This window comes from Agrobacterium sp. OT33, from assembly GCF_017313365.1.
Classification (GTDB): domain Bacteria; phylum Pseudomonadota; class Alphaproteobacteria; order Rhizobiales; family Rhizobiaceae; genus Agrobacterium; species Agrobacterium rhizogenes_A.
In genome coordinates this window covers 394847-509091 of sequence record NZ_JAFLMZ010000001.1, presented here as the reverse complement: position 1 = coordinate 509091, position 114245 = coordinate 394847, and the positions used below count along the sequence as shown (strand labels likewise).

Sequence of the window (114245 nt, the reverse complement as noted above, 5' to 3'; positions counted from 1 at the left end):
GGGCAATGGCCGCAACGAAACAGGCGATGCCGCCCTTCATGTCCACCGCACCGCGGCCGTACATTTCCCCGCCGGCAATCTCTGCCGAGAAGGGTGGATGGCTCCATGCGGCCTCGTCACCCACGGGGACGACATCCGTATGGCCCGCAAACATCAGATGCGGACCCTCGGAGCCGAGCCGGGCGTAGAGGTTTTCCACGTCAGGCGTTCCCGCCTCGCTTGCAATCATCCTTTCAACCGCAAAGCCGAGCGGCGAAAGCAGGGTGTCGAGCAGGGAAAGCGCGCCGCCTTCCGCAGGCGTCACCGACGGGCAACGGATGAGGGCGGCGAGATTGGCAACGGGATCGGTCGTGGTCATGGCCATGGTATCAGCTTTTATCAGTCGCGCAGAAGCTCGTTGATACCGGTCTTGGAACGGGTCTTTTCATCGACGCGCTTGACGATCACGGCGCAATAGAGGCTTGGGCCCGGCTCGCCGTTCGGGAAAGGCTTGCCCGGCATGGTGCCGGCAACGACGACGGAATAGGGCGGAACTTCGCCATAGGTGATTTCGCCGGTGGCGCGATCAACGATCTTGGTCGACTTGCCGATGAACACGCCCATGCCGAGAACCGCGCCTTCGCGCACGATGCAGCCTTCAACGACTTCCGAACGGGCGCCGATGAAGCAATTATCCTCGATGATGGTCGGGCCGGCCTGCAGCGGCTCCAGAACGCCGCCAATGCCGACGCCGCCAGAGAGGTGCACGTTCTTGCCGATCTGCGCGCAGGAGCCAACGGTTGCCCAGGTATCGACCATCGTGCCTTCATCGACGTAAGCACCGAGATTGACGAAAGACGGCATCAGCACCACGTTCTTGGCCACGTAAGCCGAGCGGCGCACGACGGCATTCGGCACGGCGCGGAAACCGGCGGCGCGGAACTGGTTCTCACCCCAGTTTTCGAACTTCGACGGCACCTTGTCCCACCAGGTGGATTCACCCGGTCCGCCGGTGACGATCTCCATGTCGTTCAGGCGGAAGGAGAGAAGAACGGCCTTTTTCAGCCACTGGTTTACCTTCCAGCTTCCGTCGGCCTGCTTTTCGGCCACGCGCGCCTTGCCGCTATCGAGAAGTTGAAGAGATGTGTTCACCGCATCGCGAACCTCGCCCTTCGTCGATACATTCACGCCGTCGCGGTTGTCAAAGGCGGTTTCGATGATGGTTTCGAGGGAAGTGAGATCCGTAAGGCTCATGGAAAATTCCTTAAAGTCGCGTGTGGTCATGGTCACGGAAGGTCCCGCGCCGCTGGAAGGCTTTGGCCATTTGATCTAAGGGAGTGTTGGAAAGGCGTCAATGTGATTTGGGTGATTTGGCGCGCCAGACGAAAGGCATGGAAATGACACGACTGAAAAACGGCAAATTGCGGCGCAAGGACGGGGTATGGGACCCTTTGAAGCGCAGCTCTGCGGACAAGCAGCAGGCCGAGGTCGTTCCCAAGACACCGCAGTCGGATTCCCCGTCCTACCGGCTTGCCTATGCGGATATGGATTTTCTTTGCCGTGAGGAACTGCGCCCCGTCAGGCTGCAGCTGGAACTTCTGAAAACGGAAATGGCGCTCACCGAGCGCGGCATCAAATCCACCGTCGTCATGTTCGGCGGTGCGCGTATTCCCGAACCCGGCGGCGAAGCCTGGGCGGCCCGCAACGAGACGCAGAAGCGCAATCTGGAGCAGTCCTCCGTCTATTATGACGAGGCACGCAAATTTGCCCGCCTTTGCACCGATTATGCCGCGAAGTCCGATCACCTCGAATATGTCGTGGTCACCGGTGGTGGTCCCGGTGTCATGGAGGCGGGCAATCGAGGTGCTGCCGATGTCGGAGGCCCGTCGATCGGCCTCAATATCGTTCTGCCGCATGAGCAGGCGCCGAATGCCTATGTCACGCCTGAGCTCAGCTTCAACTTCCACTACTTCGCCATTCGCAAGATGCATTTCCTGATGCGCGCGAAGGCCGTGGTGATCTTCCCCGGCGGCTTCGGTACGCTCGATGAGCTTTTCGAGACGCTGACGCTTATCCAGACCAAGCGCATGGCGCCCATTCCGCTCATTCTGTTCGGCGAGAAATTCTGGCGCTCGGTCGTCAATTTCGAATTCCTGGCAGATTTCGGCACGATCGCCCCGGAAGATATGGATCTGCTGCACTTTGCCGAAACGGCAGATGATGCATGGAAAATCATCTCGGCCTATTACGAACACTGATTTCTGCTTGGCGCGACGAAGTAATTTTAGGGCTTAATTAGCAAACATACTCTAATTTTGCCTCGTCGCGCTGCAGCGCACTGTCCATGCGGACGGGCCTCCATGACGGAGATTTATCATCCGTTGACGTCAGCCTCCCGGCAGACGATTTGATCGAGGCCAAAATGTTCAATCTCAAAGTGAAGTCGCTTGCGACCAAGCTTATCCTCGTTACCGGCTGTGCCATCACCACGGTCCTTGTCGCATCCAATTCCTTCCTCATTTCCCAGACCAGCGAGCGCGTCCACGCGCTGACCATGGATCAGGCCAATACCGAGGCGCGCGCCATCGCCAACGTCATCGCCGCCGATGTGGGTGAGCTTGGCAGCGCCGCGCGTTCCATGGCCGGTGTCATCGGCCGCGCGCATCAGGCCAAATCGATGGATCGCCCCGGCATCGTCAACATCCTCAAGGCCAATGTCGAGCAGAATGCTTTCGCTTTCGGAAGCTGGTTCTGCGAACAGCTGGGCCTTTTCGACGGCCAGACGACAGAGATTGCCAACAGGATGGATCTCGGCACCAATGCTACAGGCGCATTCGCTCCCTATTGGTCAAAGACGCAGAAGGGCGACATCCAGTTCTCGACGTTCGATAACGATTACGCCGCCGAATGGTACGCGCTTGCCGCCAAGACGGGCAAGGGCGCCATCACCCAGCCCTATCTCGCGCAGGGCACGGAAGTGCCCACCACCATGACTTCGCTTGCCTATCCCGTCATGTCGGACGGCAAGATGATCGGTGTGGCGGGGGTCGATATTTCGCTCGCCTCGCTGTCGCAGAAGCTGCAGGCGCTGCATCCTTTCGAGACCGGCCGCGTCACGCTTGTTTCACAGGGCGGCCAGTGGCTGGTGCCGCCGACGCCTGAGCAGAACATGAAGGCCTATGACGGAGATGGCGCAGACACCGTTCAGGCGGCGCTCGCTTCAGGCAAGCAGGGGCTGATCGAAAATCTCGGCCTCGATACCGACGCGCCCTATAACCGCCTCGTCTACCCGTTCGCGGTTCCCGGCCTCAACGCCACCTGGGTCGTGCTGGTGGATATTCCGCATCAGGCGCTGAACGCGCCGGTGGAAGAGCAGACCTATATGATGATCATCGGTGCGATCGTCATTCTCGCCGCCGTCATCACCGCGCTTTATTTCGCCGTGCGCCACTTCGTCGGCAACCCGCTCGCCTCGCTGGTTGCGGATGTCCGCACGCTGAGCGATGGCCGCTACGATGTGCCGGTATCCGGACAGGACCGGCGGGATGAAACCGGGGCGGTGGCGACCGCACTGGAAGGCTTCCGCGCAAAGCTTGCCGGCATTCGTGAAATGGAGGCGGACGCTGCCGCCCAGCGCGACAATGCGGAAGCGGCGCGTCAGCGGTCGGAATCCGAGCGCAGTGAAAACAGCCGCATGCAGCAGCACATCGTCAGCGTGCTCGGCTCAGGCCTCAATGCGCTTTCGCAGGGAAATCTGACCTACCGGATCGAGGACGAGTTCCCCGGCGAATATGCCAAGCTACGCGATGACTTCAACTCGGCGCTCGCCAGCCTCGAGGAAACGGTTTCCACGGTCAATGCGACGGTCGTCAGCATCGGCAACGGCACAGGTGAGATCACCCGCGCCGCCAGCGATCTTTCGCATCGCACCGAACAGCAGGCCGCAAGCCTGGAAGAAACCGCAGCTGCTCTCAACCAGCTGACCGCGCAGGTCAATTCCAGCGCGGAAAACGCCGCGCAGGCCGCCGGTGCCGTCAGCCATGCCTGCGATGATGCGGGCACCTCGGGCGAGGTGGTGCAGCAGGCGGTCAACTCCATGCAGGGCATTGCGCAATCCTCGGCGGAAATCTCCCGCATCATCGGTGTGATCGACGAGATCGCCTTCCAGACCAATCTTCTGGCGCTGAATGCCGGTGTTGAAGCGGCCCGCGCGGGTGATGCCGGCAAGGGCTTTGCAGTCGTTGCGCAGGAGGTTCGCGAACTGGCGCAACGGTCCGCAACCGCCGCCAAGGAAATCAAGGGACTGATCAACACCTCGGCCACGCAGGTGGGCGAGGGCGTCCAGCTGGTCGGCAAGGCCGGCGAGACGATGAAGAACATCGCCGACCAGGTTTTGCAGATCAACCAGCTGATACGGCAGATTTCCGCTTCCGCCAGCGAACAGGCGGTAGGTCTCAAGGAAATCAATTCCGCGGTTACCCAGATGGATCAGGTCACCCAGCAGAATGCGGCGATGGTGGAGGAGACCACGGCGGCCAGCGTGACGCTGAACGGCGAGGCCGAAACGCTGAAATCGCTCGTGGCCGGTTTTGCCGTGTCCGGTGGTCAACCCAGCCAGCAATTGCGCTCGGCGGCGGCTGCCATGCGTGCACCCTCTGCTCCGGCCGCAGCACCGACCCGCTCTACGGCATCGCGTCCCCGCCCAAGAACCAGCGGTGCAAACGCACTGGCGCAGGATGACTGGACGGAATTCTGACGGGTTTTCCTGCTTCAAATAAAAAGGGCCGCTGGCGATACCAGCGGCCCTTTTTTTCATGCTCGCGTTCCGGTCAGAGCCGGGAAAAACGTTCCGTCAGCAATTCGAAGAAACCGTCCGCATCCACGTTGCGCATCACGCGGGCATTGGCGGGGCGTTCGGTCACGCGCCACCAGTCAACCACCGTCATGCCCATGGTCAGTTCGGACGTGGCCTCGATTTCGACGTTGCACTCGCGACCCTGGAACAGCTCGGGCTTGATGAGATAGGCGATGACGCTCGGATCATGCAGCGGACCGCCGTCAGAGCCGTATTTCTCGATGTCGAAACGTTCGAAGAACTCCAGCATTTCCGCCATGGCGATGGCCGGGCGTGTGCCGATGTCGCGAATGCGGCTGACCCGCGCCTTGGTGGTCAGAAGCTTGTGGGTGACGTCGAGCGGCATCATCACGATCGGCATGCCGGAACGGAAGACGATATCGGCGGCTTGCGGATCGACATAGACGTTGAATTCCGCCGCCGGCGTGATGTTGCCGCCCTCGAAGAAGCCGCCGCCCATCATCACCAGTTCCTTGACGCGGTCGGCGATCTCCGGCGCTTTCAGGAGCGCGAGCGCCACATTGGTCAGCGCGCCGAGCGTGCAGAGCGTCACCGTGCCGGCGGGCTCGCGCATCAGCGTTTCAATGATGAAATCGACCGCATGCTGCTTTTGCGCCTCCATGGTCGGTTCATCGAGAACAGGGCCGTCGAGGCCGGTGCTACCGTGAACATGTTCGGCGGTGATGGGCTTGCGCACCAGCGGCTTCTCGGCGCCCTCATAGACGGGAATATCGGTGCGGCCGCACAATTCGCAGATGATGCGGATGTTGCGGCTGGTCAGTTTCAGCGGGACGTTGCCGGCGACGGCACACAATCCGAGAATGTCGATTTCGTCAGGGCTTGCGAAAGCAAGCATGATTGCCGCCGCGTCGTCCTGGCCAGGATCGGTGTCGATGATGATTTTTCTGGGTTCTGCCATGTCTTGCCCGCCGTTGAGATGAGCGCTTTTTTCGAGCGGCGGGTGCTCACTTGTCAAGCCTCATTCCTCGGCGCCGCCTTCGCGCCGGTGTTCCGCCTTGCGCATCGCCGCTTGGCTTCCCATATTGCTTGAGCCGGTGCGATTGACCGGCAGGGTTGCCGGAAGCGGGACCGCGAAACGTCGCTTGGTTGCAAGGACAGAAAAGATATGAGCCGCATGACGCCATTCACCCACCCGCTTTTGCTGGGTTTTGATGCCATGGAAAAAACGCTGGAGCGCATGGCGAAGGCCAATGACGGCTATCCCCCCTATAACATCGAACGGCTGCCCGGGGTCGAAGACGTGCCGGAGCGCCTGCGCATCACCATCGCTGTTGCCGGGTTTTCACAGGACGATCTGGATGTGACGACGGCCGACAACCAGCTTGTCATTCGCGGTCGCCAGCAGGAACAGGAAAAGCGGGATTTCCTCTATAGGGGCATTGCGGCGCGCCAGTTCCAGCGGGTCTTCGTGCTTGCCGATGGCATGCAGGTCAGGGAAGCGCGCATGCGCAACGGCCTTCTTTCCATCGATCTGGTGCGGCCTGAAATTTCAAACGTGGTGAAGAAAATTAATATTTCCGTCTCAGAGTAGAACGTGAACGCCGGAATCGGACATGAATCGCTCGGCGTGAAGAAGGAGGCTGAAATATGCTTTTAAAAGAAGCGCATGCGCGTCTCACCCGGTCCCAGCTCGCCCATATCGGCGAGGGAGAAGTGGGATATATCCGCAAGATCCGTGCGGAAGACGTAAGCCGCTGTTTCCCGGAAGCGCCTGATCTCGATCCGCAACTGGATCTGTGGGCACTGTTTGGTGCGGATGGTACGCCGATCCTCCTGACCGACAACCGTTCAAGTACGTTTTTCAAGGCTGCCGAAGACGATCTCAAGACCGTCAGCCTGCATTGAATAAAAAAGCCCGCTTTTGAGCGGGCTTTTTCCTTGATGCATCAAAGGAACGGGCGGTCCGGCATGTCGTCGATCGAGATGACGCCGTCCTTGTTCTTGTCCAGCCGCTCGAACATTTTTTCGCCGGCTGCGGTGAACTCGGCCTTGCTGACCTGACCGTTCTCGTCGGTATCGGCCCAGCGCATCATCCCCAGGCCCGCGCCCTTGCCGCCATGCTTGCCCCAGCCCTGATGACCGGAACGGCCGCCATGTTCGCGTTCGGCGCGCTTGCCTTCGGGGCCTCTACCGTCTTCGGCTTTGGCATCCTGACGCTCGGGACGCGGATTGGCGGCGCGGAAGGCCTCCATCTTGGCCTGGCGATATTCACGCATTTCCTTCGGCGTGATCGAACCGTCCTTGTCCTTGTCGATCTCGGCGAAAAGCGCATCCTGCCGTGCCGCGAATTCTTCCTTTGAAATCTTGCCGTCCTCGTTGGTATCGGCAACCTTCAGAAGGTGAACGAAAGCGGCTTCCTGGCGGATCGGCATGCGATCCTTATGGCCTTTGCCGGGTGCGGCGAAGCTCGCCGTCGCGGCCGTGCTGAGCACAAGGGCTGCGCCAAGAGCAGAGAGGGCGATTTTTCGTGTGGTCATCGTCATTACCTTTCTTTGGTGTCCCTGAAGAAAAGATAGTGACCTCCACCCAGCCTCACCACTTAAACATCCGTAAGGTGGATGAAGCTTCGGTAATGTTCGCTGCCCTGTTTTTCAAAAATGCCGGTCAGCCGGCGATGGTTCTCGCCAGGAAGCCGGTCAGATCGTCGGTGATGTAGTCGATATGCGCATCCGTATCGACGGGAATTTCCCAGCGTTCCATGATGACACCCTCAAGGTTCGAAGGCACGAGCAGCACAGTCTTCATGCCGAGCGCCTTGGGAGCCGCGAGATTGCGCGGCAGATCCTCGAACATGGCGGCTTTTTTCGTATCGAGTTTCGCAAGTGCCGCGAACTTCTCATAGGTCGCGCTGGCCGGCTTCGGCAGATAGTCTGCGGCGACGATATCGAAAATATCCTCGAAATGATCGAGAATGCCGAGAGCGCCGGCAGCCGCCTGCGCATGTTTCACGCTGCCATTGGTCAGGATGAACTTGCGGCCTGGCAGTGCCTTGATCGCCGCGCCAAGTTCCGGATGGGGTTTCAGCGCCGAATAATCGATGGCGTGGGCACGTTCCAGAAACTCGTCGGGGCTGATGCCGTAATTGATCATCAGGCCCTGAAGCGTGGTGCCGTGGTCGTGATAATAGCGTTTCTGCAGCTTCCGAGCCTCGTCGGGATCGAGTTTCAGAAGCTCCGCCACATACGCCGTCATGTTGCGGTCGATCTGGGAAAACAGATTGACGTGGTGCGGATAGAGCGTGTTGTCGAGATCGAAGACCCATTCGCTCACATGGGCGAAATCGGCGGCATCGGGCAGGTTTTTCGGCTTTGTGTCCATGGGCTGCTTTATGCCCCTTTCGAGCGGCGAAGAAAATCGAAAAGACGACGATTGCTGAGAAAATCGGGCTTGGCTGTGGCCTGCGGCGCATGATACCGCGAGGATCATGGAACTTTGGATAGGCATCACTTTCGCAAGCGCGTTCCTGCAGAACCTGCGCTCGACCCTGCAAAAACACCTCAAGGGCATGATGGGCACGACGGGCGCAACCTTCGTGCGCTTCGTGTTCGGAATGCCCTTTGCTCTCGCCTATCTCGCCTTTCTGCATTTCGGGCTCGGCCGGCCGCTGCCGGTGCCGAACATGTCTTTTGCCGTATGGGCGACGGTCGGGGCCATGGCGCAGATTGCCGCCACCTTCCTCCTGGTCCACCTGTTTTCCTTCCGCAACTTCGCGGTCGGCACGGCCTATTCCCGCACCGAACCCGCGCAGGCGGCGCTGTTTGCGCTCATTTTCATCGGTGAAAGCGTCAATGGCGGCACATTGGCGGCCATTGCGGTTTCAGTTGCCGGCGTCATGCTAATTTCGGTGGCGCGCACGGAAGTGACGCCTGCCTCCATTCTCACTTCCATCTTCAGCCGGACAGCCGGTATCGGCCTCGCCTCTGGTGCTTTCTTCGGCCTGTCGTCGGTTGCCTATCGGTCGGCGTCGCTGGCGCTTGCGCCGAGCCTTCCCACCCCGGATGCGGTGATGCAGGCGGGCTTCACGCTCGTCGTCGTCATCGTGATGCAGACCGTCTCTATGTTCTTGTGGATCGTCTGGCGGGAGAGGGAGGAATTGCAGCGTATCGCAAAGGCGTGGAAACCGTCGCTTGCGGTCGGTTTCGTGGGGGCCACGGCGTCATTCGGCTGGTTCACGGCGATGACCCTGCAGCAGGCCGCCGTGGTGAAGGCACTGGCGCAGGTGGAAATGCTCTTCGCCTTCGCCTCGACCGTGCTGTTCTTCAAGGAAAAGATCAACCGGCTCGAGCTTTCCGGGTGCCTGCTGATCGTCGTGGGTGTGCTGTCGCTGCTGGCATTCGGCTGAATGCCTGTTGTGGCGGACGGGCCTGCCGTCCGCCACGGAACAAATCAGGGCACGATCAGCGTGCCGGCGCCTTCCGTGAAGATTTCCAGAAGCACCGAATGCGGCGTCTTGCCGTTGAGGATCACCACGCCCTGCACGCCGGCCTTGATGGCCTCGATGCAGGTCTCGACCTTCGGGATCATGCCGCCGGAAATCGTGCCGTCCTTGATAAGGGCGCGCGCCTGCGAGACCGTCAGTTCCTTGATGAGTTCCTTGTTGCGGTCAAGAACGCCCGGCACGTCGGTCAGGAACAGCAGGCGCGTGGCGTTCAGCGCGCCAGCGATGGCGCCGGCAAAGGTGTCGGCGTTGATGTTGTAGGTGGCGCCATCGCGGCCGGGAGCGACGGGAGCGATGACCGGGATCATCTCGGACTTGGCGAGCAGGTCGAGCAACGTGCGGTCGACTTCCACCACCTCACCGACGAAACCGAGATCGAGAACGCGCTCGATATTGCTGTCGGGATCGATGACGGTCTTTTTCGCCTTTTCGGCGAAGACCATGTTGCCGTCCTTGCCGCAAAGGCCGATCGCCCATTCGCCCGTCTGGTTGATGAGCGCGACGATTTCCTTGTTGATCGAGCCGGCCAGAACCATTTCGACGATCTCGACCGTCTTGGCGTCGGTGACGCGAAGGCCGCCTTCGAATTTCGATTCGATGCCCATCTTGGTCAGCATCGCGCCGATCTGCGGGCCGCCGCCATGCACGACGATGGGGTTGATGCCGGACTGCTTCAACAGGGCGATATCTTCCGCGAAAGCCTTGCCGAGTGTCGAATCCCCCATGGCGTGACCACCATATTTTACCACGATGGTCTTGTTCTCGTATTTCTGCATGAAGGGCAGAGCCTGTGCGAGCAGCCGCGCCTGAGTTTCGCTTTCGGAAGCAGTCATGGAAAAACCTCGGTCTGTGGTTGCGGCCCTGAAGAGCCTTTCATCGCTCTACAGCATCGGCGCAGAAATCGGAATCGATTTTTGCGGTGCAGGATGCATGGATTCGACATGTCGGCGCGTTTGCAAGGACAGGCGGAATATCTGCTTTTGACGAATGAAATAACCTCCGGGCCTTATTGTGTCGGGCCACGGTAAAATTCTGTTTTTGGGCGCTCCAAGGCGCGTAATAAGATTGACATAAAGCACCAATCGGACCAGCCTTGTTCGCAGCAGGGGAGGGGTTATTCAGCAGGGCGACGGGACAGTCGCGCGTCGTGAAACGATGCTGGCCTGAACGACCGAGGAGTTTGAAGACCTATGACGGCACCGGATCGAGACAAGCAAAGCGGTTTGCGGGACGAAGTGCTCGCCGGCGAATATGTGCTGGGTGCCTTGCCGCCGGAGAATATGGCGGAGCTTGCCAAACGCGTGAAGCGGGACCGTCAGTTCGCCGCCATGGTTCGGCGCTGGCGGGACAATCTGGCCGAAACCGAATATCGGGAAAAGGCAACCGTCGCGGCCTTGCTCGAAAGGGATCCGGCCCGATCCGGTCTGCCTTTCAGGAGCCAGCCGCTGTGCAATGGCAGCATGTTTGCCGCCATGCTTTCAGAGATCTGGCATTCGGTGCGCTTCTGGCGGCTTCTGGCGTTGACGGCGATGCTCTGGACCGCCGTTCTGCTTTTCACCATCGCCTGAGAGGCGCAGCTTTCAGAGAGAGATCGTTCTGACGATCTCGGCCCGCAGGCTATCCAGCCCGAAGGATTTTTCCGAGGATGTGGCGAGAACTTCCGGATAGGCGGCGGGGCGCTTGCGGATCTTCTCCAGCGTTTCGCCGATCAGCCGCGGAACACCGGCATCCTTGATCTTGTCCGTCTTCGTCAGCACGATCTGGTAGGACACGGCCGCCTTGTCGAGCAGGCTGAGAACCTCCTCGTCATTCTTCTTCAGGCCGTGGCGGGAATCGATCAGCACGTAGACGCGCTTCAGCGTCGCGCGGCCGCGCAGGTAATCGAAGACGAGCTTGGTCCAGGTATCCACCTGGTCCTTGGGCGCCTGCGCATAACCGTAACCCGGCATGTCGACCAGTGCCATGGGCGGCAGGTCGCCGGCTTCGCCGGAATAACCTTCCGGAACGAAATAGTTCAGTTCCTGGGTGCGTCCGGGCGTGTTGGATGTGCGGGCAAGCCCCTTGTGGCCCACCAGCGCATTGATGAGCGAGGACTTGCCGACATTCGAGCGACCGGCAAAAGCAATTTCCGGCGGGCCTTCGGGCGGCAGGAATTTCATCGCGGGGACACCGCGAATGAAAATCCAGGGTCGCCCGAAAAGGGGCTTTTCGGTTGCCGGACCGGTGTCACTCATTTCGATTGCACCGGCTTTCGCTTGAACAGCCCTTTGAGATTGTCGAACAGTTCGATCTTGGCGCCATGGCGCTTCATGATGACGGCCTGCTGGCTGATGGAAAGCGTGTTGTTCCACGCCCAGTAGATGACCAGACCAGCCGGGAAGGAAGCCAGCATGAAGGTGAAGATCAGCGGCATCCAGGTGAAGATCATCGCCTGTGTCGGATCGGGCGGTGTCGGGTTCATGCGCATCTGCAGGAACATGGTGATGCCCATGATCAACGGCCATACGCCGATCATCAGGAAATGCGGCACGTCGTAGGGCAGAAGGCCGAACAGGTTGAACAGCGAGGTCGGATCGGGCGCGGAAAGGTCGTGAATCCAGCCGAAGAACGGTGCATGCCGCATTTCGATGGTGACGTAGATGACCTTGTAGAGCGCAAAGAAGACAGGGATCTGCAGCAGCATCGGCCAGCAGCCGGCCACCGGATTGATCTTCTCTTCCTTGTAGAGCTGCATCATCGCCTGCTGCATGGCCATGCGGTCATCGCCATGCTTGGCCTTGAGCTCTTCCATCTTCGGCTGCACGCGCTTCATGTTCGCCATGGAAGCATACTGCTTGCTGGCGAGCGGGAAGAAGAGCGCCTTGACGACGATGGTGGTGAGCAGGATCGCCACGCCGAAATTGCCGAAATAACGGAAGAAGAAATCCATCATTTTGAACATCGGCTTGGTGATGAAGTAGAACCAGCCCCAGTCGATCAGAAGGTCGAACTTTGGAATGGAATATTCAGCTTCATAGCGGTCCACCAGCGGCACTTCCTTGGCGCCGGCGAAGACGAGGCTCTTCAGCTCGATGGACTGGCCGGGTTCGACCGTCATCGTGTCGCTCTTGAAATCGGCCTGGTAGCTCGGCTGATTACCGGTGATATGCGAGTAGCGGGTTTCGAACGGTGTCGTCTGCGGCGGAACGATGGCCGCGGCCCAATACTTGTCGGTGATGCCGAGCCAGCCGCCGGTCGCCTTGGCAACCGTTACCGGCGCCTCTTCGACGTCCTTGTATTTTTCTTCCGTCAGGCTGCCGTCCTTGCCGGAGACGCCGAGGAAACCTTCATGGATGACGAAGACGGGAGGGATCGCCGGCTTGTTGTTGCGCGTCACGCGGCCGTAGGTGGCGAAGGAAATCGGTGCCTGGCCGGGGTTCTCGACCTTATCGGCGATCGAGATCATGTAATGCTCGTCGATCGATACGGTACGGGAGAAAACGACGCCCTTGTCGTTGGTATAGGTAAGCGTGACGGGCGTGTTTTCCGTCAGCTTGTCGCCGCTCGAAAGCGTCCATACGGTCGTCGGGCCGGGAACGCCGCCGACATCCGCCGCAGCGACGTAACCGAGCTCGGTGAAATAACCGTCCTTGGTGTCGGAGGGCGAAAACAGCGTGATGATCGGGCTCGAGTCATCGACGGTCTCATGGTAGTCCTTGAGCCGGATGTCATCGAAACGGGCGCCGGTCAGATTGATCGAGCCGGCGATGGCGCTGGTGTCGATGGTGACGCGCTGGGTTCTTGCAATCGATTCTTCACGCGTCGCCGTTGCAGCGGCCTGCGCGGAGGAGGCGGGCGGTGCGCCTTCGATGGTCGCGCCGGGTGCGGCACCCGGTGCTGCCTGCTGTTGCTGCGTCGTCTGCTGCTGCGCCTGGCGGGCCTCTTCGGCGCGGCGCTGCTGCTCGATGCGCGGATTCATGTACAGGAATTGCCAGGCTAGGACGATGACAACCGAAAGGGCTATCGCGATGAAGTAATTACGGTTCTTTTCCATCATTCTTTCCTGGAGCGGGTCTCCTGGGACCGTTTCGGTTTCGCCGTTCCTTCAATGCGCTCGGCAAGGAGAGACTGAAGTTTCGGGAAGGCCGTATCGAGCACGTCCCTGCGGGCGACAATCACATAGTCATGACCGGGCTTCATTGCGACCCCGGCAGAAAGCCTGACGGCTTCCTTGAGACGGCGGCGCATGCGATTTCGCTCGACCGCGTTGCCTTGTCTTTTTGTTACGGTAAAACCGACCCGAGGTTCGGTTTCCGGGGTTTTCCGGTCAAGCACTTCCAGAAGAAAGCTGCCCCCCCGCCGTTTTTCCCCTGCCTGAACGGCAAGAAACTCCGACCGGTTTTTAAGCCGGCCGGGTTGTTTTTTAGTCTCGCTCATGTGCCCACGACTTTCATCGGGCCACAGGCTCGGCAATTAAGCCGACAGACGTGCGCGGCCGCGCGCACGGCGGGCTGCGAGAACCTTGCGGCCGCCGGCGGTAGCCATGCGGGCACGGAAACCATGACGACGCTTGCGAACAAGCTTGGACGGTTGGTAGGTACGCTTCGACATTTATTTAATACCGCGGTGTGCGGCCCTTCTTGAATTTGCAACTATTTGCAAGAGCGTTTCGTTTTTTGCACGGCTAACCCCGCCTGGGCGAGCTTTCAATGGCCGAGCGTGCGCGGCTTATAAGGGCATAGGACGAGCAAAGTCAATTGCCGAAGGGGTTTTCGCGGTTCACCTTTTGCGGAAAACGCACGGCCCTCTGTTGCGCTGGCGGGTGGCGGGGCCTGATTCCCGCGCGCAATCGATAAAATCCGAAATTCTTTCTTAACGCAGCATTGATAAATGTTGTGATGCGAAAAGTTATGCCAGCTTCCCATTTTTCGTCGTGCGGCTGGCTTTTGTTGGGGGAACGAAATTGAGAATTCGCGGTCGTATCAATCTTCTTGTCGGGCTGATGAGCCTCGTGGCGTGCACCATCGGCGGGCTGTCCATCTATGCGGTCAGCGAGTTCCGGGTGCGTACGGTCGCATATGAAAAGGCCGCGGAGCGCGCCTACAAGGGCGAGGCGCTCAACCGTCTTGTCACGGCGGTCGTGATGGAGGCGCGCGGCGTATATGCCGCCCCCGATATAACAAAGGCCGCACCCTTCGCGGATGGCATCGTCAAGAACCTCGACGCCATGGAAAAGCTGATCGGCACATGGACCCCTCTCGTTCCGGCGGAACAGAAGGCGGCCTTTGATAACCTCTCCAGCCGCTTCAAGGAATTCAAGGCATTCCGCCTGGAAACCGCGCGGCTTGCCCGTGAGGCCAGCCCACAGGCGGCCAACCTGCAGGGCAACAATGAGGCGAACCGCGCCAACCGCAAGGCCTATCAGGCCGAAATCGATGCGGTGGTGAAGAACGACATTGCCGAGCTTGAGGAGGTCAAGGCCGGCATAGACGGTTTTGTGACGACTACCTTCTGGCTGGTCATCATCGTCACCGGCAGCGGCATATTGGCCGGCGCTGCGTTCGGTCTCTATATTGGCGCGCGTCAGCTGAGCGCACCCATCCGCAGGGTTTCACAGGTCATGAATGCTGTGGCGGACGGAAATCTGGACGCGGATGTGCCCTATCTCGGCCAGAACGACGAAATCGGCGAAATGGCCGCTGCCGTCGAGGTCTTCAAGAAGAACGGTCGCGAAGTACGCCGCATGAATGCGCAGGAAACCGCCATGCGTGCCAAGAGCGATGATCTGCAGGCAGGCATGGCCATCGTTGTTGATGCCGCGGCAGGGGGTGATTTCAGCCGCCGCATCAACAAGGATTACGGCGACGAAAACCTCAACCGCTTTGCTGCAACGATCAACGCCCTGCTCATCGGAGTGGACAATGGTGTCTCCGAGACCAGCCGTGTCATCGAGGGGCTGGCGCGGGGCGACCTGACGGAAAAGATGGATGGCGAGTTCCGTGGTGTGTTCGCCGAACTCCAGTCCAACGTCAACCAGACGCTGGCCAAGCTGCGCGAAACGATGCGCGAGGTGCGCAGCAGCACGGAAGGTATCAGCGGGAATGCCAACGAGCTGCGTTCGGCGGCCGACGACCTCTCGAAGCGGACGGAACAGCAGGCCGCGGCGCTGGAGGAGACCTCCGCTGCTCTGGACGAGATCACCGCCGTGGTCCGCAATTCCACCGATCGCGCGCAGGAAGCCAGTGCCATGGTTGCCGAAACCAAGCAGAAGACGGAAGAATCCGCCAATGTCGTGCGCGATGCCGTCTCTGCCATGGATCGCATCGAGCACGCGTCGCGCGAAATCAGCCAGATCATCAACGTCATTGACGAGATCGCCTTCCAGACGAACCTTCTGGCACTGAATGCGGGTGTGGAAGCCGCCCGCGCCGGCGAGGCGGGCAAGGGCTTTGCCGTCGTCGCGCAGGAGGTTCGTGAGCTGGCACAGCGTTCCGCAACGGCTGCGAAGGATATCAAGGCGCTGATCACGAAATCCGGCGAAGAGGTGGGACGTGGCGTGTCGCTGGTGCAGAAGACAGGTAGCGCACTGAGCGAGATCGAGACGCGCGTCCTGTCGATCAATGACCACATCCATTCGATAGCCACGGCGGCGCGGGAGCAGTCCACGGGATTGCACGAGGTCAATACCGCGATCAACCAGATGGACCAGGTGACCCAGCGCAATGCGGCCATGGTGGAAGAGACCTCGGCGGCGACGCACAAGCTGAGCAGCGAGGCGGAGCATCTCGTCACCCTGGTGTCGCGCTTCAAGGTCGGTATCGAGGACGCCCAGATCCGCACCCGCATGGAGCAGCCCATGCGGCCCGTTGCCGTGTCCGGCAGGACGGCGGCGGTGGCTTCCCCGGCCCGCACGTTGATGAACAGCGTCAGCCGCGCTCTCAATGCGCAACCGGCCGCCGTGCCGGCGCAGGGAGACTGGCAGGAGTTCTAATGGAGCCGGCAGGCGGTTTTGCCTGAAATCCGCCATGCTTGAAACGCCGCCTTCGGGCGGCGTTTGTTTAGGGCGCTGAGAACGTTTGTTTCGCAGTGCATTGGAAAAATGTCAGTTAGGTCCTATTATCATACGTGCATATAAATCGAGCCGTTCAACCGAAGCGGCAGCGCGCATAGGATCAGGGCCCGGTGTTTTCTAAAGGCGTAGACAGCTTGGACCGCACGGAGGACAATCCGGCGCACTGCATGCCGGGATTGACCGCAGGTCTCTCGGGACGCCTGCTGCTGCTCACGGTCATTTTCGTGATGATCGCCGAAGTGCTGATCTTTGTTCCTTCCGTCGCCAATATGCGCCTTTCCTGGCTGCGGGATCGCCTGAACACGGCCGCCGCCGCCGGCGCGGTGATTGACGGCCTGCAGGCCGAATTGCCGCGAAGCGTGCAGAACGATACGCTGATGGCAACCGGCGCGAAGCTTATTGCCCTGCGCAAGGATGGCACCTCGCGCCTGCTTGCCGTGGCGGAAACGCCGCCCGGGGTGGACGAGCAATATGACCTTTCCGATGTGTCGCAGCTGGCTGCGGTGCGGGATGCCTTTTCCACATTGCTGTTCGGCGGCAACCGCGTCATCCGCGTCTTCGACGTCGTCGGCGATAGCGACACCATCATCGAGCTGGTGCTCGGCGAATACAAGCTGCGGGCGGCCATGCTCGCTTATGCCCGCAATGTGTTCCTGATCTCCATCGTCCTGTCGCTCATCACCGCCGGCCTCATCTTCGTCTCCATCAACCGCATCATGATCCGGCCGATACGCCGGCTGACGCTTGGCATGCAGCAATTCTCGGAAGATCCCGGCAATCCCGAGCGGATTTTCGTACCCGAGGAGGGAACCGACGAGCTGGCCGTTGCGGGCCGTCACCTCGCCGACATGCAGACTGAATTGCAGAAAACGCTCAGGCAGCAGAAGAACCTTGTGGATCTCGGGCTGGCGGTTTCGAAGATCAACCACGACATGCGCAACATCCTGTCTTCCGCGCAGCTCATGTCGGACCGTCTGGTGGATGCCAAGGACCCTATGGTTCGAAGCTTCGCGCCGAAACTGCTGCGCACGATCGACCGCGCCGTGGCCTATACCGGCGAGGTTCTGGCCTATGGCCAGGCGACGGAGGGCGCGCCAAAACGCAAGATGGTTCACCTCAGCCTCCTGGTCAGGGATGTGCGGGACATTCTGGCGTTGGACCCGGAAAACGGCATCGAGTTTCAGGACAGCGTGCCCGTTGATCTCACGGTCGACGCGGATGCCGAGCAGCTGTTCCGGGTGATCCACAATCTCTGTCGCAATGCCGTTCAGGCCCTGCAATCGGACGCGACAAATGCCGTGCCACGGCATCTGTCGATTGCCGCCCAGAGGGCGGGCAGTGTCGTCAGCATCGTCATCGACGACAATGGACCGGGAATGCCACGCAAGGCAAAGGAAAACCTGTTTTCCGCTTTCCGGGGGTCGGCCCGTTCCGGCGGCACCGGCCTTGGCCTCGTCATTGCGCGCGAACTGGTGCTTGCCCATGGCGGCACCATCGCGCTTGTCGAAAAGCCCGGTCCGGGTACGCAGTTCCGCATCGAGATCGCCGACCGCGCCGCCACCGTGCAAGCAGCCCGAACCGCCTGAAAACTCCCTTCGCCAGCGGGCCGCAGCCGTTGTCGCGTCTATCGGAAAAATGGCGATATGCACTCCACCGAAAATGATGCCTGTGAAATTTCGTTTATAATCAATGAGATAAATGAATTGCTGCGGAAAAATGACAATTTCGAAGCGAAATCGCTTGCAATCGGAATGAGGACGTTTTAGAGGATCGCCACGCCACCGGAAACGACCGGAACGGCACGCACCCGTAGCTCAGCTGGATAGAGCACCAGACTACGAATCTGGGGGTCAGGAGTTCGAATCTCTTCGGGTGCGCCATTTCCTTCCCATTGTCGAGTGATACAATATTTGACCCTTTTGGCCACTATGTTGCCCTTGGGTCAGGGTTGCTGACGTTTCCCAACGATTCCAACCGTATGGAACCTGCCTTCAGGTGCGATTTTCGGTAATGTTTAGGGCGAAACGGCAGCCTTCGTATCAACCATCGCCGCTTGTCATGCTAGTTGAAGCTGTCGCATGTTTCGGGAGTTGCGCGTCAGTTTTAGCAGATCCCTCCGCAGTGGCCCGGTCGCGGAAACCCCTAAAACGTATTACATTACATATGTTTACCGCAGGTGGGAGGTTCCGGTCATCTGCACCACCGCCTCCTGAAACCATCAAATGGGCAGGGAGCGCAGGTTTTATGCTATCAGCGATAGGTGAAATCCTGCATGTTTGGAGACGATGCGGCAGACCGGAGGATCAGAAATGCACCTTTACAGTGCCAGTTTCGATGACGAGGGGCCTTGAGCTATCCGCACAACCATGTTTGCGCAGTCATTGATGATGGAAGTTGCGATGCTTCTTTCTGCCCGGCTCCAAGGTAATTTAGTTCATGCGCGTAGTTATTGCAGCCATCTCTCTATTCACGATCATTCTGGCCGGAGGCGCGCAGGCGCAGCCTTGGCAAAGCGCCGATCCCGCTTCGACCGGCTGGTCCAGTGATAGGCTGAAGGCAGCGCAAGACTATGCCGCAAGCCTGAAGCCCACGGCCGTCATGGTGGTGCAGGACGGCAAGGTGATCGCCAGTTGGGGGAATGTGTCCCGCAAGGTGAATGTCGCCTCCGTTCGCAAGAGCCTGTTGAGCGCGCTTTACGGCATCGCCGTTTCGGAAGGCCGGTTCAGTCTCGCCAGCACCCTTGCCGATCTCGGCATTGACGATAAGCCGCCGGCCCTCACGGTGGCCGAGAGGCAGGCGACCGCGCGCGATCTGCTCATGGCAAGATCCGGCATCTATCATCCTGCCGCCTATGAAACCGGCGACATGCGGCGCAACAGGCCGGAGCGCGGCAGTCACGCCCCCGGCACCTTCTGGTGGTATAATAATTGGGATTTCAATGCGCTCGGCACGATCTACCGGCAACAGACCGGCGATGATATTTTCCAGAGTTTCGCGCAGCGCATCGCCGCGCCGATCGGCATGGAAGATTTCTCGGCGCGTGACGGCAGGTATATCGCCGAACGTCAGTCGGAGCATTCCGCCTATCCGTTCAGCCTCAGCGCCAGAGACGCGGCCCGCTTCGGCCAGCTCTTTCTTGATGGCGGTCAGTGGAACGGTAGGCAGATCATCCCGGCCTCGTGGGTGAGGGAGTCCACGACCGCCTATTCCGTCACAGATCGCGGGAGCATGGGATACGGCTATCTTTGGTGGACGCTGAACCGCCAGGTCTTCGGCCCCGGCGCTGCCCTTGCATCCGGTTATGGCGGGCAGGCTATTGCCGTCGTTCCGTCAAAGCGTTTGGTCGTGGTGCAGATTGTTGACCCGGCACAGAATGCGAAGGGTGTGCGAACCAGCCATTTCGTCAACCTGTTGCAGCAGCTCGCTGCCGCCGCGCCTTGATGGACCATGCAGGGGATGGCAAAGGCGAAAGATCAGCTTAGCGGATGGAGCTTCGGTGCTTCGGCCTTCCTGCACGTCCTCGCATATGCGGTTATCTTTCTGCTGGCCGATCGGCCGCAATTGAAGCCCCCGCAGGAGCAAAGTGTCAATGTGGAAATCGTGACCCTTCCGCCTCCGGTGGAAGAAAGGCACGAGCCGCCACAGCAGGTTTCCCCGTCTGAAACGCGCGAGGCATCGCAGGAAAACGAGCCGGGAGATCGTGCAGACACGTCGACAATTCCGCAGGTGGCGCTGCCTCGCGATGAAATGCCAGCGATGGTGAAGCCGTCGCACATGCTGTCAGAGAAGGTTCTTGACGACCCCCGGAGCCGGAATGCGAGAAAGGAACTGGCGGCACTCGCGCCCGCCGATCAGATTGAGCAGCTTTGCGGCCTCGAAGCCATGGCGCAGGTCGGAGAATGGAGCAAGAAGCTTCTGCCTGATCGTGTGGTCGCCTATGCGATGGCGGACCCGAAGATGGTCGGGAATGCCTTTTCGGCTGATGGCGCTGCGCTACACAGCAAACGGGATTGGTTCAAGCTTCAATTCAAATGCGAACTGACCCCGGATCACAAAAAGGTCGCAGCGTTTGAGTTCCTGATTGGAGATCCGATCCCCCGGAAAGATTGGGCTGACCACAGCCTTTCCGACGAGGGCGGATCGCTCGATTGAATGGCTTCGCCGGCACGGGCAAAATATCGTGTTATTCGGCACCCATGAAATCAAGTCCTGAGCCCATTGTGGTTTGATGTTATCGTTGCCTTCAGGCATTCCGCCCGCCTTGCGCCGGGGCGAATTTTGAACCTTCCTGAAACGTGCTAAAATCATCCGGTTGTCAGATGGCCGGGGATAAAAGCCATGTTGGAAGCGGACAGGGTCTTTGCAGGTTCGATTCCGGAAAATTACGACCGCTATATGGTGCCGCTGATCTTCGCACCATTTGCCGCTGATCTGGCGCGGCGGGCGGCGGCCCTGATGCCTGTCGATATTCTGGAAATAGCCGCTGGCACCGGGGTCGTGACACGCAACCTCGCTCCAAGATTGTCACCCGCCGCAAATTATGTCGTGACGGACCTCAACCAGCCGATGCTCGACTTTGCGGCGTCGCGACAGGCGCCGGACAATCGCATAAAGTGGCAACAGGCGGATGCGCAGACGCTGCCGTTTGAAAGTGCGATTTTCGATCTGGTTTTTTGCCAGTTCGGCGCGATGTTCTTTAACGACCGCCAGTCGGCCTATCGCGAGGCAAAACGGGTGTTGAAGCCAGGCGGACATTATTTGTTCAATGTATGGGACCGCATTGAGGAAAACCACTTCGCGGATGATGTGACGAACGCTCTTGCCCGTCTGTTTCCGGATGACCCGCCACGTTTCATGGCCCGCACGCCGCATGGTTACCATGATACGGGATTGATCCGCCGCGAGCTGGAGAAAGCCGGGTTTTCCCGCGTGTCGATCGAGACGGTGCCGGCGCAAAGCCACGCGCCGTCACCGCGCATTCCAGCCGTCGCCTATTGTCAGGGAACCGTCCTTCGAACCGAAATAGAAGCAAGGGCTCCGGGAACGCTGGATGCTGTAACGGATTACGCCGCCTCTGCGATTGAAGCGCGCCATGGCAGCGGTGAGATCGCCGCCAAAATCCAGGCGCATGTGATTCTTGCTGCCGTGTGAAAAGACCCGCGCAACCGGGGAGTTTCCGGCCGATGGGGGCAGGCTTCCGAAATTTGAAAATATGCCCCCTACATATTAGTGGTTTTTGGGGAAGCCTGTGCCGTAGGGCTTAGCGATGAGCCGAGATTGCCGGGCTTTCCGATGTCACCGAAGTTTCGGTAAACCTTCGTCATATTGTCATACAATATAAGCATATGCGCTCCAGAAAAGGAGCGCAGAATGACGCCACAATCACTTGAGCTTTCAGGAATCGGCAAGGGCTTCGGGGCTGACGATGTTCTGAAGGAGATCGATCTCTCCATCCGTCCCGGTGAGTTTTTGTCCCTCGTCGGCATGTCGGGCTGCGGCAAGTCCACGCTCTTGCGCATCATCGCAGGGCTGGAAACCCCGGATCGCGGTTCGGTCTCGATCGGCGGGCAGGATGTCACGGAGATCGATCCGAGCGACCGCAATCTGGCGATGGTGTTCCAGTCCTATGCGCTTTATCCGCATATGAGCGTGCGGCAGAATATCGCGACGCCGCTCAGGATGCGGCGTCTGCCCTTTGCCGCGCGCCTGCCGCTGATCGGACGGCTGGCGGCGCCGGCCCAGGCGCTCCGCGAGATCGACGCCGCCGTGGAGCAGGCGGCCGAGACCCTGCAGATCGCGCATCTGCTGGATCGCAGGCCGGCGCAGCTTTCCGGCGGTCAGCGCCAGCGCGTGGCGCTCGCCCGGGCGCTGGTGCGCTCACCCGCCGCCTTCCTGATGGACGAGCCGCTCTCGAACCTCGACGCAAAGCTTCGCGCCCATATGCGCGAGGAGTTGGCCGGCCTGCACCGCCGGCTGGGCGCAACCTTCATCTACGTCACTCATGACCAGATCGAAGCAATGACCATGTCCGACCGGATCGCGCTGATGTCGGAAGGCCGTATCGAGCAGCTTGGCACGCCGGATGAGCTTTACCGGAAGCCCGCGACGCTGACGGTTGCGCGTTTTATCGGCACGCCTTCCATCAATCTGCTGCCGGTCGAAATCGGCACCGAAGGCAAGGTCACGGCCTTCGGGCGCGATCTGGGCCTGGAAGCCTCGGGCCGCGATGCCGGCCCCGCAACGCTTGGCCTGCGCGCCGAGGATTTGCGTCCGGGTATGGAGGGTTTTACGGTGCGCGTGGTCCGCAGCGAAACCCATGGCGCCGACCGTTTCGTCAGCTGCCGTCTGTTGAGCGACGAGACGGTGGCCATCACCCTGCGTCAGGGCGCGGGCGAGGCGCTTGGCGCCGATGCGAATGGCACGATGATTGTCGGTTTTGCGCCGGAACGTGCCCATCTTTTCGCTGCCGATGGGCTGCGTCGCAAAACGACCGTGCGTGAAAGGGTGCCGGCATGACGGTCGTCGATGTTTCCACGGCTGCGCGCGCTAAATCCCGCCCGCGTCTGTCGAAGGCGGACCGGCGGATGATCTGGCGCGGCCTGATGTTCGCGGCGCCGGCAAGCCTGCTGCTGCTGGCCATTTATATTGTCCCGATGCTCGTTCTTGCCGGTTTTTCCGTCACCGATTATCAGCTCGGCGCACTCACCACCCGTTTTGTCGGCCTCGGCAATTTCGTCAAGGCATTCCAGGACCCGGTTTTCCTGCGCGCGCTGACGAATACCGCCATCTATGCGGTCATCGTCATTCCCTTTGGCGTGTTTCTGGCGCTCGGCGTGGCGCTGCTTGTTTATAACCGCAAGCGCAGCCGTGCCTTCTGGGAAGTGGCCTATTTCCTTCCCGTCACCGCAACGCTCGTCGCCATGGCGACGGTGTGGCAGTTCCTGTTACACCCTTCCCTCGGTCCGGTGAATGCGGCGATCAAATGGCTGGGTTTCGAACCCGTCGCCTTCCTCTCCAATCCCGTCCTCCTCATTCCCACCATGGCGTTGATCGGCATCTGGCAGGTCCTGGGCTTCAACATGGTGCTGTTTCTCGCCGGGCTTACCGCCATCTCGAAGGATCTGCACGAGGCGGCGCGGCTGGATGGCGCCAAGAACCCGATCGACCGGTTTCTGACGGTGACATGGCCGATGCTTGGGCCGACGACCATGTTCGTGGTGGTCACCACCTCCATCTCCGCCTTCAAGGTCTTCGAGACGGTCGCCGTTCTCACCAAGGGCCGCTTCGGGTCGGAAACCCTGCTGTTCGACCTCTATCTCGAAGGTTTCGAATATTCCAACACCGGTTATGCCGCCGCGCTGACGGTGATCTTCCTCGCAATCGTGCTGGTGCTTTCAATCGGCCAGACGCTACATATGGACCGGAAGGTGCATTACTGATGGCCGCGCTCCGCAAATATCTTCCGCATCTTGTGCTGGCGCTCGGTGCTTTCGTGATGCTCCTGCCATTCTACTGGATGGCGCTGACCTCGATCCGTTCGCCGGCAGAGATATTCAACGTCTCGCTCTGGCCGATCCCCGAAAAATTCGACGCGGCCGAGAATTATGCCCGGGCAGCGGGACAGGTGCCGATGGGGCGCTTCATGCTGAACGGCGTCATTGTCTGCTTCGGTATCCTTGTCGTCCAGATACTGACATCGGTTCCGGCGGCCTATGCGCTGGCGAAGCTCCGGTTCCCGGGCCGCAAGCTGCTGCTGGGCCTCGTCATCGCGGCGCTCTGCGTGCCCATCCAGGCACTGGCGCTGCCGCTTTTCGTGGGGCTGGCGAAGACGGAGCTCCTGAACACCTATTTCGCGATGATGATGCCGTTCTTCCTCTCGGTTTTCGCCATCTTCCTGTTCAACCAGTCCTTCCGCAGCTATCCGGATGAAATCATCGAGGCGGCACGCATGGATGGTTTCTCGGAAATGGAAATCTGCTGGGGCCTTGTCCTGCGCGGTTCGCTGCCCTCGCTTGCCGCATTTTCGGTCTTCTCGCTCGTCGCCCACTGGAACGATCTCTACTGGCCGATGATCGTCATCTCCGACACCAATCTCGCCCCGCCGCCGCTTGGCATGATGTTCTTCGCCGATGTCGAATCCGGCGCGAATTACGGTGCGCTGATGGCGGGCGCCACACTGATTACCGCGCCGATGGTGCTGTGCTTCCTCCTCGCACGGCGGCACTTCATCGCCGGTATTACCATGACCGGCGTCAAGTGACGCCGTTCAGACTTCCTCCTCCCAACCTCTCTGGAGACTGACATGAAACTCAACCGACGCGCTGTGATGGGCGGTCTGGCTCTCGGCATGGCTTTTGCGGGCCTCGCTCAGCCGGTTCTGGCCAATGAAATCACGCTGAATGTTCTCTACAACCTGCCGGGCTTCACCAAGTTCCATCAGCCGCTGGCCGATGAATTCATGAAGAAGAACCCGGATGTGAAGATCAACTTCCTCGCTCCGGCAGCCGGTTACAACGAAGGCCAGCAGCAGGTTCTGCGCTCTGCCGTCACTGGCAATCTGCCCGACGTTTATTTCTCGGGTTACAACCTGACGGCGGAACTGGTTCACACGCTTGCACCGCGCAACCAGATCACCGATCTCGGCCCGTTCATTGCGGCTGAAGGCGGTCAGGCTTTCCTCGACAAGAACTACAGCCCGAAGATGGCCGCGCTCGGCCAGATCGATGGCAAGCAGTATGGCCTGCCGGTCAACGCTTCCTCGCCGATCATCTACATCAACTCCGACCTCGTCACCAAGGCTGGCGGCGACCCGGACAAGATGCCGACGACCTTCCCGGAACTCATTGCTCTCGCCAAGAAGATCAAGGCTCTCGATGCCAAGTTCGCCGGCATGAGCTACGACATCAATGGCTGGCCGGATGACTGGTTGTGGCAGGCGCTGGTCTTCGAACAGGGCGGCAAGCTCGTTGACGACAAGACCAAGACCGTTGCTTTCGACAATGAAATCGGCCTCAATGCCCTGAAGATGGCTCGCCAGTTCGTCACCGAAGGTGGTCAGAACCTGCTCGACTGGGATCAGTCCCGCCAGCAGTTCGGTGCAGGCCTCACCGGCTTCATCTTCTCGACCCCGGCCCACGTCCAGACGATCCAGGGCCTGGTTGGCGACCGCTTCAAGCTGAAGACGGCAACCTTCCCGCTCGACAACAAGGAAAACGGCGGCGTGCCGACCGGCGGCAACTCTGCCGTGATCCTGACGCAGGACAAGGCCAAGCAGGATGCAGCCTGGAAATACCTGAAGTGGATCACCGGTCCGGAAGCGCAGAACACCATCGTTCGCATCACCGGCTACCTGCCGACCAACAAGCTGGCCACCGGCCCGGACTTCCTGGCACCCTATTATGCCGAGAACCCGAATGTGAAGACCGCTTCGCTCCAGGCCGATCGTTCGCTGCCCTGGGCCGGTTATCCGGGTGGTGATTCCGTCCGCATCTGGCGCACGCAGCGCGACATCATCGGCACCGTCATGCGCGGTGAGGTAACGCCGGAAGCCGGTCTCAAGCAGATCGTCGAGCAGACCAACGCCCTGCTGAAATAAGCAGAACTAACGAAAAGGCTGCGGGGAAATCCGTTCCCGCAGCCATTTTGCCCAGAAAGACCTGTTATGAAGATCATCCAGATCACCGACACCCATCTTCTGCCGCCGGGCATCGCGATAAACGGCGTCGACCCGGAAAAGCAGCTGCGCGCGGCAATCGCCGATATTATCGAAAAACACGCCGACGCCGATCTTCTTGTCATGACGGGCGATCTTTGCAACTACGGTGAGCCGGAGGCCTATGAGCTGCTGCGCGACATCCTCGCGCCGGTCTCCGTTCCCGTGCGGCTGATGCTTGGCAACCACGATCGCCGGCCTGAATTCGTGGCGGCCTTCCCCGAACAGCCGCGCGACGAAAACGGCTACATCCAGTCCTTCATCGATACGGATTTCGGCCGGCTGTTGTTTCTCGACAGCCACGAAGCCGATGTCATCGGTGGCATCTATGATGCGGATCGTCTGGTGTGGCTGGAGGGTGCGCTGGAAAGCGCGGGCGAGTTGCCGGTAACGGTTTTCATCCACCACCCGCCGATGGATTGCGGCATCCGCCATTTCGAACATATCGGCATGCATGATGACGGTGCGCTCATGCGTTGCCTCACGGCCCATGCGGCTGGTGTGCGTCATATCATTTTTGGCCATATCCATGTGCCGATGGCGGGCACCACCGCCGAAGGCATAGCCTATAGCTCGGGTCAGGCCTGCGCCCACCGTTTCATCACCGATATCGATGTCCTGAATCCGCTGTGGACGGGCGGTAATCCCTGTTACCGCGTCATCACAACAGGCGCATTTGGCCTGCGCGCCTATGATGCGGAAGTGGGGCAGGTCGTGCTCGGTCAGGCACCTGTCTGCGTAGGCCCCTGATCACGGGCACTCCGGCCTGCGATGAGGCCATCGCCTCATCGCCAGTTGCCGTTGAAAAGTTTCCGGCGGCAGGCACATGCCGATCATAAGCCGGCATGGCGTTAAGATCGCACAGCCTGTCGCGCCAATGCGCCACTTGTGGTTTGTTGAACGGGATTTGATGCGCGACGGCCATGGTTCCGTTCACACCCTTGATCTATGTCAGTTTCATCGATGAAACTGCACGCCATAGTCGCCGAAGAGGTGGCCAGCCGAATGCCGTGCCATCGTGAATGCAGATCATGGAGAAGTGCATGCTTGAAAAGCGTATCCGCAACGCGTCCCTCTTGAACCGGATCGTCAGCGCTGAAGAGGCCGCCAGTCTCATTCAGGATGGCATGACTGTCGGTATGAGCGGCTTCACACGCGCTGGTGAAGCCAAGGCCGTGCCGCTGGCGCTGGCCGAGCGCGCCAAGTCGCATCCCATGAAGATCACCCTGATGACCGGCGCATCGCTTGGCAACGATCTCGACAAGACCATGGTCGAGGCCGGCATGCTGGCGCGCCGCATGCCGTTCCAGTCCGATCCGGCTTTGCGCAAGGCAATCAACGACGGCAAGGTGATGTTCATCGATCAGCATCTTTCCGAAACGGTCGAGCAATTGCGTGGCGGTCAGATTCACGGGGTCGATATCGCCATTGTCGAGGCCGTGGCAATCACGGCGGAAGGCGGTATCGTCCCCACCACCTCGGTCGGTAATTCCGCAAGCTTCGCCATTCTGGCCGACAAGGTCATCGTTGAGATCAACCTGTCGCAACCCGAAGTGCTGGAGGGACTGCACGACATCTTCATTCCCGCCAAACGCCCGACCCGCATGCCCATTCCCGTGGTGGCGACGGACAGCCGTGTCGGCCTGCCATTCATTCCGGTTCCGCCGGAAAAAATCGCTGCAATCGTGCTGAGCGACAAGAGCGACAGCTTTTCGACGGTGCTGCCGCCGGATGACGAAACCAAGGCGATTGCCGGCCATCTCACCGAGTTCCTGCTGAACGAGGTTCGTCATGGCCGCATGACCCATGAACTCCAGCCACTCCAGGCCGGCATCGGCACCATCGCCAATGCGGTGATGCATGGTTTCATCGATACGCCGTTTCACGATCTCAAAATGTATTCGGAAGTCCTGCAGGATTCGACCTTCGAGCTTTTCGATGCCGGCAAGCTCACCTTCGCCTCCGGTTCGTCGATCACGCTCTCCTCCGCCATGAATGAACAGGTCATGCCGCGGCTGGCCGAGTACAAGAGCCGGCTGATCCTGCGGCCGCAGGAAGTCAGCAATCATCCGGAAGTCATCCGCCGCCTTGGCATCATCGGCATCAACACGGCGCTGGAATTCGATATTTATGGCAACGTCAACTCCACCCATGTCGGCGGAACGCACATGATGAACGGCATTGGCGGCTCGGGGGATTTCGCCCGCAACGCCTATATGTCGATCTTCGTCACCAAGTCGATTGCCAAGGGCGGGGCCATCTCCAGCGTCGTTCCGATGGTCAGCCATGTCGACCACACCGAACATGATGTCGATATTCTTGTCACCGAAACCGGGCTGGCCGACCTGCGCGGTCTCGCTCCACGCGAGCGAGCGGCCGTTATCATCGCAAATTGCGTGCATCCCAGCTATCGCGATGCGCTGACGGATTATTTTCAGCGGGCGGCGGCACGGGGCGGGCACACGCCACATCTCATCGAAGAGGCACTGTCCTGGCATAATGCGCTTCGGGAGAGAGGAACGATGTTGCCGCAGTAATAGGTCCCACGCTCTTGCCGTCCGCCGAGTTTCCGGCCTGTCGGCTGGCAATTGGGTCTGTTTGGACACACCGGGGCGGAAAGTGTCCGCTGCTCCGCTTTGGTTGCTGGCGCGGCAGTTCCGCCTCCGGTAGAAAATTCTCTCCCCTTGGCTGCTATCCGGCTGCCTCTGGGTTGTAGGAGAGTGATGTGATGCCCATTCGCTTCGTGGCCGTAATTGCGATTGTCGCCCTGCTCGCAGGCTGCGGTGGGCGTCCTATCGGGGTCATGACGCCGACGGGGCAGACCGTGGCGGGCACGACGCCGGTCAATCTTCTGGTTGCCACCACGCGTGCGCCATCGGAAAACACCGCCGTGCTTTTCGGCGGTGAGCGTGGAACGGGCCTGAAGGTCGATGCTGTCACCATTTCCATTCCGCCCAACGCCAACCGCAAGGTTGGGCAGGTGCAATGGCCGAAAAAACTGCCGCCGAACCCGCTGAAGGATTTCACCACGGTGGCGGTGGAGCCTATTCGTTCCGAAGCCGAAACCAGAAGCTGGATCGGTAAACATATCGCGAAGGACCGCCGCGTGCTGGTCTTCGTGCATGGTTTCAACAATCGCTACGAAGAATCCGTTTATCGCTTCGCCCAGATCGTCCATGATTCAGGCACGGATGTTGTGCCTGTCGTCTTCACCTGGCCGTCGCGGGCAAGCATTTTCGACTATAATTACGACAAGGAAAGCACCAACTACTCCCGCGATGCGCTTGAAGAGATGCTGACGCGTCTGGCCAAGGACAAGTCCATCGGCGAGGTCACGGTCATGGCGCATTCCATGGGCACCTGGCTTGCGGTGGAAGCGCTGCGCCAGATGGCCATCCGCAACGGCCGGGTCGATCCGAAGATCAGCAATGTCATTCTTGCCGCGCCGGATCTCGATGTGGACGTGTTCAGCCGGCAATTCGCAAGTCTTGGCAAGACGCCGCCGAAATTCACCCTTTTCGTCTCGCAGGACGACCGTGCACTCAGCCTGTCGCGCCGCATCTCCGGCAATGTCGACCGCCTTGGCCAGATCGATCCATCCGTCGAGCCTTATAGCAGCCAGCTGGAAAAGGCCGGCATCACCGTTCTCGATCTCACCAAGCTGCAATCCGGTGATCGTCTGAACCACGGTAAATTTGCCGAAAGCCCCGAGGTCGTCCGCCTGATCGGCGACCGCCTCATCGCCGGCCAGACGGTGACGGATTCCGATGTCGGTCTGGGTGAGGCGCTTGGCGCGGTCAGCATCGGCGCTGCGCAAACCGTCGGAACGGCGGCCAGCGTGGTGGTCAGCGCACCGATTGCCGTCTTTGATCCGCGCACGCGGGAAAATTACGGCCGGCAGGTGGAACGCCTCGGGCGCTCCATGGAGAATACCGTCGGATCGGTGGGCGATACGGCCGGTTCCGTGGTGGACGATCAGGCGCTGCAGTCGTCAAGGGTGAACTGCGACGCCGCCGCCAATCGAAACCGGGCGGAATGCCGTAACCGCTAAACTACAATGCGTATGGGGGTGGCGAAAACGCTAAGCGTTTTTGTCATTACGCCCCGCAGATTTGTATACAGCTTGTATTTTTATCTGTATGGTCGGGCCAACAACCCAACTTCCGGAGTAAGACCCCATGCGTTGGAAACGCACCCTCCAGCTTCTCGATGTCCATTGCGAAGGCGAAATCGGCCGTGTCGTCACCGGCGGCGCGCCGAAAATCCCGGGCAACACGGTTGCTGAACAGCTTCACTGGATGAATACGGATCCGCAGGGGGAGGCGCTGCGCCGCTTCCTGACGCTCGAGCCGCGCGGTACGCCGATGGGGTCGGTCAATCTTCTCCTGCCGCCGAAGCATCCGGATGCGCACGCCGCTTTCGTCATTCTCCAGCCGGATCAGGCGCATGCCAGCTCCGGCTCCAATTCCATCTGCGCCACCACGGCACTGCTGGAAAGCGGCATGGTGGAGATGCAGGAACCGGAAACCGTCATTATTCTGGAAACGGCCGCCGGCCTCGTCAAAGCGACGGCCACCTGCCGTGACGGGCGCTGCGAAAAGGTCAAGCTGACCATGGTGCCGTCCTTCGTGCATGAGCTGGATGTCAGCATCGACACGCCCGACTGGGGCAAAGTGACGATGGACATTTCCTACGGCGGCATTTTTTACGCGCTCGTTGATGTTCGCCAGATCGGTCTCACCATCGAGAAGGCCAATGCCGCGAAACTCGTTGCCGCCGGCATGACCCTGAAGGACCTCGTAAACCGTGAGATGACGGTCGTTCATCCGGAAATCCCCGCCATATCAGGCGTTGCCTATGTCATGTTCCGCGATGTGGATGCCGATGGCTCCATCCGCACCTGCACCACCATGTGGCCGGGCAGGGCGGATCGCTCCCCCTGCGGCACCGGCAATTCCGCCAATCTCGCCACGCTTTATGCGCGCGGCAAGGTGAAAGTGGGCGACGAATATAAATCCCGCTCGATCATCGGTTCGGAATTCGATGTCGGCCTTTCCGCCGTCACCGAAGTGGCGGGTCGTCCGGCCGTCATTCCCACCATTGCCGGGCGCGGCTTCACCTTCGGTCTGCACCAGGTGGGTCTCGATCCTTTCGACCCATTGGCGGATGGTTTCGCCATGACCGATGTCTGGGGTCCGGAAGCGGGCAACATCTGAGACACGCTTCAAAAAAATGACATTTACAGCCGCCCGATGACCTCTGGCGGCTGTTTTCCCGCGACAAAAGATGCTAAGCGGGCGCAATTCCATCATGCTCCGAGGTATCCCGATGAAGTCGCTCACCCTGCGCCGCCCTGATGACTGGCACCTGCATCTTCGTGATGGCGCCATGCTGGAAGGGGTGATCGGGGATACGAGCCGCCATTTCGCCCGCGCCATCATCATGCCGAATCTGGTGCCGCCGGTCGTCACCACGGCCGATGCCCGCGCCTATCGCGAACGCATCGTCAAGGCGATCCCGGCGGGTGACCGCTTCGAGCCGCTGATGACCCTATACCTTACTGAGGATACTGTTGCCGACGACGTGGAAGAGGGCAAAAAAAGCGGCCTCATCACCGCCGTAAAGCTCTATCCTGCGGGTGCGACGACCAATTCCCATGGCGGCGTGCGCGATTTCAACAGAGCGATGCCGGTGCTGGAACGCATGGCGAAGATTGGCCTGCCGCTCTGCGTGCATGGCGAGGTGACGACGCCAGAGGTCGATATTTTCGACCGCGAGAAGGTCTTCATCGATACGGTTCTGGAACCGCTGCGCCAGCGCCTGCCGGAACTGAAGGTGACGATGGAGCACATCACCACCCGTGACGGCGTGGACTACATCAAGTCATCCAAGGCCAATCTGGCCGGTTCCATCACCACCCACCATCTCATCATCAACCGCAATGCCATTCTGGTCGGCGGTATCAAGCCGCATTATTATTGCCTGCCCGTCGCCAAGCGCGAAGAACACCGGCTGGCCCTGCGGGCTGCCGCAACTTCGGGTGATACGCGCTTCTTCCTCGGTACGGATTCCGCCCCGCATGTCGATCCCGCCAAGGAATGCGCCTGCGGCTGTGCCGGTATCTATACCTCCATCAACACCATGAGCTGCCTTGCCCATGTCTTCGAGGACGAAGATGCCCTCGATAAACTGGAAGCCTTCGCTTCGCTGAATGGTCCCGCCTGGTATGGTCTCGCGCCGAATGAAGAGACGATCACGCTGGTCAGGCGTGACGAGGCGGTTTCCTTCCCCGAAAAGATCGAGACGGGCGCCGGGCCGGTGACGGTGTTTGACCCGATGTTCCCGCTCCACTGGGATGTAAGCTGATTTTTTAATGACCGCCGGCACTGCCGGCGGTTTTGTTATGGTCTTCAGGTATCCGCCCTCAAATCCGGTGCCGCCTGAGGATGCCTGCAACACTGAACCAAGACGTTGTGCTTTCCGAAAACCGATCCGGGTTTTCGGAGCGATAAACCAAGGCCGAAAAGGAGAACGCCTATGAACCATTTCACATTCACTGACCGCACCGTCGTCGCGGAACTGGTTGCGAAGATGTTGTGGGAAATCAAGGCGGTCCACTTCAATTCCGAAAGCCCCTATACCTTCGCTTCGGGCATGAAGAGCCCTGTCTATATCGACATGCGCAAGCTCATCTCCTTCCCGCGCATTCGCTCGGCGGCCATGGATTTCGCGGCGGCGGCTGTCATGCGCGAGGCTGGCTTCGAGAAGTTCGACTGTGTCGCCGGTGGTGAAACGGCGGGCATTCCCTTTGCCGCTTTCCTTGCCGAGCGCCTTGGCCTGCCGATGATCTATTGCCGCAAGAAGCCGAAAGGCCATGGCCGTAATGCCCAGATCGAAGGCCATATGCCGGAAGGTGCCCGCGTTCTCGTCATCGAGGATCTGACGACGGCCGGCGGTTCGATGTTCACCTTCATCGACGCCATCCGTGCGGCGGGCGGAATTGTCGATCATGGCATCGCGCTCTTCTATTACGGCATCTTCGAAGAGGCCGAAGCGCGCTTCGCCAATGGCAATGTCAAGCTGCATTATCTGACGACCTGGCGCGATGTTCTGGCGGTCGCAAGGGCTGAAAAACTGTTCGATGAAAAGACGCTGTCGGGGGTTGAGGCCTTCCTCGATAATCCGCTGCCCTGGTCGGCGAAGCATGGGGGTGTCAGCGAATTGCCGCAATCGTGATTTCGGATGCGGCCAGTCGGCTTGTGGCTGGCCTTCCGATCGATCTTCGTCTAAATCGATTTAAGTTCATTTGATTTGCTGTTTTGAGGAGGACCGTAATGATCCTGTGTTGTGGTGAAGCCCTGATTGACATGCTGCCCCGGCAGACGACGCTGGGTGAGGCGGGTTTCGCCCCCTATGCAGGCGGAGCGGTCTTCAACACGGCAATTGCGCTGGGGCGTCTCGGCGTCCCCTCCGCCTTTTTCACCGGTCTTTCCGATGACATGATGGGCGATATCCTGCGGGAAACCCTGCGCGCCAGCAAGGTGGATTTCAGCTATTGCGCGACGCTGTCGCGGCCGACGACCATCGCCTTCGTCAAGCTGGTGGACGGCCACGCGACTTACGCTTTTTACGACGAGAACACCGCTGGCCGGATGATCACAGAGGCCGAGCTTCCGGCGCTGGGCGCCGATTGCGAAGCGTTGCATTTCGGCGCCATCAGCCTCATTCCCGAGCCCTGCGGCAGCACCTATGAGGCGCTGATGACGCGCGAGCATCAAAGCCGTGTCATCTCGCTCGATCCGAATATCCGCCCCGGTTTCATCAAGGACAAGCAGTCCCACATGGCCCGCATCCGCCGCATGGCCGCCATGTCGGATATCGTCAAGTTCTCGGATGAGGACCTTGCCTGGTTCGGTCTGGAAGGCGATGAGGATACGCTCGCCCGCCACTGGCTGCATCATGGCGCGAAACTGGTGGTCGTCACCCGCGGTGCCAAGGGGGCTGTGGGTTATACTGCCAATCTCAAGGTGGAAGTGGCCTCCGAGCGGGTCGAAGTCGTCGACACCGTCGGCGCGGGCGACACTTTCGATGCGGGCATCCTCGCTTCGCTTAAAATGCAGGGTATCCTCACGAAGGCGCAGGTTGCCGCGCTGACGGAAGAGCAGATCAGAAAGGCCTTGGCGCTGGGCGCGAAGGCGGCGGCAGTCACCGTCTCACGCGCTGGCGCGAATCCGCCATTTGCGCATGAAATCGGCCTTTGATGCGCGCGGTTGAACCATTTTGAAAAGGTGGTTCAACGCTCTCCCCGGTGCTAAAGCCGCAAAAAACCGGTATTTCGATATTATCACGCTTGTGTCAGCTGTTTTTTCACGAAACAAGCATCGCATGAGTGTTCCGAAGACCCATCCTTTTGATTTCGATCCGACCTATGGCATGCAGCGCGACCAGTTGCTGGCCATTACCCCGCCCGATGCACCGCCGGGTTTCGATGATTTCTGGCAGAAGCGCTATCGCCGCGCGCTCGCCACAGATCCGCGGCCGGTGCTGCGCAGGAGCAGGCTCAGCCATCCGCGCTGGCATGTCCTCGATGTCAGCTACACCTCGACCGGCGGCTTCCGCATCGGCGGGTGGATGCTTCTTCCACGCGAAGGCCATGTGCGCCGCGGCCTCGTTGTCGGCCATGGTTATGGTGGGCGCTCCGAGCCAGATTTCGAAGTGCCGGTGGAAGAAACGGCAGTCCTGTTTCTCTGTTTTCGCGGTATCTCGTTAAGCGCCTGCCCGCCGATTTCTTCGGAATCAGCGCTTCATGTTCTCTACAATATCGACAGGAAAGACGATTACATCATTGGCGGCTGTGTCGATGATCTGTGGGTCGCCGTTTCCACGCTCGTGACGCTTTATCCCTGGCTGGAAGGGCAGGTGGGGTATAGCGGTATCAGTTTCGGCGGTGGCATCGGCGCTCTGGCAATACCTTTTGACGAGCGCATCGACCGTGGCCATCTGGTGGTGCCGACATTCGGGCATAGGCCGTTCTGGCTGACATTGCCCACCGTTGGCAGTGCGAATTCGGTTCAGTCATACCAGAAGGCCCATCCGAATGTGCTCGAGACCCTGCGCTTCTTCGATGCGGCCTGTGCCGCCGCCCGTATAAAAGTGCCGATGCTGGTTGCACCGGCGCTCTTTGATCCGTCGGTGGCGCCACCCTGCCAGTTCGCAGTGGCCAATGCGTTGCCGCAATCAAAATTTAATGAAATCTTCATCCTCGACGCCGGGCATTTCGACTACCCTGACAGCGCATCGCAAGATGCGGTCCATAAGGACAAGGTCAGACGGTTTTTCAAGGTGCCATGAAACGCGAATATCTCCGCTGGTATAGTCACAGGCTCCATCGTGATATGGAGCTCCTGATATTCGGTCATGCCGGCGCCAAGGTGCTGATGTTTCCCACCCGCGATGGGCGTTTCTTCGAATATGAGGAATTAGGCATCGTTGCGAGCCTTTCCGAAAAGCTGGAGGCCGGCCACCTCCAGCTTTATTGTATCGAGGGTCTGGCACGGGAAAGTTTTTACGCGGGCCACAACCATCCAGCCGAGCGTGTGCGCCGTCATGCAGCACTTGAGGCCTACATTCTCAATGAAGTGCTGCCGCTGATGGCCGAGAAGAATCCTGAGGGCAGCACCATTGTGCAGGGCTGCAGCCTCGGTGCCTTTCAGGCCGCCAGCCTCGTTTTCCGCCATCCGCATCTCTTTACCAAGCTCGTCGCCTTTTCCGGCCGCTACGACCTGACGATGAAGGTGGAGTCCTTCGGCGATCTGTTCGATGGTTATTACGATGACGACGTGTATTTCCACATGCCAAGCCACTTCCTGCCGGGCCTCTCATGCCCCTGGCGGCTCGATAGCCTGCGCCGCATCGACATGGTCTTCACCATCGGTGACGCCGACCCTTTTCTTAACAACAACCATCATCTGAGCCGTGTGCTCTCGGACAAGCAGGTGGGGCATCAGATGCATGTCTGGGAAGGCCGCGCGCACCGGGCGGGCGCATGGCGTAAAATGGCGGCGCTTTATATTTGAAGGTCCGACAGCCTCAGGTGAGAAGAAATTCCATCAGCGCGTTTTGCGCGTGCAGAAGATAGGCCTTCGCGGCCCGGCTCTGACAGGCCGGATGCACCATGGCGTCCGCCGTCACCTCCTGACCGCGCGCGACGGGCGGGCAGGGCAGGAAGATCGTATTCGGACGCATCCTGTCGAGAAGGGATGCGGATATGCGATAGTCGGTCAGGCCATGATCCTGTCCGCCAGGCCAGGAATCGGTAATGATCACATCCGCATTGAGCAATTCCCCGGAGTCTGAGCTTGCCCGGAAATTTGGGTTGAGGAGCGCGGGATCGGTGACATGCCACTGGTCGGGATAGACCTGCGTGACCTGAATGGGCAACGATATCGAGGCTTCGACCCATGAGCGCAGGATATTGGCATCCGGCGCTACGCCGACGATTTTAAGCCCGTCTATTTGGCCCCTTGCGCTTTTGATATAGGCAAGGTCGCCGAGGGTCTCGCACGGATGGTTGGATTTCGTTCGCGCATTGATGACCGGTGCGGTCATTTCCGCCGCGAGTGCGTGAAGGGTCGAAAGCTCCTTCGTGCGGACAACCAGCAGGTCGAACCAATTGTCGAGATAACCGGCAAGATCCGCGGTTTCTTCACGGCCATTGAAACCGATTGGAGCGGTGACACAAATCCCGCCCATGGCCTGGACACCGAGATCAAAGGCGGTGGTGTTGCGCCAGCCGGTGTCGTCGACAATCAGCCCGATGCGTTTTCCCTTGAGCAGCTGCGGCATGGCGGCGTTTGACCAGCTCCCTGCCAGACTGCCCGCGCGCTCGATGATTGATAGCACCGCATCCGCTGGCAGATCGTGGAACTCCAGAAAATCCTTGCCGGACCGGGATGGCATATACGCCTCCAATTTGACATTCCATTGATGTCGGCCATTGATGCCGGCCATTGATGTCGGATTGAAAAAAGCCGGAAGTGTCCTTCCGGCTTTCCTGAGATCGTGGGTAGCTGGATATTACCCCGCCAGACCCGCCAGCGCCTTCACCAGCCCCTGTGTCGAGCTGTCATGGCCGGCGGCGCTTTCCTTGCCTTCCACGACAGGCAACAGGCCGGTTGCCAGTTCCTTGCCAAGCTCCACGCCCCACTGGTCGAAGGAGTTGATGCGGAACAGCACGCCTTCCACGAAGACACGGTGTTCGTAAAGCGTGATCAGGCGGCCGAGTGCAAACGGCGTCAGCTTGTCATAAACGAAGGTGATCGAGGGGCGGTTGCCGGTGAAGACGCGGTGCGGGGCGATAAAGTCGGCGAGCTTGTCTTCCATGCCCTTGGAGGTAAGCTGGGCCTTCGCTTCAGCCAGCGTCCGTCCCTTCATCAGCGCTTCCGATTGCGCCAGGCAATTGGCGATGAGAAGCTGGTGCTGATGGCGCAGTTCGGGCTCGAAACCGTTGGCGGCGATCATGAATTCCGCCGGAATGACGCTCGTGCCCTGATGGATCAGCTGGTAGAAGGCGTGCTGGCCGTTGGTGCCGGGCTCGCCCCAGACGACCGGGCCGGACTGGCCTTCGACCGGCGTGCCGTCGATGGTGACGCCCTTGCCGTTCGATTCCATGTCGAGCTGCTGCAGATAGGCGGGGAAACGCGACAGCCGCTGGTCATAGGGCAGGATCGCCCGCGTCGGATAGTTCAGCACGTTACGGTTATAGAAGCCGATGAGGCCGAGCAGCATCGGCAGGTTTTCGCGGATCGGTGCTTCGCGGAAATGCCGGTCCATTGCATGCGCGCCATCCAGGAACTTGCCGAAATTATCCGGCCCGATAGCGATCATCAGCGGCAGGCCGATGGCCGACCAGATCGAATAACGGCCGCCGACCCAGTCCCAGAAACCGAAGATGCGGTCGCTTTCGATGCCGAAGGCGGCAACCTTGTCCAGCGCGGTGGAAACGGCGGCGAAATGATGCTTGACGGCGCCTTCACCCAGCTTCTCGGCGATGAAGCGGCGCGCGGTGGCGGCGTTCGTCATCGTCTCGATGGTGGTGAAAGTCTTGGAGGCAACGATAAAGAGCGAGGTCTCGGGGTCGATTAGCTTCAGCGTGTCGGCAATATGCGCGCCATCGATGTTGGACACGAAATGCGCGCGCGGGCCGTCATGGAAAGGCGCGAGCGCCAGCGTTGCCATGACAGGACCGAGATCGGAGCCGCCAATGCCGATATTGATGACATCGGTAATCTTCTTACCGGTCGCGCCCTTGAGCGAGCCGGAACGGATCGCATCGGCAAACTTGCCCATGGCGGCGAGAACGCCGTTCACGTCAGGCATCACATCCTTGCCGTCTACAAGAACGGGGGTGTTTGAACGATTGCGCAGCGCGGTATGCAGCACGGCGCGGTCTTCGGTGAAGTTGATCGCCTTGCCGGAGAACATCTCCTCGCGCTTGGCCTCGACGCCGCCCTCGCGCGCCAGCTGTTCGAGAAGCGTCACGATCTCTTCGTTGACGGCGCATTTGGAATAATCCATCAGCAGGTCATCGAATTTTACGCTGAAACGGCTGAATCTCTTGTCATCGGCCGCAAAGGCGGCGCGAAGATCGGTTGCGGCTGTGCTGCTTGCCGTTGCTTTGAGTTTTTCGATGGTGGCCTGCATCATGTGCTCCTCGGCTTCCGTGGAAGGATGAGGAAACTATTCTTTTTCAGGCGGCCAAATCAAGGCGACTTTGAGAAAAGAAAAGAGCCGGTCGCCCGGCTCCATTCGCTCAGTTCAGATTGCGCAATTCGCGCCGCAAAATCTTGCCGACATTCGATTTCGGCAGCTCGGTGCGGAACTCGATGATTTTCGGCCGCTTGTAGTTTGTCAGGCTCTTGGCACAGAAAGCCTTGAGCTCCGCTTCCGTGAGGGACTGGTCCTTCTTGACGACGAAAAGCTTCACGGTTTCGCCGGAATGTTCGTCCGGAACACCGATCGCGGCGCATTCCAGTACGCCGGGATGGCTGGCGGCCACTTCCTCGACCTCGTTCGGATAGACGTTGAAACCGGAGACCAGGATCATGTCCTTCTTGCGGTCGACGATCTTGGTGTAACCGCGCTCGTCCATGAAACCCATGTCGCCGGACCGGAAAAACCCGTCCTGTGTCATGACCTTGGCGGTCTCATCCGGCCTCTGCCAGTAACCGGCCATGACCTGCGGTCCGCGAATGCAGACTTCGCCGACTTCGCCCAGGGGCAGGCTGTTGCCGTCGTCGTCGCGGATGTCGATTTCCGTCGAGGAAAGGGGCAGGCCGATGGTGCCGCTGAATTCCGAGGTGTCCAGCCGGTTGACGGTCGCGACCGGCGAGGTCTCCGACAGCCCGTAACCTTCGGCGATCGGGCAGCCGACGACTGAAAGCCAGCGCTCCGCAACCGGCCTCTGCACGGCCATGCCGCCGCCGAGAACCAGAATGAGCGAGGACAGGTCGAGCTTGCGAAAATCCTCATTGTTCATCAAGGCGTTGAAGAGTGTATTGATGCCGGGGAAAACATGCGGCTGGTAATGTGTCAGCTCTTTCACGAAACCGGGAATGTCACGCGGATTGGCGATCAGCAGGTTGTGGCCGCCCAGCGCAATGCCCATCAGCGAGTTTACCGTCAGCGCGAAGATGTGGCACAGCGGCAGCGCGCAGATGAAGTTGAGAACCTCGGGACGATCCTTGCGGCTGTTGAAGGCGGCATCCAGCCACAGGCTGATCTGCGCCTTGTTGGCGAGAAGGTTGGCGTGGGTGAGGATCGCGCCTTTGGAAATACCGGTGGTTCCACCCGTATATTGCAGGAATGCGATATCCTGTGCTGTGAGGCCGGCAGGCTTGAGGGAAAATCCCTGGCCTTCCTTCAGCACGGCCTTGAAGCTGATCGAGCCGGGGATCGCATAGGCGGGCACGAGCTTTTTCACCTTGCGGACCACGAGATTGACGATATGTCCCTTGAAACCGAGAAGATCACCCATGGACGCGACGACCACATCCCGGACGGCGCTTTTCGGCACGGCCTGCTGCGCCACATGGGCGAAGTTTTCCAGCACGAAAAGCACCTTTGCGCCGGAGTCCTTCAACTGGTGTTCCAGTTCGCGCGGTGTGTAGAGCGGATTGACGTTGACCACGACCATGCCTGCCCGCAGGATACCGTAAACCGCGACGGGATTTTGCAGGATGTTCGGCATCATCACGGCAACCCGGTCGCCTTTTTCCAGTCCCCTGGATTGCAGCCAGGCGGCGACGGCGCGGGTTTCAGTGTCAAGCTGCCGATAGGTCAGCGATTTCCCCATGCTGGAAAAGGCTTTGCGGTCGGCAAATTGCACGCAGCTCTTTTCGAGGAGATCGACAAGGGAAGCATTGGCCGAAGCAGGAATCTCGGAAGGGACGCCCGGCGGATAGGATGACAGCCAGCGTTTCTCGACGCTGACATTTTCCGCGTGTCCCAGGGACAGTTCACTCATGCTGCTCCTCCCAGAGTCTTTGTCGCGCACGTGCATCCGGTGGAATGCATGAAGGCGCTTTCGGCTGCCTGATGGTCATGGGGTTCCCGCAATCAGCCGGCTTCTCTGCCGGATCGAAGAAACCACATGTGCGTCACCGGATCGACCGCTCCTCCTGCTCCCCGGTGACGAATGATAGACGCGGAATCCCTTGACGTCCATCATGTCGGCAAAGCCTATTTAACTCTAACGTAAACGTCAATATTGCTGCCCAACATCTCGCGGCCTCGTGAATGAAAACCGTGTTATTCGCGATTTTTTGACTTTAATCCTGATTTGAGCGATCAACATAATTCGCAAAGCAGGGCAGGATTGGAAATGGCAGGCAGCGCAGCGCTTGAACTGAAATCGGTTGGAAAAAGATTCGGCGATACCGATGTATTGTCCGATATCGATCTGGCCGTCGAAAGCGGCGAAATTATTTGCCTTGTGGGCCGCTCGGGCTGTGGAAAATCGACCCTGCTGCGCATTGTCGCGGGTGTGGAGACGCCGGATCACGGCAGCGTTTGCCTCAACGGTTCCGTTGTTGCCGGTTCGGCTGTCTTCGTCGAGCCGGAAAAACGCAATATTGGTTTCGTCTTTCAGGACTATGCGCTGTTCCCGCATCTCACCGTCGAACAGAATGTCCTGTTCGGCCTCAGGTCCCTGCCGAAGGCCGAGGCCCGCCGCCGTGCCGGGGAAATGATCGAGCATGTTCACCTGCAGGATCTGGCGAAGCGCTATCCGCATACGCTTTCGGGCGGTGAGCAGCAGCGAGTGGCCCTTGCCCGTGCCCTTGCCCCGCAGCCGGGGCTTTTGTTGATGGACGAGCCCTTTTCCAATCTCGACAGGGGCTTGCGTGACAATGTCCGCGAAGAGACGCTGGGTCTCCTGCGGCAACTGGGCACGACGGCGATCATGGTCACCCATGACCCGGAAGAGGCGCTGTCTGCAGGCGACCGCGTGGTTCTGATGCAGCGCGGCCGTATCGTGCAGAGCGGTACGGGCTATGAAATCCACGACAATCCCAAAACCCGCTACGCCGCCGATTTTTTCTGCGCCTTCAACAAGATCGAGGGCCGGGTAAGGCAGGGCCGCGTCGAAACGCCGCTCGGCCCCCTGGGGGATGCATCCGATCTGCCGGATGGCGCCGTCGCCGTCGCCTATGTCCGCCCCAATGCGATTTCGATCATCGAGGATGATGCCGCAAGAGAAGGAATCGCCGGCGAAATAGCGAGCCGTGTTTTCCTCGGCGAGATCGAACAACTCGGCATCGCCGTGCCCGGCCTTCCGGCCGACCTGCGCGTCAGGACGATGCAGCGCACGCCGGCCAAGACCAAGACCGTGCGTTTCGGCATCGATCCCAAGGGCGTGCTGATATTTACCTGAAGTTGAATGAGTAAATTTGCATGTTTATTTATGCTCCATTTTCAACTCTTGGTGATCAGGGCTGTCTGAAAATCGCGAAATAAAACTTGATTTGCTTCATCAGGTATGATGTCTGCTCGCTCTATATCGCCGCTATTCGGAGAGGGAGACGAAACATGACGAAATTTACCGGATTTGCCCTGCTTGCCAGCACGGTTGCCTTTGCAGCCGGATCGGTCAGCGCTGCCGAACTCAACATCTATACCACCAGAGAGCCGGGCCTGATCCAGCCCCTGCTGGAATCCTTCACCGCCTCGAGCGGCGTCAAGGTCAACACCGTGTTCCTGAAGGACGGTCTTGCGGAGCGCGTTCTGAGTGAAGGCGCAAGCTCGCCGGCCGACGTTCTGATGACCGTGGATGCCGGCAACCTCGTTGATCTCGCCGAAAAGGGCGTCACCCAGGCGGTCGAGTCCGAAACCCTGACCAAGGCAGTCCCGGCCGAACTTCGTGATGCCAAGGGTCATTGGTTCGCGCTCTCCATGCGCGCCCGCGTTCTGTATGCGGCGAAGGATCTCGATCTCGCTTCCTTCAATTATGAAGATCTGGCGGACGCGAAGTGGAAGGGCAAGGTTTGCATTCGCGCCGGTCAGCATCCCTATAACACCGCGCTCTTTGCCGACTACATCGCCCACTACGGTGCGTCCGACACCGAGAAGTGGCTTGCCGGCGTCAAGGAAAACCTGGCTCGCAAGGCTGGCGGCGGCGACCGCGACGTTGCCAAGGACATCCTCGGCGGCATTTGCGATATCGGCATCGCCAACTCCTATTATGTCGGCCTGATGCGCTCGGGCAAGGGCGGCGAGGAGCAGGTGAAGTGGGGCGACGCCATCAAGGTGGTTCTGCCGACCTTCAAGAATGGCGGCACGCAGGTCAATATTAGCGGCGCGGCTGTAGCCAAGAATGCGCCGAACAAGGCGGAAGCCGTCAAGCTGCTGGAATATCTCGTCTCCGACGAAGCCCAGAAGATCTATGCTGAAGCCAACTACGAATATCCGGTCAAGCAGGGTGCGGCTCTCAACGAGATCATCGCTTCCTTCGGCACGCTGAAGATCGACAACAAGCCGCTGACGGAAATCGTCTCGCATCGCAAGCAGGCGAGCGAGCTGGTCGACAAGGTCGGTTTCGACAAGTAAAGCCAACCGGCAATAACTCGATGGAAGGCGTTCGCACCCGCGGACGCCTTCCCTGTATTTCAAGAAGCTCATGAATCCAGACGCCGTTCAGACATTGACGCCCCGCGCAGGAACACGGTTTTCATCCTCCTTCTGGTGGCTGGGCCTGTCGCTCATTGCGGTCTGCGGCGCCATGGTGCCGGTTCTGGCGCTTGTCTCTCAGGCCGTGCAGGGTTCCGCCGGCCTTTGGGAGCATCTCGGCTCCACCGTTCTTTTGACGGCCCTGCCGGATACGGTCATCCTTCTTGTCGGCGTCGGCCTGCTGGCCGGTATCATCGGAACCTGTTCGGCCTGGCTGGTCACCGCTTATGATTTTCCCGGGCGCAGGATATTGGAATGGGCGTTGCTGCTGCCGCTGGCCATGCCCACCTATATCGTCGCTTACGCCTATCTGGATATTCTGCATCCCATCGGGCCGGTGCAAGGGGTGATCCGCTGGCTGCTCGGTTATTCCAGCCCGCGTGAATTCCGCTTGCCGGATATAAGGTCGATGACGGGTTGTATCATCCTTCTCGCCTTCGTCCTCTTTCCCTATGTCTATATTCCCGTCCGGGCCATGTTCCTGACGCAGGCGGGCAATCTGCTGGAAGCCGCACGCACACTTGGCGTTTCCAGACGCGCGGCTTTTTTGAAGGTCGCGGTGCCGTTGGCGCGCCCGGCAATCGCGGTCGGCGTCAGCCTTGCCCTGATGGAAGCGCTGAACGATATCGGCGCTTCGGAGTTTCTCGGCGTCCGCACCCTCACGGTTTCCGTCTACACAACATGGGTCACGAAATCCGATCTGCCGGGTGCGGCGCAGATCGCGCTTTCCATGCTGTTCATCGTTGTCGCTCTCGTGGCGTTCGAGCGCTGGGCGCGGCGCAAGCAGCGTTATTCCGTTTCCGCGCAGAAAAGCAGGGAACTGGAGCCGCTGCGGCTTGCCGGCCCGAAGGGCTGGCTCGCCTTCGTGTTCGGTGGCCTGCCGGTGCTGATCGGCTTTGTGGCGCCGGCGAGCTATCTCGTCATTGAGGCATGGAAGCGGTTTCGTTTCAGCGGCCTGTCCGCCCGTTTTACGGAGGAAGCTTTGAATACGATCGTCTTCGCCGGGTTGGCGACGATGATCACCCTCATTCTCGGCCTCGCGGTTGCCTACGCGATGCGTCTTGCTCCGGGGCGTCTCTCGCTCTGGTCCTACCGCCTTTCCACAGTGGGATATGCAGCTCCCGGCACGGTTATCGCCATCGGCGTGCTGATTGCGCTCGGCGGCTTCGACCGGTTCGTCGACCAGACCATGCGTGAATGGTTCGGCGTCTCCACCGGCCTTATCTTCATCGGCAGCGGCGCGGCTCTCATCTATGCCTATTCGGCGCGTTTCCTCACCATTGCGGCAGGCGGTGTCGATGCCGGCCTTAGCCGTATCCCGCAATCTTTCGACCACGCCGCGCGAACGCTGGGGCGATCCGCGACCCAGACATTCCGCCAGATCCATCTGCCGCTTTCCAGGGCTTCGCTTGCGGCGGCGGCGCTGCTGATCTTCGTTGACTGTGTCAAGGAACTCCCCGCCACGCTTTTGTTGCGGCCGCTCAATTTCGAAACCTTCGCAACCCATCTTTATGGCGAGGCCGCACGTGGTACCTATGAGGAGGCGGCGATTGCGGCACTGGCGATTGTCGTCATCGGCATGCTTCCCGTCGTGCTGCTTGCGCGGATAGGCCGGCGCAAGGGCTGATTTCCACGCCTTGCCTGATAAATGACGGGCGCAAAACTGTGCGAGAGGCCAATAAGCTTCAAATCCGCCCAGAAAACGACAAGCATCCCGCCTTAATCCTGATGTAAATACTCAGCTTAATTGAGGTGCTGCGGCCTGTCGGATATGAACGCCGGCCGTGATCTGTTTCGGGGCATATCTTGAAAAATTTACATGGGATGTTTTTGAGCCGCCTGGCTTTGGGAACGGCTGCCGTTGTCTTGATGGCGCCGGTCATGGGCCATGCACAGGAAACGACCGTTCTGCGGGAAATTACCGTTGAGGGGCAGCGTGCGGAAACGGCAACGGGTCCCGTTAAGGGATATGCCGCGAAGAAAAGCGCGACGGGTTCGAAAACCGATACCGATACCAAGGATATTCCCCAGTCCGTATCGGTTGTCGGCCGCCAGGAAATGGACGACCGCGGCGCGGTGACGAAAATCGACGAGGTGCTGCGCTATACACCCGGTGTGACGGCGGAGCCTTTCGGCACGGATCCGGACACCGACTGGATCTATATTCGCGGCTTTCAGGCCACCCAGACCGGTGTGTTTCTCGATGGGCTGAACCTGTTCAGCTACGGTTTCGGCGGTTTTCAGATGGATGCCTACGGGCTCGAGCGTGTGGAGGTTCTCAAAGGTCCCGCTTCGGTGCTTTATGGCGGCGCCAACCCCGGCGGTATCGTGCAGATGGTCCGCAAGCGGACCCAGGACGAACCCGTTCGTGAAACGGAAATCGGCATCAATAATTTCGGCAACGCCTTCTTTGGTTTCGACCTCGGCGACAAGGTCGATGGTGAGGGCGTATGGAAATATCGCGTCACGGGCAAGGTCTCGGGCGGCGATAATTACACCGACTATTCCGAGGATTTGCGCGGTTTCATCATGCCGCAGATCACCTTCGAGCCGGATGCGCAGACAAGTGCCACGCTCTACGGTTATTTCTCGGCGCTGGATCAGGTGCATATCGGCAACGGCTTCCTGCCCTATGTCGGCACCGTGGTCGACGCGCCTTTCGGCAAGCTCGACCGCAAGGCCTTTTATGGTGAGCCGGATATCGATAATGGCCGCGTCTACCAGTCGATGGTCGGGTATGAGGTCAGCCATGAATTCGACAATGGCTGGAAGATCAGCCAGAATGCCCGTTATGGCCATCTCTATAAACACGAGACAGGACCCTATCCGGGCGGCTGGGCCAATGCCGACGCCAATGGTCAGCCGATCCTCGATACCACCACCAACGACTATATGCTGACCCGCTTCGGTTATGACGGCGTGTCGAAGGTCGACAGTTTCGGCGTCGATAACCGTATCGAAGGCCAGTTCGAAACCGGTGCCGTCAATCATTCACTGCTCTTTGGTCTCGACTATAAATATTACCGGCTGGATCAGGTGCAGGCCTGCTGCGGATCGAATGCAATCGGTGCGCTCAACCCGGTCTATGGCTCGACGCAGGGCACCAATTTTGTCTATGCCGACAATATCGTCACGCAGCAGCAGATCGGCATCTATGCCCAGGACCAGCTGCGTTTCGGCGATGGCTGGCTGGTGACGCTGAACGGCCGTTACGATTATGTCGATACGGACCTGAACAACAGGCTGCCGGCAGGCGCCTCCCGCCGCTCCAGTGACGATGCGCTGAGCGGCCGGGCCGGCCTCGCTTATGAATTCGACAATGGCCTGACCCCCTATGTCTCGGCGGCCACCTTCTTCAATCCGCTGATCGATACGCTGGCGGATGGCACTCCCGCCTCGCCGGAGGAGGGGCATCAGTTCGAAGCCGGTATCAAATACGAGCCGACCTTCTTTGATGGCAGCATCACGGCCTCCGTCTTCAAGCTGGTCAAGGACAACGCCATCGTGTCCTATACGGTCGGCGGTGTGACCACGAGCGGCCAGTTCGGGCAGGTGGAATCCACCGGTTTCGAGCTTGAGGCCAAGGCCAATCTTTCCGACAACTGGAAGGCACTTGCCTCCTATTCCTATACCGATCTCGAAATAACCCGCGATGCCAATCCCAACCTGATCGGCAAATCGCCGTGGATCGTGCCCGCCCACACCGCCTCGCTGTGGCTCGACTACGCCTTCACCGATGATACGTTTGAAGGTCTCAGCATTGGCGGCGGCGTGCGCTACCAGGGCAAATCCTGGGCGGATGAGGCAAATACGCTGCGCGTGCCGGATGCCGCCGTCTTCGATGCGGCAGTCCGCTACGAGAAGAACGACTGGACCGCCTCCATCAACGTCGCCAATGTCTTCGACAAGGAATATGTGAAGAGCTGCGCCGGTGTCTCGGTCTGCGGCTGGGGTGATAGCCGCACCATCACCTTCAAGCTTTCCAAGAAGTGGTAAGGCCTGGCCGAAGGCCGGCAGTTGCGGGCGATGCAGTTTGCCACTATAAACATGAATAGTTTTATCATGTTTATAGTGGCGCCATGGCGCCCTGCGGGATCGAGAGGCCATGGCTTTCCGCGTGCGGATGGAAAATGAGATCGAGGGCTTTGCCGTCATCGGCGGCCCGCGCTCAAGGGTTTGGAACGGCATCGTCGCCGATCTCTGGGACGTGCGTTGCGCCCCGAAGGCGGGCGGGCGTTATGTCGGAAAAGATCCGCGTTTCGTTTTCCTGCTGGATATGGACGGGACGGATGACGGCCGGTTCATGATGAACCGCTGCCGCCGCGACAATTACGGTTCGTCCAAGGCGAACCGGATTTCCTTCGTGCCCGCCGATCTGGATGTGCATGCGGAACTGAGCAATGTTTCCTTCGTGCGCCATCTCGACCTGCACTTCGACGCGGGTTTGCTGGGGACGCGCCTGGTGCAGGGGTTTGACCCGCATGGCCTGCTCGATCCGCATCTGATGTTCGAGGATGAGCGCCTGCTGGTGCTGGCACGGCTGATTGCCGCCGAGTGCGATAACCCCGATCCGCTGCACGACCTTTACGGCGAAAGCCTCGTGCTCGCGCTGTTGACGGATTTCCTCAAGGTAAAGCGCGAGCCGGTCAAGAAACGCAGCAAGCTCGCCGCCTGGCAGCTAAGAGCGGCAACCGACTATATCCGCGAACATTGCCTGCGGTCGATCCGGCTGGAGGAACTGGCGGAGCTTACCAACCTGTCGCAATCCCATTTCAGCCATGCCTTCAAGGCATCCACCGGCGTACCGCCGCACCAATGGCAGATGCAGGCGCGCATCGATCGGGTCAAGGACCTGATGATGCGAACCGACATGGCGCTGACCGATATCGCCATCGCCGCCGGTTTTTCCGATCAGGCGCATTTCTCCCGCGTCTTCCGCAAGATGGTTGGCGTTTCTCCCTCCGTCTGGCAGAAAATCCGCCAATAGGCGCGCTTTTTGTTCCATCCCCTTTCAAAAAAATACCGGCCGCGGCGGCTGAAACGCCGCGGAACGATTTGTCAGGCGCAGGGTTTACCAGACGTGACATCCATGAAGAAAATCAAGGAGGAAGACATCATGCTGCATCAGGAACCTCGCGCCGGACAGGACCCCTATGTCAAGGATACGCCGAGCCTCATTGCCAGCGACAAGGTGGAAGGCACACGTGTTTATGGCGCCGACGGCAAGCACATCGGCTCGATCCAGCGCATCATTCTGGAAAAGCGCGGCGGTCGCGTCGCCTATGCCGTGCTGAGTTTCGGTGGTTTTCTCGGGATCGGCGATGACTATTACCCGCTGCCTTGGGAGAAGCTGCATTATGATGAAGAACTCGATGGCTACCGTATCGACCTGACAAAAGAAGAGATCGAAAACGCGCCACACTTCGCCAACCTGGACGATAATGACCTGCTGAACGCCAGGGACCGCAAGGTTTACGACTATTACGGCGTCGCACCTTACTGGATGTAACGCGGGGCGCTACGCGGTCATATCCGGAACAGGAAGGCGCTTCCGGGCCGTCACGCGCCCGGAACAGGATATCAAAAAAACGGCTCCTTTTCAGGAGCCGTTTGCGTTTTATCTCTCTTTAATGCGGGTGTTTCTGCATCTCGGAAACAGCATCGGTGAAGCACCTGCGGGCTTCCTCCGGCGATTTGCGTCCGTCAAGGGCGGCACGGCAGGCGCTTCTGGCTCTCACGAAACTCAATCCGCGAATCTTCGGCCAGCCTTCCGTCAATAATATCAGCGCTTCGAAGGGGCCGGCGATGACACTCTTGCCGTTCGCCTCAAGATTGACCTCGACAGGTTCTGTCCATCTCTCGTTCTTCATCGTGCACCTCCCAGAGCAACGCGATCCCGAAATACACCCGACAGCGGAGCAACCCATGAACGCAGCCGTGTGTCACTGCCGCTTAGGATATGCGCAAGCGGGCGAATTGACAACGGGGATCAACGGAAGCCGAAAAACGACAGGATCGCGAGAACGATGACGACAAGGCCGACGATGTAGATGATCTGGTTCATGATTTTCTCCTTGGCTGGTGTCATCATCATAACGTGAAGGCGAAGACCCGGTTCCAGAAAATCATGAGAATTTAATCACGTACTAAAATGTTGTGGCCATCTCATCGCCCGGGGCGGAGCGTCACTTGCGCAGGATCACCCAGATGGCGTGAATGATGCCGGGAACATAACCGCACAGGGTCAGAAGAATATTGAGCCAGAAATGCAGGCCAAGCCCGACCTGAAGGAATACGCCGACAGGCGGAAGAAGGATGGCGATGAGAATACGGATGACATCCACGATGACAGGGCTTTCCATTTGAGAATGACTTGCCGGTCAACGTCTGGCGGGCGGTTTGGTTTCAAACGCCATTGCGACAGTGGAAGGTGCCTGTGATGGCGAGGGTCACCCGCGCGTAAACAAGGCTGCCGATCGATAAATATTTATGTCAGGGGAAATAAATGGTGCCGCTTACGTGACTCGAACACGTGACCCCGTCATTACGAATGACGTGCTCTACCAACTGAGCTAAAGCGGCCCGAACATGATCCGTCTGTTGCGGATCAGCTTCATGGCGGGCTGATACAGGCAATGCCGACGGATTTCAAGCCTTGAATGCGACGGTTTTGAAAATTCCGCAAAAAGCTTTGCCCGTCCGTTGTTTATGGATGCCTCAGGCCTTTGCGCAGATGCGTTGTCTTGCCGCCTCATATTCGCGCACCAGACGGTCGACGAGGACCGCTACCGGCTCCACCGCCTTGACCGCGCCGATGCCTTGGCCGGCGCCCCAGATATCCTTCCAGGCTTTTGCACCACCGGTTGCGGTTTCGAAGTCCATTTTCGAGGGATCTGCCTCGGGCAGGTTGTCGGGATCCATGCCGGAGGCGACGATCGAGCTTTTCAGGTAGTTGCCGTGCACGCCGGTGAAATAGTTCGAATAGACGATATCCTTGGCCTGGGCGTCGACGATTGCCTGCTTGTAGCCGTCGGAAGCGCGCGCTTCCTGTGTCGCGATGAAGGGGGAGCCGATATAGGCCATGTCCGCGCCCATGGCCTGCGCCGCGAGAATGGAACCGCCATTGGCGATGGCGCCGGCAAGCAGCAGCGGGCCATCGAACCATTCGCGGATTTCCTGAACGAGAGCGAAGGGTGACAATGTGCCCGCATGTCCGCCGGCACCGGCCGCAACCGCGATCAGCCCGTCCGCGCCCTTGCGGATGGCGGACCGGGCATGGCGATCGTTGATGACATCATGAAGCACGATGCCGCCATAGGAATGCACGGCCGCATTGACCTCCGGCACCGCGCCGAGCGAGGAGATCACCACCGGCACCCTGTATTTGACGCAGAGGCCGAGATCATGTTCCAGCCGCCGGTTGGACATGTGCACGATCTGGTTGACCGCAAAGGGCGCGGCCGGACGGTCCGGATTGGCGCTGTTATGGGCGGCAAGCTCTTCGGTGATCATCGCCAGCCACTCGTCCAGCTGGCTTTCCGGCCGCGCGTTCAACGCCGGAAAAGCGCCGATGACGCCGGCCTTGCATTGCGCCAGCGTCAGTTGCGGATGCGAAATGATGAATAGCGGCGACGCTATGACCGGAAGACGCAGATTGTCTTTCAGCACGGACGGCAGCATGTTTCCTCCCATGAATTACGTTTACGCGCACGTAAGCTAATATCGCGTTCGGCAAAGGATTGAAAGCGAAAACAGCGTCGTATCGGCGCCGCGAACCTGCGTTCGCAGTGCCACAATGCATCGATTTTCCCCAAGGCAATCCGGTCTTTATCGCAAACGATGCTTGCGGAGGCGCGGCATAGCCGTTACCGAATCGTAAACCAATGGCGCAACGCCCGCATATTTTTGCAAAGCGCAATAGAACAAGGATCGGTCGTGAGCGGACTGGAAACGGCAATCAGAAATGCTCTGGACAAATCGGACAGGTCGAACGCCGAAGTTCGTGCACGGATTTACCAATCATCTCGTCAGGCGCTGGAAGCGGGCCTGCGCAAACAGGGCATAGATGATCCGCAGGTCGTGGCCCAGCAGCGCCAGCGGCTCGAAAGCCTCATTCATGTCATTGAGAATGAAGAGCGTAACCGGCTTCTGGACAGGGTGGAGCAGCAATTGCGGCCGCCCCAGCCGGCAGACGCAAGCCACGGCGAGGTTTCCGTCGATCCCGTTTCGCAACCGCAGCCGCACGACGCCATGGCCGTCGAGCCGGAACTGCGTGGCGAAACGCGCGAGATGCCGCCGGGTGCCGCCGCCCCGGAGCCCATGAGCGCCGGTCGGCGCAACGCAAAGCCGCCAAGGAGAGGCTCCAGCGCGGGCGACGCCTCGCTGGCTTTCCGCCCTGAAGGTGCGGTTGGCCGCCGCAAGCGCCGCGGGCTTTTCGCCCGGCTTTTCATGTTCGTGACGCTTCTGGCCTTTGTCGGTCTGGGTGCCTGGTGGGTCTATTCGTCCGGCCTCCTGCTGTCACCCGAACAGCGCGACACCAGCGTGCCCAATCCGCCGGCGCAGGTCCAGGCGGAGGATTTCAACGGTGCGGAGCCGGCGCCGAGCCTCTCCGCCGGCCGCGGCTTTTCCGACGATTGGGTGGAACTCTTTAACGCCGAACGCGGCAGCGCCGGAATTTCGGCAGGCCCGCGCGCCACCGTGGAAAACATCGCCACACCCGCCGGGAAAGCGATACGGGTCACCTCGAGAAGCGTCTCGCAGGATGGCGCGGTCAGCCTTGAGGTTCCGGTGGAGGTGATGCGCGACATGGCGGGCAAGTCCTCGACCATATCGATCACGCTGCAATCCTCCAGCGACCGGCAGACGCAGGTTTCCGTCGCCTGTGATTTTGCAACGCTCGGCGATTGTTCGCGCCACCGCTTCACGGCCACGGCCGAGCGTGCGGATATGCTGCTGAATGCGACATTCGAGCGCTCGCTTGTCCCCAATGCGCCGGGGAAAATCTTCATCAACAGCGATATCGATGGCAACAGCCGCCCGGTCAATCTTTATTCCGTGCGTATTCTGCCCGGCCAGTAAGACCGGCGAGAGGTGAGGCAGGCACCCTTGTCAGGGGCGCCTGTCATCATTTTCAGTTCTGCTTGAGAAAGTCCGGACCCGATCCCAGTATCTTGTCGTCGATCTCGCCGATCACTTTCTTGTCCTTGCCGTCATAGTCGAGGGCATTGAGGATGTGGCGGATCAGGTTCACCCGCGCGCGGCGCTTGTCATTGGCGCGCACCACCGTCCACGGGGCGGCGTCGGTGTGGGTCTTTTCCAGCATCTCGTCGCGCTTTTGCGTATAGTCGTCCCATTTCGTCAGCGCCGCTATATCCATGTCCGAGAGTTTCCAGCATTTCAGCGGGCTGTGGCGACGATCGTGGAAGCGTTCGATCTGCGTTTCGCGGCCGATGTCGAGCCAGAATTTGAAAAGATGGATGTCCTCATGGACCAGCATCTTTTCCAGCCTCGGCGTTTCCTTGAGGAACCGCTTGTGCTCTTCCGGAGTGCAGAAGCCCATGACCGGTTCAACCCCGGCGCGGTTGTACCAGGATCGGTCGAAGAGAACGAATTCGCCGGCCGTTGGAAAATGCGAGATATAGCGCTGGAAGTACCATTGGCCACGTTCGGTTTCGGTGGGTTTGGTCAGCGCCACGACGCGGGCGTAGCGGGGGTTGAGATAGGCCCGGGCCGCGAAGATCGCGCCGCCCTTGCCTGCCGCATCGCGGCCTTCGAAAACCGCCATCACCCGCTTACCCGTGGCCTGCAGCCAGAACTGCACCTTGACCAGCTCCACCTGCAGCGCCTCCAGCGTGGCGTCGTATTCTTCCCGCTTCATCTTCTTGTCGTAGGGAAAATCGCCGGCGGAGAGCTTTTTTTCCTCCACCCAGTCGGGAAGAGCGGGATCGTCGATGTTGAAGCTGCGCAGCTTGCCGCCGACGGTGATCTCCACCACCCGCTTCTTCGTGTCTTCGCCCATATTTTCCTCCGGCTGTTGTTGTGTAAAGGCAACTCGCCGCCAATGAGTTCATATCCACCGGCAGAATTCAAGTGAAAGAGGAGGGGTTGGCGGCGGTGCGACGGCGGTGACGATTGCCGCACTGATTTTGCGCATATACGCTGTGGAAAATGCGCGGTGATGAATCTCTGTCATGAAGCTGGCCTATGAGATTTCGATGCGCTGTCAGGTGAAAGTGGAAAGCAGGCTGAAATGGCAGTCATGGAAGGCGATCGTGGATTAAAGCTTTTGGGAAGAAAGCTTGGCCGAAACTGGTTGCCCGTCCTTGTCGTCAGCATGCTGGCCGTCGTGGCCGTTTCGGAACTTCATACGCCCTATATGCCTGCCGTCCTTTGGCTTTGCGCCATCATCGCCATTCTGGCCGTGCGGGAAAGGCCGGCTGCACCGAAGGCGAACGAAGAGGCGGCCGTGGAAGCGGATGAACCGGAGGCGCCGGCGGAAAGCGTCATTTCCGGTGTCAGGGCAGGTCTTGCGGTGCTGGACACGCCGGTTTTCATCCTCGACAAGAATGCCAGCGTGCTGTTTCAGAACGGCGCGGCGGAACGCGCTTTCGGCCAGCTTCCGCCCGGCGCGCATATTTCCGCCCGCCTGCGCTCGCCCGGCCTGCTGGATGTCATCCGTGAAACCATCACCACCGGCCAGCCCAATCAGGTGGAGCATTCGGAGCGGTTTCCCTCCGAGCGGGTCTTCATCGTTCGCATTGCCCGCGCGGATGCGGGGGACACGGCCGGCCCGCCATTTTATATATTGTCGTTCCGTGATGTATCGGAGCTTCGCCGCATCGACCGGATGCGCAGCGACTTCGTTGCCAATGCCAGCCATGAATTGCGCACCCCGCTCGCCTCCCTGCGCGGCTTCATCGAAACCATGCAGGGCCCGGCCCGCAACGACCCGAAGGCGCAGGAACGTTTCCTCGCCATCATGCTGGATCAGGCAACCCGCATGAGCCGGCTGGTGGATGATCTGATGTCGCTCTCGCGGCTGGAGTTGCGGGCGAATATTGCCCCGGACCAGAAGGTCGATCTCGTTCCCGTCATCGGCCATGTGCGCGACGCGCTGCTGCCACTCGCTAATGAGCTGGATGTCGAAATCACCCTGCATCTGCCCGAGCGGCCGGCGGAAGTGCAGGGTGACCGTGACGAACTGGTGCAGGTGTTCCAGAATCTCGTTGAAAATGCCTGCAAATACGGCCAGGAGGGCAAGGTCGTCGATGTCTGGCTGCGCGCCGAGCCCGGCAAGCCGGTGGAAGTGAGCGTCATCGACAAGGGGCCGGGTATTCCCGCCGAACATGTGCCACGCCTGACCGAGCGGTTTTATCGCGTCAGCGTTGCCGACAGCCGCTCCAAAAAGGGAACGGGTCTCGGGCTTGCCATCGTCAAGCATATCCTCACCAGGCACCGCGCCCGGCTCATCATCAAATCGGAATTGGGCAATGGCACCGACTTCACGGTCAGATTCTGACATGAAATATCCGCCTGTCTGTAATTTCGTGAAAATTTATTCATTAAATCAATAATTTAGGTTGTCACAAATCTTTCACTGAAGTGACATAAAAGGATGTGGCTACGGTGGTTAAGAAAAGGTCGCCGAGCGCATGCTTAGAGCGAATGCCGCTATCGGCTGCGTCCACAAACAAGCCCACGACGGGAGAGACAAATGAACTTCGTTAAATTTTCCGCAGCAGCTCTGGTGGCTTCTGTCGCCTTCGCTGGCGCCGCCGCTGCTCGCGACCAGATCCAGGTTGCCGGTTCCTCCACGGTTCTGCCCTACGCCAAGATCGTTGCCGAAACCTTTGCTGAAACCTTCCCGAACTTCAAGGCTCCGGTCGTTGAGTCCGGCGGCACGGGCGGCGGTCTGAAGGCGTTCTGCTCCGGCGTCGGCGAAGGCACCATCGACATCGCCAATGCTTCGCGCGCGATCAAGAGCGACGAACTGGCCGCCTGCAAGGCAGCTGGCGTTGCCGACGTTCAGGAAGTGAAGATCGGTTACGACGGTATCGTCTTCGCAATGGACTCGTCCAACAAGGACCTCAAGCTGGAGCCGAAGGATCTTTACCTCGGTCTGGCCGCTGAAATCGTCAAGGACGGCAAGCTCGTTGCCAACCCCTACAAGAAGTGGTCGGAAATCAACAAGGAACTGCCTGACGTAGCGATCGCCGCTTACATCCCGGGTTCCAAGCACGGCACGCGCGAAGTCTTCGAAGAGAAGATCATGGCTGACGGCTGCAAGGAAGCCGGCGCCACCGACGCCATCAAGAAGATCGTCACCGATGCCAAGCAGGCTGCTGCAAAGTGCATCGCTGTCCGTAAGGACGGTGCTGCGGTTGACATCGACGGCGACTACACGGAAACGCTGGCCCGCATCGACGCCAACAAGACCGGTCTCGGCGTTTTCGGCCTCGCTTTCTATGAAAACAACGCTGACCGTCTGAAGGTTGCAACTGTTTCGGGCGTTGCTCCGTCCACCGAAACCGTCGCCAGCGGCAAGTACCCGGTTTCCCGCCCGCTGTTCTTCTACGTGAAGAAGGCTCACCTGGGCGTTATCCCGGGCCTCAAGGAATATGTCGAGTTCTTCGTTTCCGACGAAATGATCGGCCCGGATTCCCCGCTCGCCAACTACGGCCTGGTTGCTGCTCCGGACGCAGAGCGCGAAGAAATCCGCGCGAAGTTCGCCGCCGGCTCCACGATGTAATATGGATGAGGGGCGCGGCCTGCCGCGCCCCTCGTTTCGCTCCGGTGCCTTTCCGCTTCGGCGATTGTCTCCGGTTGACAGTTCCCATCCATCGCCGTCCACATGATTGTTTATGGATTACAGATGGATAGGATGTATCAACCTTGACGCTTGCCAGACTTTGATACAGTCAGACGGCAAGCATCTCCGGATGGTCCAGCGGTCTCGTTTTGATGACTTTTTGATTTGCCCGATATCGCACCGTGCTCTTGAGGCACGCCGAGGGAACTCTAATGAACACATCGATCCTTTTGCTGATACTGGCGCTGATCGGCATCGGCAGTTATCTGCTCGGTAGCCGCCGTGCCGTTGCCCTGTCTGGCGGGCGCCCCGCCAGCATGCATTCCCGCGCCGGTTATCACGGTTCTTATGCAGTCGTCTGGGCGGTTTTGCCCGCGGCGTTCATTCTCGGTGCCTGGCTCATTGTCAGCCCGCTGATCGTCACCTCGGCGGTACGCGGCAATTTTCCTGAAGACGTGCGCGCCCTGCCTGAAGCCCAGCAGAGCCTGACCTATGGCATGGTGACCTCCATCGCCCGCGGCCTGCAGCGGCTGACGGCGGAGGAAGTCGCACAGGCCGATGCGGATACGGCTGCGGTAAGGCCGCTTCTGGCATCCAAGGGCGTGGCGATCGCCGGTGACCCTGAGCGTTTCATGGTCGATGCCGCCCATACGCTGAACGCCATGACCTCCACCAGCCGCATCGCCATGATCGCCATCGTTCTGGTAACTGCGCTTGGAGGCGCCGCCTATGCGCTGCGTTCGATTGCTCCGCGCTTCCGGGCGCGCAACAAGGTCGAGAGGGTTATTCTCGCTTCGCTGCTCGTCGCCTCGTCCATCGCGATCCTGACGACGATCGGCATCGTCCTGTCGATGCTGACGGAAGCCATCCAGTTCTTCACCATGGTTCCGGCGCACCAGTTCTTCTTTGGAACGGTGTGGGATCCGCGTTTTGCGGCGGCTGGTGCAACGGACTCGTCCGGCCAGTTCGGTCTGATCCCGCTTCTCGCCGGCACGCTCTATATCGGTTTCGTCGCCATGCTGGTTGCCGTGCCGGTCGGCCTGTTTTCGGCGATCTACATGTCGGAATACGCCTCGCCGCGGCTGCGCTCGGTGGCGAAGCCGCTACTCGAGGTGCTCGCGGGCATTCCCACGATTGTCTACGGCTTCTTCGCGCTGACGACGGTCGGGCCTTTCCTCAGAGACATTTCCACGCAGATCAGCGGTCTCACGACGGGCAACTACGCCAATTTCATCCAGGCACAGAGCGTCATCACCGCCGGCTTCGTCATGGGCATCATGCTGATCCCCTATGTCTCGTCGCTGTCGGACGATATCATCACCGCCGTGCCGCGTTCGCTGCGCGACGGTTCGCTCGGCCTTGGCGCCACGCGGTCTGAAACCATCAAGAAGGTCATCGTTCCCGCCGCTCTTCCCGGCATCGTCGGCGCGGTTCTGATGACGGCATCGCGTGCGATCGGCGAAACCATGATCGTGGTTCTCGCCGCCGGTGTTGCAGCCCGCCTGCAGCTCAATCCGTTCGAACCCATGACCACGGTGACGGTCAAGATCGTCAGCCAGCTGACCGGCGACCTTGAATTCACCTCGCCGCAGACGCTGGTTGCCTTCGCGCTCGGCATCACGCTTTTCGCCATCACGCTTTGCCTGAATATCTACGCGCTTTACATCGTGCGCAAATACCGGGAGCAATATGAATGACCGACATCGTTTCTCCCGCAGCCGGCGCCGCCGTCAACAAGGCCACCCGCCGTGATATCGGCATCAAGCGCCGCTATGCCGCCGAACGTCGCTTCCGTGCTTACGGAATGGCAGCGATTTCCTTCGGTCTCATCTTTCTCTTCCTGCTGCTTTTCTCGGTGGTCTCCAAGGGTTACACCGCCTTCCAGCAGACGATGATCACCGTTCCGGTCGAGTTCTCAGAACAGATCATCGATCCGAAAAATGAGCGCGCCACCAACCCGGCGAAGCTGATGACGGCGAATTATCCCGTCATTGCCCGTGATGCGGTCGCCAAGGTCCTTGGTGTTGCGCCGACGGATCGTGCCGGTCTTCGTGCCGTCAACCTCCTGATCTCGGACAGCGTGCGCACGCAGCTTCGCGACATCGTCGTCGCCGATCCCGCCGTCATTGGCACAACGCGCACCGTCACGCTTCTGGCGTCGGGCGACGTCGACAGCGCCTTCAAGGGCCAGGTCGACCTGACGGCGGATGAAGCCAATCGCCGTATCTCGAACCAGCAACTCGGCTGGATGAACCAGCTCGCCGAAAGCGGGCAGCTCGGCAAGCACTTCAACACCGGCATCTTCGTCAACGGCGCTTCGAGCCGTCCGGAAGCGGCGGGTGTGGGCGTGGCGCTGATCGGCTCCTTCTACATGATGCTGATCGTGCTGGTGTTGTCGCTGCCGATCGGTGTCGCAGCCTCGATCTATCTCGAGGAGTTCGCGCCGAAGAACCGTCTGACGGACCTCATCGAGGTGAACATCAACAATCTCGCGGCTGTTCCCTCCATCGTTTACGGTCTGCTCGGCCTCTCCGTCTTCATCAACTTCATGGGCTTTCCCCGTTCGGCCTCGCTGGTCGGCGGCCTTGTCCTGACGTTGATGACCCTGCCGACGATCATCATCGCCACGCGCGCGGCATTAAAAGCCGTGCCGCCGTCGATCCGTGCGGCGGCGCTCGGCCTTGGCGCTTCAAAGATGCAGACGATCTTCCACCACGTCCTGCCGCTCGCCATGCCCGGCATTCTGACCGGCACCATCATCGGCCTCGCCCACGCGCTGGGCGAAACGGCGCCGCTGCTCTTGATCGGCATGGTGGCATTCGTTGCGAATTACCCGACAACGCCGATGGATCCGTCCACGGCACTGCCGGTGCAGATTTACATGTGGGCGAACGAAGCCGAACGCGCCTTTGTCGAAAGAACATCTGGCGCTATCATCATCCTGCTTTTGTTCCTCATCGTCATGAATGTTGGCGCAATCCTGTTGCGTCGCCGCTTCGAACGGCGCTGGTAGAGGGAGATTGAGCAATGAACATGTTGTCGGAAGCAGCAGTTGAAAAGGCGCTGGACAAGAAAATGAATGAAGTTTCATACAAGATGATCGGCAAGGATGTTTCGGTTTATTACGGCGAGAAGCGCGCGCTTTACGACGTGAACCTCAACGTCCGAGAAAACACAGTGACCGCGCTGATCGGCCCGTCCGGTTGCGGCAAGTCCACATTCCTTCGGACCCTCAATCGCATGAACGACACGATCGATGGCTGCCGGGTCACTGGCAAGATCACGCTCGACACCGACGATATCTACGACCAGGCGATCGATGTGGTTGAGCTGCGCGCGCGCGTCGGCATGGTGTTCCAGAAGCCGAACCCGTTTCCGAAGTCGATTTACGAGAACATCTCCTACGGCCCGCGCATCCATGGTCTGGCCCGCAACAAGGCGGATATGGATCAGATCGTCGAACACAGCCTGCAGAAGGCCGGCCTGTGGAACGAGGTCAAGGACCGTCTCCAGGAATCCGGCACCGGCCTTTCCGGTGGCCAGCAGCAGCGCCTTTGCATTGCACGCGCGGTTGCCGTCAGCCCGGAAGTGATCCTGATGGACGAGCCCTGCTCGGCGCTCGATCCGATCGCGACCGCCAAGGTCGAGGAGCTCATCCACGAACTGCGCGCCAACTACACGATTGTCATCGTCACGCACTCCATGCAGCAGGCAGCGCGTGTTTCCCAGCGCACAGCCATGTTCCACCTTGGTCATCTTGTCGAGGAAAACGAAACGGACAAGATGTTCACCAATCCGGATGACCAGCGCACGCAGGATTACATCATGGGCCGCTTCGGCTGATTTCCGGCCGGCGCTTTATCGAAACCGAACAAGACTGGTGCCTCTGCCGTGCCCCGCTGGTGTGCACGTGCATGAAGGCCAAGCCGGAGGATCAGACCGTGACACAGACAACGACCCATTCGCATATTCTGTCCGCCTATGACGAGGAATTGAAGTTCCTGACCCGCCGCATCGCCGAAATGGGCGGTCTGGCCGAGCAGATGTGCGCAGATGCGGTGCGCGCGCTCGTCAATTCCGATGCTGCCCTGGCGCAGAAAGTCATTTCCGATGACACGATCCTCGACCATTCCGAGCGTGAGATCGGCGACAAGGCCATCGTCACCATTGCCAGAAGACAGCCCGTTGCGGCCGATCTTCGCGAAATCATCGGCACCCTGCGTATCGCCGGTGATCTCGAGCGTGTTGGCGACCTCGGCAAGAACACCGCCAAGCGGGTGATCGCGGTTGCCGGCACCGGCGTGCCGCGCAAGCTTGCTCGCGGCATCGAACACCTGTCCGAACTGGCGCTGGTGCAGCTCAAGGAAGTGCTCGACGTCTATTCGACACGTTCCGCCGAGAAGGCCAATGCCATTCGCGAGCGTGATGAAGAAATCGACGCCATGTATACGTCGCTCTTCCGCGAGCTTCTGACCTACATGATGGAAGATCCGCGCAACATCACCACCTGCACGCATCTCCTGTTCTGCGCCAAGAACATCGAGCGTATCGGCGACCATGCCACCAATATCGCCGAGACGATTTATTACATGACCACCGGCAGCCAGCCGGAGGGAGAGCGTCCGAAGGACGACAGTTCCAACACGCTCGGTTCGGTGACCGAGTAACAGACAAGCAGAAGCTTGTGGAGTTAGTATATGGTGCCCAAGATTGCAGTTGTGGAAGACGAGGAAGCGCTGAGCGTCCTGCTTCGTTACAATCTCGAGGCTGAGGGATACGACGTCGACACGATACCCCGTGGAGACGAAGCGGAAATCCGGCTGCAGGAACGTATTCCTGATCTGCTCATCCTGGATTGGATGCTGCCCGGGGTTTCCGGCATCGAACTGTGCCGGCGGCTGAGAATGCGGCCGGAAACCGAGCGGCTGCCCATCATCATGCTGACGGCGCGCGGTGAAGAAAGCGAGCGCGTTCGCGGTCTTGCCACCGGTGCGGACGATTATGTCGTCAAACCGTTCTCGACGCCGGAACTCATGGCCCGCGTCAAGGCGATGCTGCGTCGGGCTCGCCCCGAGGTTCTCTCATCGGTGCTGAAATGCGGCGATATCGAACTGGATCGCGAAACTCATCGCGTTCACCGCAAAAGCCGCGAAGTGCGCCTCGGCCCGACGGAATTCCGCCTACTGGAATTCCTGATGACCTCTCCGGGCCGGGTGTTTTCCCGCTCGCAACTGCTGGATGGCGTCTGGGGTCACGACATCTATGTCGATGAACGCACTGTCGACGTGCATGTCGGCCGTCTGCGCAAGGCACTCAATTTTTCGCATATGCAGGATGTCATCCGCACCGTGCGCGGTGCCGGATATTCCATGGAAGCCTGACCGCAGCCGTACTGAAGGCCTCGGTCAGGATACATTCGCCCAAAAATCGAAAGGCCCGATACCATTGCGGTGTCGGGCCTTTCGATTTTGGACTTTTCTCAAAAGCGGCATTTCAATCTTCGGAGCGCACGATCGACGACCGGTTGATATCCGGATTGTGGCGCGAGGTCTGACGGCGATGGAGGAAAGGGCCGGTACTCCATTGGTGCATCGCTCCCCGGAACGAGCCTGCCTTTGCCATAAAAAAACGGGCCCGAAGGCCCGTAGTTTTTGAGTGCTGAATGCGTGCCGCAACACTCAAGCCTTGCGGCGCTCGCTCACCGGCTGGTAGGCGAGTTTCGCATGGAACTTGCAATAGGGCGAAGATTCCAGCGCTTCACAACCGCAGAAATGGAAATCATCCTTCAGCGGATCGCCAACCGGCCATTTGCAGGTGCGCTCCGTCAGTTCCGTCAGCGTCAGGCGGCGGGAAATCGGCGTAACGACGTTTCTGGAGGGAGCGTAATCGAGAACTTCAGCAGTCTCGATGTCGATCTCCTCATGGAGAGCCGTTGCCGCGTTCGAGCGGTTCAGAGCGCGTGCCGGTGCCGCGCTGACGCGAGCCGCGAAATTCGTTGCGCGCGGGGCAGGGGCGGCGGTGCGCTTGGGCGCGGAGCGCGCCGACGTGACCGGGCCGCCAGCCTTGACGCGTCCCGGCAAGTTGAGGCGATGCACCTTGCCTATCACGGCGTTGCGGCTGACGCCGCCCAGCTGTGCTGCTATCTGGCTGGCGCTCAGTCCTTCGGCCCACAATTTCTTGAGTTTCTCGACCCGCTCGTCTGTCCAGTTCATGCCGCTTCTCCGCTTGTCGCGTATATTTCGACAGAATCCCTCTCCGTCTCGCGAGACATGCCGCGAGCGTGGTTTCCGCCGGATTTTAGGTGACTAGTTCCGCCGCAATGCAGTCTAGTAATTAGCGATTAACCTAGTGCCAGCCCGACTCCGTGGCAAGAGTCGCGGGAATCATCTGGAATCGATTTTCCGGTTTTCCCCAACTTGCTGGCGAGTTGAGTCTGAAAGGCAACACCTTGGGGCTCGGTTGCGGCCACATACTAATGCTTGAGAAGCCCGGGAAACGCGGACTTTTGTTGACATCGGCAAGCGAAGTGACAATAGTGCCCCTGCCGCCGCAAGGCGGCATTTTTGATTTTCAGGCGAGGGATAACCCTCGAAGCCTATTGACAACCGTCTGACAGCGCATCCGCGCAAGGAGTGATACAGCCATGGCCGAAGCCGCCGCGCCATTGTTCGATACATTTGCAAGAGCCCCCCTGCGTTTCGAGCGCGGCGAAGGCGTCTGGCTGTTCACGGAAAGCGGCGAGCGATATCTGGATTTTGCGGCAGGCGTCGCGGTCAACTCGCTGGGCCACGCCCATCCGCATCTCGTGGAGGCGATCAAGACGCAGGCCGAGAAGGTCTGGCATGTTTCGAACCTCTATGAAGTGCCGGGGCAGGAAAAGCTTGCCAGACGGCTGACGGAAGCAACGTTCGCGGACAAGGTCTTCTTCACCAATTCCGGCGCGGAAGCGCTGGAATGTGCCATCAAGACCGCGCGCCGTTATCATTATTCAAAGGGCCATCCGGAAAAATTCCGTATCGTCACCTTCGAAGGCGCCTTCCATGGCCGCACGCTGGCGACCATCGCTGCCGGCGGCCAGCAGAAATATCTGGAAGGTTTCGGCCCCAAGGTTGAAGGTTTCGATCAGGTTCCCTTCGCCGATGTCGACGCGCTGAAGGCGGCCATCACGGACGAGACGGCGGCGCTTTTGATCGAGCCCATCCAGGGCGAGGGCGGCATTCGCGCGCCCAGCAAGGAATTCCTGCAACTCCTGCGCGGATTGTGCGACGAGCACGGCCTGCTGCTGATCTTCGATGAGGTCCAGACGGGCGTTGGCCGCACGGGCAAGCTGTTTGCCTATGAACAGACGGGCGTCGCGCCCGATATCATGGCGGTCGCCAAGGGTATCGGCGGCGGTTTTCCGCTCGGTGCGTGTCTGGCGACGGCGGAGGCCGCTTCCGGCATGACGGCCGGTGTGCATGGCACCACCTATGGCGGCAATCCGCTCGCCATGGCGGTTGGCAACGCCGTGCTGGACGTCGTTCTCTCCGAGGGCTTTCTGGAAAAGGTCCGGGATGTCGCGCTGGTCTTCCGCCAGGGCCTGGCTTCGCTGAAGGATCGTTATCCTGACGTGATCGAGGAAATCCGTGGCGAAGGCCTGCTTCTCGGCATCAAGGCCAAGGTGCCCTCGGGCGAACTGCTGCAGGCCATGCGCGCGGAGCACCTGCTTGGCGTGCCGGCGGGTGACAACGTTATCCGCCTTCTGCCGCCGCTCGTCACCACGGCTGAAGAGGCCCGTGAAGGGCTGGCACGTGTGGAAGCGGCTGCCGCTTCCCTCACGGCGAAACAGGCGAAAATCGCCTGAAACCAATCTAGGGCGGGCCTCTGTCGGAGGCTCGCAAGCATGGGACAGTTTGAAATGGCTTCACCAAAACATTTTCTCGACCTTTCGGCCGTCGGTCCGGAGGATCTGCGGACGATTCTTGATGATGCGCGCGCGCGCAAGATTGCCACCAAGGCCGGCACGGCTGAAAAGCCGCTTGCCGGCAAGATGCTGGCGATGATCTTCGAAAAGCCGTCGACCCGAACCCGCGTTTCCTTCGATGTCGGCATGCGCCAGCTCGGCGGGGAGACGCTGTTCCTGTCGGGCACGGAAATGCAGCTCGGCCGGGCGGAAACGATCGGTGATACGGCCAAGGTGCTGTCGCGCTATGTCGACGCCATCATGATCCGCACCACGGATCATTCGCGCCTGCTCGAGCTTGCCGAACATGCCACGGTACCGGTCATCAACGGCCTGACGGACGACACCCATCCCTGCCAGATCATGGCGGATATCCTGACTTTCGAGGAACATCGCGGTCCCGTCAAAGGCAAGACAATCGCCTGGACGGGTGATGGCAACAATGTGCTGCATTCCTTCGTGGAAGGTTCGGCGCGTTTTGGTTACCGCATGGCAATGGCGGTACCGATGGGTTCGGAACCACATGACAAGTTCCTGAACTGGGCGCGCAACAATGGCGGTGAGATCGCGCTGTATCATGATGCCGACAAGGCGGTGGCGGGCGCCGATTGCGTCGTTACCGACACCTGGGTATCCATGAACCAGGAGCACAAGGCACGCGGCCATAATATCTTCCAGCCTTATCAGGTGAATGAAGCGCTGATGGCCAAGGCCGACAAGGATGCGCTGTTCATGCACTGCCTGCCGGCGCATCGCGGCGAGGAAGTGACGGACGGCGTCATCGACGGGCCGCAATCGGTTGTCTTCGATGAGGCGGAAAACCGGCTTCATGCGCAGAAATCCGTCATTGCCTGGTGCATGGGCATCATCTGACGGTTCTTGAGGTTGAGGGCGCCCGTCCGGCGGGTGCTTGAACTTCATCGTGCACATTACCATCTGTGGGACTTCGAAATGGCTCGTTGGCTTTAGCCGACGGGCCGCAATCACGATTTGCACGATTTTCTCCGGAGGCGGTTTCGCTTCCCGGATCTCTGTGCGACAAGCGGAAAAAGCACTTTATAAAGCCGGACTTTTGGACGGTAGCGGCGCGACGGCTGCGCCAGGGAGTTATGATATGGCAGAAGTAACGGTTGAACTGGACGATCTCGTTCTTGCTGGAGACGACAAGGTTGTACCCTTTCAGGTCGAAGGTCTGGATGTGCGCGGCCGCGCCGTGCAGGTGGGGCCGCTGTTGAACGCCATTCTGGAGCGGCACGACTATCCCGCGGTGGTTGCCCGCCTGCTGGCGGAAGCGACGGTTCTGACGGCGCTGATCGGCACATCCCTGAAATTTTCCGGCAAGCTGACCGTGCAGACCAAGGGTGATGGTCCGGTGGACCTTCTGGTGGCCGATTTTACCGCGCCTGAAAGCATGCGCGCCTATGCCCGTTTCGACGAGGAGCGGCTGGCGGAGGCGGTTGCGGCCGGCGCAACCTCGCCGGAGCAATTGCTGGGCACCGGCATTCTGGCCTTCACCATCGATCAGGGTACGGGCATGCAGCCCTATCAGGGTATCGTGCCGCTGGATGGCTCGTCGCTGGAAGAAATCGCCGGCGTCTATTTCCGTCAGTCGGAACAGCTTCCAACCCGTGTGCGTCTCGGTGTCGCCGAGTTCTTCGATCGCGACGGCGAAGGCAAGCCACGCCATGGCTGGCGCGCGGGCGGCATTATCGCCCAGTTCCTGCCGCAGGCGCCGGAACGCCTGCGCAAGCGGGATCTCCACGGCGGTGACGGCGACGAGGGCGGTTACGAGGCGCTGGAAGATGATGCCTGGACCGAGGCTGTGACCCTGCTGAACACGGTGGATACCGATGAGCTGACGGACCCGCAGGTGCCGGTGGAGCGTCTCCTGTACCGGCTGTTCCACGAGAGTGGCGTGCGTATATACGATCCGCAGGTCATTCTGGATCGTTGCAGCTGTTCGCGGGAAAAAATCAAGGGCGTGTTGTCAGGCTTCACCGCCGAAGAGATCAAGGCGAGCGAGGAAGACGGCGCGATTGCAGTCACCTGCGAATTCTGCTCGACAACCTATCGTTACGATGTCGGTGAATTTGAGAATGCCTGAATGAAGAAGCCGCGCTCCTGGGGGCGCGGCTTTGTGCCGGCTCTATGGAGCTCAGTTCAACACCCGCAAAAGGCCGGGTGAATCCAGTGAAAAGGCGGGAATGGTGACATTGAACACCTCGCCATTTTCCGTTTCCATTTCATAATGGCCAAACATCAGGCCTGAAGGCGTATCCAGCGGGCAGCCGGAAGAGTACTCATAGCTGTCGCCCGGGTTCAGGTGCGGCTGTTCGCCGACGACTCCCGGTCCATAAACTTCATCCACCTGGCCGTTCTGGTCGGTTATGTGCCAGTAGCGGTTGACGAGCGTTACCCTGATGTCGGAATTGTTCGAGATCACGACTTTATAACCCCAGACGTAACGGTCGTCATCCGGGTCGGATTGTTCCTCGAGATAATACGGATCGACCGTAACCTCGATGTCCCTTGTCAGAGCACGATACATACGCGCCATACCTCGATATTATGCCTGCAACCATCATCCTACACTATAGGCTCTGGCTATCGTCAAGAAAATGAATGGCTTGACGGGCGGGAGGCGCCTTCTGCCGCGCCATTTTCCACCGTTAGGGATAACGGGAAAGGTAAATATTGGTTGCCCGCTACGGGATTTTCGGTTGCGCCGTGGCCCGGCATGGAGGCGGGCCACGGTGATCATGAACTGGATGCTCAGGCAGAAACGGCCGCCAGCCCCTTGGCAATATCCTCCAGCAGATCGTCGGTATCCTCGATGCCGCAGGAAAGGCGCAAGGTGCCGCCGGAAATGCCGAGTTCGGCGCGCGCCTCGTCGGAGAGGTTCTTGTGCGTCGTGGTGCCGGGATGGGTGATAAGGCTCTTGGCATCGCCCAGATTGTTGGAAATCTTCACGATCTCCAGCGCGTTCTGCAGCGCGAAAGCCGCATCCTTGCCGCCCTTCAGCTCGAAGGCCACGAGCGTCGAGCCGCCGGACATCTGCCGTGCGATGATATCGGCTTGCGGGTGATCGGCGCGGCCGGGATAGATGACCTTGGCGACCTTGCCGCTATCGGCGAGGAAATCGGCGATCTTGCCGGCATTTTCCGTCTGCTGCTTGACGCGCAGCGGCAGGGTCTCGATGCCTTTCAGAAGCGTCCAGGCATTAAAAGGCGACATTGCCGGGCCGGTATGGCGGAAATAGTCCTGCAACTCTTCTTCGATCCACTTCTTGTCGGAAAGGATCACGCCGCCAAGGCAACGGCCCTGACCGTCAATATGCTTGGTTGCCGAATAAACGACGATATGGGCGCCGAGTTCGAGCGGCTTCTGGAAAAGTGGGGTCGCGAAGACGTTGTCGACAACCACCTTCGCGCCAATCTGGTTGGCAAGCTTCGCCACGCCGGCAATGTCCACCACTTCGAGCGTGGGGTTGGTCGGGCTTTCGAGGAAGAACAGCCTGGTGTTCGGCTGGATCGCCTTTTCCCAGTTGCCGAGATCGCGTCCGTCGATCAGCGTGCACTCAATGCCGTATTTCGGCGCAAGCGTTTCGACCACCCAGCGGCAGGAGCCGAAAAGGGCACGTGCGGCAACGATGTGGTCGCCGGCACGCAGCTGGCACATGATGGCGGCCGTGACGGCGGCCATGCCGGAGGCGAGCGCCCGGGCGTCTTCCGCGCCTTCCAGCAGGCACATGCGCTTTTCGAACATGTCATTGGTCGGGCTTGCGTAGCGGGCATAGATGAATCCATCGGTTTCGCCCTTGAAGCGCGCTTCGGCGGCTTCGGAGTTTTCGTAGACGAAACCCTGGGTCAGATAGATCGCTTCCGACGTTTCACCATAGGGTGAGCGTAGCGTACCGCCGTGAACGAGCTGGGTTGCCGGGCGCCATTTATTGCTCATGTGATCACCTTTAAAACAAAAAAACCGGCCGCAAAAGCAGACCGGTTCCAAGCACCCGGTCTTTTTAGCCACTTGTTTAACGTGGCTGCAAGCCGACCGGCCAAATCACCACGGGATAAGCTTGCCATACTGCCGTTATCGGCTTGCGTCAATGCTTTCCTTTTGGTTTTGTCGCCGTAAAAAGGAATGACGACCATGACGAGAACCACGGGCATTTTGGCGGATGGCGCGATCCGCGCGCTGTTTGCGGGCGGTAAACTGAAGAGCGAGGCCGAGCTTGATGTCGATCAGGTGCAGCCCGCCAGCCTCGATCTGCGGCTGGGCTCGAAGGCTTACCGCGTTCGCGCCAGTTTTATGCCTGGCCCCGGAACCCGCGTCATCGACAAGCTCAATCGTCTCAGCCTGCATGAGGTGGACCTCACCCAGGGTGCGGTGCTGGAAACCGGTTGCGTCTACATCGTTCCCCTCATGGAAAGCCTGGCCCTGCCGGTGGAGATGTCGGCTTCGGCCAACCCTAAGAGCTCGACCGGACGTCTTGATATCTTCACCCGCGTCATGACCGACAACGCGCAGGAATTCGACAAGATACCGGCGGGATATGCGGGCCCGCTCTATCTGGAAATCAGCCCGCGCACTTTTCCCATCGTGGTGCGCCGCGGCTCGCGCCTGTCGCAGATCCGCTTCCGTATCGGTCATTCCCTGCTTAATGAAGGCGAACTGCTGAAACTGCACGAGACGGAAACGCTGGTCGCCAGCGAAAGCCCGAACGTGACGGGCGGCGGCATCGCGCTCTCTATCGACCTGAAGGGCTTCGGCGAAAACGGGTTGATCGGTTATCGCGGCAAGCACCACACCGCGGTGGTGGATGTCGACAAGAAGGCCCAGCATGACGTTCTCGATTTCTGGGAGCCGCTTTACGCCCGCGGCCGCGCGGAACTGATCCTCGATCCCGATGAATTCTATATTCTCGTTTCGCGCGAAGCGGTGCATGTGCCGCCGCTCTATGCCGCCGAAATGACGCCTTTCGACCCGCTGGTTGGTGAGTTTCGCGTGCATTACGCCGGTTTCTTCGATCCCGGTTTTGGCCACGCACAGGCCGGCGGCACTGGCAGCCGCGCCGTGCTGGAAGTGCGCAGCCACGAGGTTCCCTTCATCCTCGAACACGGCCAGATCGTCGGCCGTCTGGTGTACGAGCATATGCTGCAGAAACCGGAAGGCCTTTATGGCAGCGGCCTCGGCTCCAATTATCAGGCGCAGGGACTGAAACTCTCCAAGCATTTTCGCGCGGAATAATGATCCCGTCGGGTGCTTGACACCCGATACGAACTATCCGATGTCTTATGCGCGGCGCGGGTGTAGCTCAATGGTAGAGCAGCAGCTTCCCAAGCTGAATACGAGGGTTCGATTCCCTTCACCCGCTCCAGTCCAGCCTTCCGAAACTGACTTTATCGCATGGCTTTGACCGCTATCATGTCGATGGCCGTGCGAATGTGCAATTTAGCTTGACTACGATTAAATTGCACGTAATAGTTGATGCAGTCGTAACATGATGGGGAAGTGTTATGAGTCGCAAGCTTATTTCTGAATTTCTGGGAACCTTCTGGCTCGTCTTCGGCGGTTGTGGCAGTGCGGTTTTTGCTGCTGCTTTTCCCGAACTCGGCATTGGTTTCCTCGGTGTTGCTTTCGCTTTTGGCCTGACGGTCCTGACAATGGCCTATGCGGTCGGCGGCATTTCCGGCGGTCATTTCAATCCGGCGGTTTCCGTTGGCCTCACCGTTGCCGGCAAATTTCCCGTTTCGAACCTCGTTCCATATATTGTGGCGCAGGTTCTGGGGGCGATCGTTGCCGCGACGGCGCTTTATGTCATCGTTACCGGCAAGGCCGGGGCTGAACTTGGCGGTTTTGCCGCCAATGGTTATGGCGAACATTCGCCGGGCGGATATTCACTCCTGTCGGCGCTGCTGATCGAGGTGATCCTGACGGCGTTTTTCCTGCTCGTCATCCTGGGCTCGACGCATGGCAGGGTTCCGGTTGGTTTTGCGCCGATCGCCATCGGTCTCGCCCTTACCCTCATTCACCTGATTTCCATTCCGGTGACCAACACATCCGTCAATCCGGCCCGCTCGACCGGACAGGCCTTGTTCGTCGGCGGATGGGCCTTGCAACAGCTCTGGCTGTTCTGGCTCGCTCCGATCCTTGGCGGCGCCATCGGTGCCGTGGTCTGGAAAATTTTCGGCGAGGAAGAGAAGGCCGGTCACGCCAGCTCTGTCCAGCCCGCGCAGACATGAACATGAGGCTTTGTTTTCCCGAATGGTCGGGGAAACGACTGAGGAGGATGACATGGATCTTGCTTCGATATTGGCCCAAATCATCGGCGGTGCGGTTGGCGGCACGGCCGGCGGAAAGATACTGAAGGATTCCGATCTCGGCTCGCTCGGCAACCTGATCGCGGGTGCCATCGGCGGCATAGGTGGCGGAACCGTGCTCGGGTCACTGCTCGGGGCGGCTGGAAATGCAGCGGCCGGTGGCGTGGATATCGGCGCGCTCGCGGGCCAGCTTGTTGGCGGTGGCGTCGGTGGTCTGATCGTTCAGATCATTGTCGGCCTGATCAAGAACAAGCTCGTCGCCAAATAGGGTCAGCTCGGCTGCCTCTGTAGTGGTATGACAGACCTTGCCGGAGGAAATCCGTTCGGCAAGGTGTTCCGGTTATATACCTATCGATAGCGGCAATATGGGAGGCGCGGTCTGCGGGCTGCGCGTGAGACAGCATTTGTCGTTGCTGATCTCGTCAGGGCGGATTCCTGACGGTCGGCACATGCGGTGTCTTGTTCCAGAGGAAGGGTCTCGTTCTCAACTCCACCACCGCGCGCCATGCCGCAAAGGACAGCATCAGCCAGTAAAACGGGATCACCAGCCAGCGCTTTCCGACCTGCCTCTTTTCATAGGATATCATTCTGTTGCGGCCCATCAGAACGAAGATGGCGTAGCTTCCGAAAATATTCAGCGTATCGATGAAAAACAGAATGCCCTGCCAGGAAAGCAGCATCTCCGCACCACTTTCCCGGATCGCCATGGCCATGAAGGTGAAGGACAGAAACAGCAGGGGGTGGGTCAGCGATGATAAGAGCATACCGCCGATCAGCAGCTGGAAGACGATATAGTCGATCCATCCCATCTTGCGTGCGGTTGCAAGGGGCGCACGGGTCATCACCAGCCAGCTTTGCAGCCAGCCCTTGTACCAGCGCGTACGCTGGTTAAGCCAGACGGAAAGCGAGGTCGGCGCATCCTCCAGCGTCTGCCGCCGGATGACACCGCAACGGTAGCCGAGCCTGTGCAGCCTGAGGCCGATATCGGCGTCTTCCGTGACATTATAGGGATCCTAGGCACCGATGCGGCGCAACGCGGCGGTGCGGAAGTGGTTTGAAGTGCCGCCAAGCGGCAACGGCAGGCTGCGCGCGGCGAGGGCGGGCAGCATGCAGCGGAAGAGGCCGGAATATTCCAGCGCGAAACAGGCGCTGAGCCAAGAGGCGCGGGCATTGCTGATGATGAGCGGTGCCTGCAGGCAGGCCACCTGCTCCGGCTGGCCACGGAAGGCGTCATGGGCTTCGCGCAGCTGCTGCGGATGCGGGCGATCCTCCGCATCGTAGACGACAACGAACGCGCCCCGCGCACCGGCAAGCGCATAGGTCAGCGCCTTGGGTTTGGTGCGCGGCAGGGAGGGCGGCACCCTTATGACCTCGACATGCGGGCCGGGATTGGTGCTTTCGATGGCGGCGATCGTCGCGCCGTCATCCGCCTCGCAGACAAGCTTGATATCCAGCCGGGATTTGGGCCAATCCAGCCGCTCAAGCGCATCCATAAGCTGCTCGACGACAGCGTCCTCGCGATAGAGCGCCACCAGAATGGTGTAAACCGGCAGGTCGCCGTCCTGTCGGAGAGCGGGCGTGATCTGCGCTTCGTTCTGCGTGGGTGGGCGCAGAAGTGCAAGCAACCTGAAAAGCAGGGTGAAGAAATAAAGCATCGTCAGGGTGACATGAATATAGGCCAGAGCCGCCTGGGTATAAAATAGCAGCGACAGCGTCAGCAATGTCGCCAGAACGCCGCTGTAAAAACCTTGCTGGCCCTGCAAGGTGATCCTGGCGGAATGATGCGGCGCCGTATTGAAAAGCCGTTGGCGCGCCTCGGCGCAGCGGCGTGTCTCGCCGGCCTTCCAGATTGCCCTGCGCAGGGCCTGCGGGGTCGTAATGGCAAGCTCATCGAGGAGATGCGGATGTCGACACAGCACGGTTTTCAGCTGTTCCAGCCGTCCCAGCTCTGGCACCATCAGCAATGTGGGTCTGCCCTTTAGCGGCTTCAGCCGAAGCAATTGTGGTTCAACCAGTTGCATATCGAGGTGACGGATATCCTCGACCCGTTCCGGGTCGATATCCGGGAGAAAGGGCAACCGTAAAAAGCGGGCAAAAGCACCGAAATAGGCCTCCGCCCGGACCAGCCCGCTTGCCAGCAATTCGTCTTCCACAGTCGAGCCATTTTTCAGGGCGCGCTGCTCGAACGTGTCGATATAAGGCTTGCCGAAGCCCAGTGAGGCGAGGAACTGCGCCTGTCCGGCTTCTGTCTGTCCGGACGCCACCCATTGCGGATCATCAGCCGTGAATGAAAATGCAATTTTCCGTTCTGCCGGCGTCGTACGAAACGATTCTCGTGTATAATAGCTGTAATGATCCATGCATCGCCGCCGCCGTCATGGTAATGTCCCATTTTCTGCCACGGACAGTATAGATGAGAATGACGAATGTAACGCGAAATATAGGTCTTGTTTTTACTTTAGCTATCGCTTTACAATTTGTTGGAAGCCGGGGCGAAGTTCATGCCGAAGGCCTCTCGGATGGAAACCGCATGCCGGTGCTGTTCGATGCGCAGGAACGGTTTCCGGGCGGCGATCTTTCTTCCGTCCCCCGGATCAGGTTTCTGATGTCGGTTGACTTCCCTCCCTTCAATTTTACCGATCAGGAAGGCCGGCTTGCCGGTTTCCACGTGGATCTCGTGCGTGAAATCTGTGCCCAGCTGAAGGTGGAAAGCAAATGCCAGGTACAGGCACTGCCGTTTGACGAGCTGGAGGCGGCGCTGGAAATGGGGGAGGGCGAAGCGGTGATTTCCGGCATCGCCACCACCGCTGACCTGCGCAAGAGTTTCACTTTCTCGCGTCCCTATCTGCTGTTGCCCGCCCGCCTTGCGGTCAACAAGGCGGCGAAATTCTCCGGCTCCGGCGCTGAGGCCCTGTCGGGCAAAAAGGTGGGGGTCGTTGCGGGCTCGCGGCACGAACAGATGCTGAAGGCATTTTTCCCCAAAGCTGCCGCTGAAGGTTTCGAGGGCTACGAACCCATGTATGCGGCCCTGAAGACGGGCAAGGTGGATGCCATCTTCGCTGACGGCCTGCGTCTGCCTTTCTGGGTTTCGGGAAGCGCCTCGGAAGGGTGCTGCGCTCTTTTCGGCGGGCCTTATATGTCCGACAGGTTTCTCGGGGAAGGCCTTTCCATCATGGCGGTCGATCCCGACAATGTGCTTGTGCCGGCCTTTGATCAGGCGCTTGCCGCCCTTTCCCGCAATGGCCGGCTGGAAGAGATCTACCGACGTTATTTTCCCTACGGCCTTTATTAGAGCATCGGGTAAAACGGCGTCGCGGCTTTGCTTCGGAAAAGGCGCGAAAACGGGAGATGGTTTCGGGCACCGATCCGGTTCCGGCCCGGATCGTCTGTGCTATGCCTTTCTATTTTGCCGGGGCAAAGGCCTCGTCACCGCGGCGCAGCCGCAGAAGTGCGATCCACACGGCAGCGGCGATGGCGGTCTCCACCATGAAATAGCTGCCGATCGTGCCTGAAATGCTGAAGGACCAGGTGAAGAGGGCGACGACGACGGAGCCGATGAGATTGCCGCTGTTCCATATCTTGGCGCGAATATCCTGCCGCCCGGATGCGCCGAGCGCCTCGAGCGCCGTTGCCGCAACCGCCATCGGCAGCACCGCCCAGCACAGAACACGGGTGATGACCGGCAGCGAGACATATTCGTCGCCGAACAGGAGCGGCAGGAAAGGTGCGATGATGAAGATCACCAACGCGCTGCCTGCCGCAATGACAAGGGCGGCCTTCAGCACGTTATAGGCGCGTTCTATGGTCTTGCTGATGCCCTGCAGGGCGGCGGAAGCCGAACCCGGATAGATCAGCCGGTTAAGCGCCTCGACGGAGAGATAGGAACTGTCGAGAATCCGGCGGGCTATGGAATAGCTGCCCAGCACCTCGGCGCTGGCAACGGCGCCGAGAACCAGAATATCGGCATTGCCACGCACGGCCTTGAACAGGAACTGGGTGGAAAACAGGATACCGATGCGGATTTCCTCGCGCACGATCCGGAACACCGGCCGGCCGAGGCTGCCGATCGCCTTCACCGAAATCACGGCGGCAATGGTATGGGCGGCAAGGTTCCAGAAGGCCCAGGCCTCCACCGTTTCCACCTTGAAGACGAGGCAGGCGACCACAGCGGCAATCGTGCGGGCCACGGCAAACATCACTTCCAGCTTGTTGGCGGCGGCGAAGTTGGAGTGAGCGATGAAGCTTTGCGTGGAGAGAGAAATGACTTTGAGAAGAACGAGGTTCGTCACCAGGATCAGGAAGGTGGTGATGAGGGTGTGCAGCAAGGTTTCCGAAGTCGGGAAAAACACCGGGATCGTTATCATGCCGATGATGGTCAGCACCACACCGGTCGCAGCGCTCAAGAGATAGCTGTGGCCGAGCATGACGGGAAACATGCTGCGATCCTGCGCCACGCGACGGATCAGCGATTCCTGCGAACCGATGCCGCAAATCTGCACACCGAGATTGGTGACGGCCGTGATGGAGGCATAAAGCGCGAATTGTTCGACGCCGAGATGGCGGGCAAGCAGGGCGAATGTCAAAAGCTGGGCGGCGCTGGACATCAGCAGCGCACCCCCGGATGCCATATAGGTCAATCCCAATCTGACTAGATGGCCGAACCGCGGCGTATTCAACGACACCTCATTCTCCGTGTTTCTCCGACATTGCCGGGCGAGTTCAAAAAATGATCACCCTGCCTTGCAATATTTCGCGACCTGAAAAAGCCAGGAACCGGCCAGTAGACTGAATGCCTGTAACCTGAATGAATGACAGTTTCTCCTGTCTTAGCCTTCTTGAGGTAAGAGAGGGTTAAAGCAATTGCACAATAATGATGATAATGACCGTTTGCGGTTATTTGGACATGGCCCGGTTTCACAAGGGTTTTGTTGTTCGTCACAAGGCAGGCCGATGATCCGATTTTCCCTTCCCGATGCAGGCGACCATGCCGCGTTTTGCTGATACGCAGCCTGTTTCCGGGGAAGGTAACGCCATGTCCCTTTCGGGCGGCCGTCGCGACGCGATTTTTTTCGTCGTCACGATGCTCTATATCTGGATTTCAGTGGCGCCTTTCGAGAGCCTCGCGGTGCCGCCGGTTCCGCGCGCTGCCGCAAACCAGCTGACCGGGCTGGTGATTGCGCTGATCCTGCTGGTGTTTGCCCTGCGTCACCGGCTGACGGGGCTTTTGCTGCGGCCGCGTCTGCCCATTCTGCTGCTGTTTTCCTGGCTGGTGATTTGCTCGGTGATCGGCACGCAGCCCGGCACCTCGCTGCAGCGCCTGATCTTTACGGCACTGCTGTGTTTCATCACCAGCGTCCTGGTTGTCATGCCAAGGGACCGGCGGCAGTTCGACCGGATGATGGCCGTCTTCGCCATCATTCTTTTGGCGCTTTGTTATTTCGGGGTGATTTTCCTGCGCACCCGCGCGATCCATCAGCCCTTTGATCTCGATGAAAAAGCACTGGCGGGTGACTGGCGTGGCATCTTCAACCACAAGAACGCCGCCGCGCCCGCCATGATCATTCTTTTCATGGTCGGGCTTTATCTGCGCAATGCCTGGTCGACGCTCGGTGGTATCGCGATCACGCTGCTGGCGGGGTTCTTCCTCTGGAAAACCAACGGAAAGACCGCCGCGATGCTGTTGCCCGTCACCATTGCCCTGGTCTGGGTCATGGAAAGACATGCCGCCCGGACATTGCTGATGATCGGCGGCCTTCTCACCTTTCTCAACATCGTCGCGGTCGGCTCCACTTATTTTCCGAGCATACAGAATCTCGTCGAAAGCCTCGGCATCGATTCCACCTTCACGGGCCGGACGGACATATGGCGCCTGTCCTTCGACACGTTCGCGCAATCGCCGATCTTCGGTCAGGGTTTTCAGGCATTCTGGACGAGCGACCGGCTTCTGTCACAGGCCGATATTGCCGGCACCTGGGCGGTCACAGCCTTCCATGCCCATAATGGTTATGTCGAAAGCCTGTTGAATGGCGGCCTGCCGGCCTTTATCCTGACCATCATATGGCTCGTCATCATCCCTGCAAATGATTTCCGCACGGCGGTGGACAGGGGAACGGATCCGGGTCTGACGCGGCTTTTTGGGCGAATTTGGGTGTATGCCCTGCTTTCTTCGTGTCTTGAGAGTAATTTCTTTACCGGAACCGGGCCTATCTGGTCTTCTCTTCTGATCGCAGTCTATTGTTTGAGGCATCAGGCCTACGACATACTTGAACAGGGGCAGTAATTTGCAGACAGGCCGGGGGGCTATGTATGGCGCAAAAAATCGGGACTTTTGCAGACCGGATCAATAACCGGCTGGTGCGATATTTTCCGGGACCGTCGGCGCGGATCGAGACATCCGAGCCGATCGTCTCCTTCACATTCGACGATGTGCCGGCAAGCGCCTGGACGAAGGGTGCCCGCATTCTCGAAGAGGAGGGCGTCCGCGGGACGTTTTACATTGCGGGCGTTTTTATCGACGGGCGCGATGAACGGCAGGAGATGATTTCCGCCGAGGGCTGTTTCAAGCTCGCTGCGGCAGGCCACGAGCTTGCCTGCCACACCTATTCCCACCGCAAACTGTCGAGTTTTTCACGGCGCGGGCTTGAGGAAGATCTCGACCGCAATGACAGCGTGCTCGGTTCATTCGATGAAAAACGGCACAGCCGGAACTTCTCGGTTCCTTTCGGCATGGCCTCGCCACTCATGCAGCCCCTGTTGCGGCGCAGGTTCAGAACTGTCCGCGGCATCATGCCCGGCATCAACCGGGGCAGCATCGATCCGCATAATCTTGCCGCCGTCGAATTGCGGTCGGATCAGAACTATCTCGACGCGGCCGACCGCTGGCTGGATGATGTGCTGCAAAATGGCGGCTGGCTCGTCATTTTCACCCATGATGTTTCGTCTGCGCCGAGCTTTTACGGTTGCCCGGAGGGCAGGTTTCAGGGGCTCGTCCGCAGGGCGACATCAGGCGGCGCCAAAGTCATGACGGTTGATGCCGCCGCAACGGCACTCGGTCTGTAAGGAGTGTTGCCAGCAGACACTCTCTGTGCCGGAGGCTGACGCGAGAAGCATGCCGGCTGGCAGGCGGTTCTACTGGCTGGCCCAGATGATACGGGCGATCCATTCCACATCGGCCATGTCGAAGCTGCGGTTCGGATGCTCGGGGTTCAGCGACAGAAGCTCGATGTTCTTGGGGCTCTGCCGTGCCAGTACCTTGGCCATCACTTCGCCGTCACGGCTTTTAAGCACCACGCGGTCACCGCGCCGCACCTGCGCGCCGGGTTCCACGATGAGGATGTCGCCGTCACGGTAAAGCGGCATCATGCTTTCCCCCTGCACTTCGAGTGCGTAGACACCCTGCTTGCGCTCGGGGGAGGAGGGGAACTCCACCACATCCCAGCCCTGGCCTGCCGGAAAACCGCCATCATCGAAAAACCCGCCGGAGCCGGCCTGCGCGAAACCGAGAAGCGGGATGGCGTTGTCGGCGCCGGAAGGTTGCATCGCCTGCGCCCTGTTGAAGGCATAACCGAAAAACTGGTCGACGCTGGCCCCCGTCGCCTCCAGCACCTTGGAGACGGATTCCGTCGAAGGCCAGCGCTTGCGGCCGTCCGGGCCGAAACGTTTCGACTTGTTGAACGAGGTGGGATCGAGACCGGCACGCTTCGCCAGTGCCGAAGGTGTCAGTTCGTGGCGCTTGGCCAGCGTATCGATGGCGCTCCAGATCGTCTCGTGTGAAAGCATGGTAGAAAGCCCGCAGATGGAGCCGGTGGCGGAAAGCTCCTGTCGTTTACCCACCGGAATCTAGACCATATCCGGCCTGGAGTAAAGAAAGGAAAGGAATAAAATCCTTTCTTACGCCACCATGGCCGATGTATTTATCTTGGCGAGCTGGATGACGGCCTGCGTGCGGCTGTCGACCTTCAGTTTCAGCAGGATGGCGGAGACATGCGCCTTGATGGTGGCTTCCGAAACATTCAGCTCATAGGCGATCTGCTTGTTCAGCAGGCCTTCTGCCAGCATGCCCAGAACCCGGCTTTGTTGCGGTGTCAGCGTTCTCAGTCGGCCGATGAGGTCGGCCACGTCAGGGTCCTGTTCCTTTTCGCCCTGATGCCCTGCCGGTATCCAGACATCGCCCTCCAGAACCGCACGGATGCCGTCTCTGATATCGTCGATACCCGAGGATTTGGAAATGAAACCGGAAGCGCCGAGTTCGATCGACCGGCGGACCGTGGTCGCGTCGTCCGTTGCCGAAACGATGACGATCGGCAGGCTGGAAAATTCCGCTCGCAGCGCCATCAGGCCGGAAAATCCGCTGACCCCCGGCATGGCAAGATCGAGAAGCATCAGGTCGGCGTCGTTACGTGCCGTTGCGGCACTCCGGGCAGCCTCGAAATCTCCCGCTTCCACGATGTTCTGCTGTCCGTCGAGGCCGGATACGGCCTGCTTGAGGGCGCCGCGAAAAAGCGGGTGATCATCTGCAATGATAATGACAAGTTCCGACATTCTGGCCCCCTCCCAAGGGCGTTATGCGGTTCTTTCTCAGGACTGGTATACTCCCTTTGCCGGTGGTCGAAACACGACCGGCTCCTCCGCCAAAGGTTGCGCCAATCGGTTCCTCATTACAAGAAAAAGCTTGTGGAGAGGCGGCCTTTCAGGCCCGCCGCAATAAAAATGCCGTGGAAACTGTGGACAATCTGCGAGCTTTGCGGCAAATCCCGCTGAGTGGAAAGCCTTGGAGAGCCCTATGCAGGAAACGCCCGCGGTCATCTATAAAATCGTGCCGGAGACGTTATGGAATGCGGCCAGGGCGAAGGGCGTGTTCGAGGGGGCGGCCATCGACCTGACCGATGGCTTCATTCATTTTTCGACGGCAAAACAGGCGGCCGAGACCGCCGCGCGGCATTTTTCCGGCCAGGTCGATCTGCTTCTGATCGCGGTCGACGGTGCGGCCCTCGGCGACAAGCTGGTTTATGAGCCCTCCAGAGGTGGCGATCTTTTCCCGCATCTCTATGCCCCGCTTCCCTTGACCGCCGTGCTTTGGGAAACGCCGCTTTCGCTCGGTCACGACGGCCAGCACCAGTTTCCGGAGATTTTGTGATGAGCGGATTATTTTCCTCTATCGGCCGCAAGGGCCTGTTTCTGGTCGATCCGGAAAAGGCGCATGGGCTGTCCATTGCGGCGCTGAAAAGCGGCTTCCTGCCCACCTGCATGGTGCCGCATGATCCGCGCCTGCAGCAGACGGTTGCCGGCCTCGTCTTTCCCAATCCGCTCGGTATGGCGGCAGGTTATGACAAGAATGCCGAGGTGCCGGGACCGCTTCTCCGGCTCGGTTTCGGCTTTACCGAAATCGGCACGGTCACGCCGAAGGCACAATCGGGCAATCCCAAGCCGCGTATTTTTCGTCTGGTCGAAGACGAGGGCGTCATCAATCGCCTCGGTTTCAACAATGAAGGCCATGCGGCTGCGCTGGAACGTCTGAAGCAGGCAAAGCTGCGCGGCATCGTCGGTGTCAACATCGGCGCCAACAAGGATAGCGAAGACCGCATCGCCGATTATGTGCAGGGCATCGAGGCGTTTTACGCGGTCGCATCCTATTTCACCGTCAATATTTCCTCGCCCAATACGCCCGGCCTGCGTGACCTGCAGGCGCGCGAAAGCCTGGCCGCTCTTCTCAGCGCCGTGCTGGAACGCCGCAAGGCGGAAGCGGAACGCTTCGGTAAACGCATCCCGGTTTTCCTCAAGATCGCGCCCGATCTGACTGAAGAGGGGCTGGACGATGTTGCGGAAGAGGCGCTCGCCCATGACCTCGATGGTCTGATTGTCTCGAACACCACGCTCTCCCGCGAAGGCCTGCGACCCGGCCCGCACAAAAGCGAGACCGGCGGCCTGTCCGGCAAGCCGTTGTTCGAGCTTTCCACCGCGGTTCTCGCCAAGATGCGCCGGCGCGTCGGCGGCGATCTGCCGATCATCGGTGTCGGTGGTGTTTCATCCGCGGAAACGGCCTTGGAAAAGGTGAGGGCAGGGGCCGATCTCGTGCAGCTTTATTCCTGCATGGTCTATGAAGGCCCCGGCCTGCCCTCGGCCATCGTCAAGGGCCTGTCGAAGCTGGTCGCTCGCGAGGGCGTGGAGTCGATCCGCGATCTGCGCGACAGCGCGGTGGACCGCTGGGCTGACCGCAAGCTCGGCTGAATACGGTCCGTCCGACGGGTAGAAGTCCTGCGTAAATTAAGGGAGGTCTTCCTGCGTTGGCCTCTCCTGTCCTCATCCCTGTGCCTGTCACGGGATTCGGCCAGCCCAGGTCCTTGGGTTGAAAAGTCTCCCTCCGCCGCGCAGACATGCGTCGGAAGGATTCTTTTGACGAACACAGGAGTGAGGGCGGAGGGTATCCCCCGCTACCTCATGCGCAAAGCACCATGGCCCAATAGGGCCGGTTGCGGCTGGCGGCGTCATAGGCCACCGCGACGCCAAGACCATTATAGGGTCCGAGCATGTTTTCGAGATGGTGTTTCGAACCGATCCAGGCTTTGACGACACGCTCGACGCTGTCCTGCCCGGCGGCCACGTTTTCCGCGGCCGGAAGCGGCACATTGCCATCCTTCATGCGGATAAGGAAACTGTCGGTGAGGCCGATCAGATGCGCCATCTTCTGTGCCTTGACCATGCGGCCGGCCTGATAGGCGGCGGCACCGCTGGCGGCACCATTGATGGCGAGCGGTGAAAGCCCCTTCGAGCGGCGCAGATCGTTGACCATTGGAAGCGCCGCCGCCGTCTCATCGCGGGTGCCTGACGGCATTCCCTTGTTGGTGGGCATGGAAACGCAGGCGGAAAGGACGGAGCCGGCGGAAATCAGCACGAAGCCGCGCCGGGTAAGCGTCTGAAGTGATGTATCGGTCATGTCAGCGGCGATAGCTCAGAAGGCGCAGGATGATGAAAACGGGAATGACGATCGTGGCCCCGAGGATCAGATAGTCGCCGATCGCGCCCAGCGCATGGAAACCGCTGCGCCACAGGTCGACCACGAAATCGCGCGCGCCGTAGATGATGTTCCACGGCGTCAATCCGAAGATTGCCATCAGAAAGCCGACGAGCAATGAAACGACGAGCAGCTTCACCACGGTGCGGGCCACCGTATCACCCAGCATTTTGTTGACCTCACCGGCCATCAGCAAGTCTCCTGTTTTGTCCTGACATATGGGGCGCACCGCTTCGATGCAAGTTTTCGCGCATTATATCGCGCCATATCGGTCAATTCCACGCAGGGGCCATGAAATAGGACTTGAGTTTTTTTATGGCTTGATAAATGACAGCCGGCATCTTCTCAGGAATCATTGATGGCCCCAAACCAGTTTTCTTCCGGTGACGTCATTGCCGACCGCCGGGCCGACTATGCCCGCATGTTGGCGGAAGGCGGTGATTATCCCGCCGCCGCCGAACTTATGGAACAGGCGCTTGAACTTGCGCCACGGTGGACGGCGGGATGGTTTCGCTTCGGGGAGTATCACGAAAAGGCGGGGGAGACCGCAAAAGCCGTGGCGGCTTACGAGAAAGTCGCCACGCTGGATACGGAAGGGCTGTTTGCAGCCGAACTGAAGCTTGCGGTTCTCGGCGCCGCCGAAACACCCGAACAGCCGCCGAGCCGTTATGTGGAAGGGCTGTTCGACGACTATGCCGACCGTTTCGAAACCTCGCTTGTTGAGAAGCTGGATTACAGCGTGCCGCAAAAACTGGCGGAACTGATCGGCAGGGAGGCGAAAGGCAGCGCCTTTGACACTGTCGTCGATATTGGCTGCGGCACCGGCCTCCTTGGTGTCGAAATCCGCTCCCTCGCAAAACGGCTCGAGGGTTTCGATATTTCCCAGAACATGCTGGCCAAGGCGGAGGAAAAGGATCTTTACGATCATCTCGGCCAGGCCGATCTTTCGCTGGACGAAGAGGCCTCGGGACTGTTCAGCCCCACACTTGCGCAGCACCGCGCCGATCTCGTCGCCGCCGCCGACGTGATGATGTATCTCGGCAGTCTTGAAACCGTCATGCCGCTCGTTTCCGCTTTGCTCAAGCCATCGGGCTTCTTCGCCTTCTCGGTGGAGGATGCGGGAGATGAGGAAGGGTTCATCCTGCGGGAATCCCTTCGTTACGCCCATTCCAAAGGCTACGTGACCGAGCTCCTTGAGCGGACGGGCTTTTCCCTCATCGAAATCCGCAAAACCACCATTCGCAAGGATGCCGGAAAACCCCTTTCCGGCATTCTCTTTCTTGCCCGCGCCAGAGGCTGAGCATTCCGTTTCTTGCCTTTTTCACGATAGGTCAGCCTTGCTTACTTATCCATCTTGATCCGGTATTTTTTGCAGTGCAAAATATGCCGGAAACCTGAGGGAAAAGCGTGAGCAGAACGAGAAGCGTTTACAGCATGTGGAGTTCCGATCCGGCCAGACATGCGCCGGTGGAAGACGTGCAGGGCATCGTCACCGGCGCCATCGTCTCGGCGCTCGGCTTTTATCTCCTGAACAAGGTCGGCCTTTTGACCGGCGGCACCGCCGGCGTTGCCTTCCTCCTTCATTACGCCTTTGGCATCAGCTTCGGTCTGCTGTTCTTCCTCGTCAACCTGCCGTTTTATTACCTCTCCTTCCGCCGCCTCGGTCTCGCCTTTTCGTTCAAAACCTTCATCGCCATCGGCCTTGTTTCTGTGCTGACGGAAGTGGAGGCGCGCTGGATGGTCATCGACAGCATCAATCCGCTCTGGGCGGCGTTGCTTGGCGGTCTGCTTCTGGGTTATGGGTTGCTGGCACTTTATCGCCACCGCGCCAGCCTCGGTGGCATCGGCATTCTGGCCATCTACATTCAGGACCGTTTCGGCATTCGTGCCGGTCTCATCCAGCTGGCCTTCGATGCCTTCGTCATGCTCTGCGCCTTCCTCGTCATCGATCCGGCTACCGTTGTCTATTCGATTGTCGGGGCCTTCGTTCTCAACATGTTTCTTGCCATCAATCACCGCTCGGACAGATACATCGTCGTGCGTTGAACTGCGTACTTGAAATCCGCCGGGCTTGGGCGCAATAGCTGGGCCAGATCGGGCAAGTCAGGGGAAAATGCATGGACGATACCAGTGCGCGCAGGCGATTGAACCTTTGGACGTCGGCGCCGGATCGCCATTCGCTGCTGGAAGATGCGCAGGCCATTCTGGCGGGCAGCATGCTGATTTCACTCGGCGTCACGCTGTTTTCCGCCGCCGGTCTTTTGACGGGTGGTGTGGTGGGTCTTGCGTTTCTGGCGCATTACGCCAGTGGCTTCAGCTTCGGCGCGCTGTTTTTTCTCGCCAATCTGCCGTTTTATTACCTCGCCTTCCGCCGCCTCGGCCTCGCCTTCACCATCAAGACCTTCTGCGCCATCGCCATGACGGCACTGCTGTCCGAATATATGCCGGGCTTTTTCGCTTTTGAGAGCATCAATCCGATTGCCGCCGCACTCTTTGGCGGATTGACGGTTGCCGCCGGCATGCTGGCTCTGTTTCGCCACCGCACCAGCCTCGGCGGTTTCGGCATATTGGCGCTTTATCTGCAGGATCGTTTCGGCTGGCGTGCCGGGCTCGTGCAGCTCGCCTTTGACGGCATGGTGCTGGCCTGCTCCTTTTTCGTCGCGACGCCTTTCGTCATCCTCTGCTCCATCCTCGGCGCGCTGGTCATGAACCTCACCCTTGCCGTCAATCATAGAAACGACCGCTACATCGCCATGTAGCGGCCGCCCGGTTTCGATCGGGTAATTCAGGCCGCCTTGGCTGCCGCATCCACCGGGTGCTGCGAGCGGAAGCCCACGGCGATGCGGTTCCATGTATTGATGGCGCCGATGGCAACCGTGATCTTCACGATATCTTCCTCGGAAAAATGCGCCTTCAGGGTCTCGAAGGCATCGTCCGGTGCGCCGGTTTCGGCGATCTTCGTCACCGCATCCACCCAGCCGAGCAATGCCCGTTCCTGTTCGGTATAGACAGGCGATTCCCGCCAGACGCTCATCAGGTTGATCCATTGTTCGGAAAGCCCGTCATGGCGGCTTTCCTTCACATGCATGTCCACGCAGAAGGCACAGCCGTTGATGATCGAGGCGCGCAGCTTGATGAGATGAACGAAGCGGCGCTCAAGGCCACTGCTCTGGACGTAATTTTCCAGCGCCATCACGGCCTTGAAGGCTTCGGGAGATGCCTTGGCATAGTTGATACGGGTTTTCATGGGTCTCTCCATTGGTTGTGGTTTGTTTAAAGGCATGCGGTATCGATCCGGAAAGCTGCGAGGCTTTCCGATATTCGTGCTGGCAAGTCGTTCGGTCGCCCTGTCTTTCCGGGTCTCAGCGCACGGCTGTCTTGCGCTCGTTCAACTCCAGGAAGGCGCAGCCGCGCGCGGCAATCCCGCCATCGTCCGTGGCGGCAAGATCACCCAGAATGTCGGCGATGCTGGTTTTGGCAAGTTCCGCCCGATAGACCTTCTCCGCTTTCAGCATCGCGGCATTGATGCCGCAGGGTTTGGTGAAATATCGTCCCGGCAAGGGGTTCGGTCCGCGCTGGCGGAGTTCGGCGCAGCGGAAGGCTGGCTGTGGTCCCTCCACGGCCAGCACGATGTCCAGCAGCGTGATCCTGTCGGTCGCCCGGGCCAGGCGGTAACCGCCCTTTGGCCCCGGCACGGTGGCGACTATGCCTGCATTCGACAGCGACTGCAGGTGCTTGAGAAGATAGCTCGTGGAAACGCCGTGGAATTCCGCCAGCGCCGCTGCGGACAGCACGCCGCCTTCGGAAAGGCCCGCCAGCATGCCCACGCTATGAATGGCCTGTTCCACGCCGTCCCCAAGCTTCATCGGTCTTTCCCGTGTCCCGTTGTCTCAGTATCGTGGATATTATTTATCCATGATTCTGTTTTCCTGTCAAGCGGAGGTGTAGCGCTCTTCTTTTTCGCAGGTTTTTCACTACCTTGAAGGGGTGAAGCACACCGAGTCCCCCACTTCCGGCACACATGTCGGCACCTTGCCCCTTCCATTCCAGAAATGGTTTGCTGAAAAAGGGTGGTCTCCGCGCGCCCATCAATTGGAATTGATGGCGCGGGCGCGTGGTGGTGAAAACATGCTGCTGATCGCGCCGACGGGTGCCGGCAAGACGCTGGGCGGCTTCATGGCTTCGCTCACGGATCTGGCGGAGCGCGGCAAGGTGCCGGCGGGCTCCGGTTTCGTCGGTGTGCACACGCTTTATATCTCGCCGCTCAAGGCGCTGGCGGTGGATATAGAGCGCAACCTGACAAAACCCGTCTTCGAAATGGGTCTGCAAATCTCCATTGAAACCCGCACCGGCGATACGCCGCAGGGCAAACGTCAGCGCCAGAAGGTCAAGCCGCCCGATATTCTGCTGACGACGCCTGAACAGGTGTCGCTGCTGCTGGCCAACAAGGAAGCGGAACGCTTTTTCCGTGACCTGAAATATGTGGTGCTGGACGAGCTGCATTCGCTCGTCACCTCCAAACGCGGCCATCTGCTGGCGCTGGCGCTTGCCCGGGTGCGCCGGCATGCGCCCGATGTGCGTTTCATCGGCCTTTCGGCGACGGTGGCGGAGCCGATGGATTTGCGCCGTTATCTCGCGCCGCAGGGGCAGGGTGAGCCTCCCGCTGGCCTCATCACCGTCGAAGGCGGGGCAAAGCCGGATATTTCCATCCTGAATACGGAAGAGCGCATCCCATGGTCCGGCCATTCAGCACGTTACGCCATGAAGGATTTGTATGCTGCGCTGAAGGATCACCAGACGACGCTGATATTCGTCAACACCCGCTCACAGGCGGAGCTGATCTTCCAGGAACTCTGGACCATCAATGACGACAACCTGCCGATTGCGCTGCATCACGGTTCGCTGGATGCCGGCCAGCGCCGCAGGGTGGAAGCGGCCATGTCGGAGAACAGATTGCGCGCCGTCGTCGCCACCTCCACGCTCGATCTCGGCATAGACTGGGGCGATGTCGATCTCGTCGTGCATGTCGGCGCGCCGAAAGGGGCGAGCCGCCTTGCCCAGCGCATCGGCCGCGCCAATCACCGCATGGACGAGCCGTCAAAGGCGATCCTCGTTCCCGCCAACCGTTTCGAGGTGATGGAGTGCCGGGCAGCACTTGATGCCAATTATATCGGCGCGCAGGATACGCCCCCCATTGCCGAAGGCGCGCTCGATGTTCTCGCCCAGCATGTGCTCGGCATGGCCTGCGCCGAACCTTTCGATGCCGAAGATCTCTATCGGGAAGTAACGAGCGCTTCGCCCTATGCCGATCTGCCGCGCACCACCTTCGACCGGGTGGTGGATTTCACCGCGACAGGCGGTTATGCGCTGCGGACCTACGAGCGCTACGCCCGCATCCGCCAGATGAAGGATGGCCGCTGGCGCGTTTCCAATCCGGCGGTCGCACAGCAATATCGCCTGAACCTCGGCACTATCGTCGAGGCCGCTGAACTCAATGTCCGCATGGTCAAGCGTAATGCCAAAGGCACGGTCGGCCGTGGCGGCATGTCGCTCGGCAAGGTCGAGGAATATTTCCTCGAGCAGCTGGTGCAGGGCGATACGTTCCTGTTTGCCGGCAAGGTGCTGCGCTTCGAAGGTATCCGCGAGAATGAATGCCTGGTGTCGCAGGCCTTCTCCATGGACCCGAAGATACCCTCCTATGCCGGCGGCAAGTTCCCGCTTTCCACCTACCTCGCGGATCAGGTGCGCTCCATGCTTGCCGATCCTGCCCGCTGGCAGGCGCTTCCGGATCAGGTGCGTGACTGGCTGGCGATCCAGAAGGAAAAATCGATCATCCCCAAGCGTGAGGAACTGCTGGTCGAGACGTTCCCCTTCCGCAAACGCTTCTTCATGGTCATGTACCCCTTCGAGGGACGGCTGGCGCACCAGACGCTGGGCATGCTTCTGACGCGGCGGCTGGAACGGGCCGGCGCAAAACCCATGGGTTTCGTCGCCACCGATTATTCGCTCGCCATCTGGGCCATGGAAGACATCGGCCTGCGGCTGAAATCCCGCCGCCTGTCGCTGGCAAATCTTCTCGATGAGGATATGCTGGGCGACGATCTGGAGGCATGGCTGGACGAATCCTTCATGCTGAAGCGCACTTTCCGCAACTGCGCCGTCATTTCCGGCCTCATCGAGCGCCGTCATCCGGGCAAGGAAAAGACCGGCCGGCAGGTCACGGTCTCCGCCGATCTTATTTATGACGTTCTTCGCAGCCATGAGCCGGATCATATACTGCTGGAAGCGACGCGGCGCGATGCGGCGGCGGGACTTTTGGACATTGGCCGTCTTGGCGATATGCTGAAGCGAATCAAGGGCCACACCACCCACCGCGCGCTGGAACATGTCTCGCCGCTTGCCGTTCCGGTCATGCTGGAAATCGGCCGCGAGACGGTGGCGGGCGAGGCGATGGACGATGTGCTTGCCGAGGCCGCCGACGAGCTGATCGCGGAAGCCATGTCCTGAAGCATCTGAGCGGAATGAAGGAACAAGGGTAAAAGTGCTGAGCCGGCTGACATTGAGCGAGCGATTTTCGAATGGCTTCGAATGCCTTGGCAGCGAAACCGCCATCCATGGCGTTGCCGCCTGGTGCGATCCGCTCGGCGGGCTTTACCTGCCGGACCTGTCGCTGCTCGTCGTCTCCGACCTGCATCTTGAAAAGGGCGCCGCCTTCGCCCGGCGCGGGCGCATGCTGCCGCCCTACGACACCATCGCCACCCTCAAAATCCTTTCTTCGCTCGTCAGCCGCTACGATCCGAAGGTCGTGGTCAGCCTCGGCGACAATTTCCACGACCGCGTCGGGTCAGAGCATTTGCCGCCCATGTTGCGGGAACTCATCCGTGAAATGGCCCGTGGCCGCGAATGGATATGGATCAACGGCAATCACGATCCGGATGGCACCGTCGATCTGCCGGGCTCTTCGGTGGACGAGATGTTTTACGGCAATCTCACCTTCCGCCATGAGCCGAAGCTGGGCGATGCCGCCGGGGAAATTGCCGGGCACCTGCATCCTTCCGCGACGGTTCGCCGCCGTGAAAAGACGGTGCGGCGGCCCTGTTTCGCCACGGATGGCTCACGTCTGTTGATGCCGGCATTCGGGGTCATGAGCGGCGGGCTGGATTTGCGCCATAAGGCCATGCGCGGCCTGTTCGATCATGCGGCGCTCGTCGCGCATCTGATGGGTCGGGACCGCATCTATCCGGTGCGGTTTTCCAGTCTGCTCGGCTGAGCGTATCATCGCCGTTATCTCTTTGTTTTACGCATTGTCCGGACGTAAAACCGCTGCGCACTTTTGACGGAAATGCTCTATTGCCGGTAGACCAGAACCGGTATCTTCGAATTCTTCAGCACCTTGGCCGTGACGCTGCCGAGCAGCATTTCGATGAAGCTCCTACGCCGGTGCGAGGCCATGGCGATGAGGTCGCAGCCGGTCTTGTCGGCGATTTCGATGATCGCCTCGTCCGGCCGCCCCGCACGCGCCAGCAGCGCCTCGCAATCGAGCCCCATGGCCGCGGCATGGGCTTGCGTATCGCGCAGCAGATGCTCCGCTTCCTCACAACGGTGGAATTCTTCTTCGGCAATGGCGGCAATGTCCTCGACGTCGCTCGCAATCACGTGGAAGGGTTCCGATACCGTCACGACAGTCACCTTTGCGCCTGCCTCCCTGGCGAGAGCGAACCCTTGGTCGATTGCGATCTGCGCCAGCGGCGAGCCATCGGTGGGAATGAGAATGTGCTTGAACATGACATTTCTCCTTTTCATCCCGGTCACAACCGCACTTACCGCCATGATCTGCGTGCGTGGTTGTAACGCCTTGAATTTTACCGCAAACCGTTAAAGGAAGCGAATGCTATCTTTATCCCCCGGCCGCGGCCGGCGATCTCTTTTTCGGGATGAAAAAAGTCAGTCCTTGCGGAAGATGATGCTGGCGCCCCAGCCGGTCACGACGGCCAGCAGAACGCAGAGCGCGCCGTAAGCAAGCGGCGTCTGGTGCGCCGCATCGGTGATCGCCTGCTCCATGCCGGTCTTGACGACGCGCAGTTTCAGCTCGCGCTGGGCGATGAATTTGCCGCTCTTGAAGAGATAGGCGCGCGCCGTATGCACGCCATTCGGCACGTTGGCGGGCAGACGAAGCGTCGCCCAGAACAGGCCGGTGCGCTCAAGTCTCACCCCGGTCGTGTCATTGCGATAGATGCCGCTTGAAAGCTTCAGGCGCCGATAGGCCTCCTGAAAATCGAAGACATTGTCGGGCACGCCGGAAAACACCGCGCTTTTGAGCGACAGATGATCGACGCCGAGCCCCATGGCCCGCAAGGTCCCGGCAGAAGCGATATCGGTAATGTCGCGCGTGCTGGCCATGGAATAGGATTCCGGCAGCGGCGTGAAGGTGATCGCACTGGTATTGATCCAGATGCCCGCAACACGCTCCTTCTTGCGCACGGTCATATAGTCGGTCGGACCTTCCAGCGTGACGACAATATCATACTGGCCGATTGCAAGAAGCAGCTGGTCGGTATTGTTGAGTGCGCCGAAAAGGGTGAAATCCGCCCCGCGAAAATCCGACGCGATGGGAATTTCCGTCGTCGATGCGCCGATTTCGATATTTTCCTGCAATGGCCGCTGTTGCGGGCCGGGCGGCAGGGCAAGCGGTGGTGTCTGCGCCCAGGCGGCTCCGCCAAGCGCAAAGCAGGGTAACAGGAAAAGCGCCACAAGCAGCAGGCGGAAGGTCAATAGCCCAGCCCCCCCACGGCGACCGAAAACAGGTCTTCGGGCCGCACCACCAGCGATACGGCAAGGCGGAGGGCGACGGCGAGGACGAGAAGCGCCAAAAGCGCGCGCAGCTGTTCACCGCGTAGTTTTTGCCCCACACGCACGCCATATTGCGCGCCGATGACGCCCGCCACCATCAGGATGAAGGCCAGCACCACGTCGACGGAATAGTTGGTCGCCGCCTGCACGATGGTCGTATAGGCGGTCACGAAAATGATCTGGAACAGCGAAGTGCCCACGACCACATTGGTCGGGATGCGCAGCAGATAGATCATCGCCGGAACCATGATGAAACCGCCGCCGACACCCATGATCGAGGTGAGGATGCCGATGCCGAATCCGAGGGTGACGACGGGAATGATGCTGAGATAGATCTTTGATTTCTTGAACCGCATTTTCAGCGGCAGGCGGTGCACCCAGTTGTGATGGCCCGGCCGGCGCAGCGTCACCGTTTCGTTGCGGGCCGCGCGGCGGAGGGCCGAAATGCTCTCCTTCAGCATCAGCCCGCCGACAGTGCCGAGCAGAATGACGTAGAGCAGCGAGACGATGAGATCGAGCTGGCCGATACTGCGCAGGAAGGAGAATATCCATACGCCGATCGTCGCCCCGACCAGACCGCCGACCAGCAGCACGCTACCGAGTTTGACATCCAGCGTGCCGCGCCGGAAATGCGTGATAGAGCCGGAGACGGAGGAGGCAACCACCTGGTTTGCGCCGGTCGCCACGGCCACCACGGGTGGAATATTGTAGAAGATCAGAAGCGGGGTGATCAGAAAGCCGCCGCCCACCCCGAACATGCCGGACAGAAAACCGACGGCCGCGCCCATGCCGAGAATGATGAAAATATTCACCGACAGTTCTGCGATCGGCAGATAGACAGTCACGGCTCGGACCTCGGGCAAATGGTTCCGGGCGGCAGGGCTTGTCCGGGTAGGGGGCCGCGCCGCGATTTACACTTTCTGTCTGAAAAGACCGGGCATGCCCGGCCTTCATCCGTCATGCCCGCGAGGGCCTGACCTGTCAACATTCAACGGTAAATACGTTGATAATTTGGAAAGATAGCGGTCGTGCGTGGGCAGGCCGCCACATTCCTGCACCGGGTCGCACGGAAGCGGCCGAAAGGCCGCTTCGTATGTGAAGCAGAGGTTATTTGTTGCGGGCGAGAAGCGCAGTCACCAGTTCGTTGGTAATGCGCCCGTCCGGCGTCTGGCCGACGGATTTCTGGAAGTCCTTGATGGCGGTCACGGTGTTCTTGCCGAGCTTGCCATCCGGCTGGCCGGCATCAAAGCCGTTCTTGTTCAGGATCGCCTGAATGTTGCGGATCGCCTTTTCCATGTCCACGGAGGCGGTCTTCACCCCCTCCTTGCCGGCCCATTCCTCCGGCGGATTGACACTGTTGGCGTCCTCCGAAAGCGGCTTTACCTTCCATGCCTCCATCTTGGCCTTGGCGCTCTGAAGCTGCTGCGGGTTCATCGCTCCGGCAACCTCGTCGCGCTTCTGGGCGGCGTCCGCGTCTCCATCCTTGGCGGCAATGGCGAACCATTTGTAGGATTCCTCGATATCCTGCTTCACGCCGCTGCCACGGGCATAAAGAATGGCGAGGTTGAACTGGCTGTCGCGCACACCGAGTTCGGAAGCCTTGATGAACCATTGTGCCGCAGAGGCGAAATCCGGCTGGCCGGCCGCATCGGACGCAAGCAGGACCGCGAGATTGTGCATGGCGCCGGCATTGCCCTGTTCAGCAGCCAGCGTGTAATAGCGCTTGGCTTCGGGCAGGTTGCGCTCGACGCCGTTCGCCTTCTCGTAAAGATTGGCGAGACGATATTGCGCCGGCGCAAGGCCGCGATCCGCCGCGAGCTTGTACCATTTCGCGGCTTCCGCACGGTCGGCGGTAACACCGCGACCATCGGTATAACGCGTGGCGATCTCGAACAGCGCCTGGGTGTCGCCCTTGGCGGCGGCTTCGGCTAGCGATGCGGGCTCGATGCCGGCGGGGACCGCGATGGCGTCCTGGTCGGGAACGGCCGTGGTGGTGACCTCGGCCGGTTTCGGCGCGTTGTTCTGCGCGACGGTGTCGGAATCTGCCGCATCCACGGCGGGAACATCGGCGACCGGCGGCTCGTCAGGCAGCGGCGCGCCGCCGACGGTGCGGGGATCGATGGTGTTCTGCGCGGGTGCGCCGTTCTCGATGCTGTCGGCCGATGCCGCCTGCTCCGGATCGATGGCGAGATCGGACGGAATGGTCACAGCCTTCTCACCGGCTTCGGGAAGCGCGGAAACCGGGCCATTATCCATCTTCTGCTCGATGACCGGTGCCGGGGCTTCGGCGCCGCCGATCAGCGTCTTGACGAGCGGCATGGTCATCATGGCGAGAAGAATGGCGCCGATGCCGAGCAGCAACGGACGGCGATAGCGCGAAAGCGCCGAGCCCTCGGCCTTGCGGCTCTTCTTGCCGGTTTCAAGCTTCTCCGGCGATGTTTCCATGGCGGCGGCCTGCGCTGCGCGGCGGGCAGCGGCGATGAAATCTGTCCGTCCTTCGGCATCCGCAGCCTTGCCGCTGGCGGCCACCTGGCTGGCGCGCACGCGTTCCAGTATCTTCTTGATATCAGGCGCACCCGAACCCGGTTCCAGAAGTTCGTTTTCCTGGCCCGCCGGCAGAACGTCAATCGGATCGAGCGAGGGGGCGGGTTCCACCTGCGTGCGGGTGGAGGCGGCCGATACGGGTTCTTCCACGGCTTTGACGGTCTTCGCCGTGCCGGCCTTGAACCGTTTCGTCAGCCCGGCAAGCAGGCTCTTCTTTTCCGCCTTGGCGGGCTTGGCGGCGGCGGGCGGCACGACGGCCATCGCATCCGCGTCCTTCTCGTCAGCATCGAGAATGGCCTGCTCTTCAGCGATATAACCTTCCTCCGGGAAAATGGCGGCCGGCATGGCCACCTCTTCGCGGGCGGGGGCGGCGATAGGCTGCGCGACGTTGCGGGGCGCGGCCTCTTCGCGGTAGGCGGGAGCGTTGTCGAGGCTGTCGAGACGGCCTGCGATCTGCACCAGCGTTTCATGCAGCGCTTCGAAAGTACGGTGTGTGCGTTCTTCGGTGTTGCGGCTCAGGGCTTCGAGGTTGCGCAGATCGGTCGCGAGATCCGTCAGCATCGTCATGTCGGCGAGGTTTGTGCCGGCAGAGAGGTTGTTGCGTGTATAGGCGTCGAGAACCGCCTCGGCGGCCTGCCGGGCCGCTTCGATGATATATTCGTCGTTCGACGCCATATAGTCCTCGATCGCCGCCATGCGGGCGTCGAGTTCCGGCGACAGGCTTGCCTGCGTGTGCACGGGCTGGCTGATCAGCGTGGAGAGATGGGCGATCTGGTTTTCGAGGCTTGCCAGCGCATGGCTGTCTGCCGGTGCGGCATGGGCGCTCTCATCCAGACGGGCAGCGATATTGCCGAGCCGTTCTTCCAGACGTGAGAAGGCGCTTTCGCTGAGGCCCGGTGCCGGTTGCGGCTGGCTGTAGCGATAGTCGAGGTCCTCGATGCGACGCGAGAGCGTATCGAGCCGCTCGGCGAGGCCGTCATTGACGGCGCCATGATCCATCGCATCGATCTTGCGGGAAATGTCGCTGAGGAAAGACGTCAGTTCCGCCTGCTGCGAGGGGCGCTGCGACCGCTCCAGAAGCAGCGAAAGCTGGTCCAGCCGCTCGTGCAGCTGGGCGGCGTCGCGGGCGGTGCTGAGCTCATCGATCTTGCCGGCCAGCGCTTCGAGGCGGGCGGTGAGGTCCTGCGCCGGTTCCGGCTTGGCGGCGGCAAGCCGGTTGATATCGCCGAGCTGTTCGGCAAGACCGTTCAGACGGGTTTCCAGCCGCTGCGCCAGCGCATTGTCCGTGGCCTGCGCATTGGCGCGCGTGCCGGTAGCGGCAATGGCGCGGCTGATTTCGTCGAGCCGCTGGTCGAGGCCGGAAAACTGTTCGGTAAAGGCCGCTTCGTTCGGCTGCATGTGCTTGCCGAGCTGCTCCACGGCGCTGGCAATCGCGATCAGCTTGTCTTCGAGCACGCGCACGGCCGGATTGTTGCTCATGCCACCAAGCTGCGTTTTGATGTCATCGAGACGATAGGCGAGCGAAACGATTTCGTCCTGCAACGCGCCCGCATCGAAACCGCGCAGCGTGTCTTCCACATTGTTCCAGCGGCTTTCGATCCGGTGCACGCTGTCCTCACGCGCAAGCTGGTCGATCGTCAGGCGCAGGTCCTCGAACTCGTTGCGCAGCCCGTAGGCGTCGGGAGATGCCAGATTGCCGAGCTGGTCGATGCTGCCGGCAAGCCGTGCGATGTCGTCGCGCAGGTCACCGATGAATTGCTGGTCTTCCGCCACCGCGCGGATATTGCGGATTTCGGCGCGCAGTCCCTGCGCCTCGCGGGCGACGCCCTCGGTTATATCGTGCTTCAACTCGTGCCGGAGATTGACCAGCGCCTGCGCGATCTCCTGCAGGGCCACATCATTGCGCTGCTGCTCCTGATAGGGCGGAATGGCCCGCGCACGCGGGGCGGAGGAGGCGGCCGCGGCTTGCGTGTCCCTTGGCCGGTATTCCGGCGCAAGCGGTCTGGTAATGGTTCGTTCCGGACGTGCCGCCGGTTCCTGGGGACGCTGGAAGCTCGTCTCCAGAAGGCGCTGGCGCTGGCGAATTTCGTTGACAGGGTCGAGTTGTGGCGGGGTGACGCTGGCGCGCGGCTCACGCGGCACGGCATAGGCCTCGCTCTTCGGCTCGGCCTGTGCGCTCGCGGCGCGGGGCTCGCGCGGGAACTTCTGGCTCATCAGCCCTTCAATGCGGGCTTCAAGGCCTTCAATGGTGCGATTGAGCGCATCAAGAGACGATCTGTCGCCTGGCTGTTGGGTTTTCGATCGCAATCCGTTCATCTTCTCGCTCGCTTCGCTTCCGCCCGCCGTGCCCGGTTGTCTGTCGCGACGTTGCCTGCCTGGGCATGCCGTCGCCGCAACATGCAGCAATTCCAGAGCCGGTATTTGCCCCCTGGAGGAAAATGCGCCGATGAACGAAGCAGTTACCTCTTGTCGGAGAATTCACGAAACGTGGTAAAGAAGTGGTTAACTATGGTCGGAATTTTTTAACTTTTGTGGCGCATGGCGGGCCTGTGCCCGGCCGGACGTCCATTCGGTAAAAAAGGCGAGGCGATATTCAGCGGAAATTTATTTGACGTTTACGCGCACGTCAAATATTGTCGTCCCATATCGCCGGATCGGCTCCGGCTGCCACGATGCGGAGGAACATCGGTAATGCCTGTTTACAAGGCCCCAGTCAAAGACACGCTTTTTATCCTGAACGACGTTCTCGGCCTGGAGCGGTATAACAACCTGCCCGGCTTCGAGGATGCAACCCCTGACATGATCGAGGCCATCACTGGCGAGGCAGCGAAGCTTGCCGAAGAGCGGCTTTTCCCGCTCAACCTTTCCGGCGACAGCCAAGGCTGCAAGCGCGCCGATGACGGGTCGGTTTCCGTGCCTGACGGTTTCAAGGACGCTTATGACGCCTATTGCGAAGGCGGCTGGATCGGCCTTGCCGTTCCGCCGGAATTCGGCGGGCAGGGCCTGCCCTATACGCTGCACGCCGCCATCGGCGAATATATGTCGTCGGCCAACCTGTCGCTGATGATGTATCCCGGCCTGACGCAGGGGGCGATTGCCGCGATCCTCGTGCATGGCACGCAGGAACAGAAGGACACCTATCTGCCGAAGATGGTCGAAGGCACATGGTCCGGCACCATGAACCTGACCGAACCCCATTGTGGCACCGATCTCGGCCTTCTGCGCACCAAGGCCGTGCCGCAGGCTGACGGCAGCTACAAAATTTCCGGCCAGAAGATTTTCATCTCCGCCGGCGAACATTCCATGACGGACAATATCGTCCATCTGGTGATCGCCCGCATCGAAGGCGCGCCTGAGGGCACCAAGGGCATTTCGCTCTTCATCGTGCCGAAGTTCCTGGTCAAGGAAGACGGCACGCCGGGCGAGCGCAACGGCGTCACCTGCGGCGCCATCGAACACAAGATGGGCATTCACGGCAATGCCACCTGCGTCATGAATTACGACGACGCGACGGGTTATCTGCTCGGCGCAGAAAACAAGGGCCTTTCGGCCATGTTCGTGATGATGAACGAGGCTCGCCTCGGCGTCGGCCTGCAGGGGCTTTCGGTGGGTGAGATCGCCTATCAGAACGCGGTCGAATACGCCCGTGAGCGCATTCAGGGCCGCTCGCTTTCGGGCGCCAAGTTCCCGGACAAGAAGGCCGATCCGATCATCGTGCATCCCGATATCCGCCGCACGCTGATGACCATCAAGGCCTATAACGAGGCCGGCCGCGCTTTCCTTCTGTGGACCGCGCTGCAATCCGACATCGCCCACCGCGCCACCGACGAAAAGCAGCGCCAAGTGGCGGACGACCTGCTCGGCCTCGTCACACCGATCCTGAAAGGCGTTTTGACCGACAAGGGCTTCGACCATGCCGTGATGGCGCAGCAGGTCTTCGGCGGCCATGGCTACATCGAGGAACATGGCATGAGCCAATATGTCCGCGATGCGCGTATCACCATGATCTACGAAGGTGCCAACGGCATTCAGGCGCTTGATCTGGTCGGCCGCAAGCTCGGCATGAATGGCGGCCGCGCCGTCATGGCGCTGTTCAAGGAAATCGGTGATTTCTGCGAGGAAAACCGTGCCGATGAAAAGCTCAGCCTTTACACCAAGGGCCTGAAGAAGGGCTTGAACGACCTGCAGGCCGCAACCATGTGGTTCATGCAGAACGCCATGGCCAAGCCCGACAATGCCGGTGCCGGTTCGACCGACTACATGCATCTCTTCGGCATCGTGGTGCTGGGCTACATGCAGGCGCGCATGGCGAAAGCGGCGAGCGAAGCGCTTGCCGCAGGCAGCGCTTCGGACGAGGATTACCTCAAGACCAAGCTTGTCACGGCGAAGTTTTATATGGAGCGCATCATGCCGGAAACGGCGCTGCGCAAGGCCCGCATCGAAACCGGCGCGGACACCATGATGGAACTGGCTGCGGAAGCATTCTGAGGACGAGGGTTTCGATGGTTACTAAGGCAGATTTAACAGATTGGGTAGTCGAGGCGCTAAAGGCGAATAAAGGCGAAGGATCTATTCTGTACGTAGCCCAGTATATTTGGGACCATCATGAAAAGGACCTGCGCGGGCATGATCTTTTTTATTCGTGGCAATATGACATGCGATGGGCAGCGACGGAGTTGAGAAAAAAAGGCTGTCTGGTTGCCGCTGATGACGATCGCCGCGGAAAATGGACGCTTAAATGAGTTTGGTGCACTGAGAATACGGTGCAAGGGAGAGAGTTTATGACCGACGTTTTTATCTACGACCATGTCCGCACCCCGCGCGGACGCGGCAAGAAGGATGGCAGCCTGCATGAGGTGCCTTCCGTTCGCCTGGCCGCCAAGACGCTGGAAGCCATCCGCGACCGCAACGGGCTGGACACCTCCACTGTCGACGACATCATCATGGGCTGTGTCGATCCTGTCATGGATGCTGGTGCGGTGATCCCCAAGGCCGCGGCCTTCGAGGCCGGTTATTCCAACAGGGCGCCGGGCATGCAGATCTCGCGCTTCTGCGCCTCGGGTCTGGATGCCATCAACTTCGCGGCCGGCAAGGTCAAGGCCGGGTCTGACGATATTGTCATTGCCGGCGGCGTTGAAAGCATGTCCCGTGTCGGCATGGGCATGTCGGGCGGCGCCTGGTACATGGACCCCTCGGTCAACTTCCCGGCCTTCTTCATGCCGCAGGGCGTCTCGGCCGATCTCATCGCCACCAAATACGGCTTCTCCCGTGACGATGTCGACGCCTATGCCGTTGAGAGCCAGAAGCGCGCGGCGCATGCCTGGGAAAAGGGCTATTTCAACAAGTCGGTCATTCCGGTGAAGGACCAGAACGGTCTGACGATCCTTGACCGTGACGAGCATATGCGTCCCGGCACGGACATGCAGGCGCTCGCCTCGCTCAACCCGTCCTTCCAGATGCCGGGTGAAATGGGCGGCTTCGAAGCCGTTGGCATCATGGCCCACCCGGAAGTGGAGCGGATCAATTATGTCCATCACGCCGGCAATTCGTCCGGCATCGTGGATGGCGCCGCTGCCGTGCTGGTTGGCTCGAAGGCGGGCGGCGAGGCGATGGGTGTGAAACCGCGCGCCCGCATCAAGGCTTTCGCCAATATCGGCTCCGACCCGGCGCTGATGCTGACCGGCCCGGTGGATGTGACCGAGAAGCTTCTGAAAAAGACCGGCATGTCGATTGCCGATATCGATCTTTTTGAACTGAACGAGGCCTTCGCCGCTGTTGTGCTGCGTTACTGCCAAGCCTTCGACATCGGCCACGACCGGATGAACGTCAATGGCGGCGCCATCGCCATGGGCCATCCGCTCGGTGCAACCGGCGCGATGATCCTCGGCACGGTGCTGGATGAACTGGAGCGGCGCGATCTGAACACCGCGCTCGTCACGCTCTGCATCGGCGCAGGCATGGGCACGGCGACGGTTATCGAGCGGGTTTGAGAGGCTTCGGCTGACACCGCAACGGTTCCTCCGTCATCCTCGGGCTTGACCCGAGGATCTATCCCCGGTGCTTGGATCCTCGGGTCAAGCCCGAGGATGACGGAAAAAGCGAAGCGGCCATGAAGATTCAGGGAAGAGGAATCCCAAATGAGCACTTACACCAATTTCACCATCGAGACGGACGCAGACGGCATTGCCCTCGTCACCTGGGACATGCCGGAAAAATCCATGAACGTCTTCACCTCTGAGGTGATGGACGAGCTGAACGCCATTCTTGACGCGACTGTCGCCGATAGTGCCATCAAGGGTGTCGTCTTCACCTCAGGCAAGAGCACGTTTTCCGGCGGTGCCGATCTTTCGATGATCAAGTCGATGTTCTCCTTCTACAATGACGAGAAGGCGAAGAACCCGGATCAGGCGGCGGCAAAGCTGTTCGAACTCGTCGGCCGCATGACGGGCCTGTTCCGCAAGATCGAGACCAATGGCAAGCCCTGGGTTTCCGCCATCAATGGCACCTGCATGGGTGGCGCTTTCGAACTGTCGCTCGCCTGCCATGGCCGTGTGGCCTCCAATGCCAAGAACCTCAAGATCGCCCTGCCGGAAGTCAAGGTCGGCATTTTCCCCGGCGCCGGCGGCACCCAGCGCGTGCCGCGCCTGACGGACGCGCAGTCGGCGCTGCAGATGATGACGACCGGCCAGTCGCTGACCGGCGCGCGCGCCAAGGCCATGGGACTGGTGCACCAGGTGGTGGAGCCGGATCAGCTGGTCGCAACCGCAAAGCAGATGATCAAGGACGGCCTGAAGCCGGTCGCGCCCTGGGATGAAAAGGGCTTCAAGGCCCCCGGCGGCGGCATCTGGACGCCGGCCGCAGCCCAGCTGTGGCCTGCCGCGCCGGCCATCCTGCGTCGGGAAAGCGCCGGCAACTATCCGGCCGCCCTCGCCATCCTCAAATGTGTTTATGAGGGCCTGCAATTGCCCTTCGATACGGCGCTGAAGGTGGAGCAGCGTTATTTCACCGAAATCCTTCGCTCGAAGGAAGCCTTCGGCATGATCCGCTCGCTGTTCATCTCCATGCAGGAACTGGGCAAGGGCGCGCGTCGCCCGGCCGGCCAGCCGAAGACGGAGTTCAAGAAGGTCGGCGTTGTCGGCGCGGGCTTCATGGGCGCTGCGGTCGCTTACGTCACCGCCGCAGCCGGCATCCCCGTAGTGCTGGTAGACCGCGATCAGGAAGCCGCTGACAAGGGCAAGGGCCATTGTGAGGAAAGCGTCAAGGCCGCCATCGGCAAGGGCAGGCTGACACAGGATGAGGGCAAGGCCCTGCTCGACCTCGTCACCCCGACGGCGGATTACAAGGCCCTCTCCGATGCCGATCTCGTCATCGAGGCCGTCTTCGAAGACCGCGACGTGAAGAAGGCCGTCATCGAGGCTGTGGAAGCCGTGTTGCCCGAAGGTGCGATCTTCGCTTCCAACACCTCCACCTTGCCGATCACGGGCCTTGCGAAGAACTCGAAGCGCCCGACCGATTTCATCGGCATCCACTTCTTCTCGCCGGTCGAGAAGATGATGCTGACGGAAGTGATCCTTGGCAAGGAAACCGGCGACAAGGCGCTCGCCGTCGCGCTGGATTATGTCGCGAAGATCAAGAAGACCCCGATTGTGGTGAACGATACGCGCGGCTTCTTCGTCAATCGCTGCGTGCTGCGCTACATGGCGGAAAGCTACGACATGTTGATCGAAGGCGTGCCCGCCGCCATGATCGAAAATGCCGCGAAATTCGCCGGCATGCCGGTCGGCCCGCTGGCGCTGAACGATGAGGTGGCGATCGATCTTTCCTACAAGATTCTGAAAGCCACCGTCGCCGATCTCGGCGAAAAGGCCGTCGATCCGCGCCATATGGAACTGGTGAAAAAGCTGGTGGAAGGCGAGGGCCGTTTTGGCCGCAAGAACGCCAAGGGCTTCTACGATTATCCGGAAAAGCCCGCCAAGAAGTCCCTCTGGCCCGGCCTGAAGGACCTCTATCCGCAGCAGAAGCCTGAAGACGTGGACATGGAGGTGCTGAAACAGCGCTTCCTCGTTACCGTGGCGCTGGAAGCCGCCCGCACGGTGGAAGAAGGTATCGTCACCGACCCACGTGAGGCCGATGTCGGCTCCATCCTCGGTTTCGGTTTCGCGCCCTATACCGGCGGCGCGCTGTCCTACATCGACGGCATGGGTGTGAAGAACTTCGTCGCGCTCGCCGAAAAGCTCAGCGAGACCTACGGCCCACGCTTCAAGCCGACACCGCTCCTGAAGGACATGGCCGCCAAGGGCGAAACCTTCTATGGTCGCTTCGATCCCTATGCCAGCGCCGCCAAGGCGGCCTGAGGCTTCAAGTGAGACATTGAACAGGCCCTTCGGGGCCTGTTTTATTATGCCCGTTTCCCCGCTTACCGTGCATCCTTTGCCGGACTGGGGCGTTGAAAAGGCTGACCGGGCAAAAGCGCCCGCCGCCCATAATTCAGCACGCCTCAGGAGACAGCGATGAAAGCCCCACTGCGACCCCACGGTTTCGACAAGCCCTCGGACATTGACGACCATCTGGCCGAACTGGAAGAGGAGGCCGTGGAGCAGAAGGTCGCAAAGCCCGCTGCCCGAAGGTCACGTGCATCCGTCCCGAAGGAACCTTCGTTGCGCGCTGAACTGGATGACCTGCGCAAGCAGCTCGAACAAATCCGCCGTGACGTAAAACGGCTGGAGGCCACCTCCCGCCCGGTGCGCCATGCCGTGGATGCCAGGCAGGATCGGGAGCGCGAGAATTCACGCCTGATGACGGTGGTGCGCTCTGTCGCCATCACCTCGCTCGCCAGCCGCATCTTCTCCTCTTCGCCCGTCATGGCGGCGCTGGTGGCCGTGGTGCCGTTTGCGCTTGGCCTTGCGGCACGGCGCAGCGAAGGGGCATAGATGCCCGCCTGCTGCGCCACCTCCGTCATCCACATTGGCCCTGCGTGAACCTGCCGCCTGCTGGATGTCGATCAGAGCGGGCGAATGGTGGATAGCGCTTTCCAGCCACAATCCGGCCTTCACCGGGCATCGATTCCAGCCATCCACAGGCGCCGTGAAAAAACTGTCAAAAAACTTCGCGATGGCGCTTGCCATGTCCGAACAAGATGTTATAACCCCGCTCACTTTCGGGGCACCAAACAGCCCCGCCCGCCAAAAGCGGAGGTTCTTCAAGGACCTGAAGTGCCCGGATAGCTCAGTTGGTAGAGCAGCGGATTGAAAATCCGCGTGTCGGTGGTTCAAATCCGCCTCCGGGCACCATTCTAAATACTTGGTATGACTATCTTTTTCCATCATTTGCCGCTTTCCATTGCACATCAGTTTGTCAAACTTTTTCTCAAAGTTTGACAACTTTCGTTTTTCGTTTGTTCAGTTCGGCCTCAAAATCGGCCGCAACGGCCTGTGCTTGTTTCGACCTGTCGGCACGGCGGGAATAGTGCGTCGCCATCGCTTCGGTGGCGTGGCCCAAGACAAGGGCGATGGTGGCGTTATCGCGCCCCATTTCTGCTAGGATCGTCCCGACAGTATGGCGTAGCCCCTCCAGGGCCAGGTTGAATGATGCCCGCCGCTGCCAACTTCTTTTTGATCTTGTCCCAATTCGCGCTGAAACCGTTATATGTCCACGGTCGGCCATGGCTGTTAGCGCACAGCGTAATCGCTCGGTGGATTGGCGCGGTTTTCAGCGCGTCTTGACGGGCGCAAAAAGCGGAAGATATCCGATAGTTTACGAGCCATACTGCGAAACTGTCAGCTATCGGTGCCCTTGCCGTAAGTGCCTCACCCTTCATGAGCGAGCGGGTTACGAAATCTGCCCTGTATGCTTTTGGGAAGACGATGGGCAAGATGACCCGTATGCTGACCAAGTGCGCGGTGGGTCGAACGGCGACATGTCCCTTACGCAGGCCCCATTGAACTACGCAAGGAAGAACGCTTTGTTAAATCTACCGCAAGCCGACTGACGAAGAAACTCCACTTTTATCCTTCACAGCTCCCAGGCCATAGTTGAAAAAAGGTAGACAAAACTCTCGCCATAATTGATTTAGGAAGGGGCTGAAGGGATGGGAAATGCGACTAGCGGAATGTACCTCTTACGAATGGGCATGCATACTGATTTCTGACGAGGTTACAGGTTGGTTAGCTTGGGTTTCGTCGATCGTAGGCTTCATCGCTTTCGCCATAACCTTGTACCAAATTTTCCAGATCAGGTCATCTACAATGAAGGCCGAGGCTGCTTTGGAGAAGGTCACCACCCACGTCGATGGTACAAATCTGGCGTACATAAGCAGTCAGTTGGATAGCGTGAAGGACTATGTCCGGTCTAACCGGCATGAGGCTGCAGGTGCGGTATTCAGTCCAATGATAAGAACGATTAGGCTACATGGCGCGGCTAGAGCCATGACCGAAGAAGAAACGGCAGAGCTGAACAGAGCGATTGATAGGGCAAACACGCAAATCAGTTGGGCCATTAGCTCCGATCCCAAATACAAGCAAAACTTAACTATACGGTATGTAGAAGCGCTCCTAGCGATTGTCACAGCATGGGAAAGCGATCTCGTCTCTAAAAACCGCAAGGAGATCCGCGATGAAAACCCTTGAGAACCTTGTTCCAAAACTCATTGAGAAAACTAGCGACAAATCATTGGATTGGACGCCGGGCGAACACTCGCAAATCTTCGAAGCCGAAATCGGCAAGCACGCCATCGCAGTTTGGGAATGGACCAGTGATGAGGATGGGACAGAAGGCGTTTCCCTCGGCATAAAACCTATAGGAGCCAAGACCTTTAGCGACGTTGTTTTCTACGACAAATACTCACCTCGTCACGACAAATTTTTGGAACTATATAGTTGTGCGCGACGAAGCGCACTTAAAATAGATCGAATGATTGCGGAAGTAGAAAAAGATTTGGAAGGTCTTTTTCCTTTTTAAGCGCTGAGAGATTCCGGCCGCTACGGTTGGACCCATGAAATTCCGGCTCGCAAATCTGATATCGTGAATGGAGTTAGGACAGACCGAAGCAGAAGAATTTCCCTCACTTTTCGCAAGGTCATCGCTCCGAAACGGTCTTGATCTGGGCGAATTACAAATGCTCCCGATTGTCCGAATTCTGCTCCGCCCGGTCCCGATAAAGTGCTGCCCGTCCCAGCAGCATCAGCGACACTGGCGTCGTTACCGTCATGAAAATGCCGATGAAGATTTCGTGGAAGGCGAAGCGGTCGCCGGAGACGGAGAAATAGATGATCGAGGCCATGACGATGCCGCCGGTGCCCCAGCTGGTGCCCAGTGTGGGCGCGTGCAGGCGCTCGTAGAAGCTGTTCAGCTTGGCAAAGCCGATGGTGCCGATCAGCGTCAGCGAAGCGCCCAGCAGCACGAAGAAAGCCACGAGAATGGCGGCCCAGAGCGGAAATTCTGCGGCGTTGTTCATTCGATCACCTCGCCGCGCATCATGAATTTGGAAAGGGCGACGGTGGAGACGAAGCCGAGGATGGCGATCAGCAGCGATGCCTCGAAATAGATGTCGTTGCCGGTGCGCAGGCCGAAGGTGAGGAGAAGCAGCATGGCGTTGACATAAAGCGTATCGATGCCAAGTACCCGGTCCTGGGCGCGCGGGCCGATGGCGATGCGATAGACTGATATCGTCATGGCAATGGCCAGCATCAGCTGCGCAAGCGAAAAGGACCAGAAAAGGATAATCGAACTCATTCGAATATCTCCATCAGCAGTTTTTCATATCGGTTCTTGATGAGGCTTATCCACGCTGCCTCATCCACATCGTCGAGAACGTGGAGGAGGAGCGTGCCCTGGCTGGAATTATATTCGAGCCAGGCGCTGCCCGGCGTCGAAGTCAGGATCGTCGCCAGAATGGCGAGCGCCATGGGATCGCGAATATCGAGCGGCACGGCGAGGAAGCCGGATTTGCGGTCCCTTTCGCGCTTGAAGAGAATGATCTTCACGACCGAGATATTGGACCTGATGATATCGTAAAGCACGATAAGGATCAGCTGCGCGAGCCTGTGCCAGTTGCGGATGCGCGGCTTGGCTGGCCTGAGCGACGCCATCGCCCAGGAGGCGATGAGTGCCACGGCGGTGCCGAGCAGCAGATGCCCGGGCGAAAAGCTGTTGATCGTCATCCAGAAGAAGATCAGCGAAACGGTCAGCAGCGGATAGGGGAGGAGACGGCTCATCATGGCTCGGCCTCCGGGTTGCTGCCCGCTCTGGGTGCGGAAATGACGCCCTGAATATAGCTTGCCGGCAGATCGAGGATACGCGCCGTTTCCTGCATGTAGCGCATCACCGGACCCGCCTGCACGGTCATGGCAAGTGTCAGCCCGAGCAGTAGCATCACGGGCGCGATTTCGATGACGAGAACGCGTGGCACCGTTCCTTCGATGGAGGCCCAGAAGGTGCGGATACCGGCACGGGTCATCGAGATCAGCGATGCGAAACCGGCAAAGACGATCAGGAAAACCAGCCACCAGGAAAGCGTGGAAATGCTGTCATTGGCACCAAGCCCGGAAGGGTTGAGAATGGCGGTCAGCATCGAGAACTTGGCGATGAAGCCCGAAAGCGGCGGCAGGCCGGCCAGAAGAATGCCGCAGGCGGCAAAACAGGCGCCGAGCACCGCCATGGTGGCGGGCATGGTGACGCCCACTTCCTCTTCCTCCTCTTCCTCGTCGCCCTCGCCATAGGCCTCCATGGTCACGGCAAGAACGTTCGCGCCGGCATCCTGCCCGCGCTCGACGAGTTCGATCAGCATGAAGAAGGCGCTGATGGTGAGGGTGGAGCTGACCATGTAATAAAGCGCGCCGGCCGCCACCGTCGGGTTGCCGGTGCCCATGGCGGCAAGCAGCGTTCCCGATGAGACGAGAACCGAAAAGCCCGCCAGCCGCCCCAGCGCCTGCGATGCGAGAACGCCGATGGCTCCGAAGATGATGGTGGCGATACCGCCGACCAGCAGCGCATCATGGCCGAAACCGGCCGATTCCCCGGCCGTCTGCCCGAAAAGCAGGAAGGACAGGCGGGCGATGACATAAATCCCGACCTTGCTCATGATGGCAAACAGGCCGCCCACCGGGGCAGACGCCGCACCATAGGCGGAAGGCAGCCAGAAGTTCAGCGGCCACATGCCGGCCTTGACCAGAAAGGCGATGCCGAGGATGGCCGAGCCGGTTTCCAAGAGCATGCGCTGATCGGGGTTCAGCCCCTCGATGCGATGGGCGAGGTCGCCCATGTTCAGCGTGCCTGTGACGCCATAGATGAGGCTGACACCGATCAGGAAGAACAGCGCCGCGACGAGGTTGATGGCGATGTAATGCAGACCCGCCTTGACGCGCTGCTGGCCCGAGCCATGCAGCAACAGACCGTAGGAGGCAGCCAGCATCACCTCGAAGAACACGAAGAGATTGAACAGGTCGCCGGTCAGGAACGCGCCATTGACGCCCATCAGCATCATCTGGAACAGCGAATGGAAATGCGCCCCGGCCTTGTGCCATTTCGCCATCGAATAGATCAGCGAGGGTATGGCCAGCAGCGCCGTCAGCAGCACCATCAGGCCGGAAAGCCGGTCGGCCACCAGCACGATGCCGAAAGGTGCGGGCCAGTTGCCGAGCAGATAGACACCGCTTGAGACCACGGCGGCGATCTCGGTATTAACGGTCGAGTTCACCTCGCGGAACAGCAGGATCGCAACCACCAGCAACAGCACGGTGGAGGTGAAGCTGATGGCGGCCTTTGCAACACGCTGGCGCTCGTCGAAGAACAACAGCAGGGCGGCGGTGATGAGCGGCAGCAGGATCGGCGCGATGACGATGTGGAAGGGGAATGACATCATTTCGTCTCCCTCCCGTCCACATGGTCAGTGCCGGTAAGGCCGCGGGCGGCAAGCAGCACCACGAGGAACAGCGCCGTGGTGGCAAAGCCGATGACGATCGCTGTCAATACCAGCGCCTGCGGCACGGGATCGGCAAGCGAGGAGCTGTCGACACCGTTCACCAGCACCGGCGGCGCATTGGTCTTGATGCCGCCGACGCCGAAGATGAACAGGTTGACGGCGTAAGACAAAAGCGAAAGTCCGACGATGACCTGATAGGTGCGTGGGCGCAGGACGAGCCAGACGCCGGAGCCGGTCATGATGCCGATGCCGATTGCAAGAATGAGTTCCATTACACGTCCTCCGCTTTTGCGGCTTCAGGCGTGCGAACGCGGTAGTTACGCAACGATTGGTGTGCCAGTGCTATGAGAATAAGAACGGTGGAGCCAACGACCGTCGAAAAGACACCGAGATCGAACAGCAGGGCGGATGCCGTGGGCATTTTGCCGATATAGGGTATCTCCGTATACTGGAAATACGAGGTCAGGAACGGGTAGCCGAAATACCAGGAGCCGATACCTGTCGCCGTCGCCATCAACAGGCCAAAACCCATCCAGCGCAGCGGCAGGATGCGGATGCGGTCCTCCGCCCAGCGCGCGCCGCCGGCGAGATATTGCAGCAGGAAGGCGATAGCCATGGTGATGCCGGCCGCAAAGCCGCCGCCGGGCAGATCGTGGCCGCGCATGAACAGGAAGATCGAGAAGGTGATGATGACCGGGAACATCCACTGCATCACGATCGATGGCACGTAGAGGTAGTCGCGGACGGTATCGCCCTTGCTCCGGTCGGGACGCTCGGCATCGAAGGCATTCTGCATCTGCTGCTGTTCCGGCAGCCCGATGCTTTCATGCGCCGGGCGGAAACGGCGAAGCAGTGCGAAGACGGTGAGCGCCACGATGGCTAGGACCGCGATTTCACCAAAGGTGTCGAAACCGCGGAAATCGACGAGGATGACGTTGACCACATTGGTGCCGCCGCCTTCCGTATAGGCGCGCTCGAGGAAATAGGTGGCGATCGCGTTCGGCACCGGCAGGGTCATGACGGCATAGGCGATGACGGACATGCCGATGCCGCTGGCCGCCGCCAGCAGAAAGTCGCGGGCGCGGCGAAGCTGCGCCGGCAGCTCGTCGCTGCTATCGACCTTCTCGAAGCGTTTCGGCAGCCACCGCAGACCAAGCAGGATGAGAACCGTGGTCACGATTTCGACCAGCAGCTGGGTGATGGCCAGATCCGGTGCGGACAGCCAGATGAAGGTAAGGCAGGTGACGAGCCCGGAAACACCAAGCATGACGAGGGCGGCAAGCCGATGATATTTCGCCTGCCAGGCGGCACCCAGCGCGGCGATCATGCCGATCAGCCACAGTATGGCGAAGATCGGATCGAAGGTCGTCACGCGCGGCAGCGACAGGGAGAATTCCGAAAGGAACAGGGGTGAGAAACCGGCGAGAAGCGCCACGAGGATGAGAAGTCTCAGCTGCGGCTGCAGGCGCCGCGTGCCGAGTGTGCTTTCCAGCCACCGCGCCCACTTCCAGGACACGGTGACGAGAATGCGCTCGAAGATGCGCTGGCCCCGCAGATGCCGGAAAACGGGCGGACCGTCATCGCAGCGTGAGAAATAACCGCCAAGCAGCGCATAGATCGCCACACCGCCGATCAGTGCCGCAATACTCATGATGAGCGGCAGGTTGAAACCGTGCCAGATCGACAAGCTGTAGATGGGCGTCTGGTCGCCGAGCACGGACAGCACGGCCGAATGCAGGAACGGGCCGATCGACAGGCTGGGAACGATGCCGACGATCAGGCAGGCGAAAACCAGGAACTCGATCGGGAAACGCATCCAGCGCGGCGGCTCGTGCGGATTTGGGTTCGGCAGATCGACGGGCTTCGGACCGAAGAAGACGGTGTGGATGAAGCGCAGCGAATAGGCGACGGCGAATGCGCCTGAAAGCGTCGCGACATAGGGCAGCGCCCGGTCGAGCAGTGAATCGGCATGGGTTTCGACGGCCTCTGCGAAGAACATTTCCTTGGAGAGGAAGCCGTTGAACAGCGGCACGCCGGCCATCGCCGCACTGGCCGCCATGGCAAGCGTCGCGGTCGCCGGCAGATAGGTGTAGAGCCCGCTCAAGCGCCGCATGTCGCGGGTGCCGGTTTCATGGTCGATGATACCGGCCGCCATGAACAGCGAGGCCTTGAAGGTGGCGTGGTTGACCATGTGGAAGATGGCCGCAACCGCCGCAAGCGGGCTGCCGAGGCTGAGCAGCGTGGTGATGAGCCCGAGATGGCTGATGGTGGAATAGGCGAGCAGGCCTTTCAGATCCTGCTGGAACATGGCGAAATAAGCGCCGAGCAGCAGGGTGATGATGCCGGCCACGCCCACCAGCCAGAACCATTCCGGCGTGCCCGCCAGCACCGGCCAGAAGCGCGCGAGCAGGAAAACCCCCGCCTTCACCATGGTCGCCGAATGCAGATAGGCGGAAACAGGCGTGGGCGCCGCCATGGCGTTGGGCAGCCAGAAATGGAAGGGAAACTGCGCGCTCTTGGTCAGCGCGCCGCCAAGAATGAGGATAAGCGCCGGCAGATAGAGGGAATGGGCGCGGATAGCGGCACCGGCCTCGATGATCTTGTCGAGATCGTAGCTTCCCGCCATGTGCCCGAGGATCAGAAGCCCGGCGAGCAGGCTGAAGCCGCCGATGCCGGTCACGGTCAGCGCCATGCGCGCGCCGTCGCGTGCGCCGGCATTCTGGTGCCAGTAGCCGATCAGCAGGAACGAGAAGATGCTGGTCATTTCCCAGAAGATCGACAGCAGGATGACGTTGCCGGACAGGACAACGCCGAGCATCGAGCCCATGAAGGCAAGCAGGAAGGCGAAGAAACGCGGGATCGGGTCTTCGGCCGACATGTAATAGCGGGCATAAAGAACCACCAGCAGGCCGATGCCGGTGATGAGGATCGTGAATATCCAGGCAAATCCGTCCAGCCGCAGGGTAAAATTGAGGCCCAGCTGGGGCAGCCATTCCACATCGTATTTCAGCGCGTCGCCGCCGCTGATGGTCGTATAAAGAAAGATGCTGCTGACAAGGCCGAAAAGGGCGACTGCGCCCGCAACGGAGGCCGGGCCAGCGGCGGCACCCTCGCGCGGCATGAAAGCCGTCAGGACGGCGCCGACAAAGGGCAATGCGACAATAAATGGAAGAATGGTTGCAAGTGTCATATGCAGCGGCGGTTTTCTTTCTGGAATGGGAGCCTACGGCGGGTTTCCGACGACTCCGATCCCTGAAGGCTCATGATGAACCCGATGATGAGGACCGCCGGAATGACTAATAGATAATATGCGGGGGCGCTCTTGGAACCACGCTCGCAAAGTCTCGGAAAGCTTGTGGCGCGATGGCAACAGATGCGATAGCCAGACCCTTGTCGGCAGCGATCCGCAAAGCGGAGGAGGGGAAATAACCGGGAGGAATCGCAGAGCCCGCATCGCCTGCCTTGCAGCCGTAATCGTTGCCGCTGTCGCAGTCCTTATCCCGAAGAGAAAGGGAGCGGCTGAGATCGACGGTCTGCAATCTTTCCAGGCGGCTGGTCTTGGAAAGGGTCTTGACCCCGGAAGGCGCCTGAAAGCCGATCATGACAAGCAGGCTTGCGACCATGATGCCGATCAACACTTGCGGATGGCGCCTTGAACGGCGGCATTTCTCCATCCATAACAAGTTGGCATCTCCTTGATCGAAAAGGTCTCTTTAAAGCATCACCGCTGAGCGAATATCCCGTTGATTTGTTTTAGGGGAAGCCGCACGCGCTTGTCCAGCGCGCTGGCCGGAAAAACCGCCCGCAGCGTCCGATTCCTTTTCGTTTTTGCCCGTTTGCGGCAAAGTGAGGGCGGCAATGGCTAAAAGCTTTTACAAATTTTACCGTTTGACGCCGGAGCTGATGTTTCTTAACTTTCAAGCAAGGAATTAACCATAAAGATTGATGGTATTTCCACGGCGGAATGGGGTTCTCTCCCCTTCCAGGCATGACGCCGCACTGCCGTACCGGTGCCGATCCGGTATTTTCGTTTCTTGGTTCAAGAAGGTCAGGCAAGCGTCGATGCCGCATCGTCCGCGATGGGTATGTTCGTTCAAAATTCCCCTTTAGGGTGCTGGCGTTCTGAACCTTGGCCAATTGGCCGGGTTCTACCGGCCGTCATGTTGTTGGGGACGTCGGTTGGGGCAGGACTTGCCATCAGATCAAGCGCGCAGATCGGCAGGTGCAAGCCTGGCGGGACGGCTGCGCTTTGCCGGCCTCGACGAGACGCAATCCGATTTCCTGCGCAATTATCGCGGCATGCTCGAGCCCTACGTCAAGGCGGGCCTGCGGGACGTGATGAACCGTTTCCAGTCCATGCCGGACTGTTCTCCGTCTTTCGAAAGTGAGAACCAGCTCGACCGCCTGCACGATCTGCAATCCTCGCACTGGAGTGTGCTGACGGATGCACGTTTCGACGCGCTTTATGCCGAGCGGGTGAAGGTTCTTTCCGACAATGCCAGCCGCATGGGTCTTGATCCGCGCTGGCAGATCGCCAGCCATGCCGTCGTTCTGGAACATCTGCTCGGTGGGCTGGTGGCCGAACATGCGCCGCGTTCCATCCTGCCCGGCAGCCGCAGGAAAAGCCGCGAACTGGCAGAGGCCGTGAAGAACATCGTCCGTCTGGTGATGGTCGATACCGAGATTGCCGTCTCGCTGCGTTTCAACGAATTGCGCCTGCGCCACGGCCGTGAACTGGCGGAACAGCGTGACAATGACCGTTCGCAAGCAGCGACACTGCTGGGTGCGGCGCTGACGGCCTTCGCCGCCGGCGATCTTCAGGCGCGTATCGGCGGCGATCTGCCGGACGCCTATCGCGATGTTGCCGCCTCGTTTAACGCGGCACTTGAAACGATCGGCGCATCGCTGACATCCGCGCAGCAGGGTATCGGCGACGCCGAGACGCTCAGCGCCCGTTTCGCCGATATCGGTCGCTCCATCGCAGAACGTTCCGGCCAGCAGGCCGAAGCCCTTGCCGAGACCTCCCGTGCGCTTCAGGCGATGATCGGGACCCTGGCCGAAAACGGCGCCCGCATATCGGCGACGGAAACGGCGGTTTCCCGCGCCCGCGACGCGGCTGTCGAAAGCGGCAAGGCCATCGGCGAGGCGATCGACGCCATGTCTGACATCGAGCAATCCGCCGAGCACATCGGCAGGATCATCGGTACCATCGATGAGATTGCTTTCCAGACCAACCTTCTCGCCCTCAATGCCGGCATCGAGGCGGCGCGCGCGGGTGAAAGCGGTCGTGGTTTTGCCGTCGTCGCGCAGGAAGTCCGGGCGCTCGCCCAGCGTTCCGCCGATGCCGCAAGGGAAATCAAGAGCCTTGTCGGCACCACCAAGACGCAGGTCGAGGGCGGGGTCCGCATGGTCAACCGCACGCAGGAAGCAATCGGCGGCGTCGTCCGGCAGGTGTCCGGTATCAACGACATGATCGCCGAAGTCTCCCGGCATACGTCTGCACAGGCCGATGACCTCAAAACGGTCGCTGCCGATATCGGTGAACAGCAGCGGCAGGCCGGCCGGATCGCAAACGAGATCGGCGAAGGCTCCTCCGAGGCCGACGCGCTTCACACTGTCATTCTGCAACTCGGCCGCACCATTCGCGAGTTCCGCATCGCCCGTCAGGGGCACGCGGCAGCAATGGCCGTTACGGAACGTCAGGACACATCATTTATGGCCCGTGGCGATAACCGCGCGGATTACGGCCAGGATTACCAACAATTCAGACGCCAGGGAGTCATGTAATGGCAGCCAGAAAAGCAGCTGAGGCGACGCTGAAATTGTCACCGGTGCTGGATCTCAACGAGGCATCGGCGCTGCACGGCAAGCTGATGACGCTGAGAGGAGCACCGTTGTCGGTCGATGCGTCCGAGGTGGAGCGCATCGGTGCGCTTTGTGCACAGGTCCTCATGGCCGGCGCGAAATCCTGGGAAGAGGATGGCAAGCCCTTCGGTTTTGCCAGGGTGTCCGATGCATTCGACAAGACCATGAAACTGATAGGCGTCGATATTGACCATTTGCTCCCCAAGGAGATGCAAAAGTGAAGAAAAAAGTTCTCACCGTGGATGATTCCCGGACGATCAGGAACATGCTCCTGGTCACGCTTAACAATGCCGGTTTTGAGACCATTCAGGCCGAAGATGGCATCGAAGGCCTTGAAGTGCTGGAACAGAGCAATCCCGATGTCATCGTGACTGACATCAACATGCCCCGTCTCGATGGTTTCGGCTTTATCGAGGGCGTGCGCCGCAACGAAAAGTACCGCGCGATCCCGATCCTCGTTCTGACGACCGAAAGCGATGCGGAAAAGAAGAACCGCGCCCGTCAGGCGGGTGCGACCGGCTGGATCGTCAAGCCGTTCGATCCTGCAAAACTCATCGATGCCATTGAGCGCGTAACCGCCTGATACGGGACATTTCACGATGGATATGAACGAAATCAAGGAAATCTTTTTCCAGGAATGCGAGGAACAGCTCGCCGAACTGGAATCGGGGCTTCTTAAATTGAATGACGGCGACCGTGATCCGGAAACCGTCAACGCCGTTTTCCGTGCCGTTCATTCCATCAAGGGCGGGGCGGGTGCCTTCGGTCTGGATGATCTCGTGGCTTTCGCCCATGTTTTCGAAACGACCCTGGACTGCGTCCGCTCCAACAAGCTGGAACCGACGCAGGATGTTCTGAAGGTCATGCTGCGCTCCGCCGACGTACTGGCGGATCTCACCAATGCGGCGAGAGACGGCGGCAGCGTCGACGAAAGCCGCACCCGCGGTCTCGTCAAGGAACTGGAAGCCTTGGCCAATGGCGAAACGGTGCAGGCGTCCGCACCTGCGCCCGTTGCCGCCAAGGCGCCGGAAGCGGTCGCGCCCAAGCCGACGGATGACAGCGGCTTCCAGCCGATCCCGTTCTCCTTCACGGATTTTGCCGACGAGACGACGCCGCTGATGGAAGCCCCGACCTTCCAGATCACGTTCAAGCCGCACGCATCGCTTTATTCGAAGGGCAACGAGGCTGCGCTTCTCCTGCGCGATCTCTCGCGCATCGGTGAGATGAGCATCAATTGCGACATGTCCGAACTGCCGGGGCTCGACAAGCTCGACCCCGAAGCCTCGTATTTCTCCTGGACGGTTTCGATCACGACCGACAAGGGCGAGGAAGGTATTCGCAGCGTCTTCGAATTCGCCGAATGGGATTGCGATCTCGAAATCACGCCGGTTCTCTCGGATGCCGCGGGCGATGACGAAGAACTTCCGATGATCCCGGTTCCGTTCGATCTCTCCGCTCTCGACGAAGACGCCGACCACGCTCCGGCGGTCGAGGCCGTCTCGGCTGAAGACACCGATGTTGCCGTTGCGGTCGAGACCGCCGTTGCGACGACCCAGATCGCACAGAGCGTCAACGCCGCCATCGAAAAGCGTGAGGCGGCCGCCGCGCCGGCCGCAGCGCAGACGAATGCCAATGCCGCCGCCAATGCGAGCGCCGGCCAGACCATCCGCGTCGATCTCGACCGTGTCGACCGCCTGATCAACCT

Annotated in this window: 105 protein-coding genes, 4 tRNA genes, 1 pseudogene and 1 riboswitch (2 of these 111 running past the window's edge); of the genes and pseudogenes, 69 read left to right on the top strand and 41 right to left on the bottom strand. The window is 60.0% G+C overall.

Going from position 1 to position 114245, the window contains the following annotated elements; genetic code table 11:
- A protein-coding gene (gene dapE, locus JZX88_RS02485) for a succinyl-diaminopimelate desuccinylase (RefSeq protein ID WP_206912612.1) crosses the window boundary here: on the bottom strand, positions 1-358 show its 5' end (the start). Its footprint begins 839 nt before the window's first position; only the first 358 of its 1197 coding nucleotides appear in the window; its start codon is at positions 356-358; its stop codon lies off the left edge, out of view.
- A 20-nt stretch (positions 359-378) separates the two neighbouring features.
- Positions 379-1233, bottom strand: coding sequence for a 2,3,4,5-tetrahydropyridine-2,6-dicarboxylate N-succinyltransferase (gene dapD, locus JZX88_RS02480; protein ID WP_065114735.1), 855 nt, complete (start codon positions 1231-1233; stop codon positions 379-381).
- A gap of 137 nt (positions 1234-1370) precedes the next feature.
- Here dapD and JZX88_RS02475 point away from each other — a divergent pair, with 137 nt between their 5' ends.
- Complete coding sequence (locus tag JZX88_RS02475; protein WP_371741056.1) at positions 1371-2237, top strand: LOG family protein; 867 nt, start codon at positions 1371-1373, stop codon at positions 2235-2237.
- Between the two features lie 164 nt (positions 2238-2401).
- Complete coding sequence (locus JZX88_RS02470) at positions 2402-4735, top strand: methyl-accepting chemotaxis protein (RefSeq protein ID WP_206912426.1); 2334 nt, start codon at positions 2402-2404, stop codon at positions 4733-4735.
- A 73-nt stretch (positions 4736-4808) separates the two neighbouring features.
- Here the strand turns inward: JZX88_RS02470 and JZX88_RS02465 are convergent, their stop codons facing one another.
- A complete protein-coding gene (locus JZX88_RS02465) occupies positions 4809-5753 on the bottom strand; it encodes a nucleoside hydrolase (protein ID WP_206912424.1) in 945 nt (314 codons plus the stop codon).
- Positions 5754-5960: 207 nt separating this feature from the next.
- Here JZX88_RS02465 and JZX88_RS02460 point away from each other — a divergent pair, with 207 nt between their 5' ends.
- Both JZX88_RS02460 and JZX88_RS02455 read left to right on the top strand, forming a co-directional pair.
- Positions 5961-6386 carry an Hsp20 family protein gene (locus tag JZX88_RS02460; RefSeq protein ID WP_065114737.1) on the top strand — a complete coding sequence of 142 codons (426 nt, stop codon included), beginning with the start codon at positions 5961-5963 and terminating at the stop codon, positions 6384-6386.
- A gap of 56 nt (positions 6387-6442) precedes the next feature.
- Positions 6443-6700 carry a DUF1150 family protein gene (locus JZX88_RS02455; RefSeq protein ID WP_003493591.1) on the top strand — a complete coding sequence of 86 codons (258 nt, stop codon included), beginning with the start codon at positions 6443-6445 and terminating at the stop codon, positions 6698-6700.
- A gap of 41 nt (positions 6701-6741) precedes the next feature.
- On the opposite strand, the gene JZX88_RS02450 is transcribed toward JZX88_RS02455, so the two are convergent.
- Positions 6742-7338 (bottom strand): EF-hand domain-containing protein, encoded by a 597-nt coding sequence (locus JZX88_RS02450; RefSeq protein WP_206912422.1) that lies wholly within the window; start codon positions 7336-7338, stop codon positions 6742-6744.
- A gap of 121 nt (positions 7339-7459) precedes the next feature.
- A complete protein-coding gene (locus tag JZX88_RS02445; RefSeq protein WP_065114739.1) occupies positions 7460-8173 on the bottom strand; it encodes a pyrimidine 5'-nucleotidase in 714 nt (237 codons plus the stop codon).
- A 106-nt stretch (positions 8174-8279) separates the two neighbouring features.
- Between JZX88_RS02445 and JZX88_RS02440 the strand changes: the two genes are divergently transcribed.
- Entirely contained in the window at positions 8280-9197 is a 918-nt protein-coding gene (locus tag JZX88_RS02440; protein ID WP_174028799.1) for a DMT family transporter, read from the top strand.
- Positions 9198-9241: 44 nt separating this feature from the next.
- On the opposite strand, the gene argB is transcribed toward JZX88_RS02440, so the two are convergent.
- Positions 9242-10126: an acetylglutamate kinase gene (gene argB, locus JZX88_RS02435; RefSeq protein ID WP_065114741.1), complete on the bottom strand. Its 885-nt coding sequence runs from the start codon at positions 10124-10126 to the stop codon at positions 9242-9244.
- Between the two features lie 357 nt (positions 10127-10483).
- On the opposite strand from argB, the gene JZX88_RS02430 reads away from it, so the two are divergent.
- On the top strand, positions 10484-10861 hold the full coding sequence (locus tag JZX88_RS02430; RefSeq protein ID WP_206912420.1) for a hypothetical protein: 378 nt from the start codon (positions 10484-10486) through the stop codon (positions 10859-10861).
- A 12-nt stretch (positions 10862-10873) separates the two neighbouring features.
- Here JZX88_RS02430 and yihA read toward each other — a convergent pair whose 3' ends face one another.
- The 4 genes from yihA to rpmH are packed head-to-tail and all read right to left on the bottom strand — an operon-like array spanning position 10874 to position 13883.
- Positions 10874-11527, bottom strand: a complete 654-nt coding sequence (yihA, locus tag JZX88_RS02425) for a ribosome biogenesis GTP-binding protein YihA/YsxC (RefSeq protein WP_065114743.1) — start codon at positions 11525-11527, stop codon at positions 10874-10876.
- Positions 11524-13326, bottom strand: a complete 1803-nt coding sequence (yidC, locus tag JZX88_RS02420; protein ID WP_206912419.1) for a membrane protein insertase YidC — start codon at positions 13324-13326, stop codon at positions 11524-11526. Before yidC ends, yihA begins: the two co-directional genes overlap by 4 nt.
- Positions 13326-13709, bottom strand: coding sequence for a ribonuclease P protein component (gene rnpA, locus JZX88_RS02415; RefSeq protein ID WP_065114745.1), 384 nt, complete (start codon positions 13707-13709; stop codon positions 13326-13328). Before rnpA ends, yidC begins: the two co-directional genes overlap by 1 nt.
- Before the next feature lie 36 nt (positions 13710-13745).
- Positions 13746-13883 carry a 50S ribosomal protein L34 gene (gene rpmH, locus JZX88_RS02410; RefSeq protein ID WP_003493611.1) on the bottom strand — a complete coding sequence of 46 codons (138 nt, stop codon included), beginning with the start codon at positions 13881-13883 and terminating at the stop codon, positions 13746-13748.
- Between the two features lie 352 nt (positions 13884-14235).
- Between rpmH and JZX88_RS02405 the strand changes: the two genes are divergently transcribed.
- From JZX88_RS02405 to JZX88_RS02315, 19 genes are all read left to right on the top strand, one after another.
- A complete protein-coding gene (locus JZX88_RS02405; RefSeq protein WP_206912418.1) occupies positions 14236-16263 on the top strand; it encodes a methyl-accepting chemotaxis protein in 2028 nt (675 codons plus the stop codon).
- A 248-nt stretch (positions 16264-16511) separates the two neighbouring features.
- A complete protein-coding gene (locus JZX88_RS02400) occupies positions 16512-17930 on the top strand; it encodes a HAMP domain-containing sensor histidine kinase (RefSeq protein WP_174028801.1) in 1419 nt (472 codons plus the stop codon).
- A 217-nt stretch (positions 17931-18147) separates the two neighbouring features.
- A tRNA-Arg gene (locus JZX88_RS02395) sits at positions 18148-18224 on the top strand.
- Positions 18225-18780: 556 nt separating this feature from the next.
- Positions 18781-19785, top strand: a complete 1005-nt coding sequence (locus JZX88_RS02390; RefSeq protein ID WP_206912417.1) for a serine hydrolase — start codon at positions 18781-18783, stop codon at positions 19783-19785.
- 15 nt (positions 19786-19800) lie between these two features.
- Positions 19801-20496, top strand: a complete 696-nt coding sequence (locus JZX88_RS26055) for a DUF930 domain-containing protein (RefSeq protein WP_246753423.1) — start codon at positions 19801-19803, stop codon at positions 20494-20496.
- A 186-nt stretch (positions 20497-20682) separates the two neighbouring features.
- Positions 20683-21495: a class I SAM-dependent methyltransferase gene (locus JZX88_RS02380; RefSeq protein WP_206912416.1), complete on the top strand. Its 813-nt coding sequence runs from the start codon at positions 20683-20685 to the stop codon at positions 21493-21495.
- Between the two features lie 219 nt (positions 21496-21714).
- On the top strand, positions 21715-22860 hold the full coding sequence (locus tag JZX88_RS02375) for an ABC transporter ATP-binding protein (protein WP_206912415.1): 1146 nt from the start codon (positions 21715-21717) through the stop codon (positions 22858-22860).
- Positions 22857-23783, top strand: a complete 927-nt coding sequence (locus JZX88_RS02370; protein WP_206912414.1) for a carbohydrate ABC transporter permease — start codon at positions 22857-22859, stop codon at positions 23781-23783. Before JZX88_RS02375 ends, JZX88_RS02370 begins: the two co-directional genes overlap by 4 nt.
- Entirely contained in the window at positions 23783-24604 is an 822-nt protein-coding gene (locus JZX88_RS02365) for a carbohydrate ABC transporter permease (protein WP_065114752.1), read from the top strand. Before JZX88_RS02370 ends, JZX88_RS02365 begins: the two co-directional genes overlap by 1 nt.
- A 42-nt stretch (positions 24605-24646) precedes the next feature.
- Positions 24647-25939 carry an ABC transporter substrate-binding protein gene (locus JZX88_RS02360; RefSeq protein WP_065114753.1) on the top strand — a complete coding sequence of 431 codons (1293 nt, stop codon included), beginning with the start codon at positions 24647-24649 and terminating at the stop codon, positions 25937-25939.
- A 66-nt stretch (positions 25940-26005) separates the two neighbouring features.
- Positions 26006-26806: a phosphodiesterase gene (locus JZX88_RS02355; RefSeq protein WP_206912413.1), complete on the top strand. Its 801-nt coding sequence runs from the start codon at positions 26006-26008 to the stop codon at positions 26804-26806.
- 293 nt (positions 26807-27099) lie between these two features.
- Complete coding sequence (locus JZX88_RS02350; protein WP_206912411.1) at positions 27100-28593, top strand: acetyl-CoA hydrolase/transferase family protein; 1494 nt, start codon at positions 27100-27102, stop codon at positions 28591-28593.
- A gap of 191 nt (positions 28594-28784) precedes the next feature.
- A complete protein-coding gene (locus JZX88_RS02345; protein ID WP_110755605.1) occupies positions 28785-30107 on the top strand; it encodes an alpha/beta hydrolase in 1323 nt (440 codons plus the stop codon).
- A 127-nt stretch (positions 30108-30234) separates the two neighbouring features.
- Positions 30235-31272, top strand: coding sequence for a 4-hydroxyproline epimerase (locus JZX88_RS02340; protein WP_142855264.1), 1038 nt, complete (start codon positions 30235-30237; stop codon positions 31270-31272).
- 112 nt (positions 31273-31384) lie between these two features.
- Positions 31385-32422: a dihydroorotase gene (gene pyrC, locus JZX88_RS02335; RefSeq protein WP_206912408.1), complete on the top strand. Its 1038-nt coding sequence runs from the start codon at positions 31385-31387 to the stop codon at positions 32420-32422.
- Positions 32423-32593: 171 nt separating this feature from the next.
- Complete coding sequence (locus tag JZX88_RS02330) at positions 32594-33292, top strand: orotate phosphoribosyltransferase (RefSeq protein WP_006310650.1); 699 nt, start codon at positions 32594-32596, stop codon at positions 33290-33292.
- Positions 33293-33390: 98 nt separating this feature from the next.
- Positions 33391-34317, top strand: coding sequence for a carbohydrate kinase (locus tag JZX88_RS02325; RefSeq protein ID WP_110755598.1), 927 nt, complete (start codon positions 33391-33393; stop codon positions 34315-34317).
- A 124-nt stretch (positions 34318-34441) separates the two neighbouring features.
- Complete coding sequence (locus JZX88_RS02320; RefSeq protein WP_206912406.1) at positions 34442-35407, top strand: acetylxylan esterase; 966 nt, start codon at positions 34442-34444, stop codon at positions 35405-35407.
- Positions 35404-36132, top strand: coding sequence for an esterase family protein (locus tag JZX88_RS02315; RefSeq protein ID WP_142855267.1), 729 nt, complete (start codon positions 35404-35406; stop codon positions 36130-36132). The genes JZX88_RS02320 and JZX88_RS02315 overlap by 4 nt, the downstream gene beginning before the upstream one ends.
- Positions 36133-36145: 13 nt before the next feature.
- On the opposite strand, the gene JZX88_RS02310 is transcribed toward JZX88_RS02315, so the two are convergent.
- The 3 genes from JZX88_RS02310 to JZX88_RS02300 form a co-directional block, all read right to left on the bottom strand.
- The gene (locus JZX88_RS02310) at positions 36146-37015 is read right to left on the bottom strand and encodes an ornithine carbamoyltransferase (RefSeq protein ID WP_206912404.1); all 870 of its coding nucleotides are present in this window, start codon (positions 37013-37015) and stop codon (positions 36146-36148) included.
- Between the two features lie 117 nt (positions 37016-37132).
- Complete coding sequence (gene pgi / locus JZX88_RS02305) at positions 37133-38758, bottom strand: glucose-6-phosphate isomerase (protein WP_206912403.1); 1626 nt, start codon at positions 38756-38758, stop codon at positions 37133-37135.
- Between the two features lie 109 nt (positions 38759-38867).
- On the bottom strand, positions 38868-40580 hold the full coding sequence (locus tag JZX88_RS02300; RefSeq protein WP_174028812.1) for a long-chain fatty acid--CoA ligase: 1713 nt from the start codon (positions 40578-40580) through the stop codon (positions 38868-38870).
- A 357-nt stretch (positions 40581-40937) separates the two neighbouring features.
- On the opposite strand from JZX88_RS02300, the gene JZX88_RS02295 reads away from it, so the two are divergent.
- The 6 genes from JZX88_RS02295 (at position 40938) to JZX88_RS02270 (ending at position 48788) form a co-directional block, all read left to right on the top strand.
- A complete protein-coding gene (locus JZX88_RS02295; protein ID WP_110755589.1) occupies positions 40938-41987 on the top strand; it encodes an ABC transporter ATP-binding protein in 1050 nt (349 codons plus the stop codon).
- A gap of 155 nt (positions 41988-42142) precedes the next feature.
- Entirely contained in the window at positions 42143-43159 is a 1017-nt protein-coding gene (locus JZX88_RS02290; protein ID WP_110755587.1) for an extracellular solute-binding protein, read from the top strand.
- Positions 43160-43229: 70 nt separating this feature from the next.
- Complete coding sequence (locus JZX88_RS02285) at positions 43230-44906, top strand: iron ABC transporter permease (RefSeq protein ID WP_065114766.1); 1677 nt, start codon at positions 43230-43232, stop codon at positions 44904-44906.
- Positions 44907-45085: 179 nt separating this feature from the next.
- Positions 45086-47275 carry a TonB-dependent siderophore receptor gene (locus tag JZX88_RS02280; protein WP_174028815.1) on the top strand — a complete coding sequence of 730 codons (2190 nt, stop codon included), beginning with the start codon at positions 45086-45088 and terminating at the stop codon, positions 47273-47275.
- A 109-nt stretch (positions 47276-47384) separates the two neighbouring features.
- Positions 47385-48266, top strand: coding sequence for an AraC family transcriptional regulator (locus tag JZX88_RS02275; RefSeq protein ID WP_206912400.1), 882 nt, complete (start codon positions 47385-47387; stop codon positions 48264-48266).
- Between the two features lie 129 nt (positions 48267-48395).
- Entirely contained in the window at positions 48396-48788 is a 393-nt protein-coding gene (locus JZX88_RS02270) for a PRC-barrel domain-containing protein (RefSeq protein ID WP_065116116.1), read from the top strand.
- Between the two features lie 118 nt (positions 48789-48906).
- On the opposite strand, the gene JZX88_RS02265 is transcribed toward JZX88_RS02270, so the two are convergent.
- From JZX88_RS02265 to JZX88_RS02250, 4 genes are all read right to left on the bottom strand, one after another.
- Positions 48907-49149, bottom strand: a complete 243-nt coding sequence (locus tag JZX88_RS02265; RefSeq protein WP_110755581.1) for a DUF982 domain-containing protein — start codon at positions 49147-49149, stop codon at positions 48907-48909.
- A gap of 315 nt (positions 49150-49464) precedes the next feature.
- The gene (locus JZX88_RS02260; protein ID WP_046799460.1) at positions 49465-49623 is read right to left on the bottom strand and encodes a YqaE/Pmp3 family membrane protein; all 159 of its coding nucleotides are present in this window, start codon (positions 49621-49623) and stop codon (positions 49465-49467) included.
- A gap of 162 nt (positions 49624-49785) precedes the next feature.
- Positions 49786-49861: transfer RNA gene (locus tag JZX88_RS02255), tRNA-Thr, on the bottom strand.
- Between the two features lie 135 nt (positions 49862-49996).
- The gene (locus JZX88_RS02250) at positions 49997-50959 is read right to left on the bottom strand and encodes a nitronate monooxygenase family protein (RefSeq protein ID WP_206912398.1); all 963 of its coding nucleotides are present in this window, start codon (positions 50957-50959) and stop codon (positions 49997-49999) included.
- Between the two features lie 255 nt (positions 50960-51214).
- Here JZX88_RS02250 and JZX88_RS02245 point away from each other — a divergent pair, with 255 nt between their 5' ends.
- Positions 51215-52357 (top strand): hypothetical protein, encoded by a 1143-nt coding sequence (locus JZX88_RS02245; protein WP_206912396.1) that lies wholly within the window; start codon positions 51215-51217, stop codon positions 52355-52357.
- 52 nt (positions 52358-52409) lie between these two features.
- On the opposite strand, the gene ppk2 is transcribed toward JZX88_RS02245, so the two are convergent.
- Positions 52410-53297, bottom strand: a complete 888-nt coding sequence (ppk2, locus tag JZX88_RS02240; RefSeq protein WP_065114772.1) for a polyphosphate kinase 2 — start codon at positions 53295-53297, stop codon at positions 52410-52412.
- A gap of 231 nt (positions 53298-53528) precedes the next feature.
- Here ppk2 and phoR point away from each other — a divergent pair, with 231 nt between their 5' ends.
- From phoR to phoB, 7 genes are all read left to right on the top strand, one after another.
- Entirely contained in the window at positions 53529-54797 is a 1269-nt protein-coding gene (gene phoR / locus JZX88_RS02235) for a phosphate regulon sensor histidine kinase PhoR (protein ID WP_110755578.1), read from the top strand.
- Positions 54798-54992: 195 nt separating this feature from the next.
- Entirely contained in the window at positions 54993-56027 is a 1035-nt protein-coding gene (locus tag JZX88_RS02230; protein ID WP_065114774.1) for a substrate-binding domain-containing protein, read from the top strand.
- A gap of 272 nt (positions 56028-56299) precedes the next feature.
- Positions 56300-57784, top strand: a complete 1485-nt coding sequence (pstC, locus tag JZX88_RS02225; RefSeq protein ID WP_142855278.1) for a phosphate ABC transporter permease subunit PstC — start codon at positions 56300-56302, stop codon at positions 57782-57784.
- Positions 57781-59100, top strand: coding sequence for a phosphate ABC transporter permease PstA (gene pstA, locus JZX88_RS02220; protein ID WP_110755576.1), 1320 nt, complete (start codon positions 57781-57783; stop codon positions 59098-59100). Before pstC ends, pstA begins: the two co-directional genes overlap by 4 nt.
- A gap of 14 nt (positions 59101-59114) precedes the next feature.
- Entirely contained in the window at positions 59115-59930 is an 816-nt protein-coding gene (gene pstB, locus JZX88_RS02215) for a phosphate ABC transporter ATP-binding protein PstB (protein WP_065114777.1), read from the top strand.
- 98 nt (positions 59931-60028) lie between these two features.
- Positions 60029-60754 carry a phosphate signaling complex protein PhoU gene (gene phoU / locus JZX88_RS02210; protein WP_077767836.1) on the top strand — a complete coding sequence of 242 codons (726 nt, stop codon included), beginning with the start codon at positions 60029-60031 and terminating at the stop codon, positions 60752-60754.
- 30 nt (positions 60755-60784) lie between these two features.
- Complete coding sequence (gene phoB / locus JZX88_RS02205) at positions 60785-61468, top strand: phosphate regulon transcriptional regulator PhoB (RefSeq protein WP_003493692.1); 684 nt, start codon at positions 60785-60787, stop codon at positions 61466-61468.
- A 297-nt stretch (positions 61469-61765) separates the two neighbouring features.
- Here the strand turns inward: phoB and JZX88_RS02200 are convergent, their stop codons facing one another.
- Positions 61766-62299, bottom strand: coding sequence for a GcrA family cell cycle regulator (locus tag JZX88_RS02200; RefSeq protein ID WP_065114779.1), 534 nt, complete (start codon positions 62297-62299; stop codon positions 61766-61768).
- 431 nt (positions 62300-62730) lie between these two features.
- On the opposite strand from JZX88_RS02200, the gene JZX88_RS02195 reads away from it, so the two are divergent.
- From JZX88_RS02195 to JZX88_RS02185, 3 genes are all read left to right on the top strand, one after another.
- Positions 62731-63930: an aspartate aminotransferase family protein gene (locus JZX88_RS02195; protein WP_065114780.1), complete on the top strand. Its 1200-nt coding sequence runs from the start codon at positions 62731-62733 to the stop codon at positions 63928-63930.
- Between the two features lie 54 nt (positions 63931-63984).
- A complete protein-coding gene (argF, locus tag JZX88_RS02190) occupies positions 63985-64902 on the top strand; it encodes an ornithine carbamoyltransferase (protein ID WP_065116117.1) in 918 nt (305 codons plus the stop codon).
- Positions 64903-65143: 241 nt separating this feature from the next.
- The gene (locus JZX88_RS02185; protein ID WP_077767681.1) at positions 65144-66133 is read left to right on the top strand and encodes an Hsp33 family molecular chaperone; all 990 of its coding nucleotides are present in this window, start codon (positions 65144-65146) and stop codon (positions 66131-66133) included.
- A gap of 51 nt (positions 66134-66184) precedes the next feature.
- Here the strand turns inward: JZX88_RS02185 and apaG are convergent, their stop codons facing one another.
- Both apaG and JZX88_RS02175 read right to left on the bottom strand, forming a co-directional pair.
- Positions 66185-66577, bottom strand: a complete 393-nt coding sequence (gene apaG, locus JZX88_RS02180) for a Co2+/Mg2+ efflux protein ApaG (RefSeq protein ID WP_065114782.1) — start codon at positions 66575-66577, stop codon at positions 66185-66187.
- Between the two features lie 224 nt (positions 66578-66801).
- Positions 66802-67986: an O-succinylhomoserine sulfhydrylase gene (locus tag JZX88_RS02175; protein WP_065114783.1), complete on the bottom strand. Its 1185-nt coding sequence runs from the start codon at positions 67984-67986 to the stop codon at positions 66802-66804.
- Between the two features lie 43 nt (positions 67987-68029).
- Positions 68030-68108, bottom strand: a riboswitch (SAM riboswitch).
- A gap of 73 nt (positions 68109-68181) precedes the next feature.
- On the opposite strand from JZX88_RS02175, the gene JZX88_RS02170 reads away from it, so the two are divergent.
- The 4 genes from JZX88_RS02170 (at position 68182) to JZX88_RS02155 (ending at position 70620) form a co-directional block, all read left to right on the top strand.
- Positions 68182-69279, top strand: a complete 1098-nt coding sequence (locus tag JZX88_RS02170) for a 2'-deoxycytidine 5'-triphosphate deaminase (protein WP_110755928.1) — start codon at positions 68182-68184, stop codon at positions 69277-69279.
- Between the two features lie 56 nt (positions 69280-69335).
- A tRNA-Gly gene (locus tag JZX88_RS02165) sits at positions 69336-69409 on the top strand.
- Between the two features lie 139 nt (positions 69410-69548).
- On the top strand, positions 69549-70274 hold the full coding sequence (gene aqpZ, locus JZX88_RS02160) for an aquaporin Z (RefSeq protein WP_206912393.1): 726 nt from the start codon (positions 69549-69551) through the stop codon (positions 70272-70274).
- A 52-nt stretch (positions 70275-70326) separates the two neighbouring features.
- Positions 70327-70620, top strand: coding sequence for a hypothetical protein (locus tag JZX88_RS02155; RefSeq protein ID WP_065114785.1), 294 nt, complete (start codon positions 70327-70329; stop codon positions 70618-70620).
- Positions 70621-70774: 154 nt separating this feature from the next.
- Here JZX88_RS02155 and JZX88_RS02150 read toward each other — a convergent pair.
- Positions 70775-72712, bottom strand: a pseudogene (locus tag JZX88_RS02150) (glycosyltransferase family 2 protein).
- 170 nt (positions 72713-72882) lie between these two features.
- Between JZX88_RS02150 and JZX88_RS02145 the strand changes: the two are divergent.
- Positions 72883-73644 (top strand): transporter substrate-binding domain-containing protein, encoded by a 762-nt coding sequence (locus JZX88_RS02145; RefSeq protein ID WP_206912391.1) that lies wholly within the window; start codon positions 72883-72885, stop codon positions 73642-73644.
- A gap of 109 nt (positions 73645-73753) precedes the next feature.
- Here the strand turns inward: JZX88_RS02145 and uppX are convergent, their stop codons facing one another.
- Positions 73754-74980, bottom strand: a complete 1227-nt coding sequence (gene uppX / locus JZX88_RS02140; RefSeq protein ID WP_246753421.1) for a Wzx-type polysaccharide biosynthesis protein UppX — start codon at positions 74978-74980, stop codon at positions 73754-73756.
- 356 nt (positions 74981-75336) lie between these two features.
- On the opposite strand from uppX, the gene uppY reads away from it, so the two are divergent.
- Positions 75337-76632, top strand: coding sequence for a Wzy-type polysaccharide biosynthesis protein UppY (gene uppY, locus JZX88_RS02135; RefSeq protein WP_065116119.1), 1296 nt, complete (start codon positions 75337-75339; stop codon positions 76630-76632).
- Between the two features lie 26 nt (positions 76633-76658).
- On the top strand, positions 76659-77411 hold the full coding sequence (locus JZX88_RS02130; protein WP_065114789.1) for a polysaccharide deacetylase family protein: 753 nt from the start codon (positions 76659-76661) through the stop codon (positions 77409-77411).
- A gap of 69 nt (positions 77412-77480) precedes the next feature.
- On the opposite strand, the gene JZX88_RS02125 is transcribed toward JZX88_RS02130, so the two are convergent.
- Together JZX88_RS02125 and JZX88_RS02120 are read right to left on the bottom strand one after the other, a co-directional pair.
- Positions 77481-78131, bottom strand: a complete 651-nt coding sequence (locus JZX88_RS02125) for a helix-turn-helix transcriptional regulator (protein WP_065114790.1) — start codon at positions 78129-78131, stop codon at positions 77481-77483.
- Positions 78132-78242: 111 nt separating this feature from the next.
- Positions 78243-78893 (bottom strand): response regulator transcription factor, encoded by a 651-nt coding sequence (locus JZX88_RS02120; RefSeq protein WP_206912388.1) that lies wholly within the window; start codon positions 78891-78893, stop codon positions 78243-78245.
- A gap of 241 nt (positions 78894-79134) precedes the next feature.
- Here JZX88_RS02120 and JZX88_RS02115 point away from each other — a divergent pair, with 241 nt between their 5' ends.
- On the top strand, positions 79135-79488 hold the full coding sequence (locus tag JZX88_RS02115; RefSeq protein WP_065114792.1) for a DUF952 domain-containing protein: 354 nt from the start codon (positions 79135-79137) through the stop codon (positions 79486-79488).
- Positions 79488-80579: a quinone-dependent dihydroorotate dehydrogenase gene (locus tag JZX88_RS02110; protein ID WP_174028830.1), complete on the top strand. Its 1092-nt coding sequence runs from the start codon at positions 79488-79490 to the stop codon at positions 80577-80579. Before JZX88_RS02115 ends, JZX88_RS02110 begins: the two co-directional genes overlap by 1 nt.
- A 208-nt stretch (positions 80580-80787) precedes the next feature.
- Here the strand turns inward: JZX88_RS02110 and JZX88_RS02105 are convergent, their stop codons facing one another.
- Positions 80788-81285, bottom strand: a complete 498-nt coding sequence (locus tag JZX88_RS02105; RefSeq protein WP_065114794.1) for a CAP domain-containing protein — start codon at positions 81283-81285, stop codon at positions 80788-80790.
- Between the two features lies 1 nt (position 81286).
- Positions 81287-81553, bottom strand: a complete 267-nt coding sequence (locus JZX88_RS02100; RefSeq protein WP_003493739.1) for a DUF6460 domain-containing protein — start codon at positions 81551-81553, stop codon at positions 81287-81289.
- A 168-nt stretch (positions 81554-81721) separates the two neighbouring features.
- On the opposite strand from JZX88_RS02100, the gene JZX88_RS02095 reads away from it, so the two are divergent.
- From JZX88_RS02095 to JZX88_RS02085, 3 genes are all read left to right on the top strand, one after another.
- Positions 81722-82663 (top strand): class I SAM-dependent methyltransferase, encoded by a 942-nt coding sequence (locus tag JZX88_RS02095; protein ID WP_206912386.1) that lies wholly within the window; start codon positions 81722-81724, stop codon positions 82661-82663.
- A 134-nt stretch (positions 82664-82797) separates the two neighbouring features.
- On the top strand, positions 82798-83409 hold the full coding sequence (locus tag JZX88_RS02090; protein ID WP_026363783.1) for a YitT family protein: 612 nt from the start codon (positions 82798-82800) through the stop codon (positions 83407-83409).
- Positions 83410-83480: 71 nt separating this feature from the next.
- Entirely contained in the window at positions 83481-84122 is a 642-nt protein-coding gene (locus tag JZX88_RS02085) for a YitT family protein (RefSeq protein WP_046800530.1), read from the top strand.
- 26 nt (positions 84123-84148) lie between these two features.
- Here JZX88_RS02085 and JZX88_RS02080 read toward each other — a convergent pair whose 3' ends face one another.
- Together JZX88_RS02080 and JZX88_RS02075 are read right to left on the bottom strand one after the other, a co-directional pair.
- Positions 84149-84610, bottom strand: a complete 462-nt coding sequence (locus JZX88_RS02080; RefSeq protein WP_142855284.1) for a carboxymuconolactone decarboxylase family protein — start codon at positions 84608-84610, stop codon at positions 84149-84151.
- A 115-nt stretch (positions 84611-84725) separates the two neighbouring features.
- Entirely contained in the window at positions 84726-85229 is a 504-nt protein-coding gene (locus tag JZX88_RS02075; RefSeq protein ID WP_142855285.1) for an Rrf2 family transcriptional regulator, read from the bottom strand.
- A 121-nt stretch (positions 85230-85350) separates the two neighbouring features.
- On the opposite strand from JZX88_RS02075, the gene JZX88_RS02070 reads away from it, so the two are divergent.
- Entirely contained in the window at positions 85351-87870 is a 2520-nt protein-coding gene (locus JZX88_RS02070) for a ligase-associated DNA damage response DEXH box helicase (RefSeq protein ID WP_206912383.1), read from the top strand.
- Between the two features lie 34 nt (positions 87871-87904).
- A complete protein-coding gene (gene pdeM / locus JZX88_RS02065; protein ID WP_174028833.1) occupies positions 87905-88633 on the top strand; it encodes a ligase-associated DNA damage response endonuclease PdeM in 729 nt (242 codons plus the stop codon).
- Positions 88634-88710: 77 nt separating this feature from the next.
- On the opposite strand, the gene JZX88_RS02060 is transcribed toward pdeM, so the two are convergent.
- The 4 genes from JZX88_RS02060 to podJ form a co-directional block, all read right to left on the bottom strand.
- Positions 88711-89148, bottom strand: a complete 438-nt coding sequence (locus JZX88_RS02060) for a universal stress protein (protein WP_065114800.1) — start codon at positions 89146-89148, stop codon at positions 88711-88713.
- Between the two features lie 159 nt (positions 89149-89307).
- On the bottom strand, positions 89308-90135 hold the full coding sequence (locus tag JZX88_RS02055) for a TIGR02186 family protein (RefSeq protein ID WP_206912381.1): 828 nt from the start codon (positions 90133-90135) through the stop codon (positions 89308-89310).
- A complete protein-coding gene (locus JZX88_RS02050) occupies positions 90132-91058 on the bottom strand; it encodes a sulfite exporter TauE/SafE family protein (RefSeq protein WP_110755554.1) in 927 nt (308 codons plus the stop codon). The genes JZX88_RS02055 and JZX88_RS02050 overlap by 4 nt, the downstream gene beginning before the upstream one ends.
- 262 nt (positions 91059-91320) lie before the next feature.
- The gene (podJ, locus tag JZX88_RS02045) at positions 91321-95073 is read right to left on the bottom strand and encodes a peptidoglycan-binding protein (protein WP_206912379.1); all 3753 of its coding nucleotides are present in this window, start codon (positions 95071-95073) and stop codon (positions 91321-91323) included.
- A gap of 375 nt (positions 95074-95448) precedes the next feature.
- Here podJ and JZX88_RS02040 point away from each other — a divergent pair, with 375 nt between their 5' ends.
- The 6 genes from JZX88_RS02040 to JZX88_RS02015 all read left to right on the top strand — a co-directional run bounded on the left by JZX88_RS02040 (position 95449) and on the right by JZX88_RS02015 (position 102047).
- Positions 95449-97245 (top strand): acyl-CoA dehydrogenase C-terminal domain-containing protein, encoded by a 1797-nt coding sequence (locus tag JZX88_RS02040; RefSeq protein WP_206912376.1) that lies wholly within the window; start codon positions 95449-95451, stop codon positions 97243-97245.
- A 14-nt stretch (positions 97246-97259) separates the two neighbouring features.
- A complete protein-coding gene (locus JZX88_RS02035; RefSeq protein ID WP_206912375.1) occupies positions 97260-97499 on the top strand; it encodes a hypothetical protein in 240 nt (79 codons plus the stop codon).
- A gap of 39 nt (positions 97500-97538) precedes the next feature.
- Complete coding sequence (locus tag JZX88_RS02030) at positions 97539-98747, top strand: acetyl-CoA C-acetyltransferase (RefSeq protein WP_065114803.1); 1209 nt, start codon at positions 97539-97541, stop codon at positions 98745-98747.
- A gap of 147 nt (positions 98748-98894) precedes the next feature.
- Entirely contained in the window at positions 98895-101111 is a 2217-nt protein-coding gene (locus JZX88_RS02025) for a 3-hydroxyacyl-CoA dehydrogenase NAD-binding domain-containing protein (RefSeq protein ID WP_110755550.1), read from the top strand.
- Positions 101112-101267: 156 nt separating this feature from the next.
- Positions 101268-101687 (top strand): hypothetical protein, encoded by a 420-nt coding sequence (locus tag JZX88_RS02020; RefSeq protein ID WP_206912373.1) that lies wholly within the window; start codon positions 101268-101270, stop codon positions 101685-101687.
- Between the two features lie 284 nt (positions 101688-101971).
- Positions 101972-102047 (top strand) — tRNA-Phe (locus tag JZX88_RS02015).
- A 76-nt stretch (positions 102048-102123) separates the two neighbouring features.
- On the opposite strand, the gene JZX88_RS02010 is transcribed toward JZX88_RS02015, so the two are convergent.
- Positions 102124-102420 carry a hypothetical protein gene (locus tag JZX88_RS02010; RefSeq protein ID WP_206912371.1) on the bottom strand — a complete coding sequence of 99 codons (297 nt, stop codon included), beginning with the start codon at positions 102418-102420 and terminating at the stop codon, positions 102124-102126.
- Here JZX88_RS02010 and JZX88_RS26400 point away from each other — a divergent pair.
- The 3 genes from JZX88_RS26400 to JZX88_RS01995 all read left to right on the top strand — a co-directional run bounded on the left by JZX88_RS26400 (position 102419) and on the right by JZX88_RS01995 (position 103713).
- Positions 102419-102745 carry a CPCC family cysteine-rich protein gene (locus JZX88_RS26400; protein ID WP_206912369.1) on the top strand — a complete coding sequence of 109 codons (327 nt, stop codon included), beginning with the start codon at positions 102419-102421 and terminating at the stop codon, positions 102743-102745. The genes JZX88_RS02010 and JZX88_RS26400 overlap by 2 nt on opposite strands.
- A gap of 106 nt (positions 102746-102851) precedes the next feature.
- Positions 102852-103382: a hypothetical protein gene (locus JZX88_RS02000; RefSeq protein ID WP_206912367.1), complete on the top strand. Its 531-nt coding sequence runs from the start codon at positions 102852-102854 to the stop codon at positions 103380-103382.
- Complete coding sequence (locus JZX88_RS01995; protein ID WP_206912365.1) at positions 103369-103713, top strand: hypothetical protein; 345 nt, start codon at positions 103369-103371, stop codon at positions 103711-103713. The genes JZX88_RS02000 and JZX88_RS01995 overlap by 14 nt, the downstream gene beginning before the upstream one ends.
- A gap of 151 nt (positions 103714-103864) precedes the next feature.
- Here the strand turns inward: JZX88_RS01995 and mnhG are convergent, their stop codons facing one another.
- From mnhG to JZX88_RS01960, 7 genes are all read right to left on the bottom strand, one after another.
- Complete coding sequence (mnhG, locus tag JZX88_RS01990; RefSeq protein ID WP_006313275.1) at positions 103865-104209, bottom strand: monovalent cation/H(+) antiporter subunit G; 345 nt, start codon at positions 104207-104209, stop codon at positions 103865-103867.
- Positions 104206-104487, bottom strand: a complete 282-nt coding sequence (locus JZX88_RS01985; protein ID WP_003493758.1) for a K+/H+ antiporter subunit F — start codon at positions 104485-104487, stop codon at positions 104206-104208. The genes mnhG and JZX88_RS01985 overlap by 4 nt, the downstream gene beginning before the upstream one ends.
- Complete coding sequence (locus JZX88_RS01980; protein ID WP_065114808.1) at positions 104484-104972, bottom strand: Na+/H+ antiporter subunit E; 489 nt, start codon at positions 104970-104972, stop codon at positions 104484-104486. Before JZX88_RS01980 ends, JZX88_RS01985 begins: the two co-directional genes overlap by 4 nt.
- Complete coding sequence (locus JZX88_RS01975) at positions 104969-106615, bottom strand: monovalent cation/H+ antiporter subunit D (RefSeq protein WP_174028842.1); 1647 nt, start codon at positions 106613-106615, stop codon at positions 104969-104971. The genes JZX88_RS01980 and JZX88_RS01975 overlap by 4 nt, the downstream gene beginning before the upstream one ends.
- A complete protein-coding gene (locus tag JZX88_RS01970; protein WP_065114810.1) occupies positions 106612-106947 on the bottom strand; it encodes a Na+/H+ antiporter subunit C in 336 nt (111 codons plus the stop codon). The genes JZX88_RS01975 and JZX88_RS01970 overlap by 4 nt, the downstream gene beginning before the upstream one ends.
- Positions 106947-109865, bottom strand: a complete 2919-nt coding sequence (locus JZX88_RS01965) for a monovalent cation/H+ antiporter subunit A (RefSeq protein WP_206912364.1) — start codon at positions 109863-109865, stop codon at positions 106947-106949. Before JZX88_RS01965 ends, JZX88_RS01970 begins: the two co-directional genes overlap by 1 nt.
- Positions 109866-109971: 106 nt before the next feature.
- On the bottom strand, positions 109972-110349 hold the full coding sequence (locus JZX88_RS01960; protein ID WP_065114812.1) for a hypothetical protein: 378 nt from the start codon (positions 110347-110349) through the stop codon (positions 109972-109974).
- A 517-nt stretch (positions 110350-110866) separates the two neighbouring features.
- Between JZX88_RS01960 and JZX88_RS01955 the strand changes: the two genes are divergently transcribed.
- The 4 genes in view from JZX88_RS01955 to JZX88_RS01940 are tightly spaced (at most 16 nt apart) and all read left to right on the top strand, a layout consistent with a single transcriptional unit that may run on beyond the window.
- Positions 110867-112462 carry a globin-coupled sensor protein gene (locus tag JZX88_RS01955; protein WP_246753419.1) on the top strand — a complete coding sequence of 532 codons (1596 nt, stop codon included), beginning with the start codon at positions 110867-110869 and terminating at the stop codon, positions 112460-112462.
- Positions 112462-112761 (top strand): STAS domain-containing protein, encoded by a 300-nt coding sequence (locus JZX88_RS01950; protein WP_003503483.1) that lies wholly within the window; start codon positions 112462-112464, stop codon positions 112759-112761. The genes JZX88_RS01955 and JZX88_RS01950 overlap by 1 nt, the downstream gene beginning before the upstream one ends.
- Complete coding sequence (cheY1, locus tag JZX88_RS01945) at positions 112758-113123, top strand: chemotaxis response regulator CheY1 (RefSeq protein ID WP_003493773.1); 366 nt, start codon at positions 112758-112760, stop codon at positions 113121-113123. The genes JZX88_RS01950 and cheY1 overlap by 4 nt, the downstream gene beginning before the upstream one ends.
- 16 nt (positions 113124-113139) lie before the next feature.
- Positions 113140-114245, top strand: the beginning of a protein-coding gene (locus JZX88_RS01940) for a chemotaxis protein CheA (RefSeq protein WP_206912362.1). It continues 1156 nt past the right edge of the window; the window shows 1106 of its 2262 coding nt (coding positions 1-1106); the start codon lies at positions 113140-113142; its stop codon lies beyond the right edge, outside the window.

Bases quoted from the DNA above. Each gene is read 5' to 3' on its own strand.
- dapD (WP_065114735.1), bottom strand. From the start codon at position 1,233: ATGAGCCTTACGGATCTCACTTCCCTCGAAACCATCATCGAAACCGCC.
- JZX88_RS02475 (WP_371741056.1), top strand. From the start codon at position 1,371: ATGGAAATGACACGACTGAAAAACGGCAAATTGCGGCGCAAGGACGGG.
- JZX88_RS02470 (WP_206912426.1), top strand. From the start codon at position 2,402: ATGTTCAATCTCAAAGTGAAGTCGCTTGCGACCAAGCTTATCCTCGTT.
- JZX88_RS02465 (WP_206912424.1), bottom strand. From the start codon at position 5,753: ATGGCAGAACCCAGAAAAATCATCATCGACACCGATCCTGGCCAGGAC.
- JZX88_RS02460 (WP_065114737.1), top strand. From the start codon at position 5,961: ATGAGCCGCATGACGCCATTCACCCACCCGCTTTTGCTGGGTTTTGAT.
- JZX88_RS02455 (WP_003493591.1), top strand. From the start codon at position 6,443: ATGCTTTTAAAAGAAGCGCATGCGCGTCTCACCCGGTCCCAGCTCGCC.
- JZX88_RS02450 (WP_206912422.1), bottom strand. From the start codon at position 7,338: ATGACGATGACCACACGAAAAATCGCCCTCTCTGCTCTTGGCGCAGCC.
- JZX88_RS02445 (WP_065114739.1), bottom strand. From the start codon at position 8,173: ATGGACACAAAGCCGAAAAACCTGCCCGATGCCGCCGATTTCGCCCAT.
- JZX88_RS02440 (WP_174028799.1), top strand. From the start codon at position 8,280: ATGGAACTTTGGATAGGCATCACTTTCGCAAGCGCGTTCCTGCAGAAC.
- argB (WP_065114741.1), bottom strand. From the start codon at position 10,126: ATGACTGCTTCCGAAAGCGAAACTCAGGCGCGGCTGCTCGCACAGGCT.
- JZX88_RS02430 (WP_206912420.1), top strand. From the start codon at position 10,484: ATGACGGCACCGGATCGAGACAAGCAAAGCGGTTTGCGGGACGAAGTG.
- yihA (WP_065114743.1), bottom strand. From the start codon at position 11,527: ATGAGTGACACCGGTCCGGCAACCGAAAAGCCCCTTTTCGGGCGACCC.
- yidC (WP_206912419.1), bottom strand. From the start codon at position 13,326: ATGGAAAAGAACCGTAATTACTTCATCGCGATAGCCCTTTCGGTTGTC.
- rnpA (WP_065114745.1), bottom strand. From the start codon at position 13,709: ATGAGCGAGACTAAAAAACAACCCGGCCGGCTTAAAAACCGGTCGGAG.
- rpmH (WP_003493611.1), bottom strand. From the start codon at position 13,883: ATGTCGAAGCGTACCTACCAACCGTCCAAGCTTGTTCGCAAGCGTCGT.
- JZX88_RS02400 (WP_174028801.1), top strand. From the start codon at position 16,512: ATGCCGGGATTGACCGCAGGTCTCTCGGGACGCCTGCTGCTGCTCACG.
- JZX88_RS02390 (WP_206912417.1), top strand. From the start codon at position 18,781: ATGCGCGTAGTTATTGCAGCCATCTCTCTATTCACGATCATTCTGGCC.
- JZX88_RS26055 (WP_246753423.1), top strand. From the start codon at position 19,801: ATGGCAAAGGCGAAAGATCAGCTTAGCGGATGGAGCTTCGGTGCTTCG.
- JZX88_RS02380 (WP_206912416.1), top strand. From the start codon at position 20,683: ATGTTGGAAGCGGACAGGGTCTTTGCAGGTTCGATTCCGGAAAATTAC.
- JZX88_RS02375 (WP_206912415.1), top strand. From the start codon at position 21,715: ATGACGCCACAATCACTTGAGCTTTCAGGAATCGGCAAGGGCTTCGGG.
- JZX88_RS02370 (WP_206912414.1), top strand. From the start codon at position 22,857: ATGACGGTCGTCGATGTTTCCACGGCTGCGCGCGCTAAATCCCGCCCG.
- JZX88_RS02365 (WP_065114752.1), top strand. From the start codon at position 23,783: ATGGCCGCGCTCCGCAAATATCTTCCGCATCTTGTGCTGGCGCTCGGT.
- JZX88_RS02360 (WP_065114753.1), top strand. From the start codon at position 24,647: ATGAAACTCAACCGACGCGCTGTGATGGGCGGTCTGGCTCTCGGCATG.
- JZX88_RS02355 (WP_206912413.1), top strand. From the start codon at position 26,006: ATGAAGATCATCCAGATCACCGACACCCATCTTCTGCCGCCGGGCATC.
- JZX88_RS02350 (WP_206912411.1), top strand. From the start codon at position 27,100: ATGCTTGAAAAGCGTATCCGCAACGCGTCCCTCTTGAACCGGATCGTC.
- JZX88_RS02345 (WP_110755605.1), top strand. From the start codon at position 28,785: ATGCCCATTCGCTTCGTGGCCGTAATTGCGATTGTCGCCCTGCTCGCA.
- JZX88_RS02340 (WP_142855264.1), top strand. From the start codon at position 30,235: ATGCGTTGGAAACGCACCCTCCAGCTTCTCGATGTCCATTGCGAAGGC.
- pyrC (WP_206912408.1), top strand. From the start codon at position 31,385: ATGAAGTCGCTCACCCTGCGCCGCCCTGATGACTGGCACCTGCATCTT.
- JZX88_RS02330 (WP_006310650.1), top strand. From the start codon at position 32,594: ATGAACCATTTCACATTCACTGACCGCACCGTCGTCGCGGAACTGGTT.
- JZX88_RS02325 (WP_110755598.1), top strand. From the start codon at position 33,391: ATGATCCTGTGTTGTGGTGAAGCCCTGATTGACATGCTGCCCCGGCAG.
- JZX88_RS02320 (WP_206912406.1), top strand. From the start codon at position 34,442: ATGAGTGTTCCGAAGACCCATCCTTTTGATTTCGATCCGACCTATGGC.
- JZX88_RS02315 (WP_142855267.1), top strand. From the start codon at position 35,404: ATGAAACGCGAATATCTCCGCTGGTATAGTCACAGGCTCCATCGTGAT.
- JZX88_RS02310 (WP_206912404.1), bottom strand. From the start codon at position 37,015: ATGCCATCCCGGTCCGGCAAGGATTTTCTGGAGTTCCACGATCTGCCA.
- pgi (WP_206912403.1), bottom strand. From the start codon at position 38,758: ATGCAGGCCACCATCGAAAAACTCAAAGCAACGGCAAGCAGCACAGCC.
- JZX88_RS02300 (WP_174028812.1), bottom strand. From the start codon at position 40,580: ATGAGTGAACTGTCCCTGGGACACGCGGAAAATGTCAGCGTCGAGAAA.
- JZX88_RS02295 (WP_110755589.1), top strand. From the start codon at position 40,938: ATGGCAGGCAGCGCAGCGCTTGAACTGAAATCGGTTGGAAAAAGATTC.
- JZX88_RS02290 (WP_110755587.1), top strand. From the start codon at position 42,143: ATGACGAAATTTACCGGATTTGCCCTGCTTGCCAGCACGGTTGCCTTT.
- JZX88_RS02285 (WP_065114766.1), top strand. From the start codon at position 43,230: ATGAATCCAGACGCCGTTCAGACATTGACGCCCCGCGCAGGAACACGG.
- JZX88_RS02275 (WP_206912400.1), top strand. From the start codon at position 47,385: ATGGCTTTCCGCGTGCGGATGGAAAATGAGATCGAGGGCTTTGCCGTC.
- JZX88_RS02270 (WP_065116116.1), top strand. From the start codon at position 48,396: ATGCTGCATCAGGAACCTCGCGCCGGACAGGACCCCTATGTCAAGGAT.
- JZX88_RS02265 (WP_110755581.1), bottom strand. From the start codon at position 49,149: ATGAAGAACGAGAGATGGACAGAACCTGTCGAGGTCAATCTTGAGGCG.
- JZX88_RS02250 (WP_206912398.1), bottom strand. From the start codon at position 50,959: ATGCTGCCGTCCGTGCTGAAAGACAATCTGCGTCTTCCGGTCATAGCG.
- ppk2 (WP_065114772.1), bottom strand. From the start codon at position 53,297: ATGGGCGAAGACACGAAGAAGCGGGTGGTGGAGATCACCGTCGGCGGC.
- phoR (WP_110755578.1), top strand. From the start codon at position 53,529: ATGGCAGTCATGGAAGGCGATCGTGGATTAAAGCTTTTGGGAAGAAAG.
- JZX88_RS02230 (WP_065114774.1), top strand. From the start codon at position 54,993: ATGAACTTCGTTAAATTTTCCGCAGCAGCTCTGGTGGCTTCTGTCGCC.
- pstC (WP_142855278.1), top strand. From the start codon at position 56,300: ATGAACACATCGATCCTTTTGCTGATACTGGCGCTGATCGGCATCGGC.
- pstA (WP_110755576.1), top strand. From the start codon at position 57,781: ATGACCGACATCGTTTCTCCCGCAGCCGGCGCCGCCGTCAACAAGGCC.
- pstB (WP_065114777.1), top strand. From the start codon at position 59,115: ATGAACATGTTGTCGGAAGCAGCAGTTGAAAAGGCGCTGGACAAGAAA.
- phoB (WP_003493692.1), top strand. From the start codon at position 60,785: ATGGTGCCCAAGATTGCAGTTGTGGAAGACGAGGAAGCGCTGAGCGTC.
- JZX88_RS02200 (WP_065114779.1), bottom strand. From the start codon at position 62,299: ATGAACTGGACAGACGAGCGGGTCGAGAAACTCAAGAAATTGTGGGCC.
- JZX88_RS02195 (WP_065114780.1), top strand. From the start codon at position 62,731: ATGGCCGAAGCCGCCGCGCCATTGTTCGATACATTTGCAAGAGCCCCC.
- argF (WP_065116117.1), top strand. From the start codon at position 63,985: ATGGCTTCACCAAAACATTTTCTCGACCTTTCGGCCGTCGGTCCGGAG.
- JZX88_RS02185 (WP_077767681.1), top strand. From the start codon at position 65,144: ATGGCAGAAGTAACGGTTGAACTGGACGATCTCGTTCTTGCTGGAGAC.
- apaG (WP_065114782.1), bottom strand. From the start codon at position 66,577: ATGTATCGTGCTCTGACAAGGGACATCGAGGTTACGGTCGATCCGTAT.
- JZX88_RS02175 (WP_065114783.1), bottom strand. From the start codon at position 67,986: ATGAGCAATAAATGGCGCCCGGCAACCCAGCTCGTTCACGGCGGTACG.
- JZX88_RS02170 (WP_110755928.1), top strand. From the start codon at position 68,182: ATGACGAGAACCACGGGCATTTTGGCGGATGGCGCGATCCGCGCGCTG.
- aqpZ (WP_206912393.1), top strand. From the start codon at position 69,549: ATGAGTCGCAAGCTTATTTCTGAATTTCTGGGAACCTTCTGGCTCGTC.
- JZX88_RS02155 (WP_065114785.1), top strand. From the start codon at position 70,327: ATGGATCTTGCTTCGATATTGGCCCAAATCATCGGCGGTGCGGTTGGC.
- JZX88_RS02145 (WP_206912391.1), top strand. From the start codon at position 72,883: ATGCCGGTGCTGTTCGATGCGCAGGAACGGTTTCCGGGCGGCGATCTT.
- uppX (WP_246753421.1), bottom strand. From the start codon at position 74,980: ATGGCATCCGGGGGTGCGCTGCTGATGTCCAGCGCCGCCCAGCTTTTG.
- uppY (WP_065116119.1), top strand. From the start codon at position 75,337: ATGCCGCGTTTTGCTGATACGCAGCCTGTTTCCGGGGAAGGTAACGCC.
- JZX88_RS02130 (WP_065114789.1), top strand. From the start codon at position 76,659: ATGGCGCAAAAAATCGGGACTTTTGCAGACCGGATCAATAACCGGCTG.
- JZX88_RS02125 (WP_065114790.1), bottom strand. From the start codon at position 78,131: ATGCTTTCACACGAGACGATCTGGAGCGCCATCGATACGCTGGCCAAG.
- JZX88_RS02120 (WP_206912388.1), bottom strand. From the start codon at position 78,893: ATGTCGGAACTTGTCATTATCATTGCAGATGATCACCCGCTTTTTCGC.
- JZX88_RS02115 (WP_065114792.1), top strand. From the start codon at position 79,135: ATGCAGGAAACGCCCGCGGTCATCTATAAAATCGTGCCGGAGACGTTA.
- JZX88_RS02110 (WP_174028830.1), top strand. From the start codon at position 79,488: ATGAGCGGATTATTTTCCTCTATCGGCCGCAAGGGCCTGTTTCTGGTC.
- JZX88_RS02105 (WP_065114794.1), bottom strand. From the start codon at position 81,285: ATGACCGATACATCACTTCAGACGCTTACCCGGCGCGGCTTCGTGCTG.
- JZX88_RS02100 (WP_003493739.1), bottom strand. From the start codon at position 81,553: ATGGCCGGTGAGGTCAACAAAATGCTGGGTGATACGGTGGCCCGCACC.
- JZX88_RS02095 (WP_206912386.1), top strand. From the start codon at position 81,722: ATGGCCCCAAACCAGTTTTCTTCCGGTGACGTCATTGCCGACCGCCGG.
- JZX88_RS02090 (WP_026363783.1), top strand. From the start codon at position 82,798: ATGTGGAGTTCCGATCCGGCCAGACATGCGCCGGTGGAAGACGTGCAG.
- JZX88_RS02085 (WP_046800530.1), top strand. From the start codon at position 83,481: ATGGACGATACCAGTGCGCGCAGGCGATTGAACCTTTGGACGTCGGCG.
- JZX88_RS02080 (WP_142855284.1), bottom strand. From the start codon at position 84,610: ATGAAAACCCGTATCAACTATGCCAAGGCATCTCCCGAAGCCTTCAAG.
- JZX88_RS02075 (WP_142855285.1), bottom strand. From the start codon at position 85,229: ATGAAGCTTGGGGACGGCGTGGAACAGGCCATTCATAGCGTGGGCATG.
- JZX88_RS02060 (WP_065114800.1), bottom strand. From the start codon at position 89,148: ATGTTCAAGCACATTCTCATTCCCACCGATGGCTCGCCGCTGGCGCAG.
- podJ (WP_206912379.1), bottom strand. From the start codon at position 95,073: ATGAACGGATTGCGATCGAAAACCCAACAGCCAGGCGACAGATCGTCT.
- JZX88_RS02040 (WP_206912376.1), top strand. From the start codon at position 95,449: ATGCCTGTTTACAAGGCCCCAGTCAAAGACACGCTTTTTATCCTGAAC.
- JZX88_RS02035 (WP_206912375.1), top strand. From the start codon at position 97,260: ATGGTTACTAAGGCAGATTTAACAGATTGGGTAGTCGAGGCGCTAAAG.
- JZX88_RS02030 (WP_065114803.1), top strand. From the start codon at position 97,539: ATGACCGACGTTTTTATCTACGACCATGTCCGCACCCCGCGCGGACGC.
- JZX88_RS02025 (WP_110755550.1), top strand. From the start codon at position 98,895: ATGAGCACTTACACCAATTTCACCATCGAGACGGACGCAGACGGCATT.
- JZX88_RS02020 (WP_206912373.1), top strand. From the start codon at position 101,268: ATGAAAGCCCCACTGCGACCCCACGGTTTCGACAAGCCCTCGGACATT.
- JZX88_RS26400 (WP_206912369.1), top strand. From the start codon at position 102,419: ATGGCTGTTAGCGCACAGCGTAATCGCTCGGTGGATTGGCGCGGTTTT.
- JZX88_RS02010 (WP_206912371.1), bottom strand. From the start codon at position 102,420: ATGGCCGACCGTGGACATATAACGGTTTCAGCGCGAATTGGGACAAGA.
- JZX88_RS02000 (WP_206912367.1), top strand. From the start codon at position 102,852: ATGCGACTAGCGGAATGTACCTCTTACGAATGGGCATGCATACTGATT.
- JZX88_RS01995 (WP_206912365.1), top strand. From the start codon at position 103,369: ATGAAAACCCTTGAGAACCTTGTTCCAAAACTCATTGAGAAAACTAGC.
- mnhG (WP_006313275.1), bottom strand. From the start codon at position 104,209: ATGAACAACGCCGCAGAATTTCCGCTCTGGGCCGCCATTCTCGTGGCT.
- JZX88_RS01985 (WP_003493758.1), bottom strand. From the start codon at position 104,487: ATGAGTTCGATTATCCTTTTCTGGTCCTTTTCGCTTGCGCAGCTGATG.
- JZX88_RS01980 (WP_065114808.1), bottom strand. From the start codon at position 104,972: ATGATGAGCCGTCTCCTCCCCTATCCGCTGCTGACCGTTTCGCTGATC.
- JZX88_RS01975 (WP_174028842.1), bottom strand. From the start codon at position 106,615: ATGATGTCATTCCCCTTCCACATCGTCATCGCGCCGATCCTGCTGCCG.
- JZX88_RS01970 (WP_065114810.1), bottom strand. From the start codon at position 106,947: ATGGAACTCATTCTTGCAATCGGCATCGGCATCATGACCGGCTCCGGC.
- JZX88_RS01965 (WP_206912364.1), bottom strand. From the start codon at position 109,865: ATGACACTTGCAACCATTCTTCCATTTATTGTCGCATTGCCCTTTGTC.
- JZX88_RS01960 (WP_065114812.1), bottom strand. From the start codon at position 110,349: ATGGAGAAATGCCGCCGTTCAAGGCGCCATCCGCAAGTGTTGATCGGC.
- JZX88_RS01950 (WP_003503483.1), top strand. From the start codon at position 112,462: ATGGCAGCCAGAAAAGCAGCTGAGGCGACGCTGAAATTGTCACCGGTG.